The organism is Variovorax robiniae (assembly GCF_037889955.1).
GTDB classification, from domain to species: domain Bacteria; phylum Pseudomonadota; class Gammaproteobacteria; order Burkholderiales; family Burkholderiaceae_C; genus Variovorax; species Variovorax robiniae.
On the sequence record NZ_JBBKZS010000009.1, the window covers coordinates 1 to 114990 of the forward strand.

The 114990-nt window shown below is 66.7% G+C and carries 96 protein-coding genes and 1 riboswitch (1 of these 97 only partly in view); of the genes, 39 read left to right on the forward strand and 57 right to left on the reverse strand.

The window, feature by feature from the left end; all coding sequences use genetic code 11:
- The 3 genes from WKW79_RS20525 to WKW79_RS20535 form a co-directional block, all read left to right on the forward strand.
- A partial coding sequence (locus tag WKW79_RS20525; RefSeq protein WP_340337051.1) for an alkyl sulfatase C-terminal domain-containing protein occupies window positions 1–649 on the forward strand: 649 nt, incomplete at its 5' end.
- Window positions 650–1441: 792 nt separating this feature from the next.
- Window positions 1442–3358, forward strand: a complete 1917-nt coding sequence (locus WKW79_RS20530; RefSeq protein WP_340337052.1) for an alkyl/aryl-sulfatase — start codon at window positions 1442–1444, stop codon at window positions 3356–3358.
- Window positions 3359–3371: 13 nt separating this feature from the next.
- Complete coding sequence (locus WKW79_RS20535; protein WP_340337053.1) at window positions 3372–4277, forward strand: NAD(P)-dependent oxidoreductase; 906 nt, start codon at window positions 3372–3374, stop codon at window positions 4275–4277.
- Between the two features lie 112 nt (window positions 4278–4389).
- Here WKW79_RS20535 and aspT read toward each other — a convergent pair whose 3' ends face one another.
- A complete protein-coding gene (gene aspT, locus WKW79_RS20540; protein ID WP_340337054.1) occupies window positions 4390–6090 on the reverse strand; it encodes an aspartate-alanine antiporter in 1701 nt (566 codons plus the stop codon).
- Between the two features lie 395 nt (window positions 6091–6485).
- Between aspT and WKW79_RS20545 the strand changes: the two genes are divergently transcribed.
- Entirely contained in the window at window positions 6486–12431 is a 5946-nt protein-coding gene (locus WKW79_RS20545; protein WP_340337055.1) for an autotransporter outer membrane beta-barrel domain-containing protein, read from the forward strand.
- Between the two features lie 61 nt (window positions 12432–12492).
- Entirely contained in the window at window positions 12493–13602 is a 1110-nt protein-coding gene (locus WKW79_RS20550; protein ID WP_340337056.1) for a BamA/TamA family outer membrane protein, read from the forward strand.
- Window positions 13603–13644: 42 nt separating this feature from the next.
- On the opposite strand, the gene WKW79_RS20555 is transcribed toward WKW79_RS20550, so the two are convergent.
- Together WKW79_RS20555 and WKW79_RS20560 are read right to left on the reverse strand one after the other, a co-directional pair.
- Window positions 13645–15111 (reverse strand): aldehyde dehydrogenase family protein, encoded by a 1467-nt coding sequence (locus tag WKW79_RS20555; RefSeq protein WP_340337057.1) that lies wholly within the window; start codon window positions 15109–15111, stop codon window positions 13645–13647.
- Between the two features lie 143 nt (window positions 15112–15254).
- Window positions 15255–16208, reverse strand: a complete 954-nt coding sequence (locus WKW79_RS20560; protein WP_340337058.1) for a helix-turn-helix domain-containing protein — start codon at window positions 16206–16208, stop codon at window positions 15255–15257.
- Between the two features lie 109 nt (window positions 16209–16317).
- On the opposite strand from WKW79_RS20560, the gene WKW79_RS20565 reads away from it, so the two are divergent.
- On the forward strand, window positions 16318–17367 hold the full coding sequence (locus WKW79_RS20565; protein WP_340337059.1) for a helix-turn-helix domain-containing protein: 1050 nt from the start codon (window positions 16318–16320) through the stop codon (window positions 17365–17367).
- Between the two features lie 10 nt (window positions 17368–17377).
- Here the strand turns inward: WKW79_RS20565 and WKW79_RS20570 are convergent, their stop codons facing one another.
- The 12 genes from WKW79_RS20570 to WKW79_RS20625 form a co-directional block, all read right to left on the reverse strand.
- Window positions 17378–18565, reverse strand: coding sequence for a fumarylacetoacetate hydrolase family protein (locus WKW79_RS20570; protein WP_340337060.1), 1188 nt, complete (start codon window positions 18563–18565; stop codon window positions 17378–17380).
- A gap of 168 nt (window positions 18566–18733) precedes the next feature.
- Window positions 18734–22534, reverse strand: coding sequence for a molybdopterin cofactor-binding domain-containing protein (locus tag WKW79_RS20575; RefSeq protein WP_340337061.1), 3801 nt, complete (start codon window positions 22532–22534; stop codon window positions 18734–18736).
- A gap of 133 nt (window positions 22535–22667) precedes the next feature.
- On the reverse strand, window positions 22668–23144 hold the full coding sequence (locus WKW79_RS20580; RefSeq protein WP_340337062.1) for a (2Fe-2S)-binding protein: 477 nt from the start codon (window positions 23142–23144) through the stop codon (window positions 22668–22670).
- A 13-nt stretch (window positions 23145–23157) separates the two neighbouring features.
- Window positions 23158–23865, reverse strand: a complete 708-nt coding sequence (pncA, locus tag WKW79_RS20585; protein WP_340337063.1) for a bifunctional nicotinamidase/pyrazinamidase — start codon at window positions 23863–23865, stop codon at window positions 23158–23160.
- Between the two features lie 33 nt (window positions 23866–23898).
- The gene (locus WKW79_RS20590) at window positions 23899–24633 is read right to left on the reverse strand and encodes an ABC transporter ATP-binding protein (RefSeq protein ID WP_340337064.1); all 735 of its coding nucleotides are present in this window, start codon (window positions 24631–24633) and stop codon (window positions 23899–23901) included.
- Window positions 24630–25403, reverse strand: coding sequence for an ABC transporter ATP-binding protein (locus WKW79_RS20595; protein ID WP_340337065.1), 774 nt, complete (start codon window positions 25401–25403; stop codon window positions 24630–24632). Before WKW79_RS20595 ends, WKW79_RS20590 begins: the two co-directional genes overlap by 4 nt.
- The gene (locus tag WKW79_RS20600; protein WP_340337066.1) at window positions 25400–27316 is read right to left on the reverse strand and encodes an ABC transporter permease; all 1917 of its coding nucleotides are present in this window, start codon (window positions 27314–27316) and stop codon (window positions 25400–25402) included. Before WKW79_RS20600 ends, WKW79_RS20595 begins: the two co-directional genes overlap by 4 nt.
- A 48-nt stretch (window positions 27317–27364) precedes the next feature.
- The gene (locus WKW79_RS20605; RefSeq protein WP_340337067.1) at window positions 27365–28573 is read right to left on the reverse strand and encodes an ABC transporter substrate-binding protein; all 1209 of its coding nucleotides are present in this window, start codon (window positions 28571–28573) and stop codon (window positions 27365–27367) included.
- A 67-nt stretch (window positions 28574–28640) separates the two neighbouring features.
- Window positions 28641–29225, reverse strand: a complete 585-nt coding sequence (locus tag WKW79_RS20610) for an amino acid synthesis family protein (protein WP_340337068.1) — start codon at window positions 29223–29225, stop codon at window positions 28641–28643.
- A 57-nt stretch (window positions 29226–29282) separates the two neighbouring features.
- Entirely contained in the window at window positions 29283–29927 is a 645-nt protein-coding gene (locus tag WKW79_RS20615; protein WP_340337069.1) for an amino acid synthesis family protein, read from the reverse strand.
- 10 nt (window positions 29928–29937) lie between these two features.
- Complete coding sequence (locus WKW79_RS20620) at window positions 29938–30846, reverse strand: UPF0280 family protein (RefSeq protein WP_340337070.1); 909 nt, start codon at window positions 30844–30846, stop codon at window positions 29938–29940.
- Between the two features lie 4 nt (window positions 30847–30850).
- A complete protein-coding gene (locus WKW79_RS20625) occupies window positions 30851–32458 on the reverse strand; it encodes a 6-hydroxynicotinate reductase (protein WP_340337071.1) in 1608 nt (535 codons plus the stop codon).
- A gap of 179 nt (window positions 32459–32637) precedes the next feature.
- Here WKW79_RS20625 and WKW79_RS20630 point away from each other — a divergent pair, with 179 nt between their 5' ends.
- From WKW79_RS20630 to WKW79_RS20650, 5 genes are all read left to right on the forward strand, one after another.
- Window positions 32638–33411, forward strand: coding sequence for a ferredoxin--NADP reductase (locus WKW79_RS20630; RefSeq protein ID WP_340337072.1), 774 nt, complete (start codon window positions 32638–32640; stop codon window positions 33409–33411).
- 155 nt (window positions 33412–33566) lie between these two features.
- A complete protein-coding gene (locus tag WKW79_RS20635) occupies window positions 33567–34268 on the forward strand; it encodes a TetR/AcrR family transcriptional regulator (protein ID WP_340337073.1) in 702 nt (233 codons plus the stop codon).
- 24 nt (window positions 34269–34292) lie between these two features.
- Window positions 34293–34919: a LysE family translocator gene (locus tag WKW79_RS20640; protein ID WP_340337074.1), complete on the forward strand. Its 627-nt coding sequence runs from the start codon at window positions 34293–34295 to the stop codon at window positions 34917–34919.
- 41 nt (window positions 34920–34960) lie between these two features.
- Window positions 34961–36160 (forward strand): amidohydrolase family protein, encoded by a 1200-nt coding sequence (locus tag WKW79_RS20645; protein ID WP_340337075.1) that lies wholly within the window; start codon window positions 34961–34963, stop codon window positions 36158–36160.
- Between the two features lie 137 nt (window positions 36161–36297).
- Entirely contained in the window at window positions 36298–37461 is a 1164-nt protein-coding gene (locus WKW79_RS20650) for an ATP-binding protein (RefSeq protein WP_340337076.1), read from the forward strand.
- 75 nt (window positions 37462–37536) lie between these two features.
- Here WKW79_RS20650 and WKW79_RS20655 read toward each other — a convergent pair whose 3' ends face one another.
- The 5 genes from WKW79_RS20655 to WKW79_RS20675 form a co-directional block, all read right to left on the reverse strand.
- A complete protein-coding gene (locus WKW79_RS20655; protein ID WP_340337077.1) occupies window positions 37537–37944 on the reverse strand; it encodes a GtrA family protein in 408 nt (135 codons plus the stop codon).
- Window positions 37941–38969, reverse strand: a complete 1029-nt coding sequence (locus WKW79_RS20660; RefSeq protein ID WP_340337078.1) for a glycosyltransferase family 2 protein — start codon at window positions 38967–38969, stop codon at window positions 37941–37943. Before WKW79_RS20660 ends, WKW79_RS20655 begins: the two co-directional genes overlap by 4 nt.
- A complete protein-coding gene (locus tag WKW79_RS20665) occupies window positions 38969–40681 on the reverse strand; it encodes an ArnT family glycosyltransferase (protein WP_340337079.1) in 1713 nt (570 codons plus the stop codon). The genes WKW79_RS20660 and WKW79_RS20665 overlap by 1 nt, the downstream gene beginning before the upstream one ends.
- A gap of 108 nt (window positions 40682–40789) precedes the next feature.
- The gene (metH, locus tag WKW79_RS20670) at window positions 40790–43504 is read right to left on the reverse strand and encodes a methionine synthase (protein ID WP_422823940.1); all 2715 of its coding nucleotides are present in this window, start codon (window positions 43502–43504) and stop codon (window positions 40790–40792) included.
- 58 nt (window positions 43505–43562) lie between these two features.
- Window positions 43563–43676, reverse strand: a riboswitch (S-adenosyl-L-homocysteine riboswitch).
- A gap of 8 nt (window positions 43677–43684) precedes the next feature.
- Window positions 43685–44125 (reverse strand): PACE efflux transporter, encoded by a 441-nt coding sequence (locus WKW79_RS20675; protein ID WP_340337081.1) that lies wholly within the window; start codon window positions 44123–44125, stop codon window positions 43685–43687.
- A 95-nt stretch (window positions 44126–44220) separates the two neighbouring features.
- Here WKW79_RS20675 and WKW79_RS20680 point away from each other — a divergent pair, with 95 nt between their 5' ends.
- Window positions 44221–45129 (forward strand): LysR family transcriptional regulator, encoded by a 909-nt coding sequence (locus WKW79_RS20680; protein ID WP_340337082.1) that lies wholly within the window; start codon window positions 44221–44223, stop codon window positions 45127–45129.
- 6 nt (window positions 45130–45135) lie between these two features.
- On the opposite strand, the gene WKW79_RS20685 is transcribed toward WKW79_RS20680, so the two are convergent.
- The 8 genes from WKW79_RS20685 to WKW79_RS20720 all read right to left on the reverse strand — a co-directional run bounded on the left by WKW79_RS20685 (window position 45136) and on the right by WKW79_RS20720 (window position 55390).
- Window positions 45136–45903 (reverse strand): SH3 domain-containing protein, encoded by a 768-nt coding sequence (locus WKW79_RS20685; protein WP_340337083.1) that lies wholly within the window; start codon window positions 45901–45903, stop codon window positions 45136–45138.
- A gap of 160 nt (window positions 45904–46063) precedes the next feature.
- Window positions 46064–47113: a homocysteine S-methyltransferase family protein gene (locus tag WKW79_RS20690; protein ID WP_340337084.1), complete on the reverse strand. Its 1050-nt coding sequence runs from the start codon at window positions 47111–47113 to the stop codon at window positions 46064–46066.
- Between the two features lie 889 nt (window positions 47114–48002).
- On the reverse strand, window positions 48003–48818 hold the full coding sequence (hutG, locus tag WKW79_RS20695; RefSeq protein WP_340337085.1) for an N-formylglutamate deformylase: 816 nt from the start codon (window positions 48816–48818) through the stop codon (window positions 48003–48005).
- The gene (locus tag WKW79_RS20700; RefSeq protein WP_340337309.1) at window positions 48815–50191 is read right to left on the reverse strand and encodes a formimidoylglutamate deiminase; all 1377 of its coding nucleotides are present in this window, start codon (window positions 50189–50191) and stop codon (window positions 48815–48817) included. Before WKW79_RS20700 ends, hutG begins: the two co-directional genes overlap by 4 nt.
- Window positions 50192–50193: 2 nt before the next feature.
- Window positions 50194–51414 carry an imidazolonepropionase gene (gene hutI / locus WKW79_RS20705; RefSeq protein WP_340337086.1) on the reverse strand — a complete coding sequence of 407 codons (1221 nt, stop codon included), beginning with the start codon at window positions 51412–51414 and terminating at the stop codon, window positions 50194–50196.
- Between the two features lie 5 nt (window positions 51415–51419).
- Complete coding sequence (locus WKW79_RS20710) at window positions 51420–52001, reverse strand: HutD/Ves family protein (RefSeq protein ID WP_340337087.1); 582 nt, start codon at window positions 51999–52001, stop codon at window positions 51420–51422.
- Between the two features lie 133 nt (window positions 52002–52134).
- Window positions 52135–53862 carry a urocanate hydratase gene (hutU, locus tag WKW79_RS20715; protein ID WP_340337088.1) on the reverse strand — a complete coding sequence of 576 codons (1728 nt, stop codon included), beginning with the start codon at window positions 53860–53862 and terminating at the stop codon, window positions 52135–52137.
- Between the two features lie 61 nt (window positions 53863–53923).
- Window positions 53924–55390 carry a purine-cytosine permease family protein gene (locus tag WKW79_RS20720; RefSeq protein ID WP_340337089.1) on the reverse strand — a complete coding sequence of 489 codons (1467 nt, stop codon included), beginning with the start codon at window positions 55388–55390 and terminating at the stop codon, window positions 53924–53926.
- 140 nt (window positions 55391–55530) lie between these two features.
- Here WKW79_RS20720 and hutC (WKW79_RS20725) point away from each other — a divergent pair, with 140 nt between their 5' ends.
- On the forward strand, window positions 55531–56268 hold the full coding sequence (hutC, locus tag WKW79_RS20725) for a histidine utilization repressor (protein ID WP_340337090.1): 738 nt from the start codon (window positions 55531–55533) through the stop codon (window positions 56266–56268).
- 87 nt (window positions 56269–56355) lie between these two features.
- Here hutC (WKW79_RS20725) and hutH read toward each other — a convergent pair whose 3' ends face one another.
- The 5 genes from hutH to WKW79_RS20750 form a co-directional block, all read right to left on the reverse strand.
- Window positions 56356–57918: a histidine ammonia-lyase gene (gene hutH, locus WKW79_RS20730; protein WP_422823932.1), complete on the reverse strand. Its 1563-nt coding sequence runs from the start codon at window positions 57916–57918 to the stop codon at window positions 56356–56358.
- 56 nt (window positions 57919–57974) lie between these two features.
- Window positions 57975–58718: a histidine utilization repressor gene (hutC, locus tag WKW79_RS20735; RefSeq protein WP_340337092.1), complete on the reverse strand. Its 744-nt coding sequence runs from the start codon at window positions 58716–58718 to the stop codon at window positions 57975–57977.
- The gene (locus tag WKW79_RS20740) at window positions 58715–59500 is read right to left on the reverse strand and encodes an ABC transporter ATP-binding protein (protein WP_340337093.1); all 786 of its coding nucleotides are present in this window, start codon (window positions 59498–59500) and stop codon (window positions 58715–58717) included. Before WKW79_RS20740 ends, hutC (WKW79_RS20735) begins: the two co-directional genes overlap by 4 nt.
- Window positions 59497–60339, reverse strand: coding sequence for an ABC transporter permease (locus WKW79_RS20745; RefSeq protein WP_422823933.1), 843 nt, complete (start codon window positions 60337–60339; stop codon window positions 59497–59499). The genes WKW79_RS20740 and WKW79_RS20745 overlap by 4 nt, the downstream gene beginning before the upstream one ends.
- Window positions 60340–60549: 210 nt before the next feature.
- Window positions 60550–61509, reverse strand: coding sequence for an ABC transporter substrate-binding protein (locus tag WKW79_RS20750; RefSeq protein WP_340337095.1), 960 nt, complete (start codon window positions 61507–61509; stop codon window positions 60550–60552).
- A gap of 337 nt (window positions 61510–61846) precedes the next feature.
- Between WKW79_RS20750 and WKW79_RS20755 the strand changes: the two genes are divergently transcribed.
- The 3 genes from WKW79_RS20755 (at window position 61847) to recQ (ending at window position 66878) form a co-directional block, all read left to right on the forward strand.
- A complete protein-coding gene (locus WKW79_RS20755) occupies window positions 61847–63250 on the forward strand; it encodes an alpha/beta hydrolase family protein (protein ID WP_340337096.1) in 1404 nt (467 codons plus the stop codon).
- Window positions 63251–63303: 53 nt separating this feature from the next.
- A complete protein-coding gene (locus tag WKW79_RS20760) occupies window positions 63304–64893 on the forward strand; it encodes a class I adenylate-forming enzyme family protein (RefSeq protein WP_340337097.1) in 1590 nt (529 codons plus the stop codon).
- Window positions 64894–65006: 113 nt separating this feature from the next.
- Window positions 65007–66878, forward strand: a complete 1872-nt coding sequence (recQ, locus tag WKW79_RS20765) for a DNA helicase RecQ (protein WP_340337098.1) — start codon at window positions 65007–65009, stop codon at window positions 66876–66878.
- On the opposite strand, the gene WKW79_RS20770 is transcribed toward recQ, so the two are convergent.
- From WKW79_RS20770 to WKW79_RS20780, 3 genes are all read right to left on the reverse strand, one after another.
- Window positions 66875–68425 carry a S41 family peptidase gene (locus WKW79_RS20770; RefSeq protein ID WP_340337099.1) on the reverse strand — a complete coding sequence of 517 codons (1551 nt, stop codon included), beginning with the start codon at window positions 68423–68425 and terminating at the stop codon, window positions 66875–66877. The two genes, recQ and WKW79_RS20770, sit on opposite strands and share 4 nt — an antisense overlap.
- Window positions 68426–68482: 57 nt before the next feature.
- The gene (locus WKW79_RS20775) at window positions 68483–70018 is read right to left on the reverse strand and encodes a S41 family peptidase (RefSeq protein ID WP_340337100.1); all 1536 of its coding nucleotides are present in this window, start codon (window positions 70016–70018) and stop codon (window positions 68483–68485) included.
- Between the two features lie 166 nt (window positions 70019–70184).
- The gene (locus WKW79_RS20780) at window positions 70185–72509 is read right to left on the reverse strand and encodes an ATP-binding protein (protein ID WP_340337101.1); all 2325 of its coding nucleotides are present in this window, start codon (window positions 72507–72509) and stop codon (window positions 70185–70187) included.
- Between the two features lie 119 nt (window positions 72510–72628).
- Between WKW79_RS20780 and WKW79_RS20785 the strand changes: the two genes are divergently transcribed.
- From WKW79_RS20785 to WKW79_RS20795, 3 genes are all read left to right on the forward strand, one after another.
- The gene (locus WKW79_RS20785; RefSeq protein WP_340337102.1) at window positions 72629–73828 is read left to right on the forward strand and encodes a threonine ammonia-lyase; all 1200 of its coding nucleotides are present in this window, start codon (window positions 72629–72631) and stop codon (window positions 73826–73828) included.
- Window positions 73829–73995: 167 nt separating this feature from the next.
- Entirely contained in the window at window positions 73996–74148 is a 153-nt protein-coding gene (locus WKW79_RS20790; RefSeq protein ID WP_340337103.1) for a hypothetical protein, read from the forward strand.
- Window positions 74149–74312: 164 nt separating this feature from the next.
- Window positions 74313–76163, forward strand: coding sequence for a phosphoenolpyruvate carboxykinase (GTP) (locus WKW79_RS20795; protein WP_340337104.1), 1851 nt, complete (start codon window positions 74313–74315; stop codon window positions 76161–76163).
- A gap of 68 nt (window positions 76164–76231) precedes the next feature.
- Here WKW79_RS20795 and WKW79_RS20800 read toward each other — a convergent pair whose 3' ends face one another.
- Window positions 76232–76765, reverse strand: coding sequence for a hypothetical protein (locus WKW79_RS20800; RefSeq protein ID WP_340337105.1), 534 nt, complete (start codon window positions 76763–76765; stop codon window positions 76232–76234).
- Between the two features lie 110 nt (window positions 76766–76875).
- Between WKW79_RS20800 and WKW79_RS20805 the strand changes: the two genes are divergently transcribed.
- The 4 genes from WKW79_RS20805 to WKW79_RS20820 all read left to right on the forward strand — a co-directional run bounded on the left by WKW79_RS20805 (window position 76876) and on the right by WKW79_RS20820 (window position 80805).
- The gene (locus tag WKW79_RS20805; RefSeq protein ID WP_340337310.1) at window positions 76876–77868 is read left to right on the forward strand and encodes a LysR family transcriptional regulator; all 993 of its coding nucleotides are present in this window, start codon (window positions 76876–76878) and stop codon (window positions 77866–77868) included.
- Window positions 77865–78668, forward strand: a complete 804-nt coding sequence (locus WKW79_RS20810) for a metallophosphoesterase (RefSeq protein ID WP_340337106.1) — start codon at window positions 77865–77867, stop codon at window positions 78666–78668. The genes WKW79_RS20805 and WKW79_RS20810 overlap by 4 nt, the downstream gene beginning before the upstream one ends.
- A 126-nt stretch (window positions 78669–78794) precedes the next feature.
- The gene (locus WKW79_RS20815) at window positions 78795–79322 is read left to right on the forward strand and encodes a hypothetical protein (protein WP_340337107.1); all 528 of its coding nucleotides are present in this window, start codon (window positions 78795–78797) and stop codon (window positions 79320–79322) included.
- Window positions 79323–79575: 253 nt separating this feature from the next.
- Complete coding sequence (locus WKW79_RS20820) at window positions 79576–80805, forward strand: nucleoside recognition domain-containing protein (protein WP_340337108.1); 1230 nt, start codon at window positions 79576–79578, stop codon at window positions 80803–80805.
- A gap of 57 nt (window positions 80806–80862) precedes the next feature.
- Here the strand turns inward: WKW79_RS20820 and WKW79_RS20825 are convergent, their stop codons facing one another.
- On the reverse strand, window positions 80863–82044 hold the full coding sequence (locus WKW79_RS20825; RefSeq protein ID WP_340337109.1) for a serine hydrolase domain-containing protein: 1182 nt from the start codon (window positions 82042–82044) through the stop codon (window positions 80863–80865).
- A gap of 8 nt (window positions 82045–82052) precedes the next feature.
- Window positions 82053–83033: a Bug family tripartite tricarboxylate transporter substrate binding protein gene (locus WKW79_RS20830; RefSeq protein WP_340337110.1), complete on the reverse strand. Its 981-nt coding sequence runs from the start codon at window positions 83031–83033 to the stop codon at window positions 82053–82055.
- 117 nt (window positions 83034–83150) lie between these two features.
- On the opposite strand from WKW79_RS20830, the gene WKW79_RS20835 reads away from it, so the two are divergent.
- Window positions 83151–84059 (forward strand): LysR family transcriptional regulator, encoded by a 909-nt coding sequence (locus tag WKW79_RS20835; RefSeq protein ID WP_340337111.1) that lies wholly within the window; start codon window positions 83151–83153, stop codon window positions 84057–84059.
- A gap of 34 nt (window positions 84060–84093) precedes the next feature.
- Here WKW79_RS20835 and WKW79_RS20840 read toward each other — a convergent pair whose 3' ends face one another.
- Both WKW79_RS20840 and WKW79_RS20845 read right to left on the reverse strand, forming a co-directional pair.
- A complete protein-coding gene (locus tag WKW79_RS20840; RefSeq protein WP_340337112.1) occupies window positions 84094–85152 on the reverse strand; it encodes a DUF3500 domain-containing protein in 1059 nt (352 codons plus the stop codon).
- 267 nt (window positions 85153–85419) lie between these two features.
- A complete protein-coding gene (locus WKW79_RS20845; RefSeq protein WP_340337113.1) occupies window positions 85420–85596 on the reverse strand; it encodes a hypothetical protein in 177 nt (58 codons plus the stop codon).
- 139 nt (window positions 85597–85735) lie between these two features.
- Between WKW79_RS20845 and WKW79_RS20850 the strand changes: the two genes are divergently transcribed.
- On the forward strand, window positions 85736–86275 hold the full coding sequence (locus WKW79_RS20850; RefSeq protein ID WP_340337114.1) for a flavin reductase family protein: 540 nt from the start codon (window positions 85736–85738) through the stop codon (window positions 86273–86275).
- A gap of 9 nt (window positions 86276–86284) precedes the next feature.
- Here the strand turns inward: WKW79_RS20850 and WKW79_RS20855 are convergent, their stop codons facing one another.
- Window positions 86285–87205, reverse strand: a complete 921-nt coding sequence (locus WKW79_RS20855; RefSeq protein ID WP_340337115.1) for an isopenicillin N synthase family dioxygenase — start codon at window positions 87203–87205, stop codon at window positions 86285–86287.
- Between the two features lie 50 nt (window positions 87206–87255).
- Here WKW79_RS20855 and WKW79_RS20860 point away from each other — a divergent pair, with 50 nt between their 5' ends.
- Both WKW79_RS20860 and WKW79_RS20865 read left to right on the forward strand, forming a co-directional pair.
- Window positions 87256–87807, forward strand: coding sequence for a BON domain-containing protein (locus tag WKW79_RS20860; RefSeq protein WP_340337116.1), 552 nt, complete (start codon window positions 87256–87258; stop codon window positions 87805–87807).
- The gene (locus WKW79_RS20865; protein ID WP_340337117.1) at window positions 87804–88736 is read left to right on the forward strand and encodes a DMT family transporter; all 933 of its coding nucleotides are present in this window, start codon (window positions 87804–87806) and stop codon (window positions 88734–88736) included. Before WKW79_RS20860 ends, WKW79_RS20865 begins: the two co-directional genes overlap by 4 nt.
- 133 nt (window positions 88737–88869) lie before the next feature.
- Here the strand turns inward: WKW79_RS20865 and WKW79_RS20870 are convergent, their stop codons facing one another.
- The 3 genes from WKW79_RS20870 to WKW79_RS20880 all read right to left on the reverse strand — a co-directional run bounded on the left by WKW79_RS20870 (window position 88870) and on the right by WKW79_RS20880 (window position 91054).
- Complete coding sequence (locus WKW79_RS20870; RefSeq protein WP_340337118.1) at window positions 88870–89040, reverse strand: hypothetical protein; 171 nt, start codon at window positions 89038–89040, stop codon at window positions 88870–88872.
- Between the two features lie 151 nt (window positions 89041–89191).
- On the reverse strand, window positions 89192–90553 hold the full coding sequence (locus WKW79_RS20875; RefSeq protein ID WP_340337119.1) for an amidase family protein: 1362 nt from the start codon (window positions 90551–90553) through the stop codon (window positions 89192–89194).
- A 60-nt stretch (window positions 90554–90613) separates the two neighbouring features.
- Window positions 90614–91054: a carboxymuconolactone decarboxylase family protein gene (locus WKW79_RS20880; RefSeq protein WP_340337120.1), complete on the reverse strand. Its 441-nt coding sequence runs from the start codon at window positions 91052–91054 to the stop codon at window positions 90614–90616.
- A 107-nt stretch (window positions 91055–91161) separates the two neighbouring features.
- Here WKW79_RS20880 and pdxR point away from each other — a divergent pair, with 107 nt between their 5' ends.
- Window positions 91162–92595 carry a MocR-like pyridoxine biosynthesis transcription factor PdxR gene (gene pdxR / locus WKW79_RS20885; protein ID WP_340337121.1) on the forward strand — a complete coding sequence of 478 codons (1434 nt, stop codon included), beginning with the start codon at window positions 91162–91164 and terminating at the stop codon, window positions 92593–92595.
- Between the two features lie 34 nt (window positions 92596–92629).
- A complete protein-coding gene (locus WKW79_RS20890) occupies window positions 92630–93556 on the forward strand; it encodes a glutaminase (RefSeq protein ID WP_340337122.1) in 927 nt (308 codons plus the stop codon).
- On the opposite strand, the gene WKW79_RS20895 is transcribed toward WKW79_RS20890, so the two are convergent.
- Genes WKW79_RS20895 through WKW79_RS20905 form a run of 3 tightly spaced genes read right to left on the reverse strand, consistent with a single transcriptional unit; the run spans window position 93553 to window position 94894 of the window.
- A complete protein-coding gene (locus tag WKW79_RS20895; RefSeq protein WP_340337123.1) occupies window positions 93553–94068 on the reverse strand; it encodes a DUF2867 domain-containing protein in 516 nt (171 codons plus the stop codon). The genes WKW79_RS20890 and WKW79_RS20895 overlap by 4 nt on opposite strands.
- 5 nt (window positions 94069–94073) lie before the next feature.
- Complete coding sequence (locus tag WKW79_RS20900) at window positions 94074–94559, reverse strand: RidA family protein (protein ID WP_340337124.1); 486 nt, start codon at window positions 94557–94559, stop codon at window positions 94074–94076.
- Window positions 94556–94894, reverse strand: coding sequence for a hypothetical protein (locus WKW79_RS20905; RefSeq protein ID WP_340337125.1), 339 nt, complete (start codon window positions 94892–94894; stop codon window positions 94556–94558). Before WKW79_RS20905 ends, WKW79_RS20900 begins: the two co-directional genes overlap by 4 nt.
- Window positions 94895–95063: 169 nt before the next feature.
- On the opposite strand from WKW79_RS20905, the gene WKW79_RS20910 reads away from it, so the two are divergent.
- The gene (locus tag WKW79_RS20910; RefSeq protein ID WP_340337126.1) at window positions 95064–96533 is read left to right on the forward strand and encodes an aminotransferase-like domain-containing protein; all 1470 of its coding nucleotides are present in this window, start codon (window positions 95064–95066) and stop codon (window positions 96531–96533) included.
- Window positions 96534–96535: 2 nt separating this feature from the next.
- Here WKW79_RS20910 and WKW79_RS20915 read toward each other — a convergent pair whose 3' ends face one another.
- Complete coding sequence (locus tag WKW79_RS20915) at window positions 96536–97099, reverse strand: DUF427 domain-containing protein (RefSeq protein WP_340337127.1); 564 nt, start codon at window positions 97097–97099, stop codon at window positions 96536–96538.
- A gap of 34 nt (window positions 97100–97133) precedes the next feature.
- On the opposite strand from WKW79_RS20915, the gene WKW79_RS20920 reads away from it, so the two are divergent.
- Window positions 97134–97640 (forward strand): hypothetical protein, encoded by a 507-nt coding sequence (locus WKW79_RS20920; protein ID WP_340337128.1) that lies wholly within the window; start codon window positions 97134–97136, stop codon window positions 97638–97640.
- On the opposite strand, the gene WKW79_RS20925 is transcribed toward WKW79_RS20920, so the two are convergent.
- Window positions 97576–98304, reverse strand: coding sequence for a methyltransferase domain-containing protein (locus tag WKW79_RS20925; protein WP_340337129.1), 729 nt, complete (start codon window positions 98302–98304; stop codon window positions 97576–97578). The genes WKW79_RS20920 and WKW79_RS20925 overlap by 65 nt on opposite strands.
- 237 nt (window positions 98305–98541) lie before the next feature.
- The gene (locus WKW79_RS20930) at window positions 98542–98973 is read right to left on the reverse strand and encodes a hypothetical protein (protein ID WP_340337130.1); all 432 of its coding nucleotides are present in this window, start codon (window positions 98971–98973) and stop codon (window positions 98542–98544) included.
- 191 nt (window positions 98974–99164) lie between these two features.
- Here WKW79_RS20930 and WKW79_RS20935 point away from each other — a divergent pair, with 191 nt between their 5' ends.
- Both WKW79_RS20935 and WKW79_RS20940 read left to right on the forward strand, forming a co-directional pair.
- Window positions 99165–100061: an ion transporter gene (locus WKW79_RS20935; RefSeq protein WP_340337131.1), complete on the forward strand. Its 897-nt coding sequence runs from the start codon at window positions 99165–99167 to the stop codon at window positions 100059–100061.
- A 109-nt stretch (window positions 100062–100170) separates the two neighbouring features.
- Entirely contained in the window at window positions 100171–100488 is a 318-nt protein-coding gene (locus WKW79_RS20940; protein ID WP_340337132.1) for an EthD family reductase, read from the forward strand.
- Between the two features lie 54 nt (window positions 100489–100542).
- On the opposite strand, the gene treF is transcribed toward WKW79_RS20940, so the two are convergent.
- The 3 genes from treF to WKW79_RS20955 are packed head-to-tail and all read right to left on the reverse strand — an operon-like array spanning window position 100543 to window position 104640.
- A complete protein-coding gene (treF, locus tag WKW79_RS20945) occupies window positions 100543–102198 on the reverse strand; it encodes an alpha,alpha-trehalase TreF (RefSeq protein WP_340337311.1) in 1656 nt (551 codons plus the stop codon).
- A complete protein-coding gene (locus tag WKW79_RS20950) occupies window positions 102195–103430 on the reverse strand; it encodes a CaiB/BaiF CoA transferase family protein (protein ID WP_340337133.1) in 1236 nt (411 codons plus the stop codon). Before WKW79_RS20950 ends, treF begins: the two co-directional genes overlap by 4 nt.
- 10 nt (window positions 103431–103440) lie before the next feature.
- Window positions 103441–104640, reverse strand: a complete 1200-nt coding sequence (locus WKW79_RS20955; RefSeq protein ID WP_340337134.1) for an acyl-CoA dehydrogenase — start codon at window positions 104638–104640, stop codon at window positions 103441–103443.
- A 255-nt stretch (window positions 104641–104895) separates the two neighbouring features.
- On the opposite strand from WKW79_RS20955, the gene WKW79_RS20960 reads away from it, so the two are divergent.
- From WKW79_RS20960 to WKW79_RS20980, 5 genes are all read left to right on the forward strand, one after another.
- Entirely contained in the window at window positions 104896–105468 is a 573-nt protein-coding gene (locus WKW79_RS20960) for a helix-turn-helix domain-containing protein (RefSeq protein WP_340337135.1), read from the forward strand.
- A 1-nt stretch (window position 105469) separates the two neighbouring features.
- Entirely contained in the window at window positions 105470–106045 is a 576-nt protein-coding gene (locus WKW79_RS20965; RefSeq protein ID WP_340337136.1) for a VapC50 family PIN domain-containing toxin, read from the forward strand.
- Window positions 106045–106941, forward strand: a complete 897-nt coding sequence (locus tag WKW79_RS20970; protein ID WP_340337137.1) for a LysR substrate-binding domain-containing protein — start codon at window positions 106045–106047, stop codon at window positions 106939–106941. Before WKW79_RS20965 ends, WKW79_RS20970 begins: the two co-directional genes overlap by 1 nt.
- Window positions 106942–107328: 387 nt before the next feature.
- Entirely contained in the window at window positions 107329–107940 is a 612-nt protein-coding gene (locus WKW79_RS20975) for a tetratricopeptide repeat protein (RefSeq protein WP_340337138.1), read from the forward strand.
- A gap of 62 nt (window positions 107941–108002) precedes the next feature.
- Window positions 108003–108851 carry a hypothetical protein gene (locus WKW79_RS20980; RefSeq protein WP_422823934.1) on the forward strand — a complete coding sequence of 283 codons (849 nt, stop codon included), beginning with the start codon at window positions 108003–108005 and terminating at the stop codon, window positions 108849–108851.
- 295 nt (window positions 108852–109146) lie between these two features.
- Here the strand turns inward: WKW79_RS20980 and WKW79_RS20985 are convergent, their stop codons facing one another.
- Together WKW79_RS20985 and WKW79_RS20990 are read right to left on the reverse strand one after the other, a co-directional pair.
- Window positions 109147–110949 carry an NAD(P)/FAD-dependent oxidoreductase gene (locus WKW79_RS20985; RefSeq protein ID WP_340337139.1) on the reverse strand — a complete coding sequence of 601 codons (1803 nt, stop codon included), beginning with the start codon at window positions 110947–110949 and terminating at the stop codon, window positions 109147–109149.
- Between the two features lie 143 nt (window positions 110950–111092).
- Window positions 111093–112091 (reverse strand): ABC transporter substrate-binding protein, encoded by a 999-nt coding sequence (locus WKW79_RS20990; protein WP_340337140.1) that lies wholly within the window; start codon window positions 112089–112091, stop codon window positions 111093–111095.
- Between the two features lie 145 nt (window positions 112092–112236).
- On the opposite strand from WKW79_RS20990, the gene WKW79_RS20995 reads away from it, so the two are divergent.
- Window positions 112237–113022 carry an enoyl-CoA hydratase gene (locus WKW79_RS20995; RefSeq protein WP_340337313.1) on the forward strand — a complete coding sequence of 262 codons (786 nt, stop codon included), beginning with the start codon at window positions 112237–112239 and terminating at the stop codon, window positions 113020–113022.
- 167 nt (window positions 113023–113189) lie between these two features.
- On the opposite strand, the gene WKW79_RS21000 is transcribed toward WKW79_RS20995, so the two are convergent.
- On the reverse strand, window positions 113190–114990 hold the 3' portion of the coding sequence (locus tag WKW79_RS21000; RefSeq protein WP_340337141.1) for a S8/S53 family peptidase. Its footprint extends 59 nt past the window's final position; the window shows 1801 of its 1860 coding nt (coding positions 60–1860); its start codon lies beyond the right edge, outside the window; the stop codon is at window positions 113190–113192.

Consider the following 114990-nt stretch of genomic DNA (forward strand, 5'->3'; position numbering starts at 1 on the left):
GGCCGACCTGGGCAAGCGCTATGTCGCGGCCATGGGCGGCGAGGACAAGGCGCTGGAAGTGGCGCGCAAGGCCTTCGACGACGGCGACTATCGCTGGAGCGCCGAGGTCACCAGCCGCGTCGTTTTCGCCAACCCGAACAACACGGCAGCCCGCTTGCTCGAGGCCGATGCCTTCGAGCAGATGGGCTACCAGGCCGAAGCGGCCACCTGGCGCAACGCCTACCTGGTCGGTGCGCGCGAGTTGCGCCAGGGCGTGATCAAGCCGCCGGTCAATACGCAGGGCCCGGACGTGGTGCGGGGCATGGACAATGAACTGCTGTTCGACTTCATCGCACTGCGGCTCAACCACGAGAAGACCGACGGCATGAAGGCCAGCATCCAGATGGAGTTCACCGACCTCAAGGAAACCTGGGCGCTGGAGCTGTCGAACTCGGTGCTCAACAACACCAAGGGCCGTGTGCTGAAGAACCCGGACGTCAAGCTCACGCTGACGCGCCCGGCCTTCCTGGCGATGCTGTTGCAGGGCAAGAAGCTGCCGGAGTTGGTGGATGCGAAGATGGTGACGGTCGAAGGTGACCCGAAGGTGCTGGCCAGCGTGTTCGCCAACGTGGAGACCTTCGACCCCTACTTCAACATCGTCACGCCTTGACGGGTGACTGGACCATCACGGCCTGCGCGGCATCACCAGCTGTCAGGCCGTCTGTTGCGAGGAGTTGAAATCATGCTTGCGTACACCACCGGTCGGACCTTGAAAAAAACGCGGCATGCCAGCTGGCGGCCGTTCGCCCTGGCGGCGACCCTGGCATTGACGGGCTGCATGAGTTCCGTGCCCGCTGTGCCCGACCAGCCTCCCCCAAGTTTGGGCGGGCAGCGTGACGCACAAGGCTGCCTGCCATCGGCAGGCTTTCGCTGGTGCGCGCGCGAGGGCACTTGTCAGCGGCCTTGGGAATTGGCTCAACGGAAAGGCTTCTCCGTCGAAGGCTTCGATGCCTTCTGTAGCGGGGCAACGACAGGCGTCCCCTTGCCGAAATGATATTCAGCGGGCAGTGCCTGCCTGCGACTGGACTGCCCCCGTAGAGAGGCCCTGTCCTTGCGCCGCAGGGAGCTCATTGGGCTGCGCACGACAGCCGGGTCCCCTGGCCTGGGAGCAGGGCCACGAATTGCCCCAAGGTGCAATTACTTTACAAACCTTCGAAACCTACGATGGGTTGACCGCGCGCGCTTCAGCGCTCCCGCGCCACTCCCGCGAGCCATGGCCGTCGCTGACGCGCGCGCAGATCAAGCTTGCAGGCGCATGTCGATCCTTCGATCGTGCTCACGCGCACCGCAATGGACTTTGCTGGTTCTTCTCATCAAGGAGTCTTGTTCACATGACGACACGAACGTTGTATCGCACACCCGGAGCCTGTTGCCGATTGCCGTTTTTTCAGCACTGTTCGCCGTGAGCGCCGGTGCCCAGGAGCAGCCCAAGCCGGCCACCGATGCGACCAAGGCAGCCAACGCGAAGCTGATGCAGGAGCTTCCGTTCAACGACAAGACGTCTTTCGAGCTGGCCCACAAGGGCTTCGTCGCGCCGCTGCCGCAGAACGTGCTCACCGGCCCCCAGGGCAACGCCATCTGGGACCCGGCCAAGTACGGCTTCATCAAGGAAGACATGGCGGCGCCGGACACCGTCAACCCCAGCCTCTGGCGGCAGTCTCAGCTCATCAACATCTCCGGGCTGTTCAAGGTGACGGACGGCATCTATCAGATCCGCAACTACGACCTGTCGAACATGACGATCGTGGAAGGCAAGACGGGCATCACCGTGATGGATCCGCTGGTGTCTTCCGAGACCGCCAAGGCCGCGCTGGACCTGTACTTCCAGAACCGGCCGAAGAAGCCCGTGGTGGCCGTCATCTACACCCACAGCCATGTGGACCACTACGGCGGCGTGCGCGGCGTGGTCAACGAGGCCGACGTGAAGTCGGGCAAGGTCAAGATCTACGCGCCCACCGGTTTCATGGAAGCGGCCGTCGCCGAGAACATCATGGCGGGCACGGCCATGAGCCGCCGCGCGAGCTACATGTACGGCAACCTGCTGCCGCCCAGCCCGACCGGACAGATCGGCGCGGGCCTTGGCACCACCACTTCTGCGGGCACGGTGACGCTGATCCCGCCCACCGACCTGATCGGCAAGACCGGCGAAACGCGCACCATCGACGGGCTCACCTACGTGTTCCTGTACGCCCCGGGCAGCGAGGCGCCGGCCGAGTTCCTCTTCTACATCAAGGAGAAGAAGGCGCTCAACGCAGCCGAGGACTCGGCCCACACGTTGCACAACACCTACTCGCTGCGCGGCGCCAAGATCCGCGAGCCGCTGCCGTGGTCCAAGTACCTCAACCAGGCCATGAGCCTGTGGGGCAATGACGTGCAGGTGATGTACGGCATGCACCACTGGCCGGTGTTCGGCAACAAGGAGGTCAACCAGCACCTGGCACAACAGCGCGACATGTACCGCTACATCAACGACGAGACGCTGCGCCTGGCCAACAAGGGCCTGACCATGACGGAGATCGCCGAGCAGTTCAAGATGCCCAAGGCGATCGCCACCAACTTCTCCAACCGCGGCTACTACGGCTCGGTCAACCACAACGTGAAGGCCACGTATGTGCTGTACCTGGGCTGGTTCATCGGCAACCCCGCCACCCTGAACGAACTGCCGCCTGAGGAAACCGGCAAGCGCTACGTCGACATGATGGGCGGCGCGGACAACCTCATGAAGAAGGCGAAGGAGTACTACGACAAGGGCGACTACCGCTTCGTGGCACAGGTGGTGAACAACCTGGTCTTCGCCGATCCCAACAACCAGGCGGCCAAGAACCTGCAGGCCGATGCGCTGGAGCAGATGGGCTACCAGGCTGAAAGCGGGCCGTGGCGCAACTTCTACCTGACCGGCGCCAAGGAACTGCGCGAGGGCATCAAGAAGGGGCCGACGCCTGACACCGCCAGCGCGGACACGGTGCGCGCCATGGACCTGGACCTGTTCTTCGACTACCTGGGCATGCGCCTCGACACCGAGAAGGCCGAGGGCAAGAAGATCGGCATCAACCTCGACTTCACGGACCTGAAGAAGAAGTACGCGCTGGAAATGGAGAACGGCGTGCTCAACCACACCGAGGGCCGCGTGCTGAAGAATGCGGACACGACCTTGACCCTCTCGCGCGACACGATCAACAAGATCATGCTCAAGCAGACGACGCTCAAGGACGCCGTGAGCTCGGGTGCGATCAAGGTGCAGGGCAACGAAGGCAAGCTCGAGGAACTCATGTCGTACCTGGACACCTTCGACTTCTGGTTCCCCATCGTGACGCCCTGAGCGCGGCCGGCGAATGGCTGCGCGGGAAAGACCGGCCTTTCGTGTCGCCGTCATCGGCGTCGGCATGATGGGCGCGGCCATCGCGCAGCGCTTCATCGATTGCGGCCACCAGCTGAGCCTGCACACGCGCAGCCCCGACAAGCTGCGCCCGCTGGTCGACCAGGGCGCCCGCGCCGCTGCCTCGGCGGCCGATGCGGCGCGTGACTGCGACTACGTCATCACCTGTGTGAACTCGGCCGACATCGTTCGCAGCGTGGTGTTCGGCGAGGGCGGCGTGGCCGAGGCCATCGCGCCGCCTGCCGTGCTGATCGACATGTCATCGATCGACCCGGCTTCCACGCGCCAGCTTGCAAAGGAACTGCGCGAGCGCTGCCAGGTGGCGTGGGTCGATGCGCCGCTCTCGGGCGGCGCGGCCAAGGCATCGAAGGGCCAGCTGACCGTCATGGCGGGCGGTGATGCAGACGCGGTGACCCGCGCCCATGCGCTGATGCAGGACCTCTGCGCCAACTACACCCACATGGGGCCGAGCGGCGCCGGCCAGACCACCAAGCTCGTCAACCAGGTGCTGTGCGCGCTGGGCTTCCAGGCCATGGCCGAAGCCGTGCGCCTGGCCGAGATGGGCGGAGTCGATGCCGGTGCGCTGGCCGCGGCCCTGCGCGGCGGCCGGGCCGACAGCAACATCCTCCAGGAGTTCGCCCCGCAGATGGCCGCGCGCACCCATCCGCCGACCGGCGCCCTCAGCCTCGTGCTGAAGGACCTGGACGGCGTGCAAGGGCTTGCACGCTCGGTCGGCCTGGCATTGCCGCTGACCACGACGGCCCGGCAGGTCTACGCTTCGCTGGTCGACGCGGGATTGGGTACGGCGCAGGTGGCGGAACTGATGCGGCAGTTCGACGACGGCGCACACGCTCCGAACTGACGGCGCCGTCCGCGTCTGTTCGTGGGCACCCGCGGAACCGGCTTTGCCGGGCCGCTGGGTGCGCCCCCTCGAAGGGGGTAGCGCCGCAGGCGCTTCGGGGGTGGGCTCTATTTCAGGCAATCAGAGCGACGATCACCGTTCCCCATAGCGCCAGCAGCACATTGCCGACCGCGTAGGCCACGCCATAGCCCAGGGTGGGCACCGCGCTCTTCGCCGCTTCCTGCACCGCCGCCAGCGCCGGCGTTGCGGTCGAAGCACCTGCGCACACCCCCAGCATCACGCCCGGATGCATCCGCATGAACTTGTGTCCGATGAACACGCCCACCAGCATGGGAATGCCCACGGTCAGCGCACCGGCCAGCAGGAGCGAGAGTCCGCTCGTCTGCAGCCCCTTGACGAAATCGGGTCCGGCGTTCAGCCCGACGATGGCCACGAATCCGGTGAGCCCGATGGACTCGAACACCCACAGCGTCGGTCCCGGGATGCGCCCGAAAACCCCCGGCTGGACCGATCGCAACCACCCGCACACCAGGCCGCCCAGCAACACTCCCACGCTGAGCGACAAGCCGATTTCGACGCCGCCCACGATGAGCGCCGGCACGCCCACCAGCGCACCGGCCACGATGCCCAGCGACACCAGCACCATGTCGGTCGCATTGGTCGCGCGATCGGCCGCACCGAGCGTGGCGACGGCGGCTTCCACGTTGCGCGACGCACCGACCAGCGTCACCACGTCGCCGCGGTTGAGGACGGTGTCGGGCGTGTTCAGCAGCGGCGTGCCGGAGCGCGTGATGCGCCGCACGAAGACGCCACGCGCCGCTTCTTCATGGGCCAGGTCGCCCAGCCGGCGGCCGTCGATGGCCTTGGAGGTGATCACCACATCGAGCGATTCGGTCACCACGTCCAGCAGTTCGCGATCGTCGACTTCGCGCACGCCCGAGCCCGGACCTTCCATCCGTTCGACCAGCAAGGTGCGCCGGCCGCTCGCGCTGACGGCATCCCCGGCACGCAGCACCGTCCGGGGCTCGGCGTCCATCACCCTGCCGTCGCGCCGGATGCGCTCGAAGAACAGGCGCTGGCCTTCCATGGCGTTTTCCAGTTCGTGGAGCGTCGCGCCCACCAGCGGCGAGCCCTCCTCGATCAGGTAGGCGCGCAACTCGAACTCCCGCCGCCCGGACTGGCCGTCGGATTCCCCGCCGCGCATCTTGTCTTCGAGTTCCCGGCAGGCCGCAGGCAAGTCCACGCCGATGAGCTTGGGCGCCAGCTGGCTCAGGATCCACGCCGCACCCACGACGCCGACCAGGTAGGTGACCGCGAAGGCCACCGGAATCTGGTTGGTCAGCGCCTGCCGCTCGGCCTCCGACAAGGCCAGCCGCGAGATGGCGTCGCTCGCCGTGCCGATGGTGGCCGACTCCGTCAGCGACCCGGCCACCACGCCGGCCGCCGTGCCGGCCTGATAGCCGAAGAGCTTGCTCACGATGAAGGCCACCACCAGGCCGGTGGTCGCGACGATGCCGGCCAGCAGGGCCTGCTGGAGGCCGTCACTGCGCAGGCCCCGGAAGAATTGCGGTCCGGTCCGAAAGCCGATGGAGAACAGGAAGAGCAGGAAGAAGCACTGCTTGACCTCGCCGGAGATCTTCAGCCCCAGTTGCCCCACCAGCACGCCTGCCAGCAGGGTCCCGGTGACCGCTCCCAGCGTGAAGCTGCCGACCTTGAGCTTGCCCAGCAGATAGCCCAAACCCAGGACCAGGAAGAAGGTGACTTCCGGATGGTGTTGAAGAACGTGCAGGAACCACTCATACGCTGCGCTCATTCAGAACTCCAGGCTGGCAGAGATCGGAGCGCCGAGTGGACCACAGTTTCAGGATTCACGGCTGTCCAGGCCGGCAAGCGCAGGGGGTTCGTTGCCTCGTTGCCCCAAGGTGCAATTTCCGCACAAGCGTCCCAAACCTAATATGGGTCCGCAACATGGCGCGCTGCGTTTCATCAGGCCTTGGCGCGCATTGCAGTGGCCTGCCTTTGCTTCGGATCTGGCCCCCACGAATGCATGGATTTCGCTGCCTCGTTCCATTCCGAGATTCCCTTTGATGACGACAACGAGAGTCGCCTTGCGGGATTCGCCACGGCACCAGTGGCGGAACTGATGCGGCCCTTCGACAACGCTCCGCGCGTTGCGCATTGACGGCCCGCCTGCGTTGGGACGACCACATGATCCTTTCGCAGCATTCGAACCGGCGCTGGCAGTTGTCGCATCCCATGTGGACGCGCTATCGCCCGCTGGCGATGGTCGTCGGATGCGCCGCCCTGTCCTGGTCGCCGGCGAGCCTGGCGCAGACCGCCACCTGGATCAGCCCGACCGCGTACGGCAGCTGGTTCGATCCAACCAACTGGAGCACCGGCGTGGTCCCGGTGGCGCCGACACAGGCCCGCGTGACCAGCTTCTACAGCGTCGTCGTCGACCAGCCCGGCGCCGCCGCGGCGGCGGTGAACCTTGAAGACTTCAGCGCCCTGTTCTTCCAGGGCACCGGCAGCGCGGGCTCGATGACGATCAACCTGCTCGACCGCGTGGCCGGCAACGGGACCAGCCTGTACTTCCGTGACACCGCAACGGCGGCGCAATCGACCATTCACCTGAGCGGCACGGGTGGCACCCAGTTCAACGACGTCAGCTCCAATTTCGAAGGCAACTCGACGGCAGGCAGCGCCACGATCACGACAGCCAACAGCGCACAGGTCGGCTTCTACGATGCCAGCACTGCCGGCGCCGCGACGATCACCAACAACAGCGGCGGCATGACGGGATTCGTGGGGGCCTCATCGGCCGGCTCAGCCACGATCACCAACAACGCGGGCGGCGTCACGGCCTTCTGGCAGGACGCCACGGGTGACGGCGCGACCCTCGTCAACAACGCGGGCGGTGTCCTGGACATTGCATTGAAGGATGCCGCCTATGGTGGCAATGGCGTTGTCGGCGTGGGATCGGTTTCGGGGGCGGGGAACATCTTTCTGGGGTCCTCATCGCTCACGCTGGGCGCGTTGGGCAAGGCCGACACCATCAGCGGCGTCATCGCCGACGGGTTCTCGCCGCAGTTGCAGGCCTATCTCGCGGAAAACGGCCTGGATCCACCGCCGCTGTCGGGCGGCTCCCTCATCAAGACCGGGACCGGAACGCTCACGCTGACAGGCGCGAACACCTACACGGGCGGCACCACGATCGCCGCGGGCACCCTGCAAGTGGGAAGCGGCGGCACCACCGGAAGCCTGGTCGGCAACATCGTCGACAACGCCGCCCTGGTCTTCAATCGCAGCGACGCGCTGAGCTTCGGCGGTGTCATCAGCGGCACCGGCTCGGTGACGAAGAACGGCGCGGGAACGCTGACCCTCACGGCCACCAACACCTACACCGGCGCAACGATCATCAACCAGGGCGTGCTGGCCTTCAGCAATCCCGGCAACCTGGGGACGCTCGGCAACCCGATCGTGTTCAATGGCGGGACGTTGCGTTACCTGGCGGCGTCCAGTTTCATCGGGCGGTCGGTGAGCCTGCTGGCCGGTAGCGGCACCGTCGACACCAACGGCTTCTCCGTCGAGTACCGGGGCGTGGCCAGCGGTGCCGGCAGCATGACCAAGATCGGGGCCGGCACGCTTTCGCTGACGGGCACCAACACCTACACCGGTGGCACGATCATCAATGGCGGCACGCTGCAGGTGGGCCTGGGTGGCACCAGCGGGAGCCTCGCGGGCAACATCGCGAACAACGCGGCGCTGGTCTTCAACCGCAGCAACGCCCTCACGTACTCAGGCGTCATCAGTGGCACCGGCACGCTGACCCAGTCGGGCACCGGCACGACGACGCTCACAGGCGCCAACACCTTGACGGGCCCGACGACCGTCAGCGCCGGTACGCTGCGGGTGAACGGTTCGCTCGCCAGTGCAACGACCACCGTGCAGAACGCCGCAACGCTCGGCGGCAGCGGCAGCATCGCGGGCTCTGTGACGGTGCAGAACGGCGGCCACCTCGCTCCCGGCAACAGCCTCGGCACGCTGAGCATCGGCGGCGACCTGTCGCTGTCGGCCGGGTCGGTGCTCGACTACGAACTGGGCCAGGCCAATGTGCCGGGCGGGCCGCTCAACGACTTGACGGTGGTGGGCGGCAACCTGCTGCTCGATGGCACGTTGAACGTCACGCCCTCGGCCGGCGGCAGCTTCGGAGCGGGCGTGTATCGATTGATCAACTACGGCGGTGCGCTGAACAACCAGGGGCTGGTGCTGGGCGCGATGCCGGCCGGCGGTCCCTTCCTGGTCCAGACCTCGGTGGCGAACCAGGTGAACCTGGTCAACACGCAAGGCCTGGCGTTGAACTACTGGGACGGCAACAACAGCGCCCTCTACAACAACGCGGCCGTCAATGGGGGAACGGGCGCGTGGCTCGCGACACCCGCGAACGATGCATGGACCGACAGCAGCGGCACGACGAACGCGCCATGGCAGCCGAACGGCTTCGCGGTCTTCCAGGGCACGCCGGGCACTGTCACGGTGGACGACAGTGCGGGCGCGGTGACCTTCAGCGGCGCGCAGTTCGCAGTGGACGGGTACACGGTCACCGGCCAGCCACTGACGACGACCACGACCGACACGGTCATCCGCGTGGGTGACGGCACGGCCGCGGGCGCCGCGATGACGGCCACGATCGGCGCCGTGATCCAGGGCAGCGGCGGCCTCGACAAGACCGATCTCGGCACGCTCGTTCTCACCGCCAGCAACACGTACACGGGGAACACGATCATCGACGGCGGGACCTTGAGCGTGCGCGGCGGCGCCATTGGTTCGCCGGCTGCAAACGTCACCGTCGGCAACTCGGGCAATGGCACATTGCGCATCGAGAACGGCGGACAGGTCAGCGGTGTGACGAGCGTGATCGGGGCCAATGCCGGTTCGCAAGGTGCGGTGACAGTAACGGGCAACGACTCCGCGTGGACCACCAGCAGCGGCCTCACCATCGGCGCCTTCGGTGCGGGCTCGCTCAGGGTCGAGAACGGCGGTGTCGTGCAAAGCGGGTTTGCGCTCGGCGCATCGGAGGGCAGCGGCAGCGCCAACATCCAGGTGAGCGGCACCGGCTCGCGCTGGACGACCAGCGGGTTCCTGAGCCTGCTGTCCGGCACCAGCACGATGGCCATCGACCAGGCGGGCCAGCTTCGCGGCGGCAGCGTCGTGATCGGGGAGAACGCGGGCGCGCAAGCCACGGCCACGGTCAGCGGCGCAGGCTCGACCCTGGTGAGCGACTCGACCTTCGAGGTTGCGCGTGCCGGCACCGGTTCGCTGACGGTCTCGGGCGGCGCCAGCGTGACCAGCGCGCAGGGCTTTGTCGGGCGCGTGGCGGGCGGCGTGGGCAATGCCGTTGTCACGGGCGCAGGGTCAAGCTGGATCAACACGGGGCCGGACCTGACCGTCGGCAACGGCGGGACCGGCACCTTGACGATCAGCGACGGGGCCACGGTCAGCGCGCCTGCGACCTATGTGGGTTTCTTTGCGGGCTCGGTGGGCACGTTGAACATCGGCGGCGCGACCGGCAGTGCGCCTGCGGATCCGGGCCGGCTCGACACGTCCACCGTGGCGCTGGGCGACGGCGCGGCCACGGTCAACTTCAACCACACGTCGTCCGCGTACGAGTTCACACCGCAGATCACGGGCACCGGCACCGTCAACGCGCTGGCCGGCACGTCGATCCTGCTGGCCGACAACAGCTACGCCGGTGCGACGACCATTGCAGCACCCGCCACGCTGCAACTGGGCAACGGCGGCACCACGGGCAGCGTCACCAGCGATGTGGCGGACGACGGCACGCTGGTGTTCAACCGCTCCGACGCGATCACCTACAGCGGCCTGATCTCCGGCAGCGGCAGGGTTGTGCAGCAAGGCGCGGGCACGCTGACGCTCGCCCCTTCTGCGGTGGGCGGCAACACCTATGCGGGTGGCACGCTGATTCAACAAGGCGTGCTGGCCATGCCGGCGGACAACGTCCTCGGCGCGCCGACGGGCGGCGTGACCTTCAACGGCGGCACGCTGCAATGGCTCGGCAGTTTCGAGTTGTCTGCAACGCGGCCGGTGTCGATCGAGGCCGGCGGGGCCACCCTGGACACGAAAGGCTTCGAAGCCATCATCGAGCAAGGCATCACGGGTGCCGGCGCCATGACCAAGGCAGGTACGGGTACCTTGATCCTCCAGGGCGCGAGCACCTACGCCGGCGGCACGACGGTGAGCGCGGGCACGCTGGTGGTCGGCGACTCGACCAGCCCCGGCGCCGCACTGGGCGGGGGCAGGACGGTCCTGGTCAACACTGGCGCCACGCTGGGCGGCTATGGCACCGTGACCGGCGACGTGACGAACAACGGCACGCTGAAGGTGGCCGACGCGATCGCGGGTGCGACCGTAGCACCACTTGCCATCAACGCGTCCGCCAAGCCCGGCGCGCCCACGCTCGCCAAGCCGGCGGTGCTGGCCGGAGGCAACGGCACCTTCACGATCAACGGCACGTTGCAGAACGCGGGACTGGCGCAGATCGGCGCGGTCAACGGAGCACCCGGCAATGCGCTCATCGTCAACAGCTACGTCGGCGCGCCTGGCAGCCGTGTGGCACTCAACACCTTCCTGGGCGCCGACAACTCGCCGTCCGACCGGCTGGTCATCAACGGCGGCAGTGCAAGCGGCGCATCGACATTGCAGATCACCAACGCGGGCGGGGGCGGCGCGCTCACGACGGGTGATGGCATCGCGGTCGTGGTGGCGGCCAATGGGGCGACGACAACGAGTTCGGCGTTTGCATTGGGCGGGCGGCTGGCGGCAGGGGCCTACGAGTACCTGCTGTTCAGGGGCGGGGCGGCCAATGGCGAGAGCTGGTACTTGCGAAACACATTGCCGCCGACGTTCGACCCACCGCCACCACCGCCTCCTCCCCCGCCACCCGTACCGCCTGCACCACCTGCGCCACCCTCACCCTCGCCGGCCCCAACGCCCGCGGAACCGCCTACCCCGACCTCACCCGCTACGCCTGCGCCGCCTTCTCCCGCCGGCGAGGCGCCGGCCCCGGCACCCGCTCCATCCACCGGCCCGGCGCCCTCCGTCGCGCCCACCGTTCTCTTGCCCAACTACCGTGTCGAAGTCCCGCTCGACATGAGCGCCCCGCTGCTGGCGAATCGCCTCGGCATCGCCATGCTCGGCACCTACCACGACCGGGCCGGCGAAGACAGCGTCATCGCGTCGGGCGAAGGCCCCCGCCGCATGGGCACCTGGGGCCGCGTGTTCGGCGCCAGCGGCGATGTCCGTAATGGCAGCGGCAGCAGCAATTCCGCTCGGTACAACGACTTCTCGCGCAACGGCCCGACCCATGAGGACAACGAGGCGGGCATGCAGGCCGGCATCGACCTGCTGCGCCGCGCCGATGCAGAAGGCCAGGGCGATGTCGCAGGCGTCTTCATCGCGATGGGCCACATCGACAGCAACGTCGATGCGATCTACGGCGGCAAGGCCGGCAGCGCATCGATGTACGGCTACTCGCTCGGCGGCTACTGGACGCGCAAGGGCGCATCGGGCTGGTACGTCGATGGCGTGCTGCAAGGCACCCGCTACGACAGCGTCAGGACGCAGTCGATCTACGGGCAGACGTTGAACACCGACGGCTGGGGCGTGGCGGCCTCGCTCGAGGCGGGCTACCCCTTCGCGCTGGCGCCGGGCTGGGCGCTCGAGCCGCAGGGCCAGCTCATCTACCAGTGGACCCGGCTCGACGACGGCGCCGACGGCGTGGCCCGCATTTCCTTCCACGACACCAGCACCTTCTACGGCCGCATCGGCGCGCGGCTGATGCGCAGCATCGCGCAGGGCGGCGACGGGCACGCGCTCACGGCCTGGGCACGCCTGAACATCTGGCATGCCTTCGATTCCAACGCCACCACCACCTTCAGCAACATGCAGGGCTTCAACCCGGTTGCGCTCAGTGCGCCGATCGGCGCATCGACATGGGCGCAGGTCGGTGTCGGCCTGTCGGGGTACATTGCGCGCGACCTGAGCGCCTTCGGTTCGGTGGACTACAACCGCTCGCTCGGAAACGGCGACAGCCACGGATGGAGCGGGCGCGTAGGCGTCCGGCTGCGGTGGTAGTGAGCACGCCGTTCCGCCCTGTGGCGTTGACTCGCGCGGGGCTTGCCAGGAGGATGACCGCATGACGACCACCTGCCGCCACGTCCTCTGCATCGGCGCCCTGGCAGCTTTCGCCTTCATCCACTTCCCCGCCAATGCACAGAGCGACAGCAGCGCGCCGCCGTCCTCTTCCGAACCGGACGATGGCCTCATGGCCCGGCAGGCGCGCTCGCCGTGGCTGCTGGTGCCACTGGTCAGCAGCGGGCCCAAGCTGGGCACTTCGCTGGGCTTGATGGGCGGCTACATCCACCGCTTTGATGACCAGTCGCCGGCCTCGCTGGTGGCGGTGCAGGGCAAGTGGTCGAACACCGATTCGAGCACCGTGGGCCTCGGCGGCAAGCTGTACTTCAACCAGGACCGCGACCGCGCGGTCTTCGGCATCGTCGGCGGCAAGGTGACCAACGACTACCTCGACTTCCTGGGCACGGGCCAGCAGGTGCGAACCAACGAGACGCTGCGCGGCTACTTCCTGCGCTACCAGCATGCGATGTATCCGCACCTCTATGTCGGGGTGCAGGCCGTCCGCAACAACTACGGCGTGGATGGCATCGACCCCACTTCCGACCAGATCCTCGACCAGGCCGGGCTCACCGGCGTGGACGCCGGCGGCGTGGGCATCGCGATCACCTGGGACTCTCGCGACAACCAGAACAATCCCACCGCCGGCACGCTGGCGCAACTCAACAACATCGCGTATCGGGATCGATTCGGCGGCGACGTGAGCTACGACGTCTACAACCTCGACTGGCGCTACTACCTCAGCACCAGCGAGAACAACGTGCTGGCCTTTCACGGCGGCGGCCGCTGGACGCACGATGCACCCGCATCGCGCGAGAGCACCGTGGAATTGCGCGGCTACACGCGCGGCCAGTACCTGGGCAAGAACCAGCTCTTCTTCGAAGCCGAGAACCGCTACACCTTCCTGCCGCGCGTGGGCGCCAAGGTCTTTGCGGGCGTGACCTGTCTTTATGGCAATGGCAAGTCCTGCGGCGGCGACCAGGTCTATCCCATGGCGGGCGCGGGCTTGTTCTACGTCCTCAAGCCGAAGGAGAACATGCTGGTGAGCGTGGAGTACGCGCAGGGCAAGGGCGACAACCACGGCTTCTACATCCGCTTTGGGAACAGCTTCTGAGCACCGAACGGATCGCCCGATGGTCGGGCGATCCGCGCGTCGTCACATCACGACGGTGACGACCTTCTCTTCCAGGAAGCCATCGAGCGCGCTCTGCGACAGGTCCCGGCCGATGCCGCTATCGCCACGACCACCCCAAGGCAGACGCGCATCGAGCGGGCTCCAGCCGTTGACTGCCACCGCCCCCACACGCAGGCGCCCGGCGATCTGGTGGGCCTTCGCGATGTTCTGCGTCCACAGCGAAGCCGACAGCCCATAGACCGTGTCGTTGGCCATCGCGATGGCTTGCTCTTCGGTGTCGAAGGGCATGATGGTGCCGACCGGGCCGAACACCTCGTCGCGTGCGATACACATCGATGGGTCCACATCCGCGAAGATGGTCGGACGCACGAAGAAGCCGTTCTCCGGCAGCGCCTCGTCACCGGCCACCATGCGCGCGCCCTGGCGCACCGCGTTGTCGATGTGGGCCTTCACGCGGGCCTGGTGCTTCGCGCTGATCAGCGCGCCCATCTGCGTCGTCGCTTCGAAGGGGCAGCCGAGCTGGATCGAACGCGCCGCGCCGCCGATGGCGCCAACGAACTCTTCATAGCGCGAGCGATGCACCAGCACGCGCGTGCCGGCCGCGCAAGTCTGGCCCTGGTCGACGAACAGGCCCATCGCCACGCCGCCGATGGCCTGCCCGATGTCCGCGTCTTCCAGCACGATCTGCGGCGCCTTACCGCCGAGTTCCAGCGTGAGGCGCTTGAACTTCGGACCGGCTTCGCGCGCGATGCTGCGGCCGACCTCGGTGCTGCCGGTGAAGCTGACCTTGTCCACGCCGGGATGATTGACCAGCTCGCTGCCGACGCTCGCGCCGATGCCGTGCACCAGGTTGACCACGCCATCCGGAAAGCCCGCCTCATGCGCCAGTTCGACCAGCGCGGCGACCGCCAACGGTGCATCTTCGGAAGGCTTGAGCACCACGGTACAGCCTGCCGCCAAGGCGGGCGCGAGCTTCCAGCAGGCGATCATCAGCGGCGCGTTCCACGGCACGATCAATGCCGCCACGCCGACGGCTTCGCGCACGGTGTAGTTGAGCGTCGGGCGGCCCATGAAGCCGCCGGTCGGGATCTGGCGGCCTTCGAGCTTGTCGGCCCAGCCGGCGAAGTAGCGCAGCGTGTCGATCGACACCGGCAGGTCGAGCATGCGCATTTCCATGAGCGGCCGGCCCTGCTCGCGGGCCAGCACTTCGACCATCTTTTCCGCATCGCGTTCGAGCAGGTCAGCCAACTTGTTCAGCAATCTGCCGCGTTGCGCGCCGGGCATCTTGCTCCACGCGCCGCCATCGAACTGTGCGCGTGCGGCGGCGACCGCGGCATCGACGTCTTGCGTGGTGCCGGCCGCGACGCGGGCGAGCACCTGGCCGCTGGCGGGCTCGAACTTGTCGAAGCGGGCACCGTCGGAGGCGTCACGCTTCTGGCCGGCGATGAAGTGCCGGGTGGAATAGGGAGTGGGGGCAATTGCGGACACGAAATCTCCTGGCTTGGATTGAGCATTGAACGGGGCCGATGGATGCCCGGCCCCTGTGTGCCCAAAGCTTAGGAAGATCGATGCGCGGCCACTTGCACTGGCGTGCAAGCGCTATGGGACTTGCGTGCAGACTGCGCGGCGCGTCAGTGCGCCAGGGCTTGCGCCCGGTACTTCGACGGCGTGCTGCCAAAGCGCTGCCTGAACACCCGCGTGAAGTAAGCCGGGTCCGAGAAGCCGAACTCCAGCGCCAGTTGCGTGATGCTCGGCCCCTGCCCGCCCGCATGCGAGAGCACATCGCGGCAGCGCTCCAGGCGCAAGCGCTGCACCATGGCCTGCGGCGTCTCTCCCGCGATCTCGAACGCGTGATACAGCGTGCGGCGCGACACATGGATGGCCGCGGCGATCTGGTCGGGCGAGAGGTCGTGGCGATCGAGGTTCTTGCGCACATAGTCCTGCGCCTCGCGCAGCAGCGCATCCTGCGCGCGTTTGCGGGCCGCGCCGTTGCCGCCATCGACGTGCTGGACTTCGTAGTTCAGCAGCGAGCTGACGAAATCGGTCACGCCCGCCTGGCTCTGCGGCGCGACGCGCTCGCCCTCGGCCCGCATCGCGACCAGCGCGGCCAGCGCCACCGCGGCACCGCCCTCGGTGGGCATGACGCGACCGGCGACGCGCTGCGCCAGCGCAGACAGGCCGTCGTGGCCGCCGGTGTCGCAGACCATCGCGGTGAAGGTCGTGTCGCCTTCCATGCGCATCGCGTAGCTGCGGCTGGCCTCGTAGACCGTCCAGTGGCCGGCTGGCAGGTCGACCGCGCGCGGCCCCGTGTCCAGTTGCCCGCGGCCGCGCTCCTGCCACAGCACCTTGATGTAGCGCTTGCCATCGAGGCGCCGGCAATCCTCGCCGCTCATCGAGGCCGAGTGCGCGCTGGCGCGCACCTGCGCGACCTTGCAGCGCGAGAAGTTGCCGAGCTGTACGTCGGCTGCAAATGGCTGGCTGCGATCCACCGAAATCTCCAGTGGAAAGAAATTGCGCCGGACATCGAAGGCCCATTGGCCCGGGTCGACTTGGGTAGGCGCCGTGACGAAAGCTGCGTGCGTCATCGTGTTTTTCTTGGCCGGTGGCGAGTGATGTGGAATGATATTTAGGTATGAATCAATTCAAATTCATGGTTTCCCCGTGGTTCATGCAAATTCCGGACCACAGCAACAAATGACTGACATTTCCTTCGCCACCCGCACGTCGCGCGATGTCGACGAGCACGCCACGAGCGTGAGCGCCTGGGACCAGCAGTACGAGCAACTGTCGCCCGGCGCCTTCGAAGGCCGCACCGCGGAACTGCGCGTGGGCCCGGTGCAGGTCTTCCATGAATCGGCCAATCGCACGGTGCTCCAGAGCGGAAGCGCGCGCCCCGGCACGCACACGCTCGGCCTGGTGCAACCGGCCGGGGACGCCGGCTGGTTCTGCGGGCATGCCATCGAGGCGGAGCGTTTGCTCACGGTCTCGTCGGACCACGCGTTCGAGCTGATCGCCGGCGCGGGCATGTGCATCTCGGGCGTGTCGATCGACACCGCGCACCTGAGTCGCGTGGCCGCGCAACTGCATGGCAACGATGAAGGGCTGCCATCGCACCCGGGCCCGCGTGCCATCGAGATGCCGGCGCCAGTGCGCGACGGGTTGAAAGCCTTGATCGCGTCAGCCCTGTCGATGGCGCGGCAACAGCCCGCACTGATGCAGCAGCCGGCCGTGCAGCATTCGCTCGCGCAGACGCTGACCGAAGCCGCCCTCGACTGCATTGCACCCGGCCTGCGCTCGGCATCGGTGCGGCCCAGCGCGGCATCGCGCCGGCGGATCCTGCACAGCGCGCGCGAGTACATGCGCGCGCACGTCGACGAGCCGATCACCGTGCCCGAGCTTTGTTCGGCCACGGGCGCGTCGCGCCGCGCGTTGCAATACGCGTTCGAGGAGACGCTGCGGTTGAGCCCCGTGGCCTATTTGCGCGTGATGCGGCTCAACCGCGTGCGCAGCGAGCTGATCGTGCAAACGCATGCGACCGTGGGCGACATCGCGGCGCGCTGGGGGTTCTGGCATCCGTCGCGGTTTGCGTCGGAGTATCGGCGGCACTTTGGGGAGCTGCCTTCGGTGACGCGGGCGAGGCGTGGGCGTGGTCTGCCCAGCTCGCCTGCGCTCGCGCTAAACAGGAGGAATCTGGTCGCAACCTCGCATCACGAAAACGTAGGAAGTCGCCCCCACGTTTCGTGAGAGCGCCGGTCTACAGCAACCCGCGCTTCGCCAGGTTGCGCATCAGCGCCCCGATCCCGAAGGTCCAACGCTCAGCCTGCTGCGAATGCACCACGCGGTTAGTCAGCGCGCCCAGTTCGGGCGCTGACACGGTCACCCAGTCGCCCACCATGTGCGTGAAGCCCTGGCCAGGGCCGTGCCTGTCCTGCGTGGGGGCGAACATGGTGCCGAGGAACAGCATCAGGCCATCGGGATAGTCGTGGTGCCGGCCGATCGCCTGGCTCACGAGGTTGAGCGGATCGCGGCTGATCTTCGCGAGCGAACTCGAACCCTCCATCTCGAAGCCGTCCGGCCCGGTGACCTGCAGGCCGACCGTGGTTTGGCGCACGTCCGCGATGTGGAAGTGCTCGTCGAACAGGCGGATGAAGGGGCCGATGGCGCAGGACGCGTTGTTGTCCTTGGCCTTGCCGAGCAGCAAGGCGCTGCGGCCTTCGAAGTCGCGCAGGTTGACGTCGTTGCCCAGCGCCGCCCCGCGCACGTGGCCTTGGCTGTTGACGGCCAGCACGACCTCGGGCTCGGGGTTGTTCCAGACCGAGCCTTCGTGGATGCCCACGTCCGCGCCGGTGCCAACCGCTGAAAGCACGGGCGCCTTGGTGAAGATCTCGGCGTCGGGGCCGATGCCGACTTCCAGGTACTGCGACCACACGCCTTGTGCGATCAGCACTTCCTTGACCTTCGCGGCCTCCGGCGAGCCCGGCACGATGCCGGCCAGGTTGTCGCCCAGCACGCTGCTCAGGCCGGCGCGGATGGCCTCGGCCTTGGCCGCATCGCCGCGCGCCTGTTCCTCGATGACACGCTCCAGCAGGCTGGCCACGAAGGTCACGCCGCTGGCCTTGATGGCTTGCAGGTCGCAGGCGGCGAGGAGCCACGGCGTCTCTGTGTCGCGCAGGGTTTCGTCGCTGTTGGCGAGCACGGCATCGAGGCTGGCGATGGCGGGCGCCGAACCATCCTTCAGCGCATGGCGGATCTTGCCGACCGGCACGTCGAGTTCGAGCAACTGGCTGACGGTGGGCGCGATGCGCGACAGGTCGTGCAGTTGCCCCTGGTGCACCGCCACCACCACCGGCCCGACGTCCGGCTGCCACAGTCGCCCGATCAGGGTCGCGCGCTCGGCGTCGCTCGGCAGGGCTTGCTGGGAGGTGAAGGTGGCAGTGGGCATGGGTTGTCTCCGGAGGGCGGGTTGGCGAAGCGCGGCGGTGGCCATTCGCTTTGCAATTTGTCGCAAGTCCCGGATTCAACCACGCTCGAAGGCTGCGCGCACGCACGCCGTGCACCGTGGAGCTGAGAACGCACCGTCGACAGCGGCAGGATTGCCAGGACGGTCGTCTCAGCGTGCCGCAGCTTGCCCCGACGGGTGCAAGGCGCGGACGCGGGCGACCTGCGAAGGAAGGTCGGCCCATGCCGGTTGCTGCGGTGCGAAGCGGGCGCGCATGTAGGCGGCCAGTTCGGCGATCTGCCGGTCATCGAGCACGTCGCGGAAGGCCGGCATGAAGCCGATGTCACGCGTGGCAGGCTCGCGCACGCCGTCGAGGATGGTGCGAAGCAGGTTGTCCGGTGTGGCGCTGCTCAGGTTGCTGTTGAGCGCGAGCGGCGTGTTGACGCCGAGCAGGGTCGGGCCATTGCCGTCGTGATGGCAACTGGCGCAGGCGCTGTCGAACATGCGTTGCGCGGGGCCGAGGAGTTGGCCTTGTCGGCTGGCGGCGTTGTCGATGGCCTGCCGGGCCTTGGCCTCGGCTTCAGGTTCGGTCAGCACGGGGTTGAAAGAGGCGAGGTAGGTGGCCATGGCGCGGATGTCCGCATCCGGCACGGCGGCGAGTTCGCGCACCACCTCGGCCATCGGGCCGCCGGCGATGCCGTGCCGCGGACTGTGGCCGTTGCGCAGGTAGCTGTAGAGGGCGTCGGCATTCCATGGCACCGCCGACGCGGAACGCGCGGTGAGCGCGGGCGCCTCCCAGCCGTCGATCATGGCGCCGGACAAGTACGCGGCGCCGCCCTGCTCCGCGCCAAGCGCATTGCGCGGCGTGTGGCAGGCGCCGCAGTGGCCAAGCCCCTCGACGAGGTAGGCGCCGCGGTTCCATTCGGCGCTCTGCGTGGCCACCGGCTGGTAGGGCGCGGGGTCGTGGAACATGGCGTTCCAGAAGCCCATGAGTGGGCGCACGCTGTACGGGAACTTGAGTTCGGACGCCGGGGTTTCGCTGCGCACCGCGGGCTGCGACATGAAGTACGCGTAGAGCGCGGTGAGGTCGTCGTCACTGGTCTTCGCGAAGGCGGTGTAGGGGAAGGCAGGATACAGGCGATGCCCGTCGCGCGAGATGCCTTCGCGCATGGCGCGCTGGAAGGCGCTGAAGGACCATTGGCCGATGCCGGTGTCGCGGTCGGGCGTGAGGTTGGTGGTGTAGAGCGTGCCGAAAGGGGTTTCCATCGCACGGCCACCGACATTGGGCTGGCCCCCAGGGGCAGTGTGGCAGACGGCGCAATCGCCGATGGCGGCGAGGATGCGGCCGCGTTCGATGGTGTCCTGGGTGTAGACCGAGGCGCTGACGGAGACCGGCGCGATGGGGAAGCGCCAGCCGAGCAGGCCGGCGATGGCGCCGAGGCTGCCCAGGACGAAAGCTGTGGCCCAGGCTACTTTGCTCCTTCCCCCGCTGGGGCTGAGGACTGCGGCTCCCGTTCCACCTGCGTGGAACGGGACAGTCCGAAGAGCTGCAGCCTCCGGCTGCTCGCACGGAGGATGGGATGGGGGCACGGCTGCGTCACCCGTCGAGCGTTGCTTGCCCTCACCCCAACCCTCTCCCAGAGGGAGAGGGAGCAAATCCGGTGCACCTTCTGTTGGAGGGAGAGGCTGGAGCGCCGCCAGCACCACCTCCGGCGTGAACGGCGGGGAACGGAAGCGCACGCCCGTCGCATCGAAGATCGCATTCGCAATCGCCGCCGTCCCCGGCACCGACGAGGACTCGCCCGCACCCAACGACGGCTCGCCCGGACGCGGCATGTGGACCACGTCGATCACCGGCACTTCGCGGAAATTGATGATCGGGTAGCTGCCCCATTCGCGGCTCGCCACCACGCCCGCGTTCGGCGTGCCATGCGGCGCGAACCGCACCTTCTCCTTCAGCGCCCGGCTCGTGGTCTGGATCACGTTGCCGTGGACCTGGTGCTCGACGCCCGCGGGATTGATCACCAGCCCCGCGTCATGCCCGACGACCACGCGGCGCACATGCACCTCGCCGGTCTTCTTGTTGACCTCGACGTCAGCGACCCATGCGGCCCACGCCGCGCCGAAGCCGGGCCACTTGCTGTGGATGTAGCGGGCATAGGCCACGCCCTGGCCGAACAGGATGTCGCCGCCGGGGCCGAGCCCGCCATCGGCGTTCTCCTGCGGCCCGGTGCGCATGCGCCAACCGGCCTTTTGCGCGGTGGCGCGCAGCAGTTCGGCGGCACGCTCGTCGGGCAGGCGGCGCAGGCGGAACTCGACCGGGTCGATGCCCGATGCGGTCGCCAGCTCATCGACGTAGGACTCGTGTGCAAACGAACTCGGCAGCGCAGACACGCCGCGCAGCCAAGAGGCGCGCACGATCGGCGCCATGTCGTTGACCTTGACGCGCAGGTTCTCGTAGGCATAGGGCGGTCGCGCGGTGCGGTCGCCCATCTCGAAGGCTTGCGCCACCGGCTCGATGGTGCGTGTCAGCAGCAGCGCGAGCGTAGGTGCGCCGTTCGAAGGGTACGAGGTCTCGAAGTCGTAGGCGGCCACGCTGCCGTCCGCCGCGAGGCCGCCGTTGACCTGCATCAGTTGCGCGGCGCCCTTGGGCTCCCACAGGTGTTCCTGCTCGCGCGTGAGTTGCACGCGCACTGGGGCGTTGACCGCGCGAGAGAGCAACGCTGCGTCGGCCGCCACGTCGTCTGCACAGTTGCGGCCATAACAGCCGGCCGCTTCCATGCGCACCACGTCGATGGCGACATCAGGCAGGCCGGTGAGACGCGCCAGGTCGGCGCGCAGCACGTGCGGGTTCTGCGTGCCGGCCCAGACGGTCAGTGCCGTGCCGCGCGCGTCGCCCTGCCAGTCCGCCAACGCGCACGACGGCCCGATCGACGCATGCATCTGGTAGGGCCATACGTAGGTGCGCGGCATCGGTTGCGCCGGGTTGGCCAATGCCGCATCGACATCGCCTTCGTCGACGAGCAAACGCTGCGTCGAGGGGTTCGCGCGCAGGGCGCCTTCGAGGTCGTCGAGCGAGGGCAGGCCCGGCCAGGCTTTCCAGGTCACGCGCAGTTCACGCAAGGCCTGCTCCGCATGCTCTTCGCGCTCGGCCACGATGCCGACGAAATCGCGAATGACCACGACCGCGCGGATGCCGGGGATGTGCGCGATCGACGCTTCGTCGACCGCCTCCAGCGTGTTGCCGATGAAGTCGCCATGATCCGCGCCCGCATAGGGAGGCCGCACGACACGGCCGTGCAGCATGCCGGGCACGCGCATGTCGTGGACGAACACCAGCTCACCCGCCAGCTTGGCCGGGATGTCGACGCGCGGCACGGACTGGCCGACCAGCTTGTACTCATCCGCATGCTTCAGCCCGACACCCCCCTCCAGCATCTGCACGCTGCGCTGGCCTTGCAGCAGTTCGGCGAATGAGCGGCCGACGCTCGCATTGACGCGCGCATGCACACGGCCATCGGTCACCGTGAGTTCAGCCTCCTGGATGCCAAGCCATTCCGAGGCCTGCGCGATGAGCCAAGCCCGCGCCTGCGCCGCCGCCAGACGCAATGGGGCCGCATGGATCTGGATGGAGGCGCTGGCGATGGTCGCGCCCTGGTTGGGCACGCGCGCCGTGTCGCCGAGGATCACGCGCAGTTGGGCGAGCGGCAGGTCGAGTTCCTCGCAAACGATCTGCGCGAGCGCGGTCTGCAGGCCGGTGCCGAGGTCGACGTGGCCGTTCAATGCAGTCGCGCTGCCGTCGTCCCACAGGGCGAGCAGGACCTCGGGGCCTTCCGCCGGGTTGCCAGGAACGCCGGGCGGCTGGCCGGGGGCGGGCGCGGGCGGAGGCGGTGTGTCGCGGACGATGACGAGGGCGCCATCGGCTTCCAGGAAGTCGCGGCGCGTGCGCGGCAGGTCGGCGCGCCGCGTCATGGTTTTGGCCCCCTCTCCCTCCGGGAGAGGGTTGGGGTGAGGGCACACGGCGATGGCGGAGGCAGTGCATGTGCGACCGCCGCTGCCCTCACCCTGGCCCTCTCCCAAAGGGCGAGGGAATGAATGCCGCCCCTCATGACTTTGCGCTCATCAGGACGGCCGCGCGTCGCACCGCATCCAGGATCTCGACATGCGTACCGCAACGGCACAGGTTGCCCGACAGCTCATCCCGGATGCGCTGCTCGCTCGGCCGCGGCTCGCGCGCGAGCAAGGCCGCGGCCTGCATCACCATCCCGTTGAGGCAGTAGCCGCATTGCGCGGCCTGCGCATCTTCGAAGGCCTGCTGCACCGGATGCCAATCCCCGCGCGAACCCAGTCCTTCCAGCGTCGTGATCGCGCGGCCCGCCACCCCATGTGCCGGAATCACGCAAGCCCGCGCCGCAATCCCATCCACCCACACGGTGCAGGCCCCGCACTGCCCCAGCCCGCACCCGTACTTCGGCCCATTGAGCCCGAGGTCATTGCGCAGCAGTTGCAGCAGCGTTGTCTCGCGCGAAATGCCCGGCGGCTCGACATCGCGTCCATTGACGTTCCATGCGAGCCTGCTCATACGTGACGTGTCTTCAGGCGATGTCCGTGGATTGAATGCGCTTCACCCCCTTGGCCGTCATGTCCTTCCAGGCCTTGGCCAGCGAGCCGTTCAGGTCGATGCCGCGCGTCGCATCCTCGATCACATAGACCTCGAAGCCCGCCTTGCGCGCATCCATCGCGGTCCAGGCCACGCAGAAGTCGGTGGCCAGGCCGGTGACGAACACCGTCTTGATGCCACGACCCTTGAGATAGCCTGCCAGGCCGGTGGCCGTCTTGTGGTCCGCTTCCTCGAAGGCCGAGTAGCTGTCCATGTCCTTGTGGAAGCCCTTGCGGATGATCAACTGCGCAGTCGGCAGCGCCAAGTCCTTGCCGAGGCCGGCGTCGTCGGTGCCCTGCACGCAATGGTCCGGCCACAGCACCTGCGTGCCGTACTTGAGCTTGGTCGTCTCGAAGGGCTTCTTGCCCGAGTGGGTGCTGGCGAAGGATGCATGTCCCGCCGTGTGCCAGTCCTGCGTGACCACGATGTTGTCGAACGCGGGCGCCAGCTTGTTGATGACCGGGATCACTTCGTTGCCGCCCTTGACCGCGAGCGTGCCGCCGTCGAGGAAGCAGTTCTGCACGTCGACCACGATCAGGGCCGAGTTGGCCGCGGGCTTGACCTTGCCGGCGGCGAAGAGTTGCGGCGCGAACGCGACGAGTCCGAGTGCGGCGCCGGCGTGGAGGAAGGTTCTGCGTTGCATGGTGTCGCTCCTGTGGGGTTGAGGAATGAGATATCAAACGCTGAGGTAGGCGCGGCGAACTTCGTCGTTCGCCGCGAGTTCTGTCATGGTCGCCTGGTAGCGGATCTGGCCCTTCTCGAGCACATAGGCCCGGTCCGACACCAGTTCCGCGAAGTGCATGTTCTGCTCCGACAGCAGGATGCTCACGCCCTGCGCCTTGAGCTCCAGGATCATGTGCGCCATCTGCTCGACGATCACCGGCGCCACGCCTTCGGAGGGCTCGTCGAGCAGCACGAGGTACGGATTGCCCATCAGCGTTCGCGCCACCGTGAGCATCTGCTGCTCGCCGCCGCTCATGCGGCCGCCGGGCCGGTTCGGCATCTCGCCGAGGTTGGGAAACAGCTTGAACAGGCGCTCCGGTGTCCACACCGGCGCCGCGGTGCCATCGGTCCAGGTGCGCGCGGGCTGCCTGCCGACTTCCAGGTTCTCCATCACCGTGAGATCGGTGAACACGCGCCGGTCTTCCGGCACGAAGCCCAGGCCGAGCCTTGCAGCGACATGCGGCTCCCGCTTCGAGATGTCATGCCCCAGGAAGCTCACCGCCCCGCGCCGCTTCGGCAGCATGCCGATGAGGGCCTTGAGCGTGGTCGACTTGCCCGCCCCATTGCGGCCCATCAGTGCCACCACCTCGCCACGCCGCACCTCGAGGTCCACGTCGTAGAGGATCTGCGCGGCGCCATACCAGGCACACAAGGACTTGGCCGTGAGCAAGGTCTCGTGGGTGCTCATGCAGCCTCCGCCTTCTCAAAGGTCTTCCCGGTTCCGAAGTACACCTCCTGCACCTTCGGATCGTCGCGGATCTCCATCGGCTTGCCTTGCGCGATGAGTCTCCCGCGGGCCAGCACGATCATGCGGTCGGCATACGCGAACACCACGTCCATGCTGTGCTCGGTGAACAGCACGGCCAGGCCGCGCTGGATCACGAGGTCCTTGGTCAGGGCCATCAAGGAATTGCGCTCCTTGGGCGCCATGCCGGCAGTGGGCTCGTCCATCAGCAGCAGCTTTGGATCGTTGGCCATTGCGATCGCGAGTTCGACGCGCTTCACGTCGCCATACGCCAGCTCGCTGCACGGCCGGTCAGCCTGCGCCTTCATGCCGACCTGGTCGAGCAGCGCCAGTGCCTCGTCGCGCTTGTGGTCCGCCGCGCGGCGCCACATCGAATACAGCTTGCCGTCGTGCGACAGCAGCGCCATCTGCACGTTCTCGGCCACGGTGAGCGAGGCGAAGGTCTCTGCGATCTGGAAGGTGCGCCCCACGCCCCGGCGCCAGATCGCGCGCGGCTTCTGCCCGACGAGTTCATGGCCGTCGAACAGGATCGAGCCCTGGTCCGCCTTGAGCTGCCCGTTGACCATGTTGAAGGTGGTCGACTTGCCCGCGCCGTTCGGCCCGATCAGCGCCAGCAGTTCCCCGGCCGGCAACTCAAAGCTGATGCCGTCCACGGCCTTGACGCCGCCGAAGGACTTGCCGAGGTTCCGCACCTTGAGCAATGGCCCGCTCATGCCTTCACCTCCACCGTTGCAGGCACGTCAGGCTTGCGCCGAACCTTGTCCGCCAGTTGCTTCGCGTAGCCCGCGATGCCCTGCGGGAACAGCAGCACCAGCAGCAGGATGATGCCGCCCAGCATGGCGCGCCAGTAGTCGGTGTTGCGCGCGACCGAATCGTGCAGCCAGCTGAAAGTGAAGGCGCCCACCACCGGGCCGGCCAGCGTCTGGATGCCGCCCAGCAGCACCATCACCAGGCCGTCGACCGACTTGCCCACGCTGAGGCTTTCCGGCGAGATGCTGCCCTTGGAGAACGCGAAGAGCGAACCGGCCAGCCCGGCCACCGCGCCCGCGATGATGAAGGCCGTCCACTGCATGCGCTTGACGTCAATGCCGATGGCGTCGGCCCGCAGCACCGAGTCGCGGCCGGCACGCATCGCATAGCCGAAGGGCGAGAACAGCACGCGGCGCAGCAGGTACAAGCCCGCGCCGACCAGCACGAGCGTGAGCCAGTAGTAGGTGCGCTTGTCAGAGAGCCATTCCGCCGGCCAGACGCCGGTGAGCCCGTTGCTGCCGCCGGTGAACGAATCCCACTGGTACGTGATCGCCCAGGTGATCTGCGCGAAGGCCAGCGTGAGCATCGCGAGGTACACGCCTGACAGCCTCACCGCGAACCAGCCGAAGACGAAAGCCCCGACCGCCGCGACCAGCGGCGCCACGACCAGCGCCAGTTCCATCGGCATCCCACTCGCCTTCACCAGCAGCGCTGCCCCATACGCGCCCAGTCCAAAGTACGCCGCATGCCCGAACGAATGCATGCCCGCCGGCCCCATGATGAAGTGCAGGCTGGCCGCGAACAGCGCGGCGATCAGCAAGTCGATCAGCAGCACCGTCGTGTAGGGCGAATCGGCCGTCAGCAGCGGCATCGCCATCAGCACCAGGCCGATCGCGGCCACCATCCACACATAGCCCTTGCCCGCGCGGCGCAGCGGCTCTTCCGGCATGCCGACATAGCGGCTCGGCGCCTGCGGCCGGCCGAACAGCCCCCAGGGACGCCACACCAGCACGACCGCCATCACCAGGAACTCGACCACCAGGGTGAGCTTGGAGAACGACACGGTGAACCCAAGGATCTCGACCACGCCCAGCCAGATGCAGACCGCCTTGATCTCCGAGATCAGCAGCGCCGCGACGTATGCGCCGGGAATCGACCCCATGCCACCCACGACCACCACCACAAAGGCCGCGCCGATGGTGTTCAGGTCCATTTCCAGCGTGGCCGGTTCGCCCGGCAACTGCAGCGCGCCACCCAAGCCGGCAAGCAACGCGCCCAATGCGAACACTGCCGTGAACAGCCAGGCCTGGTTCACGCCCAGCGCACTGACCATCTCGCGGTCCTGCGTCGCCGCGCGCACCAGCGTGCCCCAGCGCGTGCGCGTGAGCAGCAGCCACAGCAGGCCCAGCACCACGGGGCCGACCACGATCAGGAACAGGTCATAACTCGGGAACTGCCGCCCGAGGATCTCGACCGAGCCCTTGAGCCCCGGCGCACGCGGCCCGAGCAGTTCATCCGGCCCCCAGAGGTACAGCACCGCATCCTTGATGACCAGCACCAGCGCAAAGGTCGCCAATAGTTGGAACAGCTCCGGCGACTTGTAGATGCGCCGCAGCAGCACCATCTCGATCAGCGCCCCCAGCACGCCGACCGCAATCGCCGCAATCACCAGCGCCGGCCAGAACCCCATCCCGCCGCCCAGCCGCTCGACCAGCGTATAGGCCACGTAGATGCCGACCATGAAGAAGGAGCCATGCGCGAAGTTGACGATGCGCGTGACCCCGAAGATCAGCGACAGCCCTGCACCCACCAGGAACAGCGATGAAGCCGAGGACAGCCCCGTCAGGAACTGCAGCAGCAACGACGACAAGTCCATCCGACTCCCTCCCTGTGTATTCGTGCGGCGTCTGTCGGTATGTCGTCGTCAGTCCGCGGCGCGGGACTTCTTGATGTCCGCAGCGCTAGGCTGGAACTTGGCGCCGTCAAGGTAGGTGTAGTCCACCATCACGCCCTTGCCGTTGTCATTCTTCGTCTTGCCGACGAAGGCGCCCATGGTCGACTGGTGGTCTTCGGCGCGGTAGCTGATCTTGCCGAAGGGCGTGTCCACTTGCAGGCCCTTGAAGGCTTCGACCAGCTTCGGCGTCTCCGTGCTCTTGGCCTTGGCAATGCCGGCCGCGACCGACTTGATCATGCTGTAGCCGACCACCGAGCCGAGGCGCGGATAGTCCTTGAACTTCTCGTGATAGGCCAGGAAGAAGGCCTTGTGCTCGGGCGTCTGGATGCCGTACCAGGGGTAGCCGGTGACGATCCAGCCGTTGGGTGTTTCATCCTTCAGCGGATCGAGGTACTCCGGCTCGCCGGTCAGCACGCTGACCACCGCACGGTCCTTGAACAGGCCGCGCGTGTTGCCCTCGCGCACGAACTTCGACAGGTCGGCGCCGAAGAGTACGTTGAAGATCGCATCCGGCTTGGCATCGGCCAGCGCCTGCGCCACCGCGCCCGCATCGACCTTGCCCAGCGGCGGCGCCTGTTCGGCGACGAACTCGACGTCCGGTTGCGCGGCCTTCAGCAGCGTCTTGAACGCTGCCACGGCGGACTGGCCGTATTCGTAGTTGGGGTACACGATGGCCCAGCGCTTCTTCTTCAGCTTCACGGCTTCGGGCACCAGCATCGCGGCCTGCATGTAGGTGCCGGGGCGCAGGCGATAGGTGTACTCGTTGCCACCTTGCCAGGTCATCTTGTCGGTGAGCGGCTCGCCGGCCAGGAAGAAGAACTTCTTCTGCTTGGCGAAGTCGGCCACGGCCAAGCCGGTGTTCGACAGGAAGGTGCCGGTCAGCACATCGATCTTCTCGCGTGCTACCAACTCTTCCGCAACACGCACCGCGTCACCGGGGTTGGCGTTGTCGTCGCGCGTGATCAACTCGATCTTCTTGCCGTTGACGCCGCCCTTGGCATTGATCTCCTCGACGGCCAGTTCCATGCCCTTCTTGTAGGGCTCGAGGAAGGCCGGCTGCGCCTTGTAGCTGTTGACCTCGCCGATCTTGATGACGCCCTGCGCATGAGCGGGCACGAATGCAGCGGTGGTCAGCGCCGCGAGGGCCGCTGCGGTGAAGGTGTGGCGCATGGGGTTCATGAGGAAGCTCCTTGGGAAATGGAAAGACTTTGAATTCGGACTTGACCGTATCGGCACCTGGCGCGCCTCAGCGCAAGCCATCCTGGCCCTTGATCTCGGACACCTGCAGGCCGCCGATGCGCGGCAGCGGTCGGCCGCTGTCGGTGACGGCCACGGCGACGACGATCTCGTTGGCGCGCGGCGCATCGGACACGCGGGCCTCGACCGCATCGAAGTGGCTGCGCACGAAGGCTGCATCCTTGTGGCCCAGCGGCACGTCGATGGCGGTGCCCAGCGTGCCGCGCTTCTTGGCCGAGGGCACCAGCGCGGCGCCCTTCTCCACCGCCACGCGCAAGGGCGCGCCCAGCTTCGGATGCAGGATCGCCGCGGCATGCTCCAGTTCGCCGGACTCGCCGACGATCGCCGCCTTGCCGTAGCTCTGCGCCTGCCCCGGCTCGATGCCCAGCGCCTTCACGCACTTCTGTCCGAGCAGCGCACCGAGTTCCTCGCCGATGGCGATCAGGTCGTCGAGGTTCTCCGAGTAGCGCCCGGCATAGGGGTTGTCGATCACGGCAATGGCCACGGCCCGACGCGTCGGTGGATCGATCGCCTTCCCCATCTCGATGCGGGTCTCGTCCACCTGAACGACGAGCTTGCGAATGTTGGCTGGCATGTCTGTCCTTACCTTTTCATGTCTTCTTTTGCGACTTCTGCGAAACCTCTGCGAAGTTCAGCGCAGCCCGTCCCACTTGCTGATGTTCTCGGCGAGCAGCCCGCCCACGCGCGCATGCACGCGGTACCCAGTCGTCATCGCCAGGATGAACACGATCTCGTCGGCGGCCGGCGCGCCCGGCACGCGCACCTCGAAGGCATCGAACTGGCCGCGCACATAGCTCGCGTTGATGTTGGTGAGCGGCACGTCGAGCGTCGTGCCCGGCGCGCCGACCTTCTTGGTCGAGGGCACGATGGAGAGGCCATTCCCCGGCTGGCCAGTGACCTTCTCTTCCACCTTGCCCGCGCGATAGGCCGCACGGTCGCCCTTCCAGCCCAGCAGTTCGCGCATCGCATAACCGCCCGGCACATGCCACAGCGCGCCATGCTCCAGCTCGCCGGCCGCACCGACGATCGCGCCCTTGCCGTAGGTCGCGATCTGCTCGACACCCACGTCCATCGCGGCCAGCAGCTTGTGCGCCATCTCGACGCCCACCGGGTCCAGCAGGGTCATCATCGGCAGGATGTCGGGCTCGTAGCGGCCCGCGAAGGGATTGGTCAGCACCGCGCCGATGGCGCCCCGCACCAGCGGCGTTTCGGCGCGCGGGCCGAACTCGTGGTGGATCTGCTCGACCTGGGTGAAGACGCGGCGGATTTCGATCATGTGATTGGGGTCAAGCAAATACGGAGCCAACGGCCATCGCCGGCGCCGCATAGGGCACCGCAGCGTTGGAGCATAAGGGTTCGACGAGCCGGTACTGGTTCTGGCAAACCAGCACGGCGGAATGGATGAGGCCGGCCTGCTGCAAGGCCTTCGCGCGCGCCACGCCCGCATCCAGTGCGCGGCGCACCTGCGCGGGCGCCAAGACGTCGACGCCGACCGTGACCGGGATGTCGCCCAGGTCGCTGTCGTCCTTGCATTCGCTGGCAGGGCGGCGATGAATGCCGGCATCCTGCACATCGACCGCGTTGGCGATGATGGTGGTGGCGGCATCGGCTTGCGAGCCGGTCGCGGCCAGCACGGTGACGCTATCGGCAATGCCCAGCGAAAAGCTGCGCCCGCGCCAGCCGCTGGTGGCGACGCCACGCACCGGCATGTCGGCGGTGATGTCGAAGCTGCCGTCGACGTTGATGCGCCCGGTGTCGCGCAAGTCGAAGCGGGAGATATCGGCAAACAGGCCCACGCGTGCGGACTGACCCGGCGCCAGGTGCAACGCGATATCGCCACCGTTGTTGAGCCAGGCGCGTTCGATGCCGGGGCGTAGGTAAAAGCCGATCAGCTCCTGCGCCACCGAGCCGGCCACCGCGGCCATCGGCGTGATGAAGGTTGGACGGAACGGCGCGCAGGCGTTCCACATGCGGCGCGCGACGGGGCCTTGCAAGGCGCAATCCCCGTCCACCGGGCGACGCAGCAACCAAAGTTCGCCGACCAGCTCGCTCAGCACCTCGCGAAAGCGCTCCCACGCGGCATCGTGCGCGGCGGCCACCGCAGCCGCGTCGCCGTATGCCTCGGCCACGATGTCGATCGGGCCGTGGTTCCAGTGCCAGCGGTGGGAGTCAAGCGCAGCGCGCTGTGCAGTCATGCGGCTACCCCAGCATCGGTGGCTGCCCCAGCGGCCACGGGTTGGCATCGTCGATGGCCAGCCATTGCCGCGACAGCGGCGCACCATCGTCCTGCCAGGCGCCTCGCGCCAGGGCCTGTTCCAGCGAAAACACATGTCCCGTGTGCCCACCCAGCGCCGCGTAGTCGTCCAGCCGCATGCTGAACTCGATCGGCGCGACGATGGCCGGCGTCGGCACCGTGCCAAAGCTGTTGTCCGGCATGCGCATCACATCGACCATCACCGTGATGCCGCCGCCCGGCCACACATAGGCCGGCGCGCCGCCACAGGTCACGTTGACCAGCGCCTTCTTGATGGCACGCGTCAGCAGCACCGGGTTCTCGCTGACGCCCGCACGCAGGCTGCCGCCGGCACCGCCAAGGAACAGCACGGTACACAGCGAGGGCTCGCAGTTCTCGCCGATGCGCTGCACGATGCGGCGCACTTCGTCGGGCATCGGTTGTTCGATCGGCTTGAGTTCATCGTCCAGCACATACCATTGCGCGTGCTCGCCGGTGGTCGACGTCATCAGCAGGCGCAGGCCGGGCTTCGCGACACCCGCCTCCCAGCCCTCGATGATCGACAACGGATCGGCAATGTCCGTGCCGCCCCAGCCATCGCCAGGATTCGCGACCTGGAAGTAGCGGCCCGGGGTGGACTTGCGCCCGCGCATCTCGATGCCCGACTTCGGCATGTCCAGGCAGCGGCCGGCCTGGTGCTCGGTGAGCACGCCGGTGATGTGGTCGTCGACCACCACCACCTCGTCCGCCACACCAGCGAACTGCCGCGCAAAGATGCCCACCGCCGCCGAGCCGCAACCCACGCGCATGCGCTGCTCTTCCACGCCGTTGACGATGGGCGCCTTGCCGGCCTGCACCACCAGGCTGGCGCCGCCGTCGATGGTGATGCTCACCGGCTGCTTGTTGCCCAACAGTTGCATCAGCTCGGCCGTCATGCGGCCTTCCTTCTTGCTGCCGCCGGTGAGATGGTGCACGCCGCCGAGCGACAGCATCTGCGAGCCGTATTCAGCGGTCGTGACGTGGCCAACCACTTCGCCCTTGTAGCGGACGTTGGCCTGCTCCGCGCCGAGGAAGCGGTCGGTGTCGATCTTGATCTTGAAGCTGCAGTAGCTGAAGATGCCCTCGGTCACCACCGTCACCATGTCGACGCCGTTGGCCTTGGAGCCGACGATGAAGGGCGCGGGCTTGTAGTCCGGGTAGGTGGTGGAGGAGCCGACGCCGGTCACGAACACCTCGTCGGCCAGCAGCAGGTCGCCGTTCCAGTCGGGGTCTTGCGCGTCCTGCGCCTCCGCGGCGGGGCGCGAGAACGGCACCAGCGCGGCCGAATCCTGGGCCACGGCGCGACGCAGCAGCACGACCGGATCGACCCGCACCAGCGTGCCGGCCCGGTTGGCGTAGCGGTCGCAGGCGCCGGTGCGGCCCTCGGAGATCTGGCACAGCACCGGGCAGGCGTTGCACTCGACCTTGGCGGCGCTCATCTTCTCGTTGCGCAGGGGAGCACGCTCGGGAATGCCGGCGCCGATCACCGGCATGTCCATGCCGGGAAGCCCGTCGGTCTTTGTGTGTTCGGTCATCGTGGAAAATCGCCTGGTTTCACCTGCATCTGGCCTTGACGGACGGTGCTTGTGATCGTCTTGCCCTTTGTGTAGCATTCACTCCAATTTGATGTTGTGAACGCTACATCAAAACCAATGTAGCAAACGCGACGCCATCGCGCAACGGCGTTTTTACCGAACCAACTTCAAGCCCAGCCATGAGTGCCTTCAGCGAAGAAACCGTCCTCTCCGTCCATCACTGGACCGACCGCCTGTTCACGTTCACCTGCACGCGCGACCCGGCCTTGCGCTTCTCGAACGGCCACTTCACGATGATCGGCCTGCGCGTCAACAACAAGCCGCTGCTGCGCGCCTACAGCATCGTCAGCGCCAACTACGAGGAGCACCTGGAGTTCCTCAGCATCAAGGTCGAGGAAGGTCCGCTGACCTCCAGGCTGCAGCACATCCAGGTTGGCGACAAGATCATCGTCGGCCGCAAGCCCACCGGCACGCTGCTGATCGACTACTGCCTGCCCGGCAAGCGCCTGTACCTGCTGGGCACCGGCACCGGCCTCGCACCGTTCATGAGCGTGATCCGCGATCCCGAAACGTACGAGAAGTACGAGCAGGTCATCCTGGTGCACGGCGTGCGCGAGGTCGACGAACTGGCGTACCACGACCTGGTGGTCGACCACTTGCCGAAGCATGAATTCCTCGGCGAGCTGGTGCAGAAACAGCTGCTCTACTACCCGACCGTGACGCGCGAGGATTTCCGCAACATGGGTCGGATCACCGAGCTGATCGAGAGCAACAAGATGACCGACGACCTCGGCCTGCCACCGATCAACGTCGCCGAAGACCGCGTGATGCTCTGCGGCAGCCCCGGCATGCTGACCGACCTGAAGCACATGCTCGAAGGCCGCGGCTTCAAGGAAGGCAACACCTCGACGCCGGGCGACTTCGTGGTGGAGCGCGCGTTCGCTGAGAAGTAGCAAATACGGGAGCGGACAGCCGAACGCAGAAGGAAGACAAAAACACGCAAAGGTCGCAAAAGGACTTCCAACTTTTTTCTGGATTCTTTTGCGACTTCTGCGAAACCTTTGCGACTTCTGCGTTCTGAACCCGAACCCGCATTCCCGACCTGTCCATGACCAAGGCCTCCAGCACCGTCAACAGCGCCCCGCGCCGCGGCACCGGTGTGCGCGACGCTGCGGCCCAGGCCACGCGCAAGGCCATCCTCAAGGCTGCCACCAAGGTGTTCGCGAAGTACGGCTATGACGGCGGCAGCGTCGAGAAAATCTCGAAGGCGGCCAAGTCGTATGACCGGATGATCTACTACTACTTCGGCAGCAAGGAAGGCCTGTTCATCGCGGTGCTGGAAGGCATCTATCGCGAGATGGACGAGGCGGAAGGCGAGATCAAGCTGGATGCCGAGCGGCCCGTGGAGACGCTCACGGCGGTCATCCGTTTCGTGCACGGCTACTACCGCAAGAACCCCGAGTTCGTCACGCTGCTGAACACCGAGAACCTGCACAAGGGGCGGCACATCGCGAAGTCGCTGCGGGCCGGCGAATACTCCTCGCACGCCATCGCGGTGATCCGCGAGGTGCTGGCCAGCGGCATCGCCCAAGGCATCTTCCGTGGCGACGTGGCCGCACGCGAGGTGTACCTGCTGATCGCTTCGACCGGCTACTTCTACATGTCGAACCGGCACACGCTCACCGCCTTCCTCGGCGAACCACTGGAGACGGCCGAGGCCGTGAAGCGCTGGGAAGATTTTTCGGTCGAGACCGTGTTGCGCGCAGTGAGCGTCGGCAGCACGACTGCCCTCACCTCACCCGCCTCGTAGGCACGTTCATCGGAGACCCACACCATGCCCATCGAACTCTGGCTCGCTTTCGTCGCCGCTTCGGCGGTGTTGCTGGTGATTCCCGGCCCGACGATCCTCACGGTCATCAGCTATTCGATGGCGCACGGGCGACGCGCCAATGTCCCGCTGGTCGCGGCGGTCGCGCTCGGCGATTCGACGGCGCTGGTGCTGTCACTGCTCGGCCTGGGCGCGTTGCTGTCGGCCTCGGCCTTCTGGTTCACGATCATCAAGTGGGCCGGGGGGCTGTACCTGGTGTACCTCGGCATCAAGATGCTGCGCGCAGGTGTCACGTCCGCCGAGATGACCGCACCGGCCGCGCCGCAGTCGCGCTGGCGCCTGTTCGCGAACACCTGGCTGGTCACGGCCCTGAATCCCAAGGGCATCATCTTCTTCGTCGCCTTCCTGCCGCAGTTCATCAGCCCGACGCGGCCGGTGGGGCAGCAGATGTGGGTGCTGGCCATCACCTTCGTCGCGATGGCCACGCTGAATGCCACGTTGTATGCGGTGTTCGCGGCGACGGCGCGCAGGCTCCTGGCCTCGCCACGGGCGCAACGGCGCTTCAACCTGGCGGGCGGCTCGCTGCTGACCGGCGCGGGCATCTGGGCGCTGCTGGCAAAGCGGCCCGCATAGCAGGACAAGAACGAGATTCACAAACCCACGAGGACAGTCCCATGGCAGAAACAGTCGCAGGCGCGAAATCCGGCAAGGTCGTCATCCAGAACATCGGGCTGCTGCTCTCGGGGGACATCGACAAGCCGATCCTCGATGCCGACACCATCGTGGTGAACGACGGGGTCATCGTCGCCATCGGCAAGCTCAAGGACTGCGATGTCGAAGGCGCCAACACCATCATCGATTGCAGGAAGACCTGCGTCGCGCCGGGCCTCATCGACAGCCACGTGCACCCGGTGTTCGGCGACTGGACGCCGCGCCAGGGGCAGATCGGCTGGATCGATTCCACGATGAACGGCGGCGTGACGACGATGATCTCGGCCGGCGAAGTGCACCTGCCCGGCCGGCCCAAGGACATCGTCGGCCTGAAGGCGCTCGCCATCACCGCGCAGCGCGCCTTCGACAACTTCCGCCCCGGTGGCGTGAAGGTGCTGGCCGGCGCGCCGGTGATCGAGAAGGGCATGGTCGAGAGCGACTTCAAGGAACTGGCCGAGGCTGGCGTGGGGCTGCTCGGCGAAGTGGGCCTGGGTTCGGTCAAGGCCGGCTACGAGGCCAAGGAGATGGTGGCCTGGGCGCGCAAGTACGGCATCCAGAGCACCATCCACACGGGCGGCCCTTCCATCCCGGGCTCGGGCCTGATCGACAAGGACGTGGTGCTCGAAGCCGACGCGGACATCATCGGCCACATCAACGGCGGCCATACCTCGCTGCCCGAGGCGCATGTCTGCGAGCTCTGCGAGAAGAGCTCACGCGCCATCGAGATCGTGCACAACGGCAACGAGAAGGTCGCCATCGCGGCGGCCAAGGCTGCGCTGGAACTGAAGTGCCCGCACCGCGTGATCCTGGGCACGGACGGGCCGGCCGGCTCGGGCGTGCAGCCGCTGGGCATTCTGCGCATGGTGGCCATGCTGTCGTCGATCGCGAACATCCCGGCCGAGCTGGTCTTCTGCTTCGCGACCGGCAACACGGCGCGCATCCGCAAGCTCAACTGCGGCCTGATCGAAGTGGGCCGCGATGCCGATTTCGTCTTCATGGACCGCGCGCAGCATTCACCCGCGGCGGGCCTGCTGGAGAGCGTGCAGCTGGGCGACATCCCCGGCGTTGGCATGGTGATGATCGACGGCATCGTCCGCTGCGGCCGCAGCCGCAACACGCCGCCCGCCATCGAGATTCCTGTGGTGGTTTCAGGCGCTCACTGAGTTTGGACGTCCGGACGCGGAGGACGCGAACGTTCCGCGAAGGAAGTCAAACGCGTAGTCCGAGCGCCAAGCGCGGTGCGGTGTTGCAAATGCAAGATTAAATCTTCAATTTGCACAGCCTCGGTAAAATGACCGCAATGATCACCCGTGACCTCGCCCCCCTTGCCACCGAACTGGCGCGCCAGTACCCGGTCTTGACGCTGACGGGGCCGCGCCAGAGCGGCAAGACCACCCTCTGCCGCAGCCTCTTTCCCGACAAACCCTACGTCACGCTGGAAGACCCCGACACGCGGCGTTTCGCCGAAGAAGACCCGCGCGGCTTCCTCAAGGGCATCGAAGGCGGCGCCATCATCGACGAGATCCAGCGCGCGCCGCAGCTACCGTCCTACCTTCAGGCGTTGGTCGACGCCAACCCGATCCCGGGCCGTTTCATCCTGACGGGCAGCCAGCAGTTCGAACTCATGTCGCAGGTGAGCCAGTCACTGGCAGGCCGCACCGCCGTGCTGCGCCTGCTGCCGTTCTCCCTCGCCGAGGTGGCGCGCTTGCATCCAGTGCCCTCGCTGACGCAAACCATGCTCACGGGCTTCTATCCGCGCATTCACGACCGCGGCCTCGACCCTTCGCAAGCGCTCGGCGATTACTTCACGACCTATGTGGAGCGCGACCTTCGCCAGTTGACTGCCGTCCATGACCTGCAGCGTTTCGGCCGCTTCGTGCGACTGTGCGCCGGGCGCATCGGTCAGTTGGTGAACCTGACGAGTCTCGGCAACGACGCCGGTGTTTCGCACGCCACCGCCCGGGCCTGGCTTGATTTGCTCCAGACCAGCTACATCGTGCACGTGCTGCCGCCGTGGTTCACCAACACGTCGAAGCGACTGGTGAAGAGCCCCAAGCTGTACTTTCACGACGTGGGCCTGGCCTGCTGGCTGCTCGGCTTGCGCAATGCCGAGCAGGTGGGGCGCGACCCGCTGTTCGGAAGCTTGTTCGAAAACCTGGTGGTCATCGAAGCCCTCAAGACCCGATTCAATCAGGGCGAGTCGGCCGAGATGTACTTCTTCCGCGATGCCACCGGCAATGAAGTCGACCTGCTGATTCCCTCGGGACGGAAGTTTCGTGCCGTGGAGATCAAGGCGGGCGCGACAGTCAACGCCGATTACTTTCGCGGCCTTCGCGGCTTTGCGGCGGCCTTCCCCGATGCGCTGGAAGGCGGCAGCGTCGTCTATGGCGGCGACACCGACCAGGCCCGAAGCGACTGGCCGGTGATCGGTTGGCAACGACTGCAGCATCCGCCGGTGCGGTGACCTTCGGCGAAGGGGTGGCGCTGGCGGCCATGCCAGCGCATCAAGGGGTCCGAAGAGCCTTCCGCGTGGCTGAATTCAACGCTGCCGGCCTCGCTTGAACACCAGGTAGCGCGCCGACAGGAAGTTCACGGTCAAGCCGGACAGGCTGCCCAGCGCCACGCCCAGCGCCGCGACCCATCGGCCTTGGCCCTCCAGCCAGTGCAGCGTCAGCACATACGCCGCGTAGTTCACCGCCGCGCCGCCGAGCATCGCGGTCACGTAGCTCAGGTACTCGCGCAGCAGCGAGTCATGGCGCGCGCCGTCCGCGAAGGCGAAGCGCCGGTTCATCAGCCAGGTGGTGGTCACCGCGGCCATGAAGGACAACACGCGCGCCACATACCAGCCCAGCAGCGGCGCCAGCAGGTACAGCACGACCACGTCCACCACGAGCCCCAGCACGCCCGCGACCACGAACCACGCGAAGCTGCGTGCCCCGCCCTTCATGGGCGGCGGCCGTCCCGCGACGACGCGCCCAGATCCGTACCTTGCCGAAGCGCAAGCACCGTGGCCAGCACCCCCGGAATGACCAGGTACCGCAGCCGTTTGGCCTCCTGCCGGCCCACGGTCACGGTGTTCAGCACGACGCCGCAGACCAGCGACAGCATCGCGCTCAGCATGATGCCGGTCACCAGCACGGCGGTCGGCAGCCTCGGCACCAGGCCGGTCTCCAGGTAAGTCAGCACCAAGGGCTCGACCAGCACCAGCGACAGCAGGAACAGGGCCGTGGCCACCAGCGAGAAGAAGTCCAGCGGCCGCTCGCTGATGAACAGCCGCGTGATGGTCCGCATGATCCGCCAGCCGTCACGGTACGTGGAGAGCTTGCTTTCCGAACCCTCGGGCCGCGCCAGATAGCGGCAGGGCATCTCTGCATAGGGCATGCGCAGTTCCAGCGCGTGCACGGTGAGTTCGGTCTCGATCTCGAAGCCCTTGGCCAGCGCAGGGAAGGACTTGGCATAGCGGCGCGAGAACACGCGGTACCCCGAGAGCATGTCGGTGAACCCGCCGCCGAACAGCCAGGCCACCGAGCCGGTCAGCAGCCGATTGCCGAAGCGATGGCCGCGCCGGTAGGTCTCCCCTTCCTGCGGATCCTCGACGCGCGTGCCCACGACCATGTCGAGGTTGCCGGCGATCAGCATGTCGACCATCTGGCGCACGTTGCTGAGGTCGTAGGTGGCGTCGCCGTCGACCATCACGTAGATGTCGGCCTCGACGTCGGCGAACATGCGCCGCGCCACGTTGCCCTTGCCGCGCAGTGCCACGTGCGTGACGTGAGCGCCCGCTGCGGTGGCAACCCCCGCCGTGTCGTCGGTGGAGTTGTTGTCGAAGACGTGGATCTCGGCTTCCGGCAGCAGCGCGCGGAAGTCGGCGACGACCTTGCCGATCGCCAGCGCCTCGTTGTAGCAGGGGATGACGGCGGCCACACGGAGTCCTCCAGGCAATGCGGGCGTGTGGGCGGAAGGCTCGGTCATCATGGCGCGATGGGAAGGATGCGGTAGGCCCTGACGCCATCCTTTTCGAGGATCAGGCGGAAGTGGCGATCGAAATCGGGTTGGGTGTGAATGTAAGGGGCCAGCGCCGTCTTGATGACGATGGTGCCGAAATCTTGCGCACGCAGTTTGCGGGCCAACTCGGCCGGCGGCAACATGATGAAGTCGGCATAGCGCCACGGCCCGAACACGTCGCCGTACATCAGGTCGGGGCCGAAGTAGAGCGAATCGTTGAGCATCACCTGGTAGGTCTTGCCCTCGACGGGATTCGTGCGCAAGTGGTGCAGCACCTCGTAACCGGGGATGCGGCGCTGGAAGAAGGCCTCGCGGCTTTCCGGCGTGGGCGAGATCTCGCGGATATTGCGCGCGGAGTGGTAGGCGCAGGCGGCGCCCAGCAACAGGATCGCCGCGATGCCGACCACCTTGCCGAGCCCGACCTCCAGCCGCGTAGCCGGAAGGCTGGCAACGTCTGCGCCACCCGCGCCGCGCTTGCGCCAGGCGTTGCGAATCCACAGGCCGATCTGATGCCAGCCGACCGCCGCCATCAACGCGATCAGCGGCAGCGCGGGCGTGAGGTAGCGCGGATAGCGCGAGGTCACGGCCCAGACCAGCAGCGACCAGCCGCAGAACAACGCAGCGCCACGCGCGGCGCGCGAGCGACGCACGACCTCGCCGAAGGGCGCCAGCAACACCGCCCACAGCACGCCGTTGGGCGGGTTCGAATGGTTCTCCTGCACGTCGACGAGCTGGTGCTGGTAGTCGGCCTCGTTCCAGTTGGTGAAGCCGAACAGGTGCGCGCCCAGCGGATTGAACGGGTCGCCGGTCATCACCGCGTTGCGCGCGTACCAATAGATGCAGGTCAGCAGGAAGCAGCCGATGGCCAGCAGCCACACCTGCGGCCGGCGCTCGCGCACGATCACGACCAGGGCCACCAGCGGCAGGAAGGTGAGCGCCTGGTACTTGGAGCCCGCGGCCAGCCCGAGGAAGAAGGCCGCCATTGCGAGCCAGCGCACGCCACGGTCCGGCGCCTCGACATCGCGCCACCACCACAGCGCGACGAAGGCCACCAGCACGAACAGCGACACGGCCATGTCGATGTAAGCGTTGTCGTATTGGCCCATGAACAGCCAGATGGCCGCGCCCATGCAGGCCACGAGCCGGTTCGCGTACATGAGGCCCAGCCGGTAGATCACGAGCACCGAGAGCCATCCAGCCAGCGCATGCACGAGGTGCGGAAAAACGTCGTCGTAGACCTGCAATACGGCCGCGTACAGCAGGTCGTAGTTGTACGGGAACCAGGGATAGCGCAGCCATTCGTAGACGCCGAGGCGCCCGCTTTCCGCGACCTGCCGCGCATAGGGCAGGTGGTACATGATCTCGTCGTAGGTGACCGGTGGCGCGAGCGGCGCGGACAGCGTGGGCAGCAGCGCCAACACGAGTCCGATGAGCGCGTAACGGTCGACCAGCGTGACGGCGGGCGGCACCGCGAAGGCCTGCCGTCGCCAGCCGCGCACTTGCAGCGCCGCAGCGATCACGCCAGCCGCGACCAGCCCCAGCACCGGCACCGGCCTCAACGCGCCCACCAGTCCCAGCACCTGCATCGCCATGACGAACAGGCCCAGGCCCAGCGAGGTCGCCATGCCCCATTCGAGCCAGCGATCGCGCTGCGTCGGCGCGGCCAGGCGCGACAACACGGCCTGCCCCAGGCCCCAGCAGGACGCGACGATGACGGCGAACGCAGCGTAGTGCGTTGCCGCGAAGATCAGCTTCTGGATATCAGCTCCCGACTTGTTTTCTCGACGTCAGAGGTTGGGCGCCAGCAGGCGCTCCAGATCGGCTTCGCTGGCCTCGCGCCGACGCGCCTGGTCCACCAGCTGGTCATGGCCGATCTTGCCGACATTGAAGTACGTCGCATCGGGATGCGCAAGGTAGAAGCCGCTCACGCTGGCCGCCGGCAGCATGGCCAGGCTTTCGGTCACGCTCATGCCGATGTCGCTGCATTGCAACAGATCGAACATCGGGCGCTTGACGCTGTGGTCGGGGCAGGCCGGGTAACCGGGCGCGGGACGGATGCCGCGGTACTTCTCGCGGATCATGTCCTCGTTGCTCAGCGCCTCGCCGTTCGCGTAGCCCCAGAGGTCGGTGCGCACGCGGTGGTGCATGGCCTCAGCAAAGGCTTCGGCCAGGCGATCGGCCAAGGCCTTGAGCATGATGGCCGAGTAGTCGTCCAGGTCGTCGATGAAGTACTTCTCCTTCTTCTCCACGCCCAGGCCGGCGGTGACGGCGAACATGCCGACGTAATCCTTGATGCCGCTGTCCTTCGGCGCGACGAAGTCGGCCAGGCAGCGGCTGGGGCGCATCACGCCATCGATCATCTGCTTCTCGGTCTGCTGGCGCATGCCGTACCAGGTGAGCGCGACCTCGGTGCGCGACTCGTCCGTGTAGAGAACGATGTCGTCGTCGTTCACCGTGTTGGCGGGCCAGAAGCCGATCACGCCGCTTGCCGACAGCCAGCGGCCTTCGATGAGGCGTTGCAGCATGCGCTTGGCGTCGGCATAGACGCGCACGGCCTCTGTGCCGACCACTTCGTCTTTCAGGATCGCGGGGAACGGGCCGGCGAGATCCCAGGTCTGGAAGAAGGGGCCCCAGTCGATGTACTTCGCGAGTTCCGTCAGGTCGAAGTTCTTGAACACGCGGCGGCCGATGAACTTGGGCACGGTCGGCGTGAACGCGGACCAGTCGATGGGCGTCTTGTTGGCGCGCGCCTTGGGCAGCGGCCACAGCGGCACCTGCTTCTTGTTGGCATGCTGGTGGCGGACCTTGTCGTAGTCGGCGTTGAGTTCGCCGACGAACTTGTCGGCCTGCTCACTCAGGAGCGACTGCGCCACGCTCACGCTGCGCGATGCGTCGGGTACGTACACCACCGGGCCTTCGTAGTGCGGCGCGATCTTCACGGCCGTGTGCACGCGGCTCGTCGTGGCGCCGCCGATCATCAGCGGGATCTTCTTCACGCGGAAGTGGTCGTCCTTCTGCATCTCGCCGGCGACGTACTGCATCTCTTCCAGCGACGGCGTGATGAGGCCCGACAGCCCCACGATGTCCGCGCCCTCGACCTTGGCCCGCGCCAGGATCTCATGGCACGGGACCATCACGCCCATGTTCACCACCTCGAAGTTGTTGCACTGGAGCACGACGGTGACGATGTTCTTGCCGATGTCGTGCACATCGCCCTTCACCGTGGCGATGATGATCTTTCCCTTGGTGCGTACATCGCGGCCGGCCGCTTCGTCGCGCTTCTTCTCTTCCTCGATGTAGGGGATGAGGTGGGCCACGGCCTGCTTCATCACGCGGGCCGACTTCACCACCTGCGGCAGGAACATCTTGCCCTGGCCAAACAGGTCGCCCACGATGTTCATGCCGTCCATCAGCGGGCCTTCGATGACGTGCAGCGGGCGGCCGCCCTTGGCGACGATCGCCTGGTAGGCCTCTTCGGTGTCCTCGACGATGAAGTCGGTGATGCCGTGCACGAGCGCATGACTCAACCGCTGGCCGACGGTCTGCGGTGCCTCTGGAGTACCGCGCCATTCGAGCTTCTTGCTCTCGTCCTTGGCGCCGCTCTTGGCCGTCTCGGCGACTTCGACGAGGCGCTCGCCTGCATCGGGCCGCCGGTTCAGGATCACGTCTTCAACGCGCTCGCGCAGCGTCGGCTCCAGGTCGTCGTACACGCCGACCATGCCGGCGTTGACGATGCCCATGTCCATCCCCGCCTTGATCGCGTGGTACAGGAACACGGTGTGGATGGCTTCCCGCACCGGGTCGTTGCCACGGAAGCTGAAGCTCACGTTGCTCACGCCGCCCGACACCTTCGCACCCGGCAGGTTCTGCTTGATCCAGCGCGTCGCCTCGATGAAGTCGACCGCGTAGTTGTTGTGCTCCTCGATGCCCGTGGCCACCGCGAAGATGTTCGGGTCGAAGATGATGTCTTCCGCGGGGAAGTCGATCTCGTCCACGAGGATGCGGTAGGCCCGCTCGCAGATCTCGATCTTGCGCTCGTAGGTGTCGGCCTGTCCCTTCTCGTCGAAGGCCATCACGACGGCGGCAGCGCCATAGCGGCGCAAGAGCTTCGCGTGGTGCTTGAACTGCTCCACGCCCTCCTTCATCGAGATCGAGTTGACGATGCCCTTGCCCTGGATGCAGCGCAGGCCCGCCTCGATCACTTCCCACTTGGAACTGTCCACCATGATCGGCACGCGCGCGATGTCGGGCTCGCTGGCGATCAGGTTGAGGAAGCGCACCATCGCGGCCTTGCTGTCGAGCATGGCCTCGTCCATGTTGATGTCGATCACCTGCGCGCCGTTCTCGACCTGCTGGCGCGCGACGGCCAGCGCGTCTTCGTACTGGCCGTTCAGGATCATCCGCGCGAAGGCCTTGGAGCCGGTGACGTTGGTGCGCTCGCCGACGTTGACGAAGAGCGAGCCCTCGCCGATGGCCACCGGCTCGAGGCCGGACAGCAGCATGGGAGGAACGTGGACTGGATCTGTGGAGGACATGGCACTCACCTGTGTGAATCGGGTCAGCAGGTGAGCGTCGTTGCGGAAAGACCTGGAGGAATCCCAAGCCTGACAGTCCGGCGCGCGGGGTGCACGCGGTGCACTCGGCGCAAGGGTTGTTGCAACGCTCCTTGGGAGCGCGCGATTTTAAGCGGTTTGCGCTTGCCGACCCAGCGCCGAGGTCGGCAGGCCGAAGATGCGGTCGAAGCCCCAGTTGAACACGAAGGTGTAGACCAGGAAGTAGACCGACAGCACCAGGTCCATCACCAGCGCCTCCCACAGCGAGACGCCGAGCCACCATGCGACCAGCGGCGCCAGCAAGGCGATCAGCCCGCCTTCGAAGCCGATGGCATGCGCGATGCGCCGCTTGATGCTGCGGCCGGACGTGGCCTGGCGCGATTCCCAGCGCTCGACGCCCAGCGTGAAGAAGAAGTTCCAGACCAGCGCCACGGCCGACATGGACATCGCCAACGGCCCGGAACTGGCCAGGTGCTCGCCGGACATCCAGCTCAGCCCGATGCTGGAACTCACGATGGCCAGGCCCTCGTAGAGACTGAAATAGACGACTTTGCGCTGGATGCCTTGCATTGAGAGAAACCGCTGCTTTCTGTATGGGATGGGAGGACTTTATTCGAGTATTTCTGATATAAAAAGTCATCTTCTTTCAGTTTCATTGATAGATCGTGGCCTTTACCAGCGAAAGCGTCGAAGTCTTCTTGGCCGTGCTCGACACGGGCTCGTTCTCGGCGGCGGCGCGGGCGTTGGGACGGGTGCCGTCGGCGGTCAGCATGGCCATCGCCCAGTTGGAGGCGGAACTTGACCTGCCGCTGTTCGACCGCAGCGGCCGCGAGCCCAAGCCGACGGACGCGGCACGCTCGCTGGAGCCGCAGGCGCGGCTGCTCGCGGCGCAGCTCAAGGCCTTGCAGGTGCAGGCGCTGGGGCTCACACAGGGGCTTGAAAACCGGCTGACCCTGGCCATCGCGCCGGAACTGCTGTCCGCGCCCTGGAGCGCGGCACTGGCCACGCTGGCCCAGGAACATCCGCTGCTGGAAGTCGAAGTGCTGGCCGCGCCGCAGGCCGACGCGCTGGCGATGCTGCACACCGGCCGCGCCCAGCTCGCGCTGGTGTTCGAGCGGCCAAGCATCGACGGACGCGAAGGCTTCCAGGAGGTGGCGAGCGAACTGCTGGTCGCGGTGATCGCGCCGACGCATCCGGTCTATGTGGCGGCCGGCAGCCGGCTCGGCGAGCAGCACCTGGTCAACACGCGGCAGGTGGTGGTGGCAGGCCGCGATTTGGCCTCACGCGACCCGCGCTTCGTCTTCGCGCGCCACACCTGGCGCAGCGACAACGCGTTGGCCGCGCTGAGCCTGATCACGGCGGGCGTCGGCTGGGGCTGGTTGCCGCGCAGCTTCGTGCAGCCGCACGTGGCGACGGGCGCCTTGGTCGAGATCGTATTCGACAACCTGTCGAACGGACTGGACCTGTGGGTGGACGTGGTGTGGTCGCGCGAGCGGCCGCTGGGCCTGGGCGCGCAGCGCTTCATCTCGCTGATCCAGCGCGCCGACAAGCGTGCGCTGAAGACGAAGGGCTGATCCCGCTCAGAACTTGTTCGCCGGCACGCCTGGCGCAATGTCCTTCATCGGTTCCGTGTATTGCCCCGGCGTGCGCGGCGGGCCGACCGGCACCGGCGTCGACCGCCCCGGATTCGCGCCAGGGCCCGGCTGCGGTGCGAAACCCGGCTGGGGCGCGTAGCCCGGCCGGGGCGCATAGCCAGGCTGCTGCGCGTAGCCCGGATGAGGCCTCGGGTCGTAACCAGGTCGGGGGCCGTGGTTCGGTGGCGGTCCGTAGCCGGGGCCAGGGGGGCGCGGCGGCGGCACGTAGCCCGGCCCGGGCGGGCGAGGCTGCCAGCCTGCGTGCGGCGGGGGCGGAGGCCGCCAGCCAGGCACGGGCGGCGGTGGCGGGCGGCCGCCCCACCAGCGCGGCTCGTTGTACCAGGGCCGGTCGCGGTAATAGTTGCCCCAGTAGTTGCCGATGCTGAAGGCGACGATCGGCACGCCGATGCTCGCGCCGTAGCCTGACAGCGGCACATAGCCGCCGCCGTACGGGTAGTCGAGCCGCGTCGCGGCGGCCCAGCCGCGCAGGCCATCGGGCAGCACGACGTCGCACCAGCCGTAGCCGCCCGTGCAGCCCATGACCTGCACCGGCTGGCCCGGCGCCAGGCGCGCGATCGACGGGTATTGATTGGAGGGCCCGGCCCGCAGGTTGACAGATCCGCGGGTGAAGGCCTGCTGGGCGGAGGCCGCGATGGGCAGCGCCAGTGCGAGGGCGCCTATGCAGAGCCAGCGTGCGCTGAACGTGATGCTCATGGGTGCTGTTCCTTTTTGGTCAGGGTAGGCGTCGATCAACAAATGTCAATCGGCGCCCGCCTTGACCTGACAACGCCCCGGCCAGCCGCCGCGTGCACGGCGCTTGCGCGCTGCGACGCGGCTTTACGCCTGCTTCACAACATCGCGCGAGGGTCGAAGCTCAGGCCGAGGCGTCGGCCGGCTCGCGATAGAAGTGCAGCGCGCGGGCCTTCATCGGCGCCACCGCCTTGCCGATCGCAGCGATGTGGTCCGGCGTGGTGCCGCAGCAGCCGCCGACGATGTTGACCAGGCCTTCGGCCGCGAAGTCGTGCAGCAGCCGCGAGGTGTCGGCCGGCGTCTCGTCGAAGCCGGTGTCGCTCATCGGATTGGGCAGGCCGGCGTTGGGATAGCAGCTGATGAAGGTGTCGCCCGCGACTTTCGACAGTTCCTGGATGTAGGGCCGCATCAGCGCAGCGCCGAGCGCGCAGTTCAGGCCCACGGCCAGCGGATGCGCATGGCGCACGCTGTGCCAGAAAGCGGTGACGGTCTGGCCGCTCAAGATGCGGCCCGAGGCGTCGGTGACGGTGCCGCTGATGATGAGCGGCAGCCGGTGACCTGAGTTGTCGAAGTACTCGTCGACCGCGAACAGCGCGGCCTTGGCGTTCAGCGTGTCGAAGATGGTCTCGACCAGGATCACGTCGGCCCCGCCTTCGACCAGCGCCTCGGTCTGCTCGTAGTAGGCGGCGCGCAGCGTCTCGAAGTCGATGTTGCGTGCGCCGGGGTCGTTGACGTCGGGGCTGATGCTGGCGGTCTTGGGCGTCGGGCCGAGGGCGCCGGCGACGAAGCGGGGCTTGTCGGGCGTGCTGAACTTGTCGCAGGCGGCGCGGGCGAGCTTGGCGGATTCGAGGTTCATCTCGCGCGCCAGGTGGGCCATCCTGTAGTCCTCCTGCGCGATGGTGGTGGCGCCGAAGGTGTTGGTCTCGATGAGGTCGGCGCCGGCCGCGAGGTAGCCCTCGTGGATGTCGCGGATCACGTCGGGGCGGGTCAGCGAGAGCAGCTCGTTGTTGCCCTTCACGTCGCGCTCGAAGTCCTTGAAGCGCTCACCCCGGTACTGCGCCTCGGTGAGCTTGAAGCGCTGGATCATCGTGCCCATCGCGCCGTCGAGGATGGCAATGCGTTGGGCGAGGATGGCGGGCAGTTGCTGGGCGCGGGTGTAGGGGATGGGCTTCATGGGGGCGATTGTAGAAAGTGGGACTTGGCCGGAGTAAACAAGGTCCTTTTGTCGAAGAGTTCTCACACCGACGAGGACAGCGTCAGTCAAGCATTCAGACGCACCGACCAATACACCTCAGTTGCGCAACAATCGGTTCGGCAAGGCAGCCAGCACAGGCGCCGGCCTCACAACAAACCAACAGGGAGGAGATTGTGCGAAACATTGGATTCATTTCTACGCTTGCAAGCGTCGCGCTATTGAGCGGCTGTGCGCAGCAATTGCAGCAGGTAAATCAGGCGCCTGGTTCCGTCAGCAGCCCTCAGCAATCCGGCGGTCGTGTGATTGGCTCGCTACAGCCAAGTCAGGCGCAGCTTGCAGCCATCGAGGCAGCTTTGACTGCGCCCATGAGCGACAAAAGTATTGCGGAAGCGCGCAGAGAGGCGGCTCCCAACATTTCGAGGGTGCTCAAGATAATGTCTTGTACTCCACGGGGCGAATTGCCCAACCGGTACCTCAACTCCTTGGCGGACCCGGGGACCAATCTCATGAACCATGTGCCGCCAGCCACTGGTATGCAGTCCCACCCCAAGGGTCAGTGCCTGACAGTGACCAGGCTGGACGGATGGCGCATGAAAGCAAAAAATGCTTTCTACTTTCGCGCTGTTTACAGTTCGGATGCAAGCGGCGAAAGTTCCACTGGTGGATATTCGTTTGTCAAACAACCGGATGGCGTTTGGTTGCTTGGCCCCGAATACTGAATGCGGGCGGCGCTATGGTTTCAAAGGCTGCACCCGCCGCCAAATGAAAAAACCACCCGAGGGTGGTTTTTTCGCCCCAAGCAAGAGCCAACTCAATGACACCACGAAGGGATTGTGTGGTGATCTTAGCCCGGGCAATTGCTCCGGCCTCACCGCTCCTCCACAAACCCCAACACCGCCTCCACCATCCGCCGCACATGCGGCTGCACCTTCGCGGCCACGTCGGGCAGGTAGTCGAAGGGCAACTGCTCCTGCATGTAGCTCGACTGCGTCATCTCCAGTTGCACCGCGTGGATGCCGCGCGACGGGTCGCCGTACTGGCGCGTGATGTAGCCGCCCTTGAAGCGACCGTTGAGTACGCCGGTGAAACCTGGCGCTGACGTCGCGATGCCTCGCAGCGTCTGCGCCAAGGCCGGGTCGCAACTCGCGCCGTTCGCCGTGCCCAGGTTCAGGTCCGGCAGCTTGCCTTCGAAGAAGCGTGGCAGCAAAGAGCGGATCGAATGCGCGTCCCACAGTGCGATGGTGCCGTGCGCGGCCTTGAGGCGGGCGAGTTCGGTTTGCAACTGCGTGTGGTACGGGCGCCAGATCGCATCGCGCCGTGCGGCGATCTCCATCTTGCCGGGCAGGTCGCTGGCGGAATAGATCGGGGTCTTGTCGAAGGTGTCGACGGGGCACAGGCCGGTGGTGTCCTGGCCGGGATAGAGGTTCTGGTCGTCGGGCGGACGGTTCAGGTCGATGACGTAGCGCGAATGCGTGGCGACCAGCACCGAGGCGCCGAGTTCGTCGGCGAAGTCGTAGAGGCGCTCCAGGTGCCAGTCGGTGTCGGGCACGTGGCGGGCCTCGGCGGTGAAGCGGCTGGCCAGTGCGAGCGGGACATGGGTGCCGACGTGCGGCATCGAGATCAGCAAGGGGCGGGTGCCCTGGCGGAAGCGAAACGGCGGCTCGGTAGTGGTGAACAGGCTCATGGGTGGGTCGAAAGCAATTGGCTGCGTGCGGCGACGAAGCCGGCCGCGGCGCTGTCGTGGAGCATATGCCGTCCCGATTGCACGCGTTGCACACCGGCCACCCATGCGGCCTCGATGGCGCTGGTGCGGTGGCTGGCGAAGACGTGCGATGAGAGCATGTCGCCGGCGTTGAGTCCTGCGAGCGCGGGATGGTTGGCGTCGAGAGCGATGAAGTCCGCTTGCTGGCCGACGGCGAGGCCAGCGACGGCGCGGCCAGAAGCTTGCGCACCCCCTTGCACCGCCGCGAGCGTCATCGAGGTTGCGACCTGCGGATGGGCCACGCTGGCCGCGACGTTGCGTTGGCGTGTGCCCAGGCGCTGGCTGTATTCGAGCATCAGCAACTCCTCGGCGGCATTCACGCAGATGTGGCTGTCGGAGCCGAGGCCCCATGCGCCCTGCCATCGCGGCAGGTCGAAGATGCCATCGCCGAGATTGGCCTCGGTGGTGGGGCACAGGCCGGCAACGGCGCCGCTGGCCGCGGCGCGGCGGTATTCGTCGGCGTCCATGTGGGTGGCGTGGACGAGGCACCAGCGGGCGTCGACTTGCGCATGGTCGAGCAGCCAGGCGACGGGGCGCTGGCCGCTCCAGGCGAGGCAGTCGTCGACCTCCTTGGTCTGCTCGGCGATGTGGATGTGGATGGGGGCGGTGGGGTCGATGGCGTTCAAGCCTGCGAGTGCTTCTTGCAGGCCTTCGGGGGGCACGGCGCGCAGCGAATGCGGGGCGAGGCCGAGGCGCGTGCCTTGTTCATCGCATGCGGGCTTGAGGCGCTCGAGCAGGCGCAGCATCGAATCGGTGGAGCGGATGAAGCGCTTCTGTCCGTCGTTCGGTGGCAGGCCGCCGAAGCCACTGGTCTGGTAGAGCACCGGCAGCAGGGTCAGGCCGATGCCGGCGCGTTGGGCGGCGCGCATCAACGCCAGCGCGAGTGTCGCGTCGTCGGCATAGGCGCGGCCATCGACGTCGTGGTGGACGTAGTGGAACTCGCAGACCGAGGTGTAGCCTGCTTCGATCATCTCCACGTACAGACTCAACGCGATGGCTTCGAGTTGCGCGGGGTCGAGGCGTGAAGCAAAGCGGTACATCAATGTGCGCCAGCTCCAGAAGCTGTCTTGTGCCTCGCCGCGGAATTCAGTGAGGCCCGCAATGGCGCGCTGGAAGGCGTGCGAGTGCAGGTTGGGCATGCCGGGGATGACAGGACCTTCGGCGACGGGCGCGCCGGACGGCGCCTCTGCGTCGGACTGGACGTGCGTGAGCTGGCCCGATTCGTTCCATTGCAGGAATACGTTCTGGCGCCAGCCGGCGGGCAGCAATGCGTCCTTGGCGAAGAGTTGGCGAATGGTCACAGGCTGCCCTCGGCAATGCGGCCCTGACGGACGACGGCACGCACCGGTCGCTGTCCGAACCAGTAGGCCAGTTCGGCGGCATCGCGCAGGTTCCACAGCACGAAGTTGGCGGGCCGGCCGACGGCCAGTTCGCCATGGATGTCTTGCAGACCCAGGGCACGCGCCGCGTGGCGCGTGATGCCGTCGACGGCTTCGGGGACGGTGAGGCGGAACAAGGTGCAGGCCATGTTCGCCATCAGCAGCAGGCTGAGCGCCGGCGAAGTGCCGGGGTTGTGGTCGGTAGAGACGGCCATCGGCACTCCGGCGGCGCGCAGGGCTTCGATGGGTGGGAGCTTCGTGTCGCGCAGCGTGTAGTACGCGCCGGGGAGCAACACGGCGACCGTGCCGGCCTCGCGCATCGCGGCTATGCCTTCTTGCGAGAGGTGTTCGATGTGATCGCACGAAAGCGCTCCGTAGCGCGCCGCGAGTGCCGCGCCACCCATGTCGGAGAGTTGCTCGGCATGCAGCTTGACGGGGATGTTCAAGGCCTTCGCGGCCTTGAACACGCGCTCGGTTTCTTCCAGCGAAAAGGCGATGCGCTCGCAGAAGACGTCGACCGCATCGACCAGTCCTTCCCGCGCCAGTGCGGGCAGCATCTCGTTGCAGACCCGGTCGATGTAGTCGCTGCTGCGGCCGGCGTATTCCGGCGGCAAGGCATGGGCACCTAGGAAGGTGGTGCGCACTGTCACACCATGCGCCTCGCCGAGTCGACGCGCCACGCGCAACTGCTTGCGTTCGTGTTCGAGCGAGAGGCCGTAGCCGGACTTGATCTCAATGGCGCAGACGCCTTCGGCCAGCAGGCTTTGCAGACGCGCCGATGCGCTGTCAAACAGTTCGTCTTCGCTGGCCTCGCGTGTGGCGCGCACGCTGGAAACGATGCCGCCGCCGGCCTTGGCCACTTCTTCGTACGTCGCACCGGCAAGGCGCATCGCGAATTCGTTGGCGCGTTGGCCGCCGTAGACAAGGTGCGTGTGGCAGTCGACGAGGCCGGGCGTGACGAGCGCGCCGCAGCCGTCATGCGGCGGCAGGCTGGCGAACTCCGCGGGCAATGCGGCGCGTTCGCCGATCCAGCGGATGGCGCCCTGCGCCACGACGATGGCGGTGGCTATGCCGGCCGTGTCACGCAGGCCAGTCCAGAGGCCATCGGCAGTCGGAAGCGAGTCGAACGGTTTGTTCATCAGTTTCAGCTTTGGTTCGAATGGTGCGACCAGCGCACCGCCACGAGGCTGGCGCCGGACGTCAGGGGCTCCAGCGACCATGCGTGGGGGCTGTTCGCCCACCAGAGGCCTTCGTCCTTTTGCAGCGTTTGATCACCCGCGCGCCACTGGCCATCGAGGCACAGCAGCAGGCCATCGCGCGACGCTTCCAACGTTTGCGGATCACGGGTCACCGTCACCACGGCGGCGCACATGGCGCGCCGGCTCATCACGTTGAAGTCGCTCGACGCATCGCCGAGCAAGGTGCAATCGATCGCCACGTCGCCGCTGAACGAGAAGGGTGCGTGCGACGTGTCGAGGCGATGGTCAATGCCTTCTTTCGAATGCAGGCGCACGCCGTCACCGACGAGCAACATGATGGTCCGATCCACCCCCGCGAAGATCGAGAACGGTCCGCTCGCGGCGATGGTTGCGATGCTCACGCGCCAGTCGAAGTTCTCGATGCCGGCACCCGGCGGCCAGCAGGCGATCTCGCGCGTAGTGCCACCGCCGTTCTTCCACGGCGTTGCGGGCAGGCTGGCGATGGTGAATCGATGCAATGATGTCATGGGTATTCACTCCCTCTCCCTCCGGGAGAGGGTTGGGGTGAGGGCTCGCGGCCTTTGCAAGAGCCATAACCCATGCCACCGCCGCATGCCCTCACCCTGCCCTCTCCCAGGGGGAGAGGGGAAAGACGGGAAGTCACTTGATCATCGGCAACTTGAGGCCTTGCTTCTTTGCCGTCTCGATGGCCTTGTCATAGCCCGCATCGGCATGACGCATCACGCCCGAACCACAGTCATTGACCAGCACGCGCGCCAGGCGCTCCGCCGCCGCATCCGTGCCATCGGCCACGATCACCATGCCCGAGTGCTGCGAATAGCCCATGCCCACGCCACCGCCGTGGTGCAGGCTCACCCACGTCGCACCGCCGGATGTGTTGAGCAATGCGTTCAACAGCGGCCAGTCGCTCACCGCGTCGGTGCCGTCCTTCATGCTTTCCGTTTCGCGGTTCGGGCTCGCGACGGAACCGGTGTCGAGGTGGTCGCGGCCGATGACGATCGGGCCCTTCAGTTCGCCGTTCTTCACCATCTCGTTGAAGGCGAGGCCGGCCTTGTCGCGCTCGCCGAGGCCCAGCCAGCAGATGCGCGCTGGCAGCCCCTGGAAGCTGATGCGCTCGCGCGCCATGTCGAGCCAGCGGTGCGTGTGCTTGTTCTCGGGGAACAGCTCCTTGATCTTCTGGTCGGTCTTGTAGATGTCCTCCGGATCGCCCGACAGCGCCACCCAGCGGAACGGGCCCTTGCCTTCGCAGAACAGCGGGCGGATGTAGGCCGGCACGAAGCCGGGGAAGTCGAAGGCGTTCTTCACGCCTTCGTCGAAGGCCACTTGGCGGATGTTGTTGCCATAGTCCACGGTCGGGATGCCCATGGACTGGAAGTCGAGCATGGCTCGCACGTGCACGGCACAGGACTTTGCGGCCGCGGCTTTCAATGCGGCGTGTTGCGACGGGTCCTTCATTGCGGCTTGCCATTGCGGCACGGTCCAGCCGCTGGGCAAATAACCATTGATGAGGTCGTGCGCCGAGGTCTGGTCGGTGACGAGGTCGGGCTTGATGCCACCGGCCTTCGCGCGCTTCACCAGCTCCGGCAGGATGTCGGCGGCGTTGCCCAGCAGCGCGATCGACACGGCTTCCTTCGCCGCCGTGTGCTGTGCGATGAGTTCCAGCGCGTGGTCGATGTCCCGCGCCTGCTTGTCGACGTAGCGCGTGCGCAGGCGGAAGTCGATGCTCGACTGCTGGCATTCGATGTTGAGCGACACGGCACCGGCCAACGTCGCGGCCAGGGGCTGCGCGCCACCCATGCCGCCGAGGCCGGCCGTCAGGATCCACTTGCCACCGAGGTCGTTGTTGTAGTGCTGGCGACCCGCTTCGACGAAGGTCTCGAAGGTGCCCTGCACGATGCCCTGGCTGCCGATGTAGATCCAGCTGCCAGCGGTCATCTGGCCGTACATGAACAGGCCCTTCTGGTCGAGCTCGTTGAAGTGCTCCCAGTTGGCCCACTTGGGCACGAGGTTGGAATTGGCCAGCAGCACGCGCGGTGCGTTGGCATGGGTCTTGAACACGCCGACCGGCTTGCCCGACTGGATCAGCAGCGTCTCGTCGTCATTGAGTTCCTTGAGCGACGCAAGGATCTGGTCGAAGCATTCCCAGTCGCGCGCCGCGCGGCCGATGCCGCCGTAGACCACCAGGTCCTGCGGACGCTCGGCCACTTCGGGGTCGAGGTTGTTTTGCAGCATGCGAAAGGCCGCTTCGGTGAGCCAGCTCTTGCAGGTCAGCTCGCTGCCGCGCGGTGCGCGGATCACGCGGGTGGGATCATGGCGCGGGTCGCTCAGCGCTGCGGTCTTGGCGAGGAACTTGTCGGGTGCGTTCATGGTGATGTCCTTGGAAGAAGTCGGGATGTCGGGTGTGGCAACTGTTGCGTGTATGGCGATGTCAGGCGGGTTGCCGGGCATCTGGTGCGACGGCGGGGGTCGCCGCGCGGGTGGCCGGGGCGCTTTGGGGCGCCGCGTCAGTGGGATAAATCATCGTGGCCGGCACCTTCATCGTCCGCTTGGCCAGCGGGTAGTACACGAGGCAGGTGACGACGAGGCTCACGATCCACGACAGGTCCGCGCCGCCCAGCATCGTGGCGATCGGGCCCTTGTACATGGCTTGATTGAGAAACGGAATCTGCACCACCACCCCCAGCACGTAGCAGCCCAGCGCGACCGGGTTGTACGCGCCGTAGCGGCCATTGCAGTCGTACAGGGCGGGAATGTCCACCTTTTCCTTGGAGACGAGGTAGTAGTCGACCAGGTTCAGCACGAAGACCGCCAGCAGCAGGAGCACGAAGTTCTTGAAGTTGTTGAGGAAGTCGGCGCTGGCCAGCAATGCGACGCCCATCGAGACCAGTACGAAACCCACGATGTACAGCATGCGGGCACGCGACGAGATCTGCGTCTTGTTGTTGAAGCCGCTGACCGTCGTGAGGATGGTCATGAAGCCGCCGTAGGCATTCAGGCAATTGACCGTGAGCTTGCCGGTGACGATGACCACGAAGATCAGCGCCGCGATGACGGGGCCGCCGGCCAGGTCGCCCATGAAGCCCACCTGGTTCTTCAGGAAGTTGCCGCCAAGTGCAGCGACCAGCACGCCGAAGGTCATGGCCAGCTGTGCGCCGATGACGCTGCCCGAGAAGGTCGTCCAGTAGGTCGAGGCGATGGTGGTGCGCGTCGGCAGGTAGCGCGAGTAGTCGGCGACGTAGGGCGCGAAGGTCATCTGCCAGCCGGCCGACAGGGCGATCGTCAGCAACAGGGTCGCCACCGAGAAGGGCTTCTGGCCGAAGGCGCTGGCAACGTCATGGTGCGCGAACAGCTGGAAGGCCAGGTAGCCGAAGCCCAGGATGCCGACCACGGTGGCGATGCGGCCGACCACGTGAATCAAGCGGTAGCCCACCACTGCGACAAACGCAGTCAGCGAGCCAAAAACGAGGATGCCGAACTCCGGCGAGCTGACGCCGAAGATGCGGTTGATGGCCTGCCCCGACAACACGGTGCCCGTCGCAGCGAAGCCCAGGTACATCAGGATGACCAGCACCAGCGGCAACGCCGCGCCGCGCACGCCGAACTGCACGCGGCTCGAAATCATCTGCGGCAGGCCGAGGCGCGGCCCCTGCGCCGAATGCAGCGCCATCACGATGCCGCCGATCACATTGCCGATCAGCAAGCCGATGATGGCCGTGAGCGCCTCGGCGCCGAACACGATGGCCAGCGCGCCGTCGACCACGGCGGTGATCTGCATGTTGGCGCCGAACCAGAGGGTGAACTGGCTGCGCGGCGAGCCATGGCGCTCGGCTTCGGGAACCATGTCGATGGTCCGTGTTTCGACGCTGCCGAGTGGGGAATCCGCTTCGATGTGCATGTGGTGCTTTCCTTGGCTCCCCCCAGTTAATAAACTGTACAACTTCGCGATTTCATCGTCTAAGTTGTATATACCAATTGTGTGGTTTACTCACGCAGACGTCAATACGTTTGCCTGCGCCAAACCCTCTGGTAAACCCTATGAACAACACGTTTCCGACGCCCTCCGCCCCAGACGCCGACACGGGCGTGCCCGCCTTCCAGCGCATCAAGGACCATGTGCTGCACCAGATCCACTCGGGGCAATGGGTCGAGGGACAGGCGATTCCCAGCGAGGCGATGCTCGCGAAGCAGTTCGCCGTGTCGCGCATGACGGTGAACCGGGCGCTGCGGGAGCTGAGCGACGACCAGACGCTGGTGCGCGTACAGGGCTCAGGTACCTTCGTGGCACAGCAGAAGTACCAGGCGACGCTGATCCAGTTGCGCAACATCGCGGAGGAGATCGCGGCGCGCGGGCATGTTCATCGGGGGGAGTTGCAGCGGCTGGAGCGCTGCAAGGCCGATCCGGTACTGGCGCGTCAGTTCGGGTTGCCGGGGCATCCGGCGCTGTTCCATTCGGTGGTGATCCATTTCGAGAACAACGTGCCGATCCAACTGGAAGACCGCTATGTCAACCCGGCCGTGGCGGCGGACTACATGGGGCAGGACTTCTCCAGCCAGACGCCCAACGCCTACCTGATGCGCGTGGCGCCCTTGCAGGGCGTTGAGTTCTCGATCGAGGCCTGCCTGCCGCCGGCGGACGTCGCCGAGCAACTGCACATGGCGGCGATGGAACCCTGCCTGGTGCTGCACCGCAAGACGTTGTCGCAGGGGCAGGTCGCGACGGTGTCGGCGCTGTGGCATCCGGCGTCGCGCTATCAATTCACAGGGAGTTTCTGAGCTCCCAAAGCCGAGTCCGAACCGCCCCTGCGGGGGATCAGGTCGAGAGGGCAACGCCCCATCGACTTGAGGATGCCGGGTGCAGGGTCAGCCCGCGTGGCTGGGCAGGATACCGAGCAGCGCGTCAGGCATCTCAGCGGCGAGAGCCCACTGGCGCATGGCTTCGATGTCGGGCGCGAGGTAGCGGTCGCGTTCGAGATAGTCGACCTTGGTGCGGATGGTGGCGAACTCGGCCTCGACGAGAGGTGAGCTCTTCAAGCCACGCTTGAGTTCGATACCCTGCGCGGCGGCCATCGCCTCGATGCCGACGACCACCGCCGTGTTGTTCACCATGTCGCCCAGGCGGCGCGCTGCATACGTCGCCATCGACACGTGGTCTTCCTGATTGGCCGAGGTCGGCAGGCTGTCGACGCTGCCTGGATGCGCCATCGACTTGTTCTCCGACGCCAGCGCCGCAGCCGTCACCTGCGCGATCATGAAGCCGGAGTTCAGGCCGCCGTCGTGCACGAGGAAGGGCGGCAGGCCCGAGAGGCCGGTGTCGAGCAGCAACGCAAGGCGGCGCTCCGAGATCGCCCCGATCTCCGAGATGGCCAGCGCAATGATGTCGGCCGCAAACGCCACCGGCTCCGCGTGGAAGTTGCCACCGGAGATGACTTCGCCCGTGTCGGTGAAGACCAGCGGGTTGTCCGACGCGGCGTTGGCTTCGATGACGAGCACGCGGGCGGCATGCGTGAGGTTGTCCAGACATGCGCCCATCACCTGCGGGATGCAGCGGATCGAATACGGGTCCTGCACACGACCGCAGTCGGGGTGCGACGGGACGATCTCGCTGCCGTCGAGCAGGGTGCGAACGGCGCCAGCGACCGCGATCTGACCAGGCTGACCGCGTGCGGCATGGATGCGCGCGTCAAAGGGCTTGATGGAACCTTGGGCAGCTTCGAGTGACAGCGCACCGGACATCAAGGCCGAGGCGAAGACGTTCTCCGCGCCGAACAGGCCGCTGAGCGCGAGTGCGGTCGAGACCTGCGTGCCATTGAGGAGTGCCAGCCCTTCCTTCGGTCCCAGCACGAAGGGCTCCAGGCCCACAAGGCGCATCGCCTCGGCACCGCTCACGGTCTTGCCTTCCGCCGTGATCGCCTCGCCTTCGCCGATCAGCACGCAAGCCATGTGCGCGAGCGGCGCGAGATCGCCCGATGCGCCGACGGAGCCCTTGCACGGAATGCTCGGCGTGATGCCCGCGTTGAACAGCGCCAGCAAGGCCTCGACGAGGGCAGGACGCACGCCCGAATGCCCCCGCGCCAGGCTTACGGCCTTGGTCGCCAGTACGAGTCGCACGACCGGCGCGGCCAAGGGTTCACCGGTGCCCACGCTGTGCGAGAGCACGAGGTTGCGTTGCAGTTCGGCCAGGTGGTCGTTGCCGATGCGCGTGCTCGCGAGCTTGCCGAAGCCGGTGTTGATGCCGTAGACCACCTCGTCGTTGTCGACGATGTGCTGCACCGCGTCCCGCGCGGCCAGCATGCCGGGTTGCACGGAGGGATGCAGCGAGAGCTTCAGTCCGCCCGCGTGGATGCGGCGCAGCAGCGCGAGATCGACCTGACCCGGCATCAGGGCGAGCGCATCTTGGGAAGTTGTGGAAGTCGCATTGTTCATGTTCATACCTGTCTATACAAGTGGTTCGGGCCGAAATCCATCACCGATGGCCGGCCTCAGTGGGAGGGATTGCCTTCCGCGCGAAAGCGGCTGCCAAGCCGGTAGCGCGAGGCGGGGTGAAGGCAGCGCACGACGGTCACCGGCACGGTGCGCGTCCATGTGCGGCGCGTGAGCAGGAGGCAAGGTTCGGCGGCCGGCATCGCCAGGCGCAGGGCCTGTTCGACGGTCGGCAGCACGGCATCGACCAGGTGCTCGATCTGGTCGAAAGGAACGTTGCGAAGCAGGTACTCGCCGGGCGGCAGCGTGGCCAGGTCCTGCTCCATGAAGTCGGGCACCACGCGCGGGTTGACGTAGCGGTCTTCGAGTTGCACCGGTACGCCATCCTCGAGGTGCATGCAGGTTGCATGGAATACCGACTCGCCGGCGCGCACGTCGAGCCACGCGGCCACGTCGGTGGAGGCTGCGATGCGCTCCGCTGCGATCAGTTGGTAGCCGTAGTCATGGCCCCTCGCGCGGATCTCGCTGGCGATGTTGGCGATTTGCAGCAGCGTGGACTGCGGTTTTTCCTCCGCCACGAAGCTGCCGACACCGGCGACGCGCGTGATGCGGCCCTGTTCCACGAGCTCGCGCAGCGCGCGGTTGACCGTCATGCGCGAGATGCCGAACTGCGCGACCAACTCGTGCTCGGACGGCAGCCGATGCCCGGCCGGCCAGGTGCCGTCCTGGATCTTGCGGGAGATGTGGTCCTTGACCTGTGCGTAGAGCGCGAGTTCCGGGGCCTTACGGGTGGTGTTGCTCAATGTGCCTCCGCCGCCATCGACTCCGCGCGGATCTCTTCCGTCAGCCGCGCCTTGATTTCCATGAACTCCGGCGAGGTCTTGATCGTGTAGTGGCGCGGATGCGGAAAGTCCACTGCGATCTCGGTCTTGATGAGTCCTGGCCGCGCGCTGAACACGGCCACGCGGTTGGCCATGAAGATGGCTTCGTCGATGTCATGCGTGACGAACAGCACCGTCTTCTGCGCCGACTCCCAGATGCCTAGCAGCAGCTCCTGCATCAGCACGCGCGTCTGGTTGTCCAGCGCGCCGAAGGGCTCGTCGAGCAGCAGCATCTTGGGGTCGTTGGCGAGCGCACGGGCGATGGCGGTGCGCTGCTGCATGCCGCCTGACAGCTGCTTGGGAAAGTGGTTCTCGAAGCCGCGCAGGCCCACCTTGGCGATGAAGAAATCGCTGCGTTCCTTCTGGTCCGCCTCGCTCATCCCGCGTTCGCGCAGGCCGAAGCGGATGTTCTGCACGACGGTCAGCCACGGGAACAGCGTGTAGCTCTGGAACACCACGCCGCGATCGGCGCCGGGGCCGTCGATGTGTTGCCCGTCGAGCAGCACTTGGCCGGTGGTCGGGAAGTCGAGGCCGGCGACGATGCGCAGCAATGTCGACTTGCCGCAGCCCGAGGGGCCGAGGATGGTGACGAAGTCGTTTTCCCGGACGTCGAAGTCGATGGGCAGCAAGGCTTGCGTGCGTTGGCCCTTCGTGCCCTCGAAGACGCGGGAGACGCCCTGGATGGAGAGCTGATTCGCGCTCATATCGTGCTCCACGCAAACAACCGCCGATTCAGCGCCTTGAACGCAAAGTCCGACACCAGCCCGATCACCCCGATCACGATGATCCCGAAGATGATCTGCCCCGTGTTCAACAACGCCTGGCTGTCCGTGATCATGTGCCCGATGCCCGAGGACGAGCCGATCAGCTCCGCCACGATCACATAGGTCCAGGCCCAGCCCAGCACCAGCCGCAGCGTCTCCGCGATGCCCGGCGCAGCGCCCGGAATCAAGACGCGCTTGACGATGCCACTGCTGTTCGCGCCCAGCGTGTATGCGGCCTCCACCAGGTCCTTGCGCGCGCCGCCGACGATCACCGCCACCATCAGGATGATCTGGAACACCGAGCCGATGAAGATGACCAGCAGCTTCTGCGCCTCGCCGATGCCGGCCCACAGGATCAGCAATGGAATGAAGGCCGACGCCGGCAGGTAGCGGCAGAACGAAACGAAGGGCTCGAAGAAGGCCTCCACCGGCTTCCACGCCCCCATCGCGATGCCCAGCGGCACCGCGACGACCGCGGCCAGCACAAAGCCCCCGAACACCCGCCACACCGTCATGCCGATGTCGTGGATGAAGTTGTATTCGGTGAAGAGCAGCCAGCCTTCCTTCACCATCGTCACCGGACTCGCGAGGAAGGTCGGCTTGACGAACCCGCCCAGCGTGGCCACGGCCCACAGGGCGATGAACAGCACGAAGAAGCCGATGCCCAGCACCCAGCGCGCACGGTTGCTCACCGGCTCCAGCGGCGCAATCGGCCGACGGCGCCGTGCGGCGATCGCCGGCGCGGACGCAGAGGCAGACGCCTCGACGTTTGACTTCATGGCTGTAGTGGTTTGCATAGGACGCGGAGGAAGTCGTGAGGATTTCGTAGCGAGGGCGCCGAGGTCGGGTCTGCCGCGCGGAACCGCACTCTCGTGCGGTGACAACGAAGTTGCGGCAGAGGCTAACAACTGCGCGAAGCGCTTGTTATGCCGGAGCCAACACGGCAGGCCCGAGATCGGTGGCCGCAGTAGAAAGACTCGCGGCTTCCTTTACTTGATGTAGGAGGCGTCAAAGGTCGCCGCCAGGTTCTCCGGCGCCTTGCGGATCCCCCCCGCCTCCAGCAGGATCTTCTCCGCGTCCTTCATGAAGGCCGTCAACTCACCCGCGAAGAATTTCTGGTTGGCCGCCTTGTCCTGCCAGCGCAGGTAGGCCGACGACTTGGCGAACTGCTCGCCGCTCTGCTTCACGGCCGAGCCCATGATCTCGTTGGCCTTGGCCGGGTCGGCCTTGATCATCTCCAGCGCCTCGAAGTACGAATTCGTCAGCGCCTGCGCCGCCTTGGCGTTGGCCTTGAGCCATGTCGGCGCGCAACCCACCGTGTCCATCACCATCGGATAGTCCAGCGTGGTTGCGAGGATCTTGCCGGCGTCGGGGTTGCTGCGGATCGTCGAGAGATACGGCTCGTAGGTCATCGCGGCGTCGTTCTGGCCGGCGACGAATGCTGTCGCGGCGGGCTGCGGCTCCAGCGACACGAGCTTCACGTCCTTCAAGGACATGCCGTTCTTGCTCAGCATCCAGGCCAGCCCGAAGTACGGCGCCGTGCCCGGGGCGCTGACACCGATGGCCTTGCCCTTGAGGTCGGCGAAAGTCTTCACGTCATTGCGCACGGCCAGGCCGTCGGCGCCGTAGGACTTGTCCATCTGGAAGATCTGCACGATCGGCACGCCGTTCGCGTTCCACGCGACGTGCGTTTCCACCGTCGTCGCGGCGCACTGGATGGCGTCGGAGGCCAGCGCCAGGTGGCGGTCCTTCTGCGGAATCATCTTCAGTTCCACGTCCAGGCCGTTCTTCTTGAAGATGCCGGCCTTGTCGGCCAGCGTGAGCGGCGCAAAGCCCGTCCAGCCCGACATGCCGAGCGCGATCTTGGTGGCGCCCTGCGCCTGCGCGGCGCCCGCGGCACAGAGGCCCGCAACAACAAGGGTGGCGACTTTGAAAACCGTGGTGACCATGAAAACTCCTGGGATCGGACTGGAAGATGAGCGGATTGTGGCCGGATGCACCAACTTGTCTATACAGGGCGAACCCTGTATTCAACTCTGGTGCGGTTCTCTGGGGAGGGAGCGCCATTATGCTGTCTATACAAGTTGTTGCCAAGCGGGTGGTGAAGCATGCGCAAAGGCCGTGCCAGAGACGCGCCTTGGCGCGTGCACGACGGCGGCGCAGCGGATCGCGCGCTGGCGCCCGCTGCCGCCAAGCCTGCGACAAAGGTCCCGAGCATCTTTGCAATACTCCCCTGCCCCCTCCGGGGTCGGTCGCCCCCACAACAAGACATCAAGGGACATGGACATGCAGGCAACTTTCAAGCTGGCCACTCTCGCCGTCGCGACGCTCGCGGCGCTCTGCGGTTGCGCAGGGGTTTCCCGCAACAACGGCGCGCAAACACCACCGGCGCTGGCATCCGAACCGGCCGCGCCAGAGGTGACGGATGCAGCCCCCAAGCCCACCCCCTGCCCGGCCTCGGTGCCTTCCACCGCGACCTGCCTCGCCGGCGTCGACTCGAAAGGCGCCTGGTACCTCATCGCCAAGCCTGCCAACTGGAACGGCAAGCTCGTGCTGCATGCCCACGGCGGCCCGAACCTCGAGGCCCCCAGGCTCGAACGCGCAGCCGAAGACCTGACGCGCTGGGCCGTGATGGTGGACGCGGGCTACGCCTGGGCCGGCTCCACCTTCCGCCAGGGCGGCGTTGCCGTCCGCGCCGCCGCCGAGGACACGGAGCGCCTGCGCGGCATCTTCCGCCAGTACGTCGGTAAGCCCACGCACACCATCCTGCACGGCCAGTCCTGGGGCGCCGGCGTCGCTGCCAAGGCCGCCGAGATGTTCACCGCGGCCACGGTCGGCGAGACGCCCTACGATGGCGTGCTCCTATCCAGCGGCGTGCTGGCAGGCGGCTCGCATTCCTATGACTTCCGCACCGACCTGCGCGTGGTCTACCAGAACCTCTGCCACAACCATCCTCGCCCGAGCGAGCCCCAGTACCCCATGAACCTGGGCTTGCCAGCCGGCGCCAGGATGACGAATGCCGACCTGAGCGCCCGCATCAACGAATGCCTGGGCCTGGACAAGCCCGCCGCGCAGCGCACGCCCGAGCAACAGTTGCGCGTGCAGACCATCGAGAAGCTCATCCGGATCCCCGCCAGCGCGATCCACTCGCACATGAACTGGGCCACCTTCCGCTACCAGGACATCAGCAGCAAGCGCACCGGCGGCGCCAGCCCCTTCGGCAACATGGGCGTGAAGTACGTGGGCTCCGCCGACGACGCAGCCCTCAATGCCGGCGTGGCCCGCTACAGCGCCGACCCCGACGCCTACCAGCGCTTCGCCGCCGACACCGACCCGACCGGCAGGATCCCCGTCCCGGTCCTGACCGTGAAGTGGATCAGCGACCCGACGGCCTTCGTCGAACTCGACGCCTATTTCAAGGCGACGATGGACCGCGGCGGCAGCGGCGACCGCCTGGTGCAGACCTTCACGACCCAAGGCACGCACAGCTACATCAGCAACCCGACCTACCCGACCTTGATGACGGCCCTCCTGGCCTGGGTGGAACAGGGCATCAAGCCGACGCCAGCCAACATCGCCGCGGCCTGCCCCGCCAACGAGGCAAAGTTTGGCAAGGGCTGCAGCTTCGATCCGGGCTACACGCCGGCAGCGCTGGAGACGCGTGTGCCGCCACGCGTCCGTCCGCAGTGAACGGTGACCCAGGCACCTCTGAACGAAACAAGGACAAGATTGAGGCCACCAGCATGAGCCATTGGCAAGACTTTCCCGTTCCGCCGATGCGGCACGAAGCGCTGAACGGCGACCGCGTCGTCCGTTGCTTTGCCGAACGCCCGACAAGCCTGTATGCCATGTTCGAGCACGCCCGCGCAACGCGTGCCTCGCACGACGCCATCGTCTGCGAAGGCCGCCGCTGGAGTTACGCGCAGACAGGCGATGCGGGCGACCGGCTTGCGAGCGCCTTCGCCGCCAGGGGCATCGCGAGAGGCGACCGCGTGCTGATACTCATCGGCAACCGGCCCGAGTTCCTGTTCGTGCTGCTCGCCCTGCAACGCATCGGCGCCATCGCGGTGCCGGTCGGCATCCGCGAACAGCGCCCGGGCCTGACGTACATCGCCAGCCAGTGCGGCGCCAAGGCCATCGTGCATGACGACGTGCTCGCCGACCGCGTGCCCGAAGCCGCCGATGCGCCCGATTTGGAGCAGCGCATCGCGGTGTCGCTGCTTGCCGCACTGGCCGCCGAACCGAACACGATGCCCGACGTCGCCAGCACCGTCGAGACCGACGTGGCCGCGATCCTCTACACCTCCGGCACCACCGGCTTCCCCAAGGGCGCGTTGCTCACGCACCTGTCCATCGTGCATTCGTCACTGCACTTCCAGGCCTGCATGCGCCTGCAACCCGATGACCGCTCGGCGCTGGCGGTGCCGGCCAGCCATGTCACGGGGCTCGTCGCCATCATCGCGGCCATGTGGCGCGTCGGCGGCGCCGTGGTCATCGTGCCGGAGTTCAAGGCCGAGGCCTTCGTGCAACTGTTGGCCCAGGAGCGCGTGACCCACACGCTGATGGTGCCGGCGATGTACCAGCTGTGCCTGCTTTCCGACGCCTTCGCGCGCGAGGACCTGTCGCGCTGGCGCATCGGTGGCTACGGCGGCGCGCCGATGCCCGTCACGACCATCGACACGCTCACCCAGCGCCTGCCCGGCCTCACGCTCGTCAACACCTACGGCGCCACCGAAACCACCTCCCCCACCACGATGATCCCGGCCGGCCTCACGCGCGCCCATGCCGATTCGGTCGGCGTCCCCCTGCCCGCTGCCGAGGTTCGCGTCATGGACGACGAGGGCCGCGAAGTGCCGCCCGGCGAAACCGGCGAGATCTGGATCGGCGGCCCGATGGTCGTGCCCGGCTACTGGAACAACCCCGAGGCCACGGCCGCCTCCTTCACCGCCGGCTTCTGGCATTCGGGCGACCTGGGCTCCATCGACGCGCAAGGCTTCGTGCGCGTGTTCGACCGCAAGAAAGACATGCTCAACCGCGGTGGCTACAAGATCTACTCGGTCGAGGTCGAGAACGTGCTGATGGGCTTCGGCGGCATGGTCGAGGCAGCCGTGGTGGGCAAGCCCTGCCCGGTGCTCGGCGAGCGGGTGCACGCCTTTGTTTACCCCAGCGTGCAGCCCGATGACCTGCCCGCCGCCGAAGCCGCACTGCGCCGCCATTGCGAAGAACGCCTGGCCGACTACAAGGTGCCCGAAAGCTTCACCTGGAGCACCGAGCCCCTGCCGCGCAATGCCAACGGCAAGCTGATGAAACGGCTGATGCGCACCCGGATCTGAACGCCCCCATCCGTTGAATTCCGCACACGAGAAGCTCCGGGTCGGGCTGAGACAATAGCGCTACACGCGCCGCGAGCGCGTGCCGCCACCAAACCTGCCGCACCGTGTCCGCCTTGCCATCCACCCCCGCCTCCACCGACCCGCTGGAGATCCTCCTCGAGGTCTTCGGCTACACCGCCTTCCGCGGCCCGCAGGAGGCCATCGTCGACCATGTGGTCGGCGGCGGCGATGCGCTGGTGTTGATGCCCACCGGCGGCGGCAAGTCGCTGTGCTACCAGGTGCCGGCCATCGCGCGGCAACGTGCCGGGCAGGGCGTGGCCATCGTGGTGTCGCCGCTGATCGCGCTGATGCACGACCAGGTCGGCGCGCTGCACGAGGCCGGTGTCAACGCGGCCTTCCTCAACTCCACGCTCGACTGGTCCGAGACGCAGGACGTCGAGCGCCGCCTCGCCCGCGCCGAGATCACCCTCCTCTACGCCGCGCCCGAGCGCGTCACCACGCCGCGCTTCCTCGAACTGCTCGATAGCCTGGCCGCGCGCAACAAGCTGAGCCTGTTCGCCATCGACGAGGCGCACTGCGTGAGCCAATGGGGCCACGACTTCCGCCCCGAATACCGCGCCCTGACCGTGCTGCACGAGCGCTATGCCGGCGTGCCACGCATCGCGCTCACCGCCACCGCCGATGCACTGACGCGCGCCGACATCGTCGAGCGCCTGCAGCTGGAAGAAGCGCGTCAGTTCGTCTCCAGCTTCGACCGCCCCAACATCCGCTACACCATCGTCGAGAAGAAGGACGCCACCACGCAACTGCTGCGCTTCATCGAGCGCGAGCACGAGGGCGATGCCGGCGTGGTCTATTGCCAGTCGCGCAAGCGCGTCGAAGACGTGGCGCTGGCGCTGCAGGACGCCGGCATCAACGCCCTGCCCTACCACGCCGGCCTGGACGCTTCTGTCCGGCAGAAGCACCAGAACCGCTTCCTGCGCGAGGACGGCATCGTGGTGGTCGCGACCATCGCCTTCGGCATGGGCATCGACAAGCCCGACGTGCGCTTCGTCGCCCACCTCGACATGCCGAAGAACATCGAGGGCTACTACCAGGAGACCGGCCGCGGCGGCCGCGATGGCGAGCCGGCCGACGCCTGGATGGTCTACGGCCTGCAGGACGTGGTGAACCAGCGCCGCATGATCGACGAGAGCCCCGCCGCCGAGGACTTCAAGCAGGTGATGCGGGGCAAGCTCGATGCGCTGCTGTCACTGGCCGAGGCCAGCGATTGCCGGCGCGTGCGGCTGCTCGCCTATTTCGGCGAGCACAGCACGCCCTGTGGGAACTGCGACAACTGCATCACGCCGCCGCAGGTCTGGGATGGCACGGATGCCGCGCGCAAGCTGCTGTCCACCGTCTACCGCGTGCAGCAGCAGAGCGGCATCAGCTTCGGCGCGGGCCACGTCATGGACATCCTGCGCGGCAAGGAGACGGAGAAGGTCAAGCAATTCGGCCATGAGCGCGTCAGCACCTTCGGCATCGGCAGCGAGTTCAGCGAGGCGCAGTTGCGCGGGGTGCTGCGGCAACTGATCGCGATCGGCGCGCTGGCGGTGGATGCGGAGGCCTTCAACACCCTGAGGCTCACCGACGGCTCGCGTGCCGTGCTCAAGGGCGAGGCCAGCGTGTCACTGCGCGAATCGGTGTCCTCGGCCGCGCCGCGCAAGGCCAAGCGCGAGAAGAGCGCACGCGGGGCACCCTCCGCCGCAGCCGCTTCGCTCGACGCTACCGGCCAGGCGCGCTTCGCCGCGCTCAAGGCCTGGCGCGCCGAAGTCGCCCGCGAGCACAACCTGCCCGCCTACGTGATCTTCCACGACGCCACGCTCGCCGCCATCGCCCAGCGCGCGCCCGGCACGCTGGAAGACCTGCAGGGCATCAGCGGCATCGGCGCCAAGAAGCTGGAAGCCTATGGCGCGGACGTGCTACGGGTCAGCAGCGCTTTCTAGACGCCGCCACCCAGGTTCGTGATGATCCGGTTGCCGCGCGAGGGCGACCGGTTCAGCAGGGGCTCCCAGGCCTTCGCATTGGCCTTCTGCCGCGCGGCCTCGGACTTGGGCGTGCCGGAGTTGATGCACTGGCCAGTGAGCGCTATCGCCAGCAATGCCTCGTCGGGGTCGCCCAGCGCATGGCTGAAGTCGTCGGCCACGAAGCAGTCTGGCTGCATGCCGTCGCCGTAGTCGCCGAAGTCCTGCGCGTTCACGCCCTGGAACTGGATCGCGAAGTAGGTCGTCCCGCAGTTGTCCTGCGGCACGAACGCATACGGCTTGCCGCAGGTGGTGCCGCCGATGAGATTGACCTTGACCCCGATGCCGCGCAATCCGTTCACCACCGACTCGCTGGCCGAGCAGGTGTCCGGCCCCGCGAGCACCGTGATCTCCTTCAGGCCCAGTTGCGGCAGCCTCTGCCACACCGGCGCCGAATAGCCTTGCGCATAGATGTAGAACGGGACGGTGGCCTGCGCCGGCGTGAGGTTGAACGGATTCTTGCTGTTGAACTCCAGGCGTTCGAAGGTCTTGCCGGCGGTGGCTTCGCTCGAAGACACCATCGAGGCCAGTTCGCTCGCGATGCCCAGCATGCCGCCGCCGTTGTAGCGCATGTCCAGCACCAGGTCCTGCACGCCACCATCGCTCTGGAGTTGCTGGATCGCAGCGATCAACTGGGCCTCCGAGGGCTCGTTGTGGTCGTTGAACTGGAAGTAGCCGACGCGGCCCTTCGCGGTGTCGAAGGTCTTCACGTTCTGCACCGGCGACATCGTGACGTTGGCCGAGGTCAGCGCAAAGGTGCGCGTGCTGCCGTCGAGCAGGCCCAGCTTGTACGTGTGTGCCTCGCCGGCATTCGCAGGCGCAAGGCCGGCGTTGAGCTTGGCCGTGTCGGCGCCGTTGGCCACGTCGACGCCGTCGATCTCCAGCACCTTCATGCCCCGGGTGATGCCGGCCAGCGCTGCCGGCGAGCCCGATTCCAGATAGGCCACGCGCACGTCACGCGGGGGAGAACGCTGCAGGAAGGCCAGTTCCATGCCGTAGCCCACCGACAGGCCGACCGACAGGTTGCGGTATTCGGCCGTGTCCTCGGTGAAGTGGAAGCGGTCCTTGTCGCGCCCGCTGGCGGTCTTCAGCGGCGTCTTCAGCACGTTGAAGTAGTCGACCGGCGTGGGGTAGGCACTGGCCAGCAGCCCGCCCGGCACTTCGTCGAACCAGAGGTAGGTCTCGTCGATCCAGCCGCGCACCCAGCGCTTCTCGTCATCAAGCGTGCCGGTGCGGTCGCGGAATGCAGTGCCTGTTTCGGGATCGGTCCCGGTTCGAGGCGTCGCGCACCGGCCCGCCACCGTGGACGAAGCAACGATCGGCTCCGGCTGCGATGCCGCTCCGAGCGCCAAGGCCGTCTGCGTCAACCCCAGATCGGCGATATTGCCGTTTCCTCCACCGCCACCGCCGCACGCGGTCAACACCAGGCCGGCGACGATCCCGGCACCCCAACGCATGTTCAGGCTCATGGCCTTGCCCTCCCACAAAATTTGCGGGAGAGCGTAACAGTGTCGATGCCGTCTTGACTATCTCTTCAACGTGTCAATCACACGGTTTTCGCGAATTGGCTCGCGCCAGAGGATGGGGGTTGCACCGGTCGCGCCCTTTTCAAGCTGGATGCCCGCCTTCGCCATGGTCGGGCAGGCGCCGCCGCGCAGCATCGTGAGCGCGGCGGCAAGCCGGCCCTCGGCGGGATCGCCCAGGTCATGGGTGAAGTCGTCCGCCACTGCGCAATTGGGCGCGAAGCCATCGCTGTAATCGCCGAACCCGAGCTGGTTCACGCCCTTGAACTGGACCGTGAAGTAGGTGGTGCCGCAGTTGTCCTGGGGGAAGTAGCCGTAGGGCTTGCCGCAGGTCGTGCCGCCGACCAGGTTGACGTTGACGCCCACGCCACGCAGCGCGTTGATGATCGATTCACTGGCCGAGCAGGTGTCCGGCCCGGTCAGCATCGTCACGCGCGAGAGGCCCAGTTGCGGCAGCGGCTGCCCCGGCGTCGTCGAGTAGCCGCGCGTGGTGCCGTAGAAGGGCAGGCGGGTCTGTTCCTCGGACAACTGGAACGGGTTCTTGCCGTTGAACTGCAGTTGCTCGAAGGTCGTGTCATGCGTGGCGGCGGGCGTGGCCACCATGTAGGCCAGCTGGCTGGCAATGGAGAGCAGGCCGCCGCCGTTGTAGCGCAGGTCGATCACCAGGTCGCTGATGCCATCGTGCTTGAACTGGTCGACCGCGGCGATCAGTTGCGCCTCGGCCATCTCGTTGTGGTCGTTGAACAGCAGGTAGCCCACGGACTTGCCGCCCAGGTCGATCGTCTTGCCGCTGACCGTGGGCATGCTGCGCGTGCCGGCCGCGACGAAGAAGGCGGTGACCGTGCTGCCGTCCGGCCGTGCGAGCTTGAACAGGTGCCGCTCGCCCGCCGCGACCGGCTGCAGGCCCGCGTTGAGCGTGGCGATATCGCTGCCGTTGACGACATCCACGCCATCGATTTCGAGCACTCGCGCACCGCGGCCGATGCCGGCGGCGGCAACCGCCGAGGCGGGCTCGGTCAAGGCCACCCGCACGTCGCGCGGCGGCGCGGCGCTCAGGAAGGCCATCTCCATGCCGTAGCTCGCGGTTTTTTCCGCGCCCGCGGTCGCCACGCCGGTGCTGGCCAACTCGCGGTAGGCGGCCGTGTCATAGGTGAAGTGGAAGCGGTCCTTGGGCCGGCCCGATGGCGTGATCGCGAATGTCTTCAGCATGGCGAAGTAGTCGACCGGCGTGGTGTAGTTGGCCGCCACCAAGCCGCGGGGCACCTCGTCGTACCAGAGGTAGGTCTCGTCGGTCCAGCCGCGCAGCCAGCGCTTTTCATCGTCGGTCGTGCCCTGGACGTCGGGCCAGGTGGCGCCGGTGTCGGGATCGATGCCTTTGCGCGGTGCGGCGCATCGCCCGGCCATGGACGACGATGCCACGATCTGGTCCGTTTCAGCGGCGACCGGCGGTGCCGTCGCCAGCCCCGCGATCGGCAGGATGCCGCCGCCGCCTCCGCCACCACCGCCACCGCCACATCCACACAGGATGAGTGCACCCAAGAATCCCGCACCCCACCGACATTGCCGCTTCATTTGCCAGGTCCTTCCCAGAACAGGAGGGACGCAGCCTAGCAATTAACGAAAGTTTGCAATGACCCTAAAGAATTAGCTTTTGGGCTTCAGCGCCGTGAAAAACACTGCAATTTGAAAATATTTTTTGGAGCGGCTATTGGACGAAGCCCATGCCGCGAGATTCGCGCACTTCCGGTTTAATCCGATGTTCTGCTTCGAGCTGGTCGAGGAATTCGGACGCGGAAAATTCGGTCGCGAGAATATCGGTCTGGCGCTTGACCGCCGCGAAATCACCTGGGCAGAGTTGGGAGAGTTTGGCCAGCCGCGCGCGCAATTCTTCGGACAGCAAAGCCTTGTCGCCGGCCAGCGCCTCCACGACAAACATGCGCTCGCGCTGCGCGGCCGTCAGCGGCATGAACTTGATCTTGAAGGTGAAGCGCCGCAGCGCCGCCTGGTCGAGCCGGTCCAGCAGGTTGGTGGTGCACACGAACACGCCGTTGAAGCGCTCCATGCCCTGCAGCATCTCGTTGACTTCCGTCACCTCGTAGGTGCGCTGCGCACCGCGGCGGTCCTGCAGGAAGGAGTCGGCCTCGTCCAGCAGCAGCACGGCCTTCTCGGCCTCGGCTTCCTTGAACATGGCCGCCATGTTCTGCTCGGTCTCGCCGACGTATTTGCTCATCAGGTCGCTGGCCTGCTTGATGATCAGCGGCCGGCCGATGGACCGGGCCATGTGCTCGGCCAGCGCGGTCTTGCCGGTGCCGGGCGCGCCGTAGAAGCACAGCGTGCCGTGGCCGCGCGCCTTCACGGCCTCGACGATGCGCGGGATCTCGAAGCGCGTCTCGACGTTGAGCATGTCGAGGTCGTAGGTGGTGACGCTGCGGCGTTCGCCATGCCCGGACTCGGTCGTGCCCAGGGCCAGGTCGGCGTTCTTCAACTGGCGCTCGATGAGTGCCTCGACGCTCGTCTCATCGGTTTTCGCCAGTTCGGCGAAGCGTGCCGCCGTGCGGATCTGCGCGGGCGTCAGGCCCTTGCGCTCGGCCAGCTTGGCGGTGAAGGCCTCGGACACGGCAATGCCTTCGAGCGTCTTGCGCACCAACTGCTCGCGCGCGCCGGGCGGCGGCGATTTCAGTTCGAGGTGATAGGCAAAGCGGCGCCGGAAGGCCGGGTCGATCTGCTCGATGCGGTTGGTCACCCACAGCGTGGGCACTGCATTCGATTCGAGGATCTGGTTGACCCAGGCCTTGCCGCTGACGCTGCCGCTGGTCGGCGCGGAAATCTGCTCGGCGCGCGCCATGTATTGCGCGGCCTCGGTGCTGATCGGCGGGAACACGTCCTCGACTTCATCGAACAGCAATGCGGCCTGCGCGCTGCCTTTCAGGAATACCTGCGCGATCTGCAGCGAACGATAACGGTCGCGCCCGCTCAGGGAATTGCCGTCGCGGTCGGCATATTCGACTTCGAACAATTCAAGCCCGGCCGCCTGCGCGACGACCTTGGCCAATTCGGTCTTGCCGGTCCCGGGCGGGCCATAGAGCAGCACATTGACGCCCGGCTCCTTGCGCGTCACGGCGGCCCGCAGCAGCGTGACCAGCATCTGCGCCTCGTCGGCGACGAAGGAGAAATCATCGACGCGCAGCGCGCTCTTGGCCGAGGGCCGCGTGAACACCGCCATCAATTCGTTCTGGTCGCGGTATTCGCGCATCAGCACTGGCGGCAGCTTTTCGCTGACCTTCATGAGATCGGCCAGGTCGGTGATGTTGTGTTCGGAGATGAGGTTCTCGACCAGGCCGATGCGCTCCAGCCGCGATCCGGCACGCAGTGCCTCGCCCACGTCGCTGGCATTGACGCCCGCCACTTCCGCGATGGCGGCGTATGCCTCGGGCGCATTGTTGACCTTGAACTCCACCAGCAGCGAACGCAGGTCGCGCTGGTAGCGCGCCAGCGTGCCGTAGAGCAGCAGCGCGCGCTCGGCCTTGTTCAGCAGCAACAGGCCCGCCAACGCATCGATGTTCTTCTCGACCAGCGTGGATTGCTTGCGCAGCGCATGCGTGAGCCAGTCGCGCGTGGCCGACAGCACGGAGAGCAAATCCTTGGGCTGGTCCTTCGCGTATTCGTCGAGGTAGAAGAACAGCGTGCCTTCTTCATACGGCCCGCGCCAGACGCCGTGGCGCTCCAGCAGCGTGCGGCTGTCGAGCAGCTCGACGCCCTTCCAGATCTCGTTGCCCGCGCAGCGCCGCCCGAGGAATTCACGCAGGCGCAGCAGCACGGCCGTCGGCCAGACCAGGTGCCGCCCCGTCAGCGACAGCAGCCCGTTCAGGTCGCGCCGCACATTGAAGCGCGGCCCCTGCTTGGCCGCCAGCGTCAGCACGAAGTGCGAGCACATGAGCTCCAGCACCGGCGCGCCCTTGAGTCCGGGCGAAGGCACGGCCTGGCTGCGCGATGCAGCCGCCACGTCATCCACACCGGAACGCTTGACCATTCGGGACTACCCTTCTCCAAGAGCCGTACTCAGCGCGACCATAACGCAGAGTTTTAGGTTCGGGAAGAAATGCAAACAGTAAAAACCCTGATGTTACGAATCCGTCCACAATTCCCGACATGGTTGAAATTGATCTGATCGCCAAGGCGGCCGCCCGACTGCGCGGGCAATTGCTCGACACCCCCTGCGTGGAATCGCGCACCCTCTCTGAAATCGTGGGCGCGCAGGTGTTCCTCAAGTTCGAGAATTTGCAGTTCACAGCGTCCTTCAAGGAGCGCGGGGCCTGTAACAAACTGGTGGACCTGTCGGAAAGCGGCGTGCGCGGCGTCATCGCGATGTCGGCCGGCAATCACGCGCAGGGCGTGGCGTACCACGCACAGCGCCTCGGCCTGCGCGCGCTCATCGTCATGCCGCGCTTCACGCCCGGCGTGAAGATCGAGCGCACGCGCGGCTTCGGCGCCGAGGTGGTGCTGCATGGCGACACGCTGGAAGGCGCCCGTGCCCATGCCTTCGAACTCGCCGAGCGCGAGGGCCTGACCTTCGTGCATCCCTATGACGACGAGGCCATCATCGCCGGCCAGGGCACGGTGGCGATCGAGATGCTCGGCGCGGTGCCGGAGTTGGACACGCTGGTGGTGTCGGTCGGCGGCGGCGGGCTGATCGCGGGCATGGCGGTGGCGGCGCGGGCGATCAAGCCGGGCATCGAGATCGTCGGCGTGCAGACGACCCGCTTCCCGGCGATGGTCAATGCCGTCAAGGGCACGCAGCATCCACAGGGCAACAGCACCATCGCCGAGGGCATCGCGGTGGGCACGCCGGGCGTGCTGACGCGCGAAATCATCAAGACGCAGGTCGACGACCTGCTGCTGGTCGACGAGGGCGACATCGAGCAGGCCGTGCTGATGCTGCTTGAAATCGAGAAGACGCTGGTCGAGGGCGCCGGCGCGGCAGGCCTCGCCGCGCTGCTGCGCCACCCGGAGCGCTTCCGCGGCAAGAGGGTGGGCTTGGTGCTGTCGGGCGGCAACATCGACCCCTTGCTGCTGGCCGCCATCATCGAGCGCGGCATGGTGCGGGCCGGCCGACTGGCCCGGGTGCGGGTCAGCGCGCGCGACGTGCCCGGCTCATTGGCCCACATCACGGCCACCGTGGCCGAAGCGGGCGCCAACATCGACGAGGTCCACCACCAGCGGGCCTTCACCATGCTGGCGGCGCAGAACGTCGATGTGGAATTGGTGTTGCAAACCCGGGGACGGACGCACCTGGCGTCGGTGCTCGATGCGCTGCACGCGGCCGGTTTCGCGGCCGAAGAGCAGCGATAGCGGGCCGTTGATTCGTTTTCGGTGCCCGGCCGACGCACCGCGAATTGATTTGAGTCAGCTTGGCTATAGGCCAAAAGTCGCACACTTCCGGGGGGCGGACCCTGACATGATGCGCTGGAGCCTGCCCCTAAAATGCGTGCCAGTTTTGCGAACCTGAGGTATCCCTGATGTCCAACCCCACCCCCGTCCAGCCGGGCCAAGACGCTGTCGTCGAACACGATGCCGTCGAATCCATCGTTCACCTCATGCCGCTCGTGCTCCCGATCGTGGGTGGCGTGCTGATGCTGCTGCTGGCGTCCATCGCCGTGTTCATGGCCTGACATCGGCCCTTGGCCGGCCGGCCTGCGCGGCCCCCGGCCTTGTCCCTCGCCTCCCCTCATGCGATACCGGGCTCCGGAAGAAAACGTTTTCTCCAACGGTCTTTGCGCACAGCTGCGCCCAGGTCCGTTCGAAAAGACGATTTTCAAAGACCAGGAGATTTCCGATGAACGCACCCGTGATGAATGGCCTCACCATTCAAGCACCCGCATATGTCAAGAACGCGAAACTGATCGCCTGGGTGGCCGACATGGCCGCGCTGTGCAAGCCCGAACGCATCTACTGGTGCGACGGCAGCACTGAAGAGTACGACCGCCTCTGCCAGCAACTGGTGGACGCCGGCACCTTCAAGAAGCTCAACCCGGTCAAGCGGCCGAACTCCTATCTCGCGTCTTCCGACCCGAGCGACGTGGCGCGTGTCGAGGACCGCACCTACATCTGCTCCGAAAAGAAGGAAAACGCCGGCCCCACCAACAACTGGATGGCCCCGGCCGAGATGCGCGCCACGCTGCAGCCCCTGTTCGACGGCTGCATGAAGGGCCGCACCATGTACGTGGTGCCCTTCAGCATGGGCCCGCTGGGCTCGCCGATCGCCCACATCGGCATCGAACTCTCCGACAGCCCCTACGTCGCGGTCAACATGAAGATCATGACCCGCATGGGCCGTGCCGTGTACGACGTGCTCGGCGTCGATGGCGACTTCGTGCCCTGCATCCACACCGTCGGCGCACCGCTGGAAGCCGGCCAGAAGGACGTGGCCTGGCCCTGCAACAAGACCAAGTACATCGTCCACTACCCCGAGACGCGCGAGATCTGGAGCTACGGCTCCGGCTACGGCGGCAACGCGCTGCTGGGCAAGAAGTGCTTCGCGCTGCGCATCGCCTCGAACATGGGCCGCGACGAAGGCTGGTTGGCCGAGCACATGCTGATCCTCGGCGTGACCAATCCCGAGGGCAAGAAGTACCACGTCGCCGCCGCCTTCCCGAGCGCCTGCGGCAAGACCAACTTCGCGATGCTGATCCCGCCGGCCGGCCTGGACGGCTGGAAGGTCACGACCATCGGCGACGACATCGCCTGGATCAAGCCCCAGCCCGACGGCCGCCTGCGCGCCATCAACCCGGAAGCCGGCTACTTCGGCGTGGCACCGGGAACCAACGCGCTCACCAACCCCAACTGCATGAAGAGCGTCGAGCGCGACACCATCTTCACGAACGTCGCGCTTACCGACGACGGCGACGTCTGGTGGGAAGGCATGGGCGACGCGCCCGCGCACGCGATCGATTGGCAGGGCAAGGACTGGACGCCCGCCATCGCCAAGGAAACCGGCGCCAAGGCCGCGCATCCGAACGCCCGCTTCACCGTGGCCGCCACCAACAACCCGGCGCTCGACGAAGCCTGGGACGACCCGAAGGGCGTGGCCATCGACGCCTTCATCTTCGGCGGCCGCCGTTCCACCACCGTGCCGCTGGTGACGGAAGCCCGCAGCTGGGTCGAAGGCGTCTACATGGCCGCCACGATGGGCTCGGAAACCACCGCTGCCGCCACCGGCCAAGCCGGCGTGGTGCGCCGCGACCCGTTCGCGATGCTGCCCTTCATGGGCTACAACATGAGCGACTACTTCCAGCACTGGCTCAACCTAGGCAAGAAGCTCGACGCCGCTGGCGCCAAGCTGCCGAAGATCTACACCACCAACTGGTTCCGCAAGGGCGCCGACGGCAAGTTCGTCTGGCCCGGCTACGGCGAGAACATGCGCGTGCTGAAGTGGATGATCGAGCGCATCGAACAGAAGGCCGACGGCCAGGAACACGTCTTCGGCGTAAGCCCGCGCTACCAGGACCTGAGCTGGACCGGACTGGACTTCAGCGCCGAGCAGTTCAACACGGTGACCAGCATCGACAAGTCGGCCTGGCGCGACGAACTCAAGCTGCACGAGGAACTGTTCGCGCAACTGGCGCACCACCTGCCGAAGGAGCTGCCGGCCACCAAGGCAGCGATCGAGGAACGTCTCGAGGCGTGAGTCTTTCGGTTTCGACGGACACAAAAAAACCGCCCTCGGGCGGTTTTTTCATGCGTGACAGCAGTTGATCAGTGGAAGTGGCCAGACTGAACGCGGGCCAGAGCCACATACAGCGAAGGCGTTTCGTGCATCGCGGTCAGCGTGGACTTGCGGACCGGTGCCGGGGCGACTTCCGTCAGTTCTTGTTCAGCCTTGCTGCGGGCGATGGCTGCGCGCAGGTCGGCCATGATGCGCGGGTCGCTTTCGGCGGAGGCCAGGAACAGCGCATCGGCGCGGGCGGCGGCACGGGCTTCGGCGCCGGCGCTCAGGACCTCGCCAACGCGCTTCACGCCGGCGACCAGCAGGTCGGCGTAGAGGGCGGCACCGGCAAACAACGCGGCGCAGAGCACGGCCCAGGCGACCAGCAGGCTGCCTTCGTCCCAGTTGGTCACCAGGGCTTCTGCAACCACCAGTGCCGACGAAACCGCAGCCACCAGCAGGAAAGCGATCACGTGACGCGTGCCAGCACGGCGGGAATTGCCGTTGACCATGTTCAACAGGACCTCGGCGCGCTCGACGCCAGGGTGGATCGTGGGGTGGTTAGCGTTGACGAAGGCGGTCATGGTGAGTCCTCTGAAAAATTGCGTTGGGTGGTGAGCCGATGGGTGAATCTTAGGGGTTTCCCTAGTACGCCGCCACTTTATATTTCTGATGTTTATCATTCACTAAAATGATGAACGTCAACTTTCGCACACTGGATCTCAACCTGCTGCGCGTCTTCGACGAGGTGATGGCAGAGCGCAACCTGACGCGCGCCGCCCGCAACCTGTCCCTGACACAGCCCGCGGTGAGCAACGCCCTGCGGCGTCTGCGCGACCTGCTGGGCGATGAACTGGTGCGTCGCTCGGGTGCGGGTGTCGAGCCGACGCCGCGCGCGCTGGCGCTGTGGCCGACCGTGCGGGACGCGCTGCGCCACTTGCAGCACGTGCTGGCGCCGGGCGACTTCACGCCGGCCACGGCCGATACCGCCTTCATCCTGGCCATGGCCGATGCCACGGCGGCGGAACTGGTGCCCGGCCTGGTGCAGATCATCGAGCGCGAGGCGCCGGCCGTCTCCTTGCGCGTGGTGCCGCTCACCACACGCGATCCGCGCCAGATGCTGGAGAACGAAGGCGCGGACATGGCGGTCGGGTATTTCCCGGCGGTGCTGGCGGCGATGACGGCGCGCGGCCAGTCGGGCGTGGCGGTGCCTTTCGAGACGCAGCGGCTCTACCTCGGCCAGTACGTCTGCGTGATGCGGCGCGGCCATCCGCTGGCGAGCCAGCCGCTCACGCTGGACGCCTTCTGTGCCGCGCGGCACCTGCTGGTCAGTTTCTCCGGGCGGCCCTATGGCTTCATCGAACAGACGCTGAGCGCGTTCGGACGCGAGCGGCACATCACCGTCACGGTGAACCAGTTCTACACGGCCGGCCGCGTGGTCGCCAGCTCGGACCTGCTCGCCGTGATGCCGCGCCACTTCGTCAACGTGACCGGCATCACCGACCAGTTGGAGCTGCGAGAGCTGCCCTTCGACCAGCCCCTGGTGCATGTGGACGCCGTCTGGCATCGGCGCACGCAGTACGGCCAGGCGCATGCGTGGCTGCGCGATGCACTGGCGCGCGCGGCCGAGGTGGCGTTCGCGAAGTCCGCCGACGAAGTCGTGTTGCCGGCGAAGATACGGTCATGAAGCTTCAACTCCTGTCCGACCTGCACCTGGAATCGCACCCGCGCTTCGAGGCGGAAGCCGCGCCGGGCGCCGACCTGCTGGTGCTGGCCGGCGACATCGGCTCCTATCAAGACGGTTCGCGCCTGACGGAGCCGGACTTCGGTTTGGGGCGCTTCTCGCCGCGCCATGGCTGGCCGTGCCCGGTGATCTATGTGCCCGGCAACCACGAGTACGACGGCGACGACTTCGACGCCGTGCACGCGCGCCTGCGCGCCACCTGCAATGCGCTCGACATCCAATGGCTGGAGCGCGAGACGCTGGTGATCGACGGCATCCGCTTCATCGGCACCACGCTGTGGAGCGACTTCGACGCACTGGCGGACCCGGCTGGCGGCATGACCGAACTGCTGAAGGCGCGCGGCAAGGCGATGCGCGCGGCCGATTTCTACCTGGAGAAGGCGGCGACGGTGCGCGACGGGAAGCCGTTCATGGCGGCGGAATTGCGGGAGCATTCGCTGCTCTGCCAGCAGTGGCTGCGCGATGAATTGGCCCGGCCCTTCGAGGGCACGACTGTGGCGATCACGCATTTCGCGCCCACGCTGGCGAGTGCCGATCCGCGCTACGGGCTGTCGCCGGGCACCGCGGGCTTCTGCAATTCGCTCGACGAGTTGCTGCCGCTGGCCAAGGTCTGGCTGCATGGCCACCTGCACTGCGCCTTCGACTACGTGAAGGACGGCTGCCGGGTGATCGCCAATCCCTTGGGCTATCGGAGCAAGGGGGAGCAGGAGGCGTTCCAGCCGAGGTTGCTCATCGAGGTGTGAGGCTCGCGCGAAAGCGCTCCGTTTCTAGAGCATCTGCTCCAACTATCCACCGGTTCTAGCTTTTGCCGACTAGGCCTTCGGCGAGAAGATTCGTTCATACCAACCCTGATCCACAAGGAAAAGAAAATGTCGAACGCATCCCTCGCCACCGCCGCCACCCACGTCGTCGCCCAGTACAGCGCTGCTGGCAAGACCCTGAACAAGGCCTACAGCGCCACCATCGAGCGTCTGCTCGGCGACGCCAAGACCCGTTTCGTGTCGGCCCTGGAAGCCCGTTCGCTGCCGCTGGTCAACGACCAGGTCAAGTCGCAACTCGTGAACGCACAGGAAGTGCTGTCGGGCTTCATGCTCAAGGGCGTGCAAACCGCCTACGGCCAGGCTGACCAGGCCATCGACCTGATCGCCAAGCGCGCCGACAGCGCCATCGAAAAGGTTGCAGCCAACGTGGCCCGCGTCGAATCGTCGTTCGAATTCGTCAAGCTCGACGCCGTGCGCGCCATCAACGCGCCCGTCGCTTCGCTGGCCACGCAAATCGCCGACAAGGTTGCCGAAGGCGCCAAGGCTGTTGAAGCCCGCCTGGGTGTGGTCGCTGAACAAGTGGCCGAAGTCGCCGTCGCTGCCAAGCCGGCACGTCGCGCTGCTCGCAAGGCCTGATTGAGCTTGCCGGACCGACGCTGCGCCACGGCGCGGGGACGGTCTGCAAGAACAATTCTTCGCCAACATTTGGCGGCAGCAACCAGTTCTGGAGGCTCCGCCGGGTGAATCAGCCGGGATGATCGTCACGCACGATCTCCCGGCTTTTTTGCGTCTGTCTCGACCCGCTGCGTGAGCCCGCATGCGTTCGATGGCAAGGCCGCACGAGCCCGCCCCTATGATCGACTGGCATCTTTCAGCAAGGGACCAACGAATGCTCAATGGGCTGTGGCTCGGATTCTTTCTCGTCGCGGCCGTGGCATCGTTCGGTCGGTGGCTGCTTGGCGGCGACGCGACCGTGTTCGCGACCGTGGTGGAGAGCCTGTTCGCGATGGCGAAGCTCGCGGTCGAGGTGATGGTGCTGCTGTTCGGCACGCTGACGCTGTGGCTGGGCCTGCTGCGCATCGCCGAGGCGGCGGGGCTGGTCGGCTGGCTGGCGCGCCTGCTCGGGCCTTTGTTCCGGCGCCTGATGCCGGAGGTGCCGGCGGGCCATCCGGCGCTGGGCCTGATCACGATGAACTTCGCGGCCAACGCGCTAGGGCTGGACAACGCGGCCACGCCGATCGGGCTGAAGGCGATGCGCGAGTTGCAGACGCTGAACCCGAGCGCGACCGCCGCGAGCAACGCGCAGATCCTGTTCCTGGTGCTGAACGCGTCCTCGCTCACGCTGCTGCCGGTGACGATCTTCATGTACCGCGCGCAACAGGGCGCGGCCGACCCGACGCTGGTGTTCCTGCCGATCCTGCTGGCGACCAGCGCGTCGACGCTGGTGGGCCTGCTGTCGGTGGCGCTGGTGCAGCGGCTGCGGTTGTGGGACCCGGTGGTGCTCGCGTATCTCGTGCCCGGCGCGCTGGTGCTGGGTGGCTTCATGGCGCTGCTGGGCACGCTGTCATCGGCGGCGCTGGCGGCCTTGTCCTCGCTGCTGGGCAACCTGACGCTGTTCGGCATCGTGATCGTGTTCCTGCTGGCCGGTGCGCTGCGCAAGGTGAAGGTCTACGAGCAGTTCATCGAGGGCGCGAAGGAAGGCTTCGACGTGGCGAAGAACCTGCTGCCCTACCTGGTGGCGATGCTGTGCGCCGTGGGCGTGCTGCGGGCGTCGGGCGCGCTCGACTTCGCGCTCGACGGCATCCGCTGGGTGGTGACGAAAGGCGGCTGGGACACGCGATTCGTCGATGCGTTGCCGACGGCGCTGGTCAAGCCCTTCTCCGGCAGTGCGGCGCGGGCGATGCTGATCGAGACGATGAAGAGCCAGGGCGTGGACAGCTTTCCGGCGCTGGCGGCGGCCGTGATCCAGGGCAGCACCGAGACGACTTTCTATGTGCTGGCGGTCTACTTCGGTGCGGTGGGCATCCAGCGGGCGCGGCACGCAGTGGCTTGCGCACTGGCGGCGGAACTGGCGGGGGTGGTGGCCGCGATTGCGGTTTGCTATTGGTTCTTTGGTTGAGCTGCGCGCGAGTCCTCCGAGAAGCGCGCGCCCTCGCGAGACTCGTCCAGCACCTCTTCAACGACAAGCGCGAATGAAGCTGTGCAGTTCAGCGTCCCTGTCGTGCTCCTGGGCGTTGACGTAGCGAGGCTCCGGATAGACCGCGAGATTCACGAGGGCCAGCTTCTCGGCCCGATTGACGTAGATGCGCTGGCCGGAATGGCCCATCGCCATCATGGCCCCGTCATCGGTCAGCCACCAGCCGAAACCGTAGCCCGTCAGCCCGAGCGACAGCCTGGAAGGATGAAAGTCGCGCGGGATGTCGAAGGCCCGCTCGGCGACCTTCTCCACCCAGCCGGCCGGCAGGACCTGCTGGCCGTCCATCACGCCGTCCGACGCAATCAACCAGGCGAAGCGCCCCATGTCGCGCAGGGACATGCCGGCACGGCTCCCGGCGATCTCCTGGCCGTCCTCGGATTCCAGCGTGTAGAAGGCATCGTCCTGCATGCCGCACGGCTTCCAGATGGTGTCCGACATGTACTCCGACAACGATCGCTTCGTGGCGGCGCACAGCACACAGCCGAGCAGGTAGGTATCGCCGGTGTTGTAGTGCCATCTCGTGCCGGGCGCGTGCAATCCGGGCACGGCCTGGAGCATGCGCAGCACGCCGCCGGGCACCTTGTCCGCGAGCGATTTGCTGTAGCGGTTCACGTCGGAAGCCCTGTCGGTGTAGTCCTCGGTCCAGCCGACGCCGGAGGACATCGTCATGAGTTGCCTCACCGTCACCTTGGCATAGCCTGAGTCCCGCAGCTGCGGCAGGTACCGGACCACCGGGTCGTCGATGTCGTCGATCGCGCCATCGCGAATCGCGGCGCCGACGAGGATCGCGGTCATCGACTTGACCGTGGACATCGTGCTCCAGCGCTCACCGGGACGCAGGCCGAGACCATAGCGCTCGAGCACCACTTCGCCATCCCGGATGACCAGCAGGCCCGCGACGCTGTTGCGGTCCATGAACGCCTCGACGGACCGCGGTTGCCCTTGGTGCTCGTAGTCGAGCTCGAGTTCGTCCCCGCGCGGCGTCGGGCGAATGTCCTGCCCGCGTTGGATGACACGCGTCGCGAAGAGCTGGTCGACGATGCGGTAGCCATAGGATTGCAGGCACGGCGACCACAGGAGGAAGTCTTCGCTGCGAGGCAGGTGCGTTCGCGCAAGCGCGGGGCGCGGAATGGAAGGGTGAGTCTTGAGTGCGGCGGACATGGCAACCTTCAATCGTTCTGGATACCCAGGCGCGTGATGATCGGGCCCCAGACCCTGGCCTCTTCACGCATCGTGCGCGCGACGGCTTCCGGGCCGAGCGCGGTCGGCGGGTCCATCTGCAACGCTTCCATGCGCACCTTGACTGCCGGATCCGCCCAGAACTTCTTCGTCTCGTCATTGAGGCGCACGATCACATCCTTCGGCGTCCCCTTCGGGACCATCAGTCCATACCAACCGCCCGCCGGGAACTCCTTCAGACCGGCCTCGTAGACGGTCGGGACGCCAGGCAGCGCCGGCGAGCGCTTGTCGCCGAAGATCACGATCGGCACCACCTTCCCGCTCTTCACCTGCGGGATCACGCTGGTGATTGCGTCGGCGGTGATTTGCGTCTCTCCGCCGAGCAGGCCGACCATGGCGGGCGCTGCGCCCTTGTAGGGAACGTGCGTCATCTGCAGGCCGTAGTGCTGCGCCACGAACTCGACATTCAGATGCGTGGAGTTGCCCTTGCCGGCCGAGCCGTAGTTGAGCGCATCCGGCTTGGCCCTCGCCATCTTGACGAGGTCGTCGAGGGTCCTGATGCCGGAGGCGGGACTCGCGACGAGCACCTGGGAGGTTCCTGCCAGCATGAGCACCGGGTCGAAGTCCTTGACCGGGTCGTACGTGAGCGTCTTGTACGAGAACGGGTTGAGCGACATGTTGGAGGTGCTGCCGAACAGGATGGTGTAGCCATTGGCGGGCTGCTTCGCGACGTAGCTGGCGGCGATGCTGCCATTGGCGCCCGGCTTGTTGTCGACGACCACCGGTTGGCCGAGTGCCTTGCCGATGTAGTCGCCCCAGGCCCTCGCAAGGCCGTCGGCGGCGCCCCCGGCCGCGACCGGGACGACCACGGTGATCGCCTTGTTCGGATAGGCCGGCTCGGCCTGCAAGGGCGAGACCGCCAGAGCGGCCAGGCTCATCGCGAGCGCGAAGCGTGGAAGTTTCGAGACCATGAAGCACCCTTGGCAGGAAGTGGTAGTGCGCGAATGCTAGGAACGTACAACCCCAACGTCCAATGCATAATTGGTTGCAGATGCATTACTGTTTCTCATGCGTTCAGGGCAGCGCCAATGAATCTTCAGCAGTTCGAACATTTGCTGGCCGTCGTCGAAACCGGCTCCTTCAGCAAGGCCGCGGAGCAGGTCCACCTGACGCAGCCGGCGCTGAGCCGCAGCATCCAGGCCATGGAAGAAGAACTCGGCGCACCGCTCATCGACCGCTTGGGCAGGCGAAAGGACCTCACGCCGCTGGGTGTCCTGGTCGCGGCCCGCGCACGGCGCATCGGCCTGGAGGTCTCCGAACTCAAGCGCAGCGCTGCGTTGCTTGCAGGACTGGAAATGGGCTCGGTCCGCTTGGGCATGGGGCCCGCGCCAACCGCGGTGCTGGCCGTGCCGTTGCTCCGGCACATGGTCGAACGCTATCCGCGGATCAAGATCCAGCTATCGGGGGGCCCGGCCGAATTGCAGCTCCAGAGCCTGCGCGCACGCTCGCTCGACGCACTCGTGGCCCACCGGCGCTCGCTGCCGCCGCACGACGATCTGAGCGTCGGCCTGCTGCCGGAGATGCGCCTCGGCTTCGTTTGCCGCAAGGGGCATCCCTTGCTCGACAGCGGACCGGTCTCCTTCTCAACGCTGCGCCAGTACCCGCTGGGCGCGAGCGGCATCGGCCTCAGTCACGAAGCGGTGCAAAGTCTCAACAGCTATTTCGGACGCTCCGTGCACTTCATGGACGCGATTCAGTTCCAGTCGGACGAGGCTTCCTGCCTGCTGGAGGTGGTTCGCACGACGGATGCGGTGTTCTTCGGCGCGATCGAGGTTGCGCGCTCGCTGATGGACCGGGACGAACTGGTGGAGCTCAAGCTCACCCGACCGCTGCGACTCACGTCGCAGTTCGCGTTCATCACGCTGGAAGGCGTCGCGGAGACGCCGGCGCTGAAGGTCGTGCAGGGCTTCTGTGCCGAGCACATGCGGGATCGTTGAAAGGTTTGACCTTTTCGACCCTTGATCGCGTTGCTCAATGCCGATGGCTGCTTCCGCTCGCGCGGCGGTAATGCTCGCCCAGCACATCGCGCCCCCAATCGCCGTCGAAGTCGCGCCACACGTTGTGAATGTGGTTGCCGCCCGAGTTGTCCCATTCGATCAGGAAGCGTGGGCCCTGGATGCGCCAGTAGTGCGGCTGGCCGCGCTCGGTGGCACCAGCCCAGCCGAAGCGGATGGCGTCGAGGCCGCCCGCGCGCACGCGTTCCAGGCGTTGCTGGGCCAATGACGCTTCGGCCACCGAGGCCAGTGATTCGATGATGCGCAGGAGCAGCGCCTGTTGCGCGGCATCCATGGCGCTGAAGGCCAGGCCCACTGGCGCCAAAGGATCGAGCTGGGCGGCATTGCGTGTGACGATGTCGCCGAAGGGCTGGGCGCTGAAGACGGCCTGCTGGCGCTGCGTGGGTGAGAGCGCGGCGAGCAGTGCATAGGCGCGGTCTTCCTCCTCGGCCAGCGCGCGCTGGCCCTTGCGCGGACCTCCGTTGGCGATGTCGCGTGGCACCTGCGCCGGATTGGCGCCCAGGAACTGCGGCAGCGTTGCGACGACCTGGCCGTGGGACAGCGTGAAGTGCAGCGAGAGATGGTGACCTTCGATGCGCCAGCCCCAGGGCGCGGCGGTGTCCGGCGTGCCGAAGAGTGCGAAGGCGTAGTTCTCCGGATCGCGCGACAGGCCGAAGGTCTCGATCTCGCGCAGCGCGATCTCCAGCGCGATGATGGACTGGACCTTGACCAGGCCGGGTTCCGACAAGGCTGCGGCGAGCAACTGTTGCGCGGCCTGGCGCTGCGGTGGCGCCATCGACTTCAACGGGATGCCAGGACGGCTGCGGGGCGTGTAGTTCCAGTTGCCGCGCGCCTCCAGCGTGAAGGGCAGCAACAACTCGGGCCGTTGCGCTGGCGGCGTGGCGTCCAGCAAAGCCCGCGCTGCGGCGGCCATCGCTTGTGCCACGCGGGTTGTATCGACCGCGGCGGCAGCGACCGGCGCAGCGGCGAGCAAGGTCCAGCAGGTCATCCAGGCGGAGAAAGTGCGCAGCAGCATGGGCGGTCCTTCTGCGTGAGACGTCGAGCCTTTCAAGGCTTGGGGACCGCGCCCGGACCGGCCCCGCGCGGACTCAAGTCGGGAATGGCGGACCCCAGCGTCCTTGAGAGATTGACCTCTTTTCTGCGCTGCGACAAGCCCGTTGCTCGCGCGGGTGCTTTGTTTCGGATTCCCCGGGGAGGGACATGCGATGGCTCGTGCGCTGGCAGCCGGGTTCGCGGCCGTGGTGTCCGCAATCGCGGTGTGCTGCCGGCTCTTCGGCAGGCGTCAGGACGCCAGTACGCCGGAGAGGATCGCAAAGCCGACGAAGGCGATGCTCACGGCCAGCACGGTCCAGTGCGCCACGGCGGTGACCGCGTGCAAGGAGCTGTAGGACTCGTGTGCCCAGTCCGAACCATCGTCCGGAATCACTTCGACGGTCGGGATGTCGAGATGGATTTTCATGGCCAACCCTTTCGCTTTCATCGTAGGCCCGCAGGCGCAACACATCGATGAAATCGCAGGCATGCATTGATGCCCCGGCCACATCAATGGCGCCGTGCGCCCGCCCATGCAGCGGCACGGCCATGCCTGATCGGCCAGAATGCAACTCCCCTTGCCTCCAGCCTCTTTCGTGACCGTTCCAGCCCAGGCGCAAGCGCCCTCCTTCTCGCCCGACGAATTCCGCGACGCCCTCGGCATGTTTGCCACGGGCGTCACGATCGTCACGGCACGAGCGGCCGACGGCACGCTGGTGGGGCTCACGGCCAATTCGTTCAATTCGGTGTCGCTGTCGCCACCGCTGGTGCTTTGGAGCCTGGCGCGCTCGTCGGGGTCGATGCCGGCGCTGGACACGGGCTCGCACTACGCCATCAACATCCTGGCCGCGAACCAGAAGGAACTGGCCGAGCGCTTCGCGCAGAAGCGCCTGGACCGTTGGGTCGACGTGCCGTTCACCGATGGCGTGACAGGCGCCCCCTTGCTTGACGGCGCGGTGGCCAGCTTCGAATGCTTCAACCGCAGCCGGTATGACGAAGGCGACCACGTGATCTTCGTGGGCGAGGTGGAGCACTGCGCATGGCGTGCCGGAGCGTCGCCGCTGCTGTTTCACGGCGGGCGGTTTTTCACCGAACACCCGCTGTAGCGTCGCTCTTCAGGCCTTCTTGTAGGTCGCATCGAAGCGCGACTGCAAGTACGCCTGCGCCGTGATCGGTTCATAGCGCGCCACCTCGCCCGCCGGCGCGCAGGACGGAATCGCGCTGACCAGCGCATCCGGATTCGGGTCCAGGAACAGCGCGATCGAGTAGCGCTCGCGCGTCGGCCTTAGCACGCGGTGCGGCGTCGACACGTACACATCGTTGGTCCAGCGCATGAGGCAGTCGCCGATGTTGCAGAGGAAGGCGCCGGCAGGCAGCGCGGGCGCGTCGATCCAGTCGCCGTTGCGCGGGCGCACCTGCAGGCCGGCGACACCGTCGGTGGCCAGCAAGGTCACGTTGCCGTAGTCGGTGTGGGCGCCAGCGCCGATGCCCTCGGCTGCCGTGCCCGCGGCCGGCGCCGGATAGTGCAGGAAGCGCAGCGTGGCCATGGGTTGGTCGATCTTGTCGGCGAAGAAGTCGGGCGCGAGGTCCAGGTCGGCGGCAAAGGCCGCATGCAGGCTGCGGGCTGCGGCCAGGGCGGCATCGAAGTAGGCCTCCACGCGCGGGCGCCAGCCTTCGATCGGCGGCCAGGCATTGGGCGGGCGGGTCTGCTCGTCGGTACAGATGAAGTTGAGGGCTTCCTTCTGGTCGGCGCCCTTCTTCTCGTCGAGCGCCTCGGCGCCGAAGTCGACGTAGCCGCGGTTGTGGCCGAGCTTGCCGATGGCGATGGACTGCTTGGTGGGTGTGTCGAGCGCGAAGAATTCGCGGCTGGCAGCGAAGGCGTCGGCGAGCAGTTCGGGCGCGACGCCATGGCCGGTGATGGCGAAGAAGCCGACGTCGCGGCAGGCGGCGCCGACCTCGGCAGCGACGCGCGCATGCTGCGTCGTATCACGGGATGCCAGGGGCGAGATGTCGATGATGGGAATGGCCGTATGCATGCGTCGAGTTTGCCCCAGCGGCCCTCGCCGTGCCCGGCTACCATCGACGGATGACCCGTTGCCGCATCGGCCTTTGCCGGCTCGCATTCCTTGCGTGGCTGGCGGCAGGTAGTGCTGGCGCGGCGACTGCAAGCGACCCGCCCACGCAGCGGCGCAACTGGTTCGACGATCCCTTTTTCCAGGTGGCATCCGGCTTGCCCGGTTGTCCTGTGCCGTTGGGGCCGTTCTATACCGAGGCCGAGCGGCGCAGCCAGATGCACACCCGGCTGGAGCGCGGCACCAGTTGCTGGCTCGAGCACCGCTGCGAGGACAGCAATGCCTATCGCTATGACAAGGCCGTGGCGCCGCGTGTGCGCGATGCCCTGGCCACCGTGCCGGGCGTGCGCCGCACGAGCGTGTGGGTGACGGTGCAGCGGCGCTGGGTCTATCTGCAAGGCTGTGTGCCGACGCGCGACCTGGCCAAGCGCCTGGAGAGCGCGGCACGCGGCGCGAAGGACGTCGAGACCGTGGTGCCGGACCTGATGGTCGGCACGCGGGGCAAGGCGCCGTATCCGGTGAATGATTCGTTGAATGACGAGCAAGTGAACACAAGAAGCAAATGATCGAACGCAAGACCCATCTCGACACCCGCGCCATCGGCCTGCTCGTGGCCTGCTGCGCTTTCTGGGGGCTGCAACAGATCCTCATCAAGACCACCGTGGTGGAGGTGCCGCCGCTGTGGCAGGCGTCGATCCGCATGTCGGGTGCGCTGCTGCTGCTGTGGCTCTGGTGCCGCGCACGCGGCGTGCCGCTGTTCAATCGCGACGGCACCTTGCCGGGCGGGCTTCTGGCAGGGCTGCTGTTCGCGGGCGAGTTCTGCTGCATCTACCTCGGGTTGCAGGACACGACGGCCTCGCGGCTGACGGTGTTCCTCTACACCTCGCCGTTCTGGGTGGCGCTGTTCCTGCCGCGCTGGGCGCCGTCGGAGCAGTTGCGGGGCTGGCAATGGGTGGGACTGGCGCTGGCTTTCGGCGGCGTGGTGCTGGCCTTCAGCGAGAGCTTCGGCCACAGCAGCCCGCGGCAACTGCATGGCGACTTGCTGGCGCTGGCGTCAGGCATGTTGTGGGGGCTGACCACGCTGTCGATCCGCGCGACCAAGCTGGCGACGGCCAGCGCCGAGAAGACGCTGTTCTATCAAGTCGCGGTGACGGCGGCCGTGTCGCCCTTCATGTCGCTGGCACTCGGGGAGACCTGGGGCTTGTCGTATTCCGCGATGGCCTGGGGTTCGATCGCGGTGCAGACGGTCATCGGCGCCTTTGCCAGCTACCTGACCTGGATGTGGCTGCTGCGGCATTACCCCGCGACGCAGATGTCGTCCTTCACCTTCCTGACGCCGCTGTTCGCGCTGGCCTTCGGCGTGATGCTGCTGGGCGAGCCGCTGACGCTGCGGCTGGTGCTGGCGCTGGCCGGGGTGGGGCTGGGCATCGTGATGGTGAACCGGCGCAGGGCGCCTGCTGCGGACGTAAAAAAGGCCGCCTCGAAGGCGGCCTGATTTGCGTGACCCCGATGCATGAAACCCAGCGAGCAGTTCTGTTCGTGGGCACCCGCGGAACCGGCTTTGCCGGGCCGCTGGGTGCGCCCCCTCGAGGGGGAGGCGCCGCAGGCGCTTCGGGGGTGGGCTTTGTTCAGCCGCCCTTCTTGGCGCGCTTGCCGGGGTTCTTCTTGCTGCGGGTGGCGGTGCCGCGCTCGAGGCTGCGCTTCTGGCCGATGCCCGACTTGGCGAGGGTGTAACCCGGTGCGGGGGTGGGCTTGGGGGTGGCTTTGCGTTCGGCTTCGGTTCTGAAAGTGGCAGGCATGGTGGGCTCCGGTAAAAAAATGTCCGGGCGATATTAGGCCACACCGGGAAAACCCGGCCGGTGGCGGCGGGCGTTACATCTTTCCGCAGCGTCCTGCGCCATGGACAAGTCCACGGCGAAGCGCGCGTCCGCGCGACTTCTTCCGCGCGCTCTATGGATTCAGTTGCAGCCAGCGCGCCACGGCGATCGGCGTACGGTCTTCCAGCAGCGGGCCGATGATCTGCACGCCGATGGGCAGGCCGTCCGCTGTCTTGCCGACGGGCGCGACCGTGGCGGGCAGGCCGGCGAAGGTGGCGGGGCCGGCCCAGGCCAGTTGATGCTGGTAGGGCGTCGATTCGCCATCGATCTCCAGCATGGTCGTGTGCCAGTCGATCGGACCCGGGATGTGCGGAAACGCCACCGTGCCGTAGGGCGGGCACAGCACGATGTCGAAGGCGGCGAAGAGCTTGCGCCAGGTCTCGCGCAGCCGCGCGCGGCGGTCCAGCAGCGAGAGCCACTCGTGGGACGGGATCGACGGCGGCGCATCGGGTGCGCCGCGCGTGACGATGGTCTTGAGCATGGCGAGGTACGACTTGTGCAGCGCTTCGAGGTCGGGCAGCAACTCGCTGCCATGGCTGACCTGCGCGCCGGCTTTGGCGAGGCGGTCGGCGGTGCGCTCGACGGCTGCCTGCACATCGGCGCAGGCACGGGCGCAGGGATGCGTGGTCATCACCAGCACGCGCAGGCCGTTCGGCTGCACATCACGTGCTGGCGGCAGTTGCAGGCGCCATGCGGGAGCGTCGTCCAAGTCGGGGCCGGCGAGCACGTCCAGGGCCAGTTCGATGTCGTCGGCACTGCGCGCCAGCGGTCCGATCACGGCGATCACGTCGGCCGCGCCACTGGGCGCACCAGGGAAGTCATGGCCGCGCCCTGGCAACAGGCCCACGCTGGGCTTGTGGCCGTAGAGGCCGCAGAAATGCGCCGGCACGCGGATCGAGCCGCCGATGTCGGAGCCCAGTTCGAGCGGCACCATGCCCGCAGCCACCGCCGCCGCCGCGCCGCCGGAGGAGCCGCCCGGCGAACGGGTGGTGTCCAGTGGATTCAGCGTGCGGCCATAGACCGGGTTCACGCTCTGCCATTCGCCGAGCGCCAGGGCGACGTTGGTCTTGCCGAGGATCACCGCGCCGGCGGCCTTGAGGCGCTGCACGGCCACCGCGTCTTGCGTGACAGGGATGGCCTTGGCGAACTCGAAGCCCCAGGTGGTGGGCAGGCCCGCGACGTTGAAGGATTCCTTCACCGTCATCGGCACGCCCAGCAGCGGGCGTCGCTCGCCACGGGCCAGCGCAGCATCGGCGGCGCGGGCCTGCTCGCGGGCGCGGTCGAAGTCGCGCACGACGACGGCGTTGATCTCGCCGTCGCGCTGTTCGATGCGCGCGATGGCGGCATCGCAGAGTTCGAGGGCGCCGACCTGGCGCGCGGCCAGGGCTTCGACGAGTTGGGTGGCGGTGGCCGTGGCGTAGTCGAGGGTGTTCATGGCCCGCATTGTTGACGCGGGCGTGGCGCGTTCGCCTGATCGAACTTGCTCAATGCATCATCAGGCCGCCGGCACCGAGCGGAAGCCGACCGCCAGCCGGTTCCATGCATTGATCGTGCCGATGGCCAGCGTGAGGTCGACGCGCTCGCGCTCGTTGAACTCGGCGCACAGCGCTTCGTAGTCGGCGTCGGGCGCATGCGTGTCGGCGACGCGCGTGAGCGCTTCCGTCCAGGCCAGCGCGGCGCGTTCGCGCGGCGTGAAAAAGGGCGACTCGCGCCAGGCCGCGACGGCGTAGAGGCGGCGTTCGGTCTCGCCACGCTTGCGCGCGTCGGTGGAATGCATGTCGACGCAGTAGGCGCAGCCGTTGATCTGCGAGGCGCGCAGCTTGACCAGTTCCGACAGCAGCGGCTCCAGGCCCAGCTTGCTGACGGCGGCAGAGAGAGCGAGCATGGCCTTGGCGGCTTCGGGCGAGGCTTTGTAGAAATCGAGGCGGGCTTCCATTGTGGTGTGTCCTTGAGTGATTGAAGTGGTGGAGGTCTGGAGAGAATTGTCGAAGCGCGATGGCCTCCACGAGGGTGCCAATGCCGACCGAATCGAGGAGTCCACCCTTGGAACTGCATGTCGTCATCGAAGGCCGCAAGGACCTCACCGGCCAGCTCTATGGCCAACTCAAGGACGCGATCCGCACGGGCAGGCTGGCGGCGGGCGAGCAACTGCCGCCGACACGCCTGCTCGCCGAGCAACTGGGCCTGTCGCGCAAGACCGTGGCCGAGGCCTATGCCCGGCTCACCTACGAGCAACTGTTGCTCGCGCGCACTGGCATCGGCACCTTCGTCAACGCCGGCATGGCCACGCGGCCCGCGCCGCAGCGCACCGAGGACCTGGCGGGCGCGGCCGTGGTCGAGCAATGGGGCCGCATGGCGACGCCGCTGCGGCACATGATCCAGGAGGCGCATGCGCGCTTCGAGTTCATCGGCGGCGCGCCCTCGGCCGCACTGTTCCCCACCGACGACTGGCGCCGCTGCATGCTGCACGGCCTGCGCGAGAGCGCAAGGTCGCGCGGCTTCTACGGGCCGGCGGAAGGACTGCCTGCCTTGCGTCAGGCGATCGCGCGGCACATCGCCTTCTCGCGCGGCGTGCAATGCGCGGCCGACGACGTGATCGTGACGGCCGGCGCGCAGCAGGCACTCGACCTCGTGGCGCGCGTGCTGGTGGCGCCCGGGAGCCTGGTCGCGATCGAGGAGCCCGGCTATCCGCCGATGCGCTACCTGCTCGCGGCGCAGGGCGCGCAGGTGGTCGGCGTGCCGGTCGACGCGGAAGGCATCGTGGTCGATGCAATCCCGCAGGGCACGCGCTTCATCTACGTGACGCCGGCGCACCAGTTTCCGCTCGGCATGCCGATGAGCCAGGCGCGTCGCATGGCGCTGTTGCAGCGTGCGAAGGAGCTGGGCGCGGTGGTGATCGAGGACGACTTCGACAGCGAGTTCCGCTACACCGGCCGTCCCACCGAGACGCTGTTCAGCCTCGACACCCAAGGCACCGTGGCCTATGTGGGCACCTTCTCGAAGACGATATCGCCGCAGTTGCGCCTGGGGTACCTCATCGCGCCGCCCTCGATCCGCGATGCGGTGGCCACGGCCAAGCACCTGACCGATTCGCATACGCCGCCGGTGCAGCAATGGGCGCTGGCCAAGTTCATCGACGAGGGACTGCTGGTCAAGCACATCCGGCGCTGCCACGCGGCCTATGCGCTGCGACGCGACAAGCTCATCGCGCGCTTCGAGGGCGACCTGGAGCCGTGGTTCAGGGTGGTGGCACCCGCGGCGGGCTTTCACATGGCGGCGGTGTGCACGCGGCCGGTGGACATCGCGCTGCTCATCACGCTGGCGCGGCGTGTCGACGTGGGGCTGTATCCGATCGCGCCCTTCTTCCATTTCACGCCGCCGCAGGACGGGCTGATGATGGGCTTCGGCGGCATCGACGCGCTGGACATCGATCCGGCGCTGGACCGTGTGCGGGACATACTGGTGGAGATCGCATGAACATCCACGCGTACATCAACACCCACCACGCCCCATGAACCACCGCGCCGACTTCCAGGCCGTGCTCGACGAGATCGACGCGAAGATCCGCTCGATGCTGGGCCACGGCGGCAAGGTCGCCAGCTACATCCCCGCGCTGGCACGCGTGCCAGCCGAGCGCTTCGGCATCGCGCTGCGCACCTGCGATGGCATCGAGGCCTGCGCGGGCGATGCGGCGGAGCCCTTCTCGATCCAGAGCGTGTCGAAGCTGTTCACGCTGACGCTCGCGATGCAGCATCTTGGCGAGCGACTGTGGGAACGCATCGGGCGCGAGCCTTCGGGCAATCCGTTCAACTCGCTGGTGCAACTGGAGAGCGAACAGGGCAAGCCGCGCAACCCGTTCATCAATGCGGGTGCGATCGCGGTGGCCGACCGGCTGGTGAGCCTCGGCGATGCGAAGGCCGACATCCTGGCGCTGATGTCGAGCCTGGCCGGCGAGGCCATCGCCTTCGACCCCGAAGTGGCTGCATCGGAAGCCGAGACCGGCTATCGCAACTACGCGCTGGCCAACTTCATGAAGAGCTTCGGCAAGCTGGACAACGACGTCGAACCGGTGCTCGACATGTACTTCCACCAATGCTCGATCCGCATGTCGTGCATGCAGCTGGCGCGTGCCGCAGGATTTCTGTGCCGCGACGGTGCGCATCCCATCGACGGTCAACAGGCGGTCACCACCGAGCGCCAGACGCGTCGCATCAACGCGCTGATGCTGACCTGCGGAACTTATGACGCGGCGGGTGACGTGGCCTTCTCGATCGGCCTGCCCTGCAAGAGCGGCGTGGGCGGCGGCATCGTCGCGGTGGTGCCGGACCGGCTCACGCTCGCCGTGTGGTCGCCTGCGCTGGACGTCACGGGCAACTCGCTGCTGGGGATGAAGGCGCTGGAACTGTTCGTGGGGAAGACCGGGTTGTCGATCTTCTAGGCGCACCAGCCGCCCTTCGCCGCTCGCTCCAGCGTCGAGCGCACCACCATGCGATGGAAGGGCGCGATCAGGCGGATGTAGTTGCGACCGAGCAGGTTGTGGCAATGCACTACGGTCGTCGCTACCAACTCGCGGCCGCCACTCGCCAACGGCCGTTGCAGCATCGAGAGTCGGAAGTCGAGGTGCCGGTCGTCCTCGCCGAGCACGACTTCGTCATCGTGCGTTTCGTAGATGCGGAAAAACTCGACGCGCGGCGAGGTGTCGGCGCGCAGTGCGCCGGAGGTCTTGAGCCCGAACAGCTTCACCGTCGCATCGCGCATGCCCATCAGGCGGTCGATCCAGGGCGCCTGGTTCCCCAGCGCAAAGCGCGCGAGCGCCAGTGTTTCGCGTGGCGCATCGGGCGGCAGGTCGATGGCGAAGGCATCGGCCAGGAAGGCGCCGGCGTAGAGCGGCGCCACGCGGGCCTCTGCGGGCAGTACGACGTGGCGGGCGCGGGGCGGCGGCGAAGGCATTCGATTCAGTCGCCGTGCGTGCTCACGACCATGTCGAGTTCCACCGACGCATTCTTCGGCAGGCTGTAGACACCGACCGAGGTGCGCGTGTGCACGCCCGCCTCGCCGAACACGCGGTACAGCAGGTCCGACGCCGCATCGGCCACTTCGCTTTGCTGCGTGAAGTCGGGCGCGGTCTGCATGTAGACGGTGACGCGCAGGATCTTGTCGATGGCGTCCAGTGAGCTGAGCGTCTGACGCAGGATGGCCAGCGCACGCAGCGTGCAGATCTGTGCGGCCTCGCGGGCCTGGTCCAGCGAGGCCTCCGCGCCGACGCGCCCGGTCACGACCACCGTGCTGCCGACGCGCGGCACCTGCCCGCTGAGCCAGACGGTGCGGCCGTCGCGCACGGCCGAGGCATAGTGGCCGCCAATGCGGATCTCACCCTCGAAGCTGTGGCCCAGCTCGGCGGCGATCTGGTCGGCGATGGCGTTGCGTGCGGTGGTCGTCATGAAGCTTGGATTCTGGAAAGCCGTGCAGCATAGGCCATGACGCGCCGCCGCAGGGCCTGCCACGCGGCAAACACGGTCGGCGCGGGCCGATGGCTCCGGATCACCGCGCCCTCCCCGCCTGCCTCCAGCGCGACCCAACCGCCGCGCTCCAGCCGATGGAACTCGCCGTGCGCCAGCGTGACGGACGGTGACAGCGTCGTCTCGCCCAGCCAATGCAACGGCTCGCGCACCACGACGCGGCCGCTGTCGATCTCCAGCGTGGTCAGGCGGTCGAGCGGGATGTGCAGCGCTTCGCCGCGTTGCAGGCGGGTCGTGGTGGTGAGGAAGTCGGTCATCGAAGGCTCCTTGAATCGAGGCCTTCATGGTCCGGTTTCGGCTGCCCGGAAAACAGGCACAGCCTTCCCTGTTGCGACCGGAACAGACAGCACGGCACCGCGTCTGTTATGGTCGTTTTTGCGCCAACTGCATCTGTTTCATCGGCCCCCGATTCGCAACGATCGGGCCATGCTCATGCCTTCGTCCATGCCCCACACGCCTGCCGCGCCGCCGCTGTACCGCCGCCTGGCCACGCACTACCGCGGCGCGATCGAGGCCGGCACGCTGGCGCCGGGCGAGCGCATGCCCTCGCTGCGGCACCTCATGCGGCTGCATGACATCAGCCTGTCGACCGCGCTGCAACTGTGCCGCACGCTGGAGTCCGATGGCTGGGCCGAGGCGCGCGACCGCTCCGGCTACTTCGTTCGCAAGCCGCAGCGCCTGCGGATGACGCCGATGGACGAGCCGCCCGCCGGGCTGCGGCCGGACCCGGCGCAGTTCGTCGGCATCCATGCGCGCGTGTCGGCCTTCGTCGCGCAACGGCGCGCGGCCGAGGTCAAGGTCAACTTCTCGATTGCACGCGCCGCGCCGCAGCTCTATCCGGCCGAGGCCCTGCGCGCCGGCATGACGCGCGCCTTGCGCCTGCGGCCCGACCTGCTGGCCGCCGCGCCACCGTTGCAGGGCGACCCGCAATTCCGCGCGGTGCTGGCCAAGCGCGCGCTGGCCGCGGGCATGACGCTGTCGCCCGAGGAGGTGCTCGTCACCAACGGCTGCATCGAGGCGCTGAACCTCGCGCTGCGCGCGGTGGCGAATCCGGGCGACACCATCGCGGTGGAGTCGCCCACCTTCTACGGCCTGCTGCAGGTGCTGGAGAGCCTCGGACTGCGCGCGCTGGAGATTCCGACCAGCCCGCAAACGGGCCTCTCTGTGGAGGCGCTGGACCTCGCGCTGCAGACCTGGGACGACATCAAGGCCATCGTCGTCATCCCGCACCTGCAGAACCCGCTCGGCAGCGTGATGCCCGATGCGCACAAGGAGCAACTGATGCGGCTGTGCGAAGCGAAAGGCATCGCGCTGATCGAGGACGACACCTACAGCGAGCTGCTCGACGTCGACAGCGCGCCGCGCGCGATCAAGTCCTGGGACCGTGGGGGCAACGTGATCCATTGCGCATCGCTGCACAAGATCCTCGCGCCCGGCATGCGGCTCGGCTGGATCTCGGCCGGGCGCTGGCATCCGCGCGTGGAGATGCTCAAGTACGCGCAGACGCGCAACAACGAGGTGCTGTCGCAGTTGGGCGCGGGCGAGTTCATGGCCAGCGGCGCCTACGACCGGCACCTGCGCCGCCTGCGCACCGCCTTGCGCGAACAGCGCGAGCGCACTGCCGAGGCGATCGCGGCGCACTTTCCGGCGGGCACACGCCTCAACCTGCCGAACGGCGGGCTGCAGTTGTGGGTGGAGTTGCCGGGCCCATGCAAGTCGGCCGATGTGTTCGACACGGCGCTGCGCGAAGGCATCCTCGTCGCGCCGGGCTGGCTGTTTTCGAACTCGCCGCGTTGCGACCACTACCTGCGCCTTAACTGCGGCTGGCCCTTCGACGAGGTGGTGGACGGCGCGCTGAAGCGCATCGGTCAGATCGTGGACATGCACGCACGCTGAGATCACCAGCCTTCCGACCCCGGCTCCCCCTTGAACGGCCCGACCAGTTCCGGCGTGATCCAGCCCGCGTAGAAGCGGCCCGGCTGCGGTAGCACGCGGAGACCGTCGACTCGGCATTCGAGTTGCCGTGGATAGAACGCAATGTGATCCTTCAAGTCTTCAAAGCCGGGCAGCGGCGTCGGATACCACCATGCCGCGGCCTCGACTGTGTGCTGCGATGTGACGACCGAGAGATAGCGTGCCTCGCCCTTCCACTCGCAATTCGACCGGCCCGCGGCAGGCTGCAGCAGCGCCATCTGAACATCGGTTCGCGGCAGGTACCAGGTCGGCGGGCTGGCGGTCTCGAGCACGCGCAGCGCACGACGCGTGCGCGCGATCTCGACGTCGCCGAGGCATATCTTGACCTCGCGCGCATCCGGCGCGATGCATGGCGGGCGCGGATAGTCCCACACGGATTCCTGTCCCGCCTCCGGCGTCACGGCGAAGGGCGGCCGCACATCGCCCACATGGCGCCAGAGCGAGCGCGCAAAGGCACGGCGATCGTCATCGTCGGATGCAGCAGTCATGGCGTTCGGCTCCTTGTGCAAGACTCTGGCCATCATGAACGACATCTCCACATCGCAGGACATCAGCGCGGACGACAGCGCCGCCATCCAGGAACCCCGCCTCTGGCGCGACGCCGTCTGGACCGCCCGCGTCATCAAGAACGAAGACGACGACGGCTGGGCCGTCTCGATGACCCGCCACGGCGAGGCCGAGCCCGCACTGGTCGGCCCGTGGACCATGGGTCGCGACAAGAAGAACCCGAAGCCGCTCGACACCCCCGCCTTCCACACGCTGGTGAAGACCGCCAACGAGGTGCTGCGCCGGCACGAGCAGCAACTGCATTCGCAGCTCAACAAGCAGGTGAGCATCGGCGCCGGCTCGGAGCGCATCCGCGTGGCGCTGCGCATCGTGCCGGATGAAGACAACCCGCATGCGGTGCTGACCGCGCAGGACGAGTTCGGCGCGCAGCTCGGCGAGGCCCGCACCGCGCCCAACTTCAAGCTGACGACGGCGAGTGCAGAGGCCTGGATCGAGGCGGGCTACCCGGCGCGGGTGCGCTGACCACGCTCACCTGCCGGGCCCGGTCGATGACGTAGTACGACTTGACCATGCCCAGCGCCTTCTCGAAGATGATTTCCCCCTTGGGAAAGAGCGCATCGATCTCCGCGCGCTTGAGCAGCTGCGTGCCCCAGAAGTAGTTGCGGATGGTCGGCGCGTCCGGGCGCGATAGGAGGCGCCATGGACTCACATGGATCAGCAGATAGCCCAGCTTGCGCGGCAACCAGTGCACGACGGGCATGAGGAAGTGCGGCTCGAAGGGAAAGGACCATGCCGGCGTCTGGCAGAACACCAGCTTCGACACGCGCCGCATCTCATCGGCCAGCGCCGCGCGCTGTGCGGGCGGCACGTGCTCGATGACGGAATTGCAGATCAGCAGGTCGAAGGACTGGTCCGGCGCGGGGATGTGCCGGCCGTCGTAGATGATGGTCCTGATGTCGCCGGCAGACAGATTGGCGCCCTGCTGGACTTCGCCGTCGTCGACGTTGTAGATGGTGATCTTCTCGCGCGGGATTGGCAGCTCGATCTTGTCCCAGAAATGCCGCGAGCCGCCGAGGTCGCAGATGCGCATCGAGGCGATGCCTGGAAATGTTTGGTGGATGAACTTCCCGCGGCGCAATCGAAAGTGCCGCGTGATCGGACCGATGACCTGATGCCATAGCGACATGCTTGGCGCCTCCCTGTTTCGCACGCCAGGAAATCCCGGCGCCGCCTGTCAGTCAATGGTACCCATCCCCGCAACCCCGGCCCATTGCACTTCCGGCACATTGCGCTTCCGGCAAACGGCACCTTCGACCATCGGCAGCGGGCACAAGCGGGACCTTCGGCCATCGCCAGCGCCATGAGACCTATTGCCAGACGCGGCCGGGTTTCCGTCGTGTTCCCGCTGGCGTGGCGCTTCGCTTCAGCAGTTGCCCTTTTTCGCCTGGCCCGGCGGACAGTGGTAGCCGCCGCCGTGGTGATGGTCGTCGTGTTCGTGCCGGCGCTCACGCTCCCATTCGCGGCGCTCGCGGCGCTCCGCACGGCGCCAATCGCCCTCGCGCCAGCGCCAGCCGCCATCCACCGGCACCCAGGCGCCGGGCGCGTAGGCGTAGTCGGGTCGTGCCTGCAGCCAGTGGCCGCCACGCCATGCATAGGCGCGCTCATCCCATTGCCAGCGACCGGGCACCCACACCTGGCTCGGGCGCGGCGCGGGCATGACTTCGTAGCGTGGCGGCGGCGGGGCCACTTGCACCACGCCGGGCAACGGCACGTTGATGTTGACGGAGACCTGGGCGCTCGCGCCGAGTGCGGCGGCCGACAGGGCCGTGAAGACGGCGAAGGAAATGGCTTTCAACGTGGGAACTCCTCAGTAGCCAGGGTACCGGGCGACGGCCGCGCGCAGTGCGGCCGAGGCCTCGTGAAAAGGTCGAGAGCGTACCTGACCTGAACCCCTTGACATTTGTCAAAAACTATGGGCTGACATCGCGTACCAGGACGCTTGCAGTCCGATAGGCAACTGGCCTCGGCTGGCATAGGATGCCGCGCATGGTGACCCCCTCCGCTGCGCGGAACTCCGATTCGGAGCGATTTGGCAAGCCCGCATCGGGCCTGCGCCTGAAGCTCTACACGATCATCTTCGAGGCCGACACGCGCGCCGGAAAGGCCTTCGACGTGGGGCTGATCATCGTCATCCTGGCCAGCGTGGCGGCCGTGGTGCTGGACAGCGTGGCCTCGATCCATGCGCGCTTCGCTTTCGAGCTGAAGGTGTTCGAGCTTCTGGTGACGGCCGCCTTCACCATCGAATACCTGGTGCGACTGGCCTGCGTGCGGCGGCCGGACCGCTATGCCTTCAGCGTGTTCGGCATCATTGACCTGCTGGCGCTGCTGCCCACCTATCTTGCGGTGCTGGTGCCGGGGTTGCATGCGCTGATCGACGTGCGCGTGCTGCGGCTGCTGCGCGTGTTCCGGGTGTTCAAGCTGACCGAGTACGTGGCCGAGTACGGCGCGCTGGGCCAGGCGCTGAAGGCATCGCGGCGCAAGATCCTGGTGTTCATGTCCTTCGTGCTGATGGTGGTGGTGGTCATGGGCACGCTCATGTACGTGGTCGAGGGGCCGGCGCATGGCTACACCAGCATTCCGGTGGGCGTGTACTGGGCCATCACGACGATGACCACGGTGGGCTTTGGCGACATCGCGCCGCAGACCGGCGTGGGCCGCATGATCGCCTCGGTGATGATGCTGCTGGGCTGGGGCACACTGGCCGTGCCGACCGGGATCGTGAGCGCCGAGTTCACGGTGCAGCGACAGGGGCTTCGGGGCACCACCACGCGCACTTGCCATGAGTGCCTGAGCGAAGGGCATTCGGCGAATGCGCGCTTCTGCAGCGATTGCGGGGCGCGGCTGCCGGCTTACCAGCACGACGCAGCGGACGCGCGCGCTTGATGCGCCGCCATCCCGCTCCTTCGGCCACGCTACGCATCTGCCCGGAGGCGCTTGCCGATGCACGGCGGCCCCTCTATCCTCTGGAGCCCAACTACAAGGAGACCCAGCCGTGATCAAAGTGAGCGTGATGTACCCCAACAAACCCGGTGCGCGATTCGACCACGCCTATTACCGCGACAAGCACATGCCGCTGCTGAAGGCCCGAATGGGTGACGCATGCCTCTACTACACGATCGACAAGGGCCTCGCCGGCGGCGCACCTGGCGATCCGCCGACCTACATCGGCATGTGCCATGTCTTCTGCAACTCCGTCGAGAGCTTCCAGGCCGGCTTCGGCCCGCATGCCAAGGAAATCCTCGGCGACATCCCGAACTACACCGACCTGCAGCCGGTCATGCAGATCAGTGAAGTGGTGGTCGAGAAGTAAGAAGCCTTCCAGCGCCGATGCGTCCTTGCGGAAGGCTCGATCGGAGTCTCTGGCCTATCGATGCATCGGCTCAGGCGCATGGGCCACGCACGCATGCGCCGTGTGCTGCGGGTGTGCATGCAGCAGCGCACGCGTGACGCCGTTGGTCCAGCCGAAGCCGTCCTGCAACGGATATTCCCCACCCCCGCCGCCGGTCGACACCTGGTGCTCGACCTGGCGCAGCGCGTATTTCTCCACCAGCTTGCCTTCGCGTTCGTAGACCGCCGCCACGGTGGCGAGCCAGCGGTGCGCAATGGTGCGCGCAATGTGATCATGACCGTAGGTGTGGAAGCCGGCCATCGCCATCCACTGCAACGAGGCCCATCCGTTGGGCTGGTCCCATTGCTGGTCGCTGGTGCATTCGGTGGTGGACAGGCCGCCGGGGGCGAGCAGGCGCTGTTCCACGGTGGCGGCGAGTGCGTTGGCGTGCGATTGATCTGCGAGCCCGGCGAACAGTGGTGCTACGCAGGCGGCGGTAAGGCAGCTGCGTCGCTGGCCGAGGCGCCAGTCGTGGTCGAAGAAGGCACCTTGTGATTCGTCCCACATCAACGCGATGACGGCGGCCTTTCTCTCGGCGGCGTGCTTCTTGAATTCATTCGCGGTGGCTTCGTGCCCCGCCTGCCCGGCGAGGTCGGCGATCGTCGTCTCCAGCTTGTAGAGGAAGGCGTTGAGGTCGACCGGCACGATGTCGGTGGTGCAGATGCTGACCAGCGAATCCTGCTCAGCCTGACCATCCTGCGCCTTGCGCGGCGCACCTTCCGCCAGCCAGCGCGTGCTGAAGTCCCAGCCCGACTCGGCTGCGGCGCGCAGGTGCCGGTACACCTCGCCCGGCTCGCGGCCCGACAGGCGCGCGGTGGTCACGTCCTCCAGCCAGGCTTCCTCGCGCGGCTGGTCGCGCTCGTCCCAGTAGCGGTTGAGCAGGCTGCCATCGGGCAGGCGCACGACGCGACGTTCCGCGCCCCCCGGCGCCAAGCCGTCGCTGCCGCGCATCCACCAGGCATGCTCCTGGCGAAGCTGCGGCAGGAAGTCGGTCGCGCTGCACTTGTCGACGCGCTCCGACAGTTCGACCATGAAGGCGAACAGCGGCGGCTGCGAGCGGCCGAGGTAGTAGGTGCGCGTGCCGTTCGGCACATGGCCGTAGGTGTCGATGAGGTGCGCGAAGTTGACGACCATGTCGTGCAGCAGGTCGGTGCGTCCGCTCGCGACCAGGCCGATCATCGTGAAGTACGAATCCCAGTAGTACATCTCGCCGAAGCGGCCGCCGGGCACGACGTAGTCATGCGGCACCTGCAGGGACGAGCCGGCGGGTGGATGCGCCAACGGCTGGCGCGTGAGCACCGGCCACAGGTCGTCGATATGCGCGCAGAGCGGCTGGCCGGGCACGGAGACGTAGTCGCTGCTCGGGGGCAACTGCACCTCGAAATGCCGCGCGACGAAGGCCTTGAGGTCGAAGCCATCGGCCTTGCATTGCGCGCGATAGGCCTGGAGGATTTCCTGCGGGTCCTGCAGCGGCGCACAGTCGACAAAAGTCTTGCTGTCGGCGAACACGCGGGCGCCCTGCACGGCGGTGAACAGCTCCTGGTAGCGGTCGGCCGGCGTCAGCGTGTCCGGGGCGGGGCAGGCCGAGGCGCGTGCCGCGGCATGTTGTCGGGAGTGAACCCGCTTGCTCAGACCACCCCCGCGGCGCGCAGGGCCGCGGCCTGCTGCGCGTCCACGCCGAGTTCCGCCAGCACCTCGAAGGTGTGCTGGCCCAGGGCCGGCGGTGCATGCCGCAGCACCGGCGGCGTGGCCGACAGGCGCAGCGGGCTCGCCACGCCGACGATCTCGTGGATGCCGTCGCCGGCATCGCGCGGCATCGTCACGGCGAGGCCGCGCGCCTTGACCTGCTCGTCCTCGAAGGCCTGGTCGATGTTGTTGATCGGGCCGCAGGGCACGGCCTTGTCTTCCAGCAGCGCGATCCAGTCCGCCGTGGTGCGCGTGCGCGTGACTGCTTCCATCTGCGCGATCAGCACCTCGCGATGTTTCACGCGCAGGGTGTTGGTGGCATAGCGCGGATCTGCCGCCCAGTCGGGATGGCCGGCCGCCTCGCAGAAGCGCGCGAACTGGCCGTTGTTGCCGATGGCCAGCAGCATCGCGCCGTCCTGCGTGTGGAAGTCCTGGTACGGCGCGAGGCTCGGATGGCTGTTGCCCTGGCGCTGCGGCGCGACGCCGGTGTTGAGGAAGGCGCTGGCCTGGTTGGCGAGGATGGCCATGCCGACGTCGAGCAGCGCCATGTCGATGTGCTGGCCTTCGCCGGTACGGTGGCGCACCTGAAGCGCGGCCAGGATCGCGCTGCTCGCATAGACGCCGGTGAACAGGTCGGTGAGCGCCACGCCCACGCGCAGCGGGCCGCCGCCGGGCGCGTCGTCGGGGCGGCCGGTGATGCTCATCATGCCGCTGGTCGCCTGGATCATCAGGTCGTAGCCGGCACGCGAGGCATGCGGGCCGTCATGGCCGAAGCCGGTCACGCTGCAATAGATGAGGCGCGGGTTGAGCGCCTTGAGGCTCTCGTAGTCGAGCCCGTAGGCCTTGAGCCCGCCGGTCTTGAAGTTCTCCACCACGATGTCGGCTTGCGCGGCCATCTGCTTCAAGAGCACCTGACCTTCCGGCGTCGCCATGTCGATGGTGACGGAGCGCTTGTTGCGGTTGCAGGAGGTGAAGTAGGTCGACTGGTGGGTGTCGTGCCCGCTCGAATCCTTGAGGAAGGGCGGGCCCCAGGTGCGCGTGTCGTCCCCGGTGCCGGGCCGCTCGATCTTGACCACGTCGGCGCCCAGGTCCGCGAGGATCTGCGTGCACCAGGGGCCCGCGAGCACACGGGAGAGGTCGAGGACCTTGATGCCGTCGAGGGCTGCCGGGGTGGTCATCCGATGGCGCTCAGTTCGAGAAGGCGGCGATCCCCGTGATCGCGCGGCCGAGGATCAGGGCGTGGATGTCGTGGGTGCCTTCGTAGGTGTTGACCACTTCGAGGTTCACCAGGTGGCGGGCCACGCCGAACTCGTCGCTGATGCCGTTGCCGCCCATCATGTCGCGCGCCATGCGGGCGATGTCGAGCGACTTGCCGCAGTTGTTGCGCTTGAGGATCGAGGTGATCTCGACCGAGGCAGTGCCCTCGTCCTTCATGCGTCCCAGGCGCAGGCTGCCTTGCAGGCCCAGCGTGATCTCGGTCTGCATGTCGGCCAGCTTCTTCTGGATGAGTTGGTTGGCAGCCAAGGGGCGGCCGAACTGCTTGCGGTCCAGCACGTACTGGCGGGCGCGGTGGAAGCAGTCCTCGGCTGCGCCGAGTGCGCCCCAGGAGATGCCGTAGCGTGCGCTGTTGAGGCAGGTGAAGGGGCCCTTCAGGCCTTGCACTTCGGGGAAGGCGTTTTCCTCGGGGCAGAACACGCCGTCCATGACGATCTCGCCGGTGATGCTGGCGCGCAGGCCGACCTTGCTGTGGATGGCCGGGGCGCTCAGGCCCTTCATGCCCTTCTCCAGCACGAAGCCGCGGATCGGGCCGACGGCGCCGCTCTCGCTGACTTCCTTGGCCCAGACCACGAACACGTCGGCGATCGGCGAATTGCTGATCCACATCTTGCTGCCCGACAGCGAATAGCCGCCCGGCACCTTTTTGGCGCGCGTCGCCATGCTGCCGGGGTCGGAGCCGTGATCGGGCTCGGTCAGGCCGAAGCAGCCGATCCATTCGCCGGTCGCGAGCTTGGGCAGGAACTTCTGCTTCTGCGCCTTGGTGCCGAATTCGTTGATCGGCACCATGACGAGCGAGCTCTGCACGCTGGCCATCGAGCGGTAGCCCGAGTCGACGCGCTCGACTTCGCGGGCGATCAGGCCGTAGCAGACGTAGTTGAGGCCGGGGCCGCCGTATTCCTCGGGAATGGTCGGGCCGAGCAGGCCAAGCGCGCCCATCTCACGAAAGATCGCCGGGTCGGTGATGCCCGAGCGGAAGCCCTCGACCACGCGCGGCAGCAGGCGCTCCTGGCAATAGGCATTGGCCGCGTCACGCACCATGCGCTCGTCGTCGGTGAGCTGCTGGTCGAGCAACAGGGGGTCGTCCCAGTGGAAGTGGGCTTTGGTGGCCATGGGGGTGTCTCCGAGAAAGGAAAGAAGGGGAAGCGGGAAGGGATTGGGGTGGATCGTAGCGGGGCGGCGGGTGGGGTGCAAACGAGTAATTCGCATCCAGATATGCAACGGAGGAATGTTTTGGCGCGATTGCACGTGCACTTTCATTGGTGGCTTGCTCGCTCCAGTCATACACTGCCGGCATACATTCGAGGGAAGATCCCGCCGCTTCGAGGCTTCCCATCCATCGATACCGCCACGCGACTCAAGACTTTGATGAAGTTTTCGTTTGCTTCGTTAGTTGCGTTTATTGCGTTTATGACTACCATGAGGACTAAACCCGAATCGCAGCAACGATTCGGCGCGCACCCGACGGAGATTCAAATGACGCAACAGATCCTGGAACCCGCAAGCAAGGACGAGGCTGAAATGGCCGCCGTCGCGACCACCTGCCTGATGGCCGCGCTGGACCACTCGCGCGCTGAGCATGTTCGCGTCAAGTTGCAAATCGATGATGGCCAAGGCGAGCCGCCGATCATCGAGCTCCCGCCTCGGGTGCTCCGGTTCCTGGCAGACGTCTTGAAGCAGATGGCCCGCCAGGAGCCGATGGTGCTCGTGCCACACAAGGCGGAACTGACCACGCAACAAGCGGCCGCATTCCTGAATGTGTCACGACCCTTCGTGATCAAGGAAATCGAGGCCAGGCGGCTTGACTGCCGCATGGTCAACCGCCATCGCCGCATCATGTTCGAGGAACTGGTGCGCTACCAGCAGGCGCAGAAGATCCGTTCCGCCGAAGCATTGCGCGCTGTTTCGCAGGCCAGCGACGAGATCGGCCAGGAACTTTGAGGTGGCGGGTTCGGCCTTCTACACCGCGGTCATCGACGCCAATGCGCTGTTCCCCCGCCTGCAATGCGATGTGCTTCTCAGCCTCGCTGATGCGGACCTCTACAGCGCCAAATGGTCCGCCACCATCATGGAAGAGTGGACCGCGGCGTTTGTGCGGCAGTACCCGGGCACCGAGGCTGCCGTGAAGCGAAAGGCCGACGCCATGTGCAGCGCCATTCCTGACTGCCTGGTGGAGGGCTATGAGCCGCTCATCGACGGGTTGAAGCTGCCCGACGCACGAGATCGCCATGTGCTGGCCGCCGCGATTGCCGGCCATGCCGACGCCATCGTGACGTGGAACGGCAAGCACTTCCCACCCGAGGCGCTGGCGCCGCATGGCATCGAGATCCAGACGCCGGACGAGTTCGTGACCAACCAGATCATGTTGAACAAGCTGCGCTCGGTCGCGGCGTTGCGCGCGATGCGTGAACGTTGGGCGCGCCCGGCACTGACGGGACAAAACCTGATCGACCTCCTCAACCAGCGCCACATGCCGCTGACTGCGGCCCATCTGCAGGACGCGGTCGACCTTCTCTGATGCGCCGCAAGATCCCGCCACTTCAAACCCTTGTCTGCTTTGACGCTGCAGCACGACATGAGAGCTACACGCGCGCCGCGCAGGAACTGTCGCTTACGCAGAGCGCGGTGTCGCGGCAGATCGCTACGCTGGAAGCCTTCCTGGGCGTCGCGCTGTTCCGCCGCACGCGCCACGGCGTCGCGCTCACCGCCAGCGGCGCGGCCTACGCGCGGCAGATCACCAAGCGGCTCGAAGCGATGGAGCGCGACACGCTGGACGCGATGTCGCACCAGGGCGAAGGCGGATCGATCTCGCTGGCGGCCGTGCCGACCTTCGCCACGCGCTGGCTGATCCCGCGCCTGCCCGGGTTCGCCGCGCTGTACCCCGACGTGACGGTGCACATCGAGACCCGTACCCGCCCCTTTCTGTTCGCCGATGCCGAGTTCGACGCGGCGCTCTATGCCGGCACGCCCGCGCAGGTCGCCAACTGGGCTGGTACGCGGGCGCAGTTGCTGCTGCATGAGGACGTGGTGCCCGTGTGCAGTCCGACGTTGTTGCCGCGAGGCAAGGCTGTGATGCCCGCCGCCATCGCCAAGCTGCCGCTACTGCAACAGAGCACTCGCCCGGACATTTGGCGCCAGTGGTTCGATGCGCAAGAAATCCAGGCACCCAATGCGCGCGGCGGACCGCGCTATGAACTGTTCTCGATGCTCGCGGCCGGTGCGGCGCACGGTCTTGGCGTGGCGTTGATGCCGACCATGCTGGTGGCCGACGAACTGGCCCGCAGCGATCTGGTCGTTGCCTGCGCGCGACCGCTCGCAGGGGAGCGCAATTACTACCTCGTGACAAGCGACCGGGCCGATCCGTCGCCACTGTTGAAGGTTTTCAGTGACTGGATGCTGGCGCTTTGCACATGAAGTGAATCGATTGCAATTTCGCGCCTCCGATCCGATCCGGCGGGGGCGTTCGAAACCGCCAGAACGTGCACAAGGGAAGCAACCAAAGCGCGCAGTATGCCGCGCGGGAATGGGGCGAGATCGCGGGGGAGTAGATCTCCGGGTGCCAGCGGGTCTTGTAATTCATTAGAATTAAATCGGCTCATCAGGGAGGGCAGGTACGTCACGCGCAAGGCAGGAGGAAGCCTGGAGCGCGACGAAGTGCGACTCCTCGTTGCGCTTCGTGGCTTGGTAGTCTCGCGCAACACATCGTTGCGGTGCTACCGGGTTCGTTCAAACGTCACTTCCGGGGTCGAGCGATTCGCCGTTCCGGAAAGTCCGACCTTTCCTGCTGGGCCGCTCCAACTCATGTTGAAAATCACTCTACGGCAGGCGAGCTTGCTTCTCGTCGTCGCGTTGGCAGGATGTGCCGGGGGCTCGCCGACGGCGCCCGATGCGCCATCGATGGTGCGCATATGCGATGCCACCGGATGCTCGGAGAGAGCGCGTAGCAGCGCCAGCTTTAACCCCTCTGCCGATGACGATCCCGAGCAGGAGCGGCGTATTGCAGCGCTGGAGCAATTGGCCGCTCGCGATCCACGTGCGGCTTACGACCTGAGCCTGCGCTACTTTCGCGGCGATGGCGTGCCTCAGAACACCTATCAGTCACTGCGATGGATGCGTAAGGCGGCCGAAGCGGGGCAGGTCGTTTCCCAACTCGCATTGGGACGCTTCTACCTGATGGGCGTCGAAGAAATGGGGTCGGATCCAGCCGAAGCCGAAAAGTGGCTACTGATGGCGGCGGCGCAAGGCAACAAGGAAGCATCAGCGCTTGCCAAGGAGGCCAGCGCCGCGAAGCTGAAAAATCAAGAGGAATATCGGCTCTGGGTTTCCTATCGCCGCTCCGCGTGGTACGGATATTGGGGCTACGGCTATCCGTACTACGGGAGTTGGGGACCGCGCGGCTGGTATTTCCGATGACACAGGCTGATTCTTAGCCTTCGAAAAAATGCATTCATCACAATCAAAAAAGGGAGGACTCTATGCAATCTTTTTCTGCATTTGCGCGTCGCGCTTCTTGGTTGGCCAGTGTGCTTGCACTGGCCGGTTGCGCTGGAGGGGGGATGGGAGGAGGCATGGTCAGCACCGGTGGCAGTCCCACAGCGGTCACGGGCGGTGCGGCCGGCAGCACCAGTGCAGGTGCCAATTCGAGTCTGGTTAGGTGCGACGAGCCACTGGGCACGCTGGCGGTCGATGACGGCCGGGGCAAGGACTGGTACGCCAGTTTCGGCGCTGCTACGCAGATCACCTCCATCGAGCCCCTGCTGCGGGTGGCTGTGCAGCAGTCAAACTGCTTCGTGATTACGTCCATTGGCAACAACCGGCTTGACAGCAAGCTCAGCGGCATCACTGACAAGCAGCGCAATTCCGGCGAATACCGGGCCGGCTCAAACCAGCAAAAAGGCCAACGCGTTGCGGCGGATTATTTCCTGGAGCCCTCCATCGTGATCGACAACGACTCCACCGGGAAAATGGTCGGGTCGTTGGGCGGCCTTCTTCCCGGCAATTTCGGCACCGTCGCGCGTGCCGCTGGTTCGATGGAGACCAAGGTGTCCGTCGTGACGCTGGCTCTGCACGACGTCCGTTCTTCCGTGCAGATCGCAAGTGCGGAAGGCAATGCCTCGGCCAATAGTTTCGGCGCCGCCATGGGGGCTTTTGGGGGTACTGCCGGGGGCTCACTGGGCGGCTTCTCGCGCACGCCTGCGGGCAAGGCCACGGTCGCCGCGTTCATGGACGCTTACAACAACATGGTGGTATCTCTTCGCAACTACAAGGCACAGGACGTCAAGGGTGGTCTAGGTCGAGGTGGACGGTTGAAAGTCGGTCAATAGGCGCGTAGCCCGAGCTGCGTCGACACGAGACCGCAAAAGCAAAACGCCCCGGCTCGCGCCTCGGGGCGTTTTGACTTGCAGGCCAGTGCATCCGATTGCGGAATCTGTACGCCCGCAAAGGGATCTCACGGCCGGCGCTTCAACAGGCGGCGGAAACACCTCCAGAGCAACTTCGGGAGCGCGATCTTGGTAGTCACCTACGCCTTGGCATCCTTATGGAACGCTTGTGGCGCTTTCTGTGAGGTCGGCCCGTCGGTAAGTACCGCAGCGGATGTACTTCTCGATGAGAAGACCTTCACCGCCGGTGATACGTCGCCGCCCTCTCATAAACCGGCGTAGCAATCCCCTCCATCCGCGCCTTCAACTGCAGCGCCAGGAACTGCGAGTAATGCCGCGACTGATGCAGGTTCCCCCCATGGATCCACAGGTTCTCGACCTGCGTCGGCTTCCACATGTTGCGCAGTTCCCCCTCCCACGGCCCCGGATCCTTGGTCGTGTCGGAGCCCAGGCCCCAGCACTTGCCGACCTTGTCCGCCACCTCGGGTGACACCAGGTCCGCGAGCCAGCCGTTCATCGAGCCATAGCCGGTCGCGTAGACCAGCAGGTCGCAGGGCAGTTCGGTGCCGTCGGTCAGCGTCACCGAGTGTTCGTTCACGCGCGCGATGTTCACGCCGCTCTTCAGCTTGATGCTGCCGTTGGCCACCAGCTCCGACGCGCCCACGTCGATGTAGTAGCCCGAGCCGCGCCGCAGGTACTTCATGAAAAGCCCCGAGCCGTCGTCGCCGAAGTCGAGCATGAAGCCGGCCTTCTCCAGCCGCGAATACAAATCGGCGTCGCGCTTCTTCATCTCGTCGTACACCGGAATCTGGAAGCCCGCCATGATCTTGTAGGGCACCGACGCGAAGATCAGGTCGGCCTTGTGGTGGTCGATGCCGTTCTTCACCGCCTGCTCGGAGTACAGGCCGCCGAGCGCGAGTTCCATCAGCGAATCCGAGGGCGCGATGTGCGTGGACGAGCGCTGGATCATGGTCACGTCGGCGCCGTTCTCCCACAGCGCGGCGCAGATGTCGTGGGCCGAATTGTTGGAGCCGAGCACCACGCACTTCTTGCCCTTGTAGGCCTCCGGGCCGGGGTGCGCGCTGGAGTGGTGCTGGTCACCCTTGAAGTTCTCGGCGCCCTCGATCTTCGGCACGTTCGGATAGCCCGACACGCCGAGTGCGAACACCAGTTGCTTCGGCCGCAGCACGACCTCCTTGCCGTCGCGCTCGACGGTCACTTCCCATTCCTTCTTCGCCTCGTCGAAGCGCGCCTTCTTGGCCGTGGTCCCACCCCAGTAGTTGAGCTCCATGACCTTGGTGTACATCTCCAGCCAGTCGCCGATCTTGTCCTTGGGCGAGAACACGGGCCAGTCGTCCGGGAAGGGCAGGTACGGCAGGTGGTCGTACCAGACCGGGTCGTGCAGGCACAGCGACTTGTAGCGCTTGCGCCAGGAGTCGCCGGGCTTGGCATTGCGCTCGACGATGATGGTCGGCACGCCAAGGCGGCGCAACCGCGCGCCGAGAACGATGCCGCCCTGCCCGCCGCCGATGATCACGACTTCGGGCTGCGTGGTGTAGCCCAGCGATTCCGCTTCTTCCTTGCGCTTTTCGAGCCAAGTCTTGCGGCCTGGCTGCTGGCCGTGTTCCGCGCCCTTGATCCGTTCGCTGCCCGTCTTTTCCTCGTGGCCCTTGAGTTGCGTCATGGTGGTGAGCAGCGTCCAGGCCTTGCCGTCGCGCAGGCGCAGGTGGCCGCGTCCGCGCGCCAGGCGGGTCTCGAAGGTGAACCATGCGTCGACGATCCCGTCGGCCTCGGTCGCCTCGCCTTCGATGGCGAAGTTCGATGGCGCCACGTCGGCCAAGCGCGCCTTGAGCATCGCGCGAATGGCCTCGGCGCCTTCCTGCGTGCGGATGTTCCAGGTGAAGGACACCAGGTCGCGCCAGTAGCTGTCGGTTTCGAAGAGGGCGACGGCGGCGTCGATGTCGCCTTTGGCAAGTGCGGCGCCGAAGTCGGCGAGCCATGTGGTCGCGGCCTGGGTCGGGTCAACGGTCACTTCGGTCATTGAGCATGTCTCCGTTTTGCGTTGAAAGTCGGCCGGACATGATCGGCCTGCAGAGGCGCGGTTGGGTCCGTGTTAACCCGGAAGTCGTTCGACCGTTGGTCGGCAAATGACGGAGCCGCCGTCCAAGCGAAGCTCGCACAGCGCTACTCAATCAACCGATCCGCCCGCACCAGCAGCGATTGCGCAATGGCAAGGTTCATCGCCTTCGCCGTCCTCATGTTGATGACCATCTCGAACCGGGTCGGCTGCTCGACCGGAATGTCGCCCGGCCGGGCGCCGCGCAGGATCTTGTCGATGAAGGTCGCCGCGCGCCGGTAGTTGTCGACGGAACTGGGCGAGTACGACATCAGTCCGCCGGCCTCGACGTTCTCGGTGTTGCCGAAGATCGCCGGCAGCCGTTCTGCCAGCGCAAGCTCGGCGAGCCGCGCGCGCTGCGTGAAGAACAGGCCGCCCAGTGCAACGACCAGGGCCTCCACCCTGTCGCGCCTGAAGACCGAAAAGACCGCTTCCAATTCAGCCAGCGTGCCCGCCTCGACCACCTGCAACGCGAGCCCTCGCGTGCTTGCCGCCTGTCGAGCGTTGTCGATCATCGAGGGGTTCATCCCGCCCACCGCGTTCACCAGCAATGCGATTCGCTTCGCGCCGGGCGTCGCCTCCAGCAGGATCTCGAGGTTTTTGGCGATCAGTTGGGGACTGAGGCGGCTCAGGCCCGTCACATTGCCGCCGGGGTGCGCCAACGTGGTGACCAGGCCAAGCGCTACCGGGTCGCTCACGTTGATCATGACGATCGGCACCTTTCCGGCCACTCGTCGCGCGGCCAGTGCGGCCGGGTCGATCGAGACCGTGAGCACATCAACCTTCCGCGCGACCAGCTCACGTGCGTTGGCGAGCAACGCGCTGTCGTCGGTCATCCGGCTGCCCGCATTGGTCCAGCGGTACTCGACGAGCATGTTGCGTCCTTCCTGGTAGCCCAGCGCGGCCAGTCCCTCCTGGAATGCCTTGAGCAGGTGCGGCGCCGTGTCCGCCGACGGCCCCAGGTAGCCGATCCGCGACAACCTGCCGGGCGGCTGCGCCCACGCGGCAAATGGCCCCATTGCCGGGGCGAATGCGGAGACCAGCAGCGCAGCTTCACGGCGATTCATCCGACCTCCTCTTCGATCGATGGAAGCGACAAGGCAGCAGCGGCTCGATCATGACATTCGCGGGCACGACCGTGCACTACCTGTTGCGCCGCATGGGCCGGGGTGTAGGCTTGCAGGCGCACCACCGTCCACAGAGGAGTCCATGATGCTTGCCGCCTTGCCCGTTTCCGAACCCCTGCTGCAGCGCGAAGACCAGGGCGGCGTTGCAACGCTGCGGCTGAACCGGCCGCGCCAGTTCAACGCGCTGTCGGAGGCCATGCTCGACGCCTTGGAACGCGAGATCGACGAACTTGCCGCCGACACCCGCGTGCGCTGCGTCGTCCTCGCGGCCGCCGGCAAGGCCTTCTGCGCGGGCCACGATCTGCGCGAAATGCGCGGTCGGCCGGAACTGGCGTACTACCAGGCCTTGTTCGCGAGGTGCAGCAAGGTCATGCAGGCCATCCAGTCCCTGCCCGTCCCTGTGATCGCGCGCGTGCAGGGCATCGCCACGGCCGCAGGCTGCCAGCTCGTCGCGAGCTGCGACCTGGCCATCGCCGCCGAAAGCGCACGCTTCGCCGTCTCCGGCATCAACGTCGGCCTGTTCTGCGCCACGCCGTCGGTCGCGTTGTCGCGCAACGTCTCGACCAAACACGCCTTCGACATGTTGTTCACCGGCCGCTTCCTCGATGCGGCCACCGCGGCCGACTGGGGCCTCATCAACGAGGCCGTGCCAGAAGACCAACTCGACGCTGCCGTCACGCGCAAGGCCGAAGAAATCCTGTCTAAAAGCCCCGCCGCGGTGCGCTACGGCAAGTCGATGTTCTACCGCCAGCGGCAGCTGCCGCTCGACGCCGCGTACGAACTGGCCGGCGACGTGATGGCCCGCAACATGATGGAGGAGGATGCCATCGACGGCATCGACGCCTTCCTGTCAAAACGCATCTGGAAATAGCGCCGTCGGCGCGCACTGTCAGGTCGTTCTTTTGCAGGAGCCAGACATGCTCCGAGTCCCTGCGAACCAACCCGACCGTCCATCCATCGCCACGCCTGGCGATGGAGGCCGAGCCAGAGCGTATCGCCTGCACGGCTCTCGCCCGACGCCTCGCGCCCCGATGCACATCAGGTCGGGGGCACCAACTTCGGGTCAGGTGGCATGCAGCCCTTCCCGACCCGCTCCACCCGGTAGGGGACCGGCTTGGTCGGCACTGGCAGCGGGGGCTTGGGAGGCAGGCTGTTCACGATCATTCGCCCCAGTTGAGGCGCGGCAGTACTCGTTCCCACCAGCACCACCTTGGTACCCGTCCTGACGCCAGAGGCACGGATGCCTGGCCTGGCTTCGGACCAATCTGTCACGCACGCGTAGTCCGGCTTGACCCACGCCGTAGGCCGGGGCGGCCCGGCGGACGAATAGGTCGCACTTGCCAGGGGCTTGTCGACATAGCCGGCAGCGACATGCGTGTGCTCGCCTGTCGCCAATCCGTTCAGCGTGCCGACTCGGCGGACACAGGAGGCGGCCACATCGTCATGGCGATGACCCGGCGAGCAAAAGCGCCCTGCCTCCAGACCGACGTCGCAAAGGTAGCTTGCCTTTGCGCGGCGACGGGCACCCATGTTGTGATCCGCGCGCGCAACGTAAACGTGAACAGCGCCAACCGGGCCGGCTGGCGCTGCAGGAATCTTCAGCTTCCAGCGCCCGTGCTGACCCGTACGTTCCTTCGCCGCGCCGCTGGTGGGATGAACGACAAACAACACCTTGGCGTACTGCCCTACGGTCTTGAGCTTGGCCCACCAGCTCTTGTCGGGCGCCGGATTCACGCCCTGGAGGACATCGAACACCACACCGGATGGCGATGTGATGCTGAGGTGAGCATCGCTCACCGCTGCGCCCACCGGCCACCACAATTCGATGAAAGCAGGGATTTCTCCGTCAGGCGGAACATGCCAATCGACCTCTCCCCCGCTGACGATGTCGATGCAGGCGTGCGACTGGGTGGCAAAGGAGTTGCCAGCAGGCAGGCTGACAACGAGTGTTCGCGAATGGAGCGCGCGTTGCTCGACGACGAGCATGTCGATCGCCGTTTCGAGGATCGACGAACCGTCGTGCGGCCCGGTTTGCGGGCCCCAGCTGATGTTGGCAACGATCGTCTTGGTCTTCGGGCCTGCGCACTCGAGGACGTAGTGCAAGCCGTCCAGCGCATACCGCTTGAGCCAGAGGCCCGATGGATCATCGATGCCTGCCTGCGGAAACTGCACGTAGGCGATCTCCCACGATTCCTCGCCGGCCAGCAGGTCCATCACGTGCGTTCCGTGGGAGACGGCTCGGCGCAAGCCGACCAAGCGGGTCGCACGATAGGCTTCTTCCTGGGTCTTGACGGTCGACGGGTAAATGCTTTCGAGGTCATCCCTCGCATATTGCCCGCCGTAGTCGAAGTCCGCGGCAGGCGACGGCCCGTTGACGCCCCACACGCGATAGCCACCCGAGGCGGGATCCTGGTTCCACAACCAGATGACCCGGGTTCCGTCGCTGTTGCGAAATCGCGCGTTCGCGAAGGCACAGCCATCGTCGAGCACCGCAGCAAGGGTATCGCCAGAAGCCTGGAGCCGTGGGGAGCCAACGACACCGATCGCACCTGGCGCCACCGGGGCAGCGAGTTCAATCCTTTGAGCAAAGGACTCGACTCGCCGCACGAATTCGTCGAGCCGCTCCAGTGAAACGGTGATCGCCCAGATCTCTTGAATCTTCCAGCGGGGTCCTTCCTCGCCCTCAGAGCGGCCTCCCCTGTAGACGGCGGGAACGTGGATGCGCATTGAATCCGCGACTGCGACTGCTTCTCCCGCAGCGCCTTTGCTCTTCCACTGGATCAACAGCCCGACACTGTTCCTGTCGTGAAAAACGAAGGCGTAGTCGGTGTCCTTGCCC

Excerpts from the sequence above, each read along its gene's own strand:
- WKW79_RS20685 (WP_340337083.1), bottom strand. The coding sequence starts at position 45,903 with ATGAGCATCACGTTCAGCGCACGCTGGCTCTGCATAGGCGCCCTCGCA.
- WKW79_RS20870 (WP_340337118.1), bottom strand. The coding sequence starts at position 89,040 with ATGCCTGCCACTTTCAGAACCGAAGCCGAACGCAAAGCCACCCCCAAG.
- WKW79_RS20605 (WP_340337067.1), bottom strand. The coding sequence starts at position 28,573 with ATGAACCCCATGCGCCACACCTTCACCGCAGCGGCCCTCGCGGCGCTG.
- WKW79_RS20785 (WP_340337102.1), top strand. The coding sequence starts at position 72,629 with ATGGTTGAAATTGATCTGATCGCCAAGGCGGCCGCCCGACTGCGCGGG.
- WKW79_RS20880 (WP_340337120.1), bottom strand. The coding sequence starts at position 91,054 with ATGGAAGCCCGCCTCGATTTCTACAAAGCCTCGCCCGAAGCCGCCAAG.
- WKW79_RS20615 (WP_340337069.1), bottom strand. The coding sequence starts at position 29,927 with ATGATCGAAATCCGCCGCGTCTTCACCCAGGTCGAGCAGATCCACCAC.
- WKW79_RS20565 (WP_340337059.1), top strand. The coding sequence starts at position 16,318 with ATGACTGACATTTCCTTCGCCACCCGCACGTCGCGCGATGTCGACGAG.
- WKW79_RS20935 (WP_340337131.1), top strand. The coding sequence starts at position 99,165 with ATGGTGACCCCCTCCGCTGCGCGGAACTCCGATTCGGAGCGATTTGGC.
- WKW79_RS20755 (WP_340337096.1), top strand. The coding sequence starts at position 61,847 with ATGCAGGCAACTTTCAAGCTGGCCACTCTCGCCGTCGCGACGCTCGCG.
- WKW79_RS20550 (WP_340337056.1), top strand. The coding sequence starts at position 12,493 with ATGACGACCACCTGCCGCCACGTCCTCTGCATCGGCGCCCTGGCAGCT.
- WKW79_RS20560 (WP_340337058.1), bottom strand. The coding sequence starts at position 16,208 with ATGACGCACGCAGCTTTCGTCACGGCGCCTACCCAAGTCGACCCGGGC.
- hutH (WP_422823932.1), bottom strand. The coding sequence starts at position 57,918 with ATGAACAATGCGACTTCCACAACTTCCCAAGATGCGCTCGCCCTGATG.
- WKW79_RS20850 (WP_340337114.1), top strand. The coding sequence starts at position 85,736 with ATGCAACTCCCCTTGCCTCCAGCCTCTTTCGTGACCGTTCCAGCCCAG.
- WKW79_RS20915 (WP_340337127.1), bottom strand. The coding sequence starts at position 97,099 with ATGACTGCTGCATCCGACGATGACGATCGCCGTGCCTTTGCGCGCTCG.
- WKW79_RS20745 (WP_422823933.1), bottom strand. The coding sequence starts at position 60,339 with ATGAAGTCAAACGTCGAGGCGTCTGCCTCTGCGTCCGCGCCGGCGATC.
- WKW79_RS20575 (WP_340337061.1), bottom strand. The coding sequence starts at position 22,534 with ATGACGCGGCGCGCCGACCTGCCGCGCACGCGCCGCGACTTCCTGGAA.
- metH (WP_422823940.1), bottom strand. The coding sequence starts at position 43,504 with ATGCTGCTGTCCGGCCTCGAGCCGGTGGCCATCGGCGAGGGCTCGCTC.
- WKW79_RS20955 (WP_340337134.1), bottom strand. The coding sequence starts at position 104,640 with ATGGCCACCAAAGCCCACTTCCACTGGGACGACCCCCTGTTGCTCGAC.
- WKW79_RS20710 (WP_340337087.1), bottom strand. The coding sequence starts at position 52,001 with ATGACATCATTGCATCGATTCACCATCGCCAGCCTGCCCGCAACGCCG.
- WKW79_RS20860 (WP_340337116.1), top strand. The coding sequence starts at position 87,256 with ATGACCCGTTGCCGCATCGGCCTTTGCCGGCTCGCATTCCTTGCGTGG.
- hutG (WP_340337085.1), bottom strand. The coding sequence starts at position 48,818 with ATGAGCCTGTTCACCACTACCGAGCCGCCGTTTCGCTTCCGCCAGGGC.
- WKW79_RS20845 (WP_340337113.1), bottom strand. The coding sequence starts at position 85,596 with ATGAAAATCCATCTCGACATCCCGACCGTCGAAGTGATTCCGGACGAT.
- hutU (WP_340337088.1), bottom strand. The coding sequence starts at position 53,862 with ATGAACGCACCCGACAAGTTCCTCGCCAAGACCGCAGCGCTGAGCGAC.
- WKW79_RS20580 (WP_340337062.1), bottom strand. The coding sequence starts at position 23,144 with ATGAGCAGGCTCGCATGGAACGTCAATGGACGCGATGTCGAGCCGCCG.
- WKW79_RS20630 (WP_340337072.1), top strand. The coding sequence starts at position 32,638 with ATGAGTGCCTTCAGCGAAGAAACCGTCCTCTCCGTCCATCACTGGACC.
- WKW79_RS20595 (WP_340337065.1), bottom strand. The coding sequence starts at position 25,403 with ATGAGCGGGCCATTGCTCAAGGTGCGGAACCTCGGCAAGTCCTTCGGC.
- WKW79_RS20890 (WP_340337122.1), top strand. The coding sequence starts at position 92,630 with ATGAACCACCGCGCCGACTTCCAGGCCGTGCTCGACGAGATCGACGCG.
- WKW79_RS20900 (WP_340337124.1), bottom strand. The coding sequence starts at position 94,559 with ATGACGACCACCGCACGCAACGCCATCGCCGACCAGATCGCCGCCGAG.
- WKW79_RS20815 (WP_340337107.1), top strand. The coding sequence starts at position 78,795 with ATGTCGAACGCATCCCTCGCCACCGCCGCCACCCACGTCGTCGCCCAG.
- WKW79_RS20810 (WP_340337106.1), top strand. The coding sequence starts at position 77,865 with ATGAAGCTTCAACTCCTGTCCGACCTGCACCTGGAATCGCACCCGCGC.
- WKW79_RS20895 (WP_340337123.1), bottom strand. The coding sequence starts at position 94,068 with ATGCCTTCGCCGCCGCCCCGCGCCCGCCACGTCGTACTGCCCGCAGAG.
- WKW79_RS20995 (WP_340337313.1), top strand. The coding sequence starts at position 112,237 with ATGCTTGCCGCCTTGCCCGTTTCCGAACCCCTGCTGCAGCGCGAAGAC.
- WKW79_RS20590 (WP_340337064.1), bottom strand. The coding sequence starts at position 24,633 with ATGAGCACCCACGAGACCTTGCTCACGGCCAAGTCCTTGTGTGCCTGG.
- WKW79_RS20535 (WP_340337053.1), top strand. The coding sequence starts at position 3,372 with ATGGCTGCGCGGGAAAGACCGGCCTTTCGTGTCGCCGTCATCGGCGTC.
- WKW79_RS20770 (WP_340337099.1), bottom strand. The coding sequence starts at position 68,425 with ATGAGCCTGAACATGCGTTGGGGTGCCGGGATCGTCGCCGGCCTGGTG.
- WKW79_RS20830 (WP_340337110.1), bottom strand. The coding sequence starts at position 83,033 with ATGGTCTCGAAACTTCCACGCTTCGCGCTCGCGATGAGCCTGGCCGCT.
- WKW79_RS20975 (WP_340337138.1), top strand. The coding sequence starts at position 107,329 with ATGTTGAAAATCACTCTACGGCAGGCGAGCTTGCTTCTCGTCGTCGCG.
- WKW79_RS20790 (WP_340337103.1), top strand. The coding sequence starts at position 73,996 with ATGTCCAACCCCACCCCCGTCCAGCCGGGCCAAGACGCTGTCGTCGAA.
- WKW79_RS20950 (WP_340337133.1), bottom strand. The coding sequence starts at position 103,430 with ATGACCACCCCGGCAGCCCTCGACGGCATCAAGGTCCTCGACCTCTCC.
- WKW79_RS20820 (WP_340337108.1), top strand. The coding sequence starts at position 79,576 with ATGCTCAATGGGCTGTGGCTCGGATTCTTTCTCGTCGCGGCCGTGGCA.
- WKW79_RS20675 (WP_340337081.1), bottom strand. The coding sequence starts at position 44,125 with ATGCAAGGCATCCAGCGCAAAGTCGTCTATTTCAGTCTCTACGAGGGC.
- WKW79_RS20980 (WP_422823934.1), top strand. The coding sequence starts at position 108,003 with ATGCAATCTTTTTCTGCATTTGCGCGTCGCGCTTCTTGGTTGGCCAGT.
- WKW79_RS20750 (WP_340337095.1), bottom strand. The coding sequence starts at position 61,509 with ATGGTCACCACGGTTTTCAAAGTCGCCACCCTTGTTGTTGCGGGCCTC.
- WKW79_RS20835 (WP_340337111.1), top strand. The coding sequence starts at position 83,151 with ATGAATCTTCAGCAGTTCGAACATTTGCTGGCCGTCGTCGAAACCGGC.
- WKW79_RS20925 (WP_340337129.1), bottom strand. The coding sequence starts at position 98,304 with ATGTCGCTATGGCATCAGGTCATCGGTCCGATCACGCGGCACTTTCGA.
- hutI (WP_340337086.1), bottom strand. The coding sequence starts at position 51,414 with ATGAACAAACCGTTCGACTCGCTTCCGACTGCCGATGGCCTCTGGACT.
- WKW79_RS20690 (WP_340337084.1), bottom strand. The coding sequence starts at position 47,113 with ATGAAGCCCATCCCCTACACCCGCGCCCAGCAACTGCCCGCCATCCTC.
- WKW79_RS20655 (WP_340337077.1), bottom strand. The coding sequence starts at position 37,944 with ATGAAGGGCGGGGCACGCAGCTTCGCGTGGTTCGTGGTCGCGGGCGTG.
- aspT (WP_340337054.1), bottom strand. The coding sequence starts at position 6,090 with ATGAGCGCAGCGTATGAGTGGTTCCTGCACGTTCTTCAACACCATCCG.
- WKW79_RS20800 (WP_340337105.1), bottom strand. The coding sequence starts at position 76,765 with ATGACCGCCTTCGTCAACGCTAACCACCCCACGATCCACCCTGGCGTC.
- WKW79_RS20840 (WP_340337112.1), bottom strand. The coding sequence starts at position 85,152 with ATGCTGCTGCGCACTTTCTCCGCCTGGATGACCTGCTGGACCTTGCTC.
- WKW79_RS20650 (WP_340337076.1), top strand. The coding sequence starts at position 36,298 with ATGATCACCCGTGACCTCGCCCCCCTTGCCACCGAACTGGCGCGCCAG.
- WKW79_RS20985 (WP_340337139.1), bottom strand. The coding sequence starts at position 110,949 with ATGACCGAAGTGACCGTTGACCCGACCCAGGCCGCGACCACATGGCTC.
- WKW79_RS20910 (WP_340337126.1), top strand. The coding sequence starts at position 95,064 with ATGCTCATGCCTTCGTCCATGCCCCACACGCCTGCCGCGCCGCCGCTG.
- WKW79_RS20855 (WP_340337115.1), bottom strand. The coding sequence starts at position 87,205 with ATGCATACGGCCATTCCCATCATCGACATCTCGCCCCTGGCATCCCGT.
- WKW79_RS20635 (WP_340337073.1), top strand. The coding sequence starts at position 33,567 with ATGACCAAGGCCTCCAGCACCGTCAACAGCGCCCCGCGCCGCGGCACC.
- WKW79_RS20970 (WP_340337137.1), top strand. The coding sequence starts at position 106,045 with ATGCGCCGCAAGATCCCGCCACTTCAAACCCTTGTCTGCTTTGACGCT.
- WKW79_RS20875 (WP_340337119.1), bottom strand. The coding sequence starts at position 90,553 with ATGAACACCCTCGACTACGCCACGGCCACCGCCACCCAACTCGTCGAA.
- WKW79_RS20645 (WP_340337075.1), top strand. The coding sequence starts at position 34,961 with ATGGCAGAAACAGTCGCAGGCGCGAAATCCGGCAAGGTCGTCATCCAG.
- WKW79_RS20795 (WP_340337104.1), top strand. The coding sequence starts at position 74,313 with ATGAACGCACCCGTGATGAATGGCCTCACCATTCAAGCACCCGCATAT.
- WKW79_RS20825 (WP_340337109.1), bottom strand. The coding sequence starts at position 82,044 with ATGTCCGCCGCACTCAAGACTCACCCTTCCATTCCGCGCCCCGCGCTT.
- hutC (WP_340337090.1), top strand. The coding sequence starts at position 55,531 with ATGAACAACACGTTTCCGACGCCCTCCGCCCCAGACGCCGACACGGGC.
- WKW79_RS20600 (WP_340337066.1), bottom strand. The coding sequence starts at position 27,316 with ATGGACTTGTCGTCGTTGCTGCTGCAGTTCCTGACGGGGCTGTCCTCG.
- WKW79_RS20610 (WP_340337068.1), bottom strand. The coding sequence starts at position 29,225 with ATGCCAGCCAACATTCGCAAGCTCGTCGTTCAGGTGGACGAGACCCGC.
- WKW79_RS20740 (WP_340337093.1), bottom strand. The coding sequence starts at position 59,500 with ATGAGCGCGAATCAGCTCTCCATCCAGGGCGTCTCCCGCGTCTTCGAG.
- WKW79_RS20805 (WP_340337310.1), top strand. The coding sequence starts at position 76,876 with ATGAACGTCAACTTTCGCACACTGGATCTCAACCTGCTGCGCGTCTTC.
- WKW79_RS20620 (WP_340337070.1), bottom strand. The coding sequence starts at position 30,846 with ATGACTGCACAGCGCGCTGCGCTTGACTCCCACCGCTGGCACTGGAAC.
- WKW79_RS20960 (WP_340337135.1), top strand. The coding sequence starts at position 104,896 with ATGAAGTTTTCGTTTGCTTCGTTAGTTGCGTTTATTGCGTTTATGACT.
- WKW79_RS20760 (WP_340337097.1), top strand. The coding sequence starts at position 63,304 with ATGAGCCATTGGCAAGACTTTCCCGTTCCGCCGATGCGGCACGAAGCG.
- WKW79_RS20905 (WP_340337125.1), bottom strand. The coding sequence starts at position 94,894 with ATGACCGACTTCCTCACCACCACGACCCGCCTGCAACGCGGCGAAGCG.
- WKW79_RS20640 (WP_340337074.1), top strand. The coding sequence starts at position 34,293 with ATGCCCATCGAACTCTGGCTCGCTTTCGTCGCCGCTTCGGCGGTGTTG.
- WKW79_RS20720 (WP_340337089.1), bottom strand. The coding sequence starts at position 55,390 with ATGCACATCGAAGCGGATTCCCCACTCGGCAGCGTCGAAACACGGACC.
- WKW79_RS20865 (WP_340337117.1), top strand. The coding sequence starts at position 87,804 with ATGATCGAACGCAAGACCCATCTCGACACCCGCGCCATCGGCCTGCTC.
- WKW79_RS20545 (WP_340337055.1), top strand. The coding sequence starts at position 6,486 with ATGATCCTTTCGCAGCATTCGAACCGGCGCTGGCAGTTGTCGCATCCC.
- WKW79_RS20990 (WP_340337140.1), bottom strand. The coding sequence starts at position 112,091 with ATGAATCGCCGTGAAGCTGCGCTGCTGGTCTCCGCATTCGCCCCGGCA.
- WKW79_RS20920 (WP_340337128.1), top strand. The coding sequence starts at position 97,134 with ATGAACGACATCTCCACATCGCAGGACATCAGCGCGGACGACAGCGCC.
- WKW79_RS20570 (WP_340337060.1), bottom strand. The coding sequence starts at position 18,565 with ATGCCCACTGCCACCTTCACCTCCCAGCAAGCCCTGCCGAGCGACGCC.
- WKW79_RS20660 (WP_340337078.1), bottom strand. The coding sequence starts at position 38,969 with ATGACCGAGCCTTCCGCCCACACGCCCGCATTGCCTGGAGGACTCCGT.
- WKW79_RS20780 (WP_340337101.1), bottom strand. The coding sequence starts at position 72,509 with ATGGTCAAGCGTTCCGGTGTGGATGACGTGGCGGCTGCATCGCGCAGC.
- pncA (WP_340337063.1), bottom strand. The coding sequence starts at position 23,865 with ATGCAACGCAGAACCTTCCTCCACGCCGGCGCCGCACTCGGACTCGTC.
- WKW79_RS20625 (WP_340337071.1), bottom strand. The coding sequence starts at position 32,458 with ATGACCGAACACACAAAGACCGACGGGCTTCCCGGCATGGACATGCCG.